Source organism: Pseudomonas libanensis (genome assembly GCF_001439685.1).
Lineage (GTDB): Bacteria > Pseudomonadota > Gammaproteobacteria > Pseudomonadales > Pseudomonadaceae > Aquipseudomonas > Aquipseudomonas libanensis.
This window is the reverse complement of record NZ_JYLH01000018.1, coordinates 1-110178: the sequence shown is the minus strand read 5'-3', so window position 1 is coordinate 110178 and position 110178 is coordinate 1. Positions and strand designations below refer to the sequence as shown.

General features: G+C 60.0%; 110 protein-coding genes, 9 tRNA genes, 5 pseudogenes and 1 riboswitch. Of the genes and pseudogenes, 38 read left to right on the top strand and 86 right to left on the bottom strand.

Annotated features, from left to right (window positions below; all coding sequences use genetic code 11):
- Positions 1-209: pseudogene (locus tag TU73_RS28695) on the top strand (IS3 family transposase); the annotation flags it as partial.
- 427 nt (positions 210-636) lie between these two features.
- Here TU73_RS28695 and gspD read toward each other — a convergent pair.
- The 16 genes from gspD to TU73_RS24105 all read right to left on the bottom strand — a co-directional run bounded on the left by gspD (position 637) and on the right by TU73_RS24105 (position 17446).
- The gene (gene gspD, locus TU73_RS24185; protein WP_057014305.1) at positions 637-2766 is read right to left on the bottom strand and encodes a type II secretion system secretin GspD; all 2130 of its coding nucleotides are present in this window, start codon (positions 2764-2766) and stop codon (positions 637-639) included.
- 5 nt (positions 2767-2771) lie between these two features.
- Positions 2772-3272 (bottom strand): hypothetical protein, encoded by a 501-nt coding sequence (locus TU73_RS24180; protein WP_057014304.1) that lies wholly within the window; start codon positions 3270-3272, stop codon positions 2772-2774.
- Positions 3269-3871 carry a type II secretion system protein GspM gene (gene gspM, locus TU73_RS24175; protein ID WP_057014303.1) on the bottom strand — a complete coding sequence of 201 codons (603 nt, stop codon included), beginning with the start codon at positions 3869-3871 and terminating at the stop codon, positions 3269-3271. The genes TU73_RS24180 and gspM overlap by 4 nt, the downstream gene beginning before the upstream one ends.
- The gene (locus tag TU73_RS24170; RefSeq protein WP_057014302.1) at positions 3846-4838 is read right to left on the bottom strand and encodes a PilN domain-containing protein; all 993 of its coding nucleotides are present in this window, start codon (positions 4836-4838) and stop codon (positions 3846-3848) included. Before TU73_RS24170 ends, gspM begins: the two co-directional genes overlap by 26 nt.
- On the bottom strand, positions 4835-5536 hold the full coding sequence (locus tag TU73_RS24165) for a hypothetical protein (protein ID WP_057014301.1): 702 nt from the start codon (positions 5534-5536) through the stop codon (positions 4835-4837). The genes TU73_RS24170 and TU73_RS24165 overlap by 4 nt, the downstream gene beginning before the upstream one ends.
- The gene (locus tag TU73_RS24160) at positions 5533-6141 is read right to left on the bottom strand and encodes a prepilin-type N-terminal cleavage/methylation domain-containing protein (protein WP_057014300.1); all 609 of its coding nucleotides are present in this window, start codon (positions 6139-6141) and stop codon (positions 5533-5535) included. The genes TU73_RS24165 and TU73_RS24160 overlap by 4 nt, the downstream gene beginning before the upstream one ends.
- Complete coding sequence (locus tag TU73_RS24155; protein WP_057014299.1) at positions 6138-6470, bottom strand: type II secretion system protein; 333 nt, start codon at positions 6468-6470, stop codon at positions 6138-6140. Before TU73_RS24155 ends, TU73_RS24160 begins: the two co-directional genes overlap by 4 nt.
- Positions 6467-6892, bottom strand: a complete 426-nt coding sequence (locus TU73_RS24150; RefSeq protein ID WP_057014298.1) for a GspH/FimT family pseudopilin — start codon at positions 6890-6892, stop codon at positions 6467-6469. Before TU73_RS24150 ends, TU73_RS24155 begins: the two co-directional genes overlap by 4 nt.
- A gap of 7 nt (positions 6893-6899) precedes the next feature.
- Complete coding sequence (gspG, locus tag TU73_RS24145) at positions 6900-7310, bottom strand: type II secretion system major pseudopilin GspG (protein ID WP_057014297.1); 411 nt, start codon at positions 7308-7310, stop codon at positions 6900-6902.
- A gap of 20 nt (positions 7311-7330) precedes the next feature.
- The gene (gspF, locus tag TU73_RS24140; RefSeq protein ID WP_057014296.1) at positions 7331-8527 is read right to left on the bottom strand and encodes a type II secretion system inner membrane protein GspF; all 1197 of its coding nucleotides are present in this window, start codon (positions 8525-8527) and stop codon (positions 7331-7333) included.
- Complete coding sequence (gspE, locus tag TU73_RS24135; RefSeq protein ID WP_057014309.1) at positions 8524-10221, bottom strand: type II secretion system ATPase GspE; 1698 nt, start codon at positions 10219-10221, stop codon at positions 8524-8526. The genes gspF and gspE overlap by 4 nt, the downstream gene beginning before the upstream one ends.
- 534 nt (positions 10222-10755) lie before the next feature.
- Positions 10756-12308 (bottom strand): IS3 family transposase gene (locus TU73_RS28690; protein WP_156421252.1). Its coding sequence is split into 2 segments (ribosomal slippage): positions 10756-11846 and positions 11846-12308, totalling 1554 coding nucleotides; the frame shifts between segments, so codons are not numbered across the junction.
- A 230-nt stretch (positions 12309-12538) separates the two neighbouring features.
- The gene (aqpZ, locus tag TU73_RS24120) at positions 12539-13231 is read right to left on the bottom strand and encodes an aquaporin Z (RefSeq protein WP_057014294.1); all 693 of its coding nucleotides are present in this window, start codon (positions 13229-13231) and stop codon (positions 12539-12541) included.
- Between the two features lie 86 nt (positions 13232-13317).
- Positions 13318-14700, bottom strand: a complete 1383-nt coding sequence (locus TU73_RS24115) for an MFS transporter (protein WP_057014293.1) — start codon at positions 14698-14700, stop codon at positions 13318-13320.
- 89 nt (positions 14701-14789) lie between these two features.
- The gene (locus TU73_RS24110) at positions 14790-16370 is read right to left on the bottom strand and encodes an aldehyde dehydrogenase (NADP(+)) (RefSeq protein ID WP_057014292.1); all 1581 of its coding nucleotides are present in this window, start codon (positions 16368-16370) and stop codon (positions 14790-14792) included.
- Positions 16371-16495: 125 nt separating this feature from the next.
- The gene (locus TU73_RS24105) at positions 16496-17446 is read right to left on the bottom strand and encodes a LysR family transcriptional regulator (protein WP_057014291.1); all 951 of its coding nucleotides are present in this window, start codon (positions 17444-17446) and stop codon (positions 16496-16498) included.
- 114 nt (positions 17447-17560) lie between these two features.
- Here TU73_RS24105 and TU73_RS24100 point away from each other — a divergent pair, with 114 nt between their 5' ends.
- Together TU73_RS24100 and TU73_RS24095 are read left to right on the top strand one after the other, a co-directional pair.
- Positions 17561-18742, top strand: coding sequence for a fumarylacetoacetate hydrolase family protein (locus TU73_RS24100; RefSeq protein ID WP_057014290.1), 1182 nt, complete (start codon positions 17561-17563; stop codon positions 18740-18742).
- Between the two features lie 50 nt (positions 18743-18792).
- Positions 18793-20577 carry an IlvD/Edd family dehydratase gene (locus tag TU73_RS24095; RefSeq protein ID WP_057014289.1) on the top strand — a complete coding sequence of 595 codons (1785 nt, stop codon included), beginning with the start codon at positions 18793-18795 and terminating at the stop codon, positions 20575-20577.
- Positions 20578-20762: 185 nt separating this feature from the next.
- On the opposite strand, the gene TU73_RS24090 is transcribed toward TU73_RS24095, so the two are convergent.
- Complete coding sequence (locus TU73_RS24090; protein WP_057014288.1) at positions 20763-21089, bottom strand: DUF2388 domain-containing protein; 327 nt, start codon at positions 21087-21089, stop codon at positions 20763-20765.
- 300 nt (positions 21090-21389) lie between these two features.
- Between TU73_RS24090 and TU73_RS24085 the strand changes: the two genes are divergently transcribed.
- Positions 21390-22883 carry a trypsin-like serine peptidase gene (locus TU73_RS24085; RefSeq protein WP_057014287.1) on the top strand — a complete coding sequence of 498 codons (1494 nt, stop codon included), beginning with the start codon at positions 21390-21392 and terminating at the stop codon, positions 22881-22883.
- Positions 22884-22941: 58 nt separating this feature from the next.
- Here the strand turns inward: TU73_RS24085 and TU73_RS24080 are convergent, their stop codons facing one another.
- Positions 22942-23205, bottom strand: coding sequence for a hypothetical protein (locus tag TU73_RS24080; protein ID WP_057014286.1), 264 nt, complete (start codon positions 23203-23205; stop codon positions 22942-22944).
- Between the two features lie 212 nt (positions 23206-23417).
- Positions 23418-23615 (bottom strand): hypothetical protein, encoded by a 198-nt coding sequence (locus TU73_RS24075; RefSeq protein ID WP_043049592.1) that lies wholly within the window; start codon positions 23613-23615, stop codon positions 23418-23420.
- Between the two features lie 205 nt (positions 23616-23820).
- Between TU73_RS24075 and TU73_RS29700 the strand changes: the two are divergent.
- Positions 23821-24008, top strand: a pseudogene (locus TU73_RS29700) (hypothetical protein); the annotation flags it as partial.
- 33 nt (positions 24009-24041) lie between these two features.
- On the opposite strand, the gene TU73_RS24070 reads toward TU73_RS29700, so the two are convergent.
- The 9 genes from TU73_RS24070 to thrS all read right to left on the bottom strand — a co-directional run bounded on the left by TU73_RS24070 (position 24042) and on the right by thrS (position 31498).
- Positions 24042-24118: transfer RNA gene (locus TU73_RS24070), tRNA-Pro, on the bottom strand.
- Between the two features lie 90 nt (positions 24119-24208).
- The gene (locus TU73_RS24065) at positions 24209-24565 is read right to left on the bottom strand and encodes a MerR family transcriptional regulator (RefSeq protein ID WP_003174972.1); all 357 of its coding nucleotides are present in this window, start codon (positions 24563-24565) and stop codon (positions 24209-24211) included.
- A complete protein-coding gene (gene ihfA / locus TU73_RS24060; RefSeq protein ID WP_002553164.1) occupies positions 24546-24848 on the bottom strand; it encodes an integration host factor subunit alpha in 303 nt (100 codons plus the stop codon). The genes TU73_RS24065 and ihfA overlap by 20 nt, the downstream gene beginning before the upstream one ends.
- Positions 24849-24851: 3 nt before the next feature.
- On the bottom strand, positions 24852-27230 hold the full coding sequence (gene pheT, locus TU73_RS24055) for a phenylalanine--tRNA ligase subunit beta (protein ID WP_057014285.1): 2379 nt from the start codon (positions 27228-27230) through the stop codon (positions 24852-24854).
- 26 nt (positions 27231-27256) lie between these two features.
- Positions 27257-28273, bottom strand: coding sequence for a phenylalanine--tRNA ligase subunit alpha (gene pheS, locus TU73_RS24050; RefSeq protein WP_003192486.1), 1017 nt, complete (start codon positions 28271-28273; stop codon positions 27257-27259).
- A gap of 109 nt (positions 28274-28382) precedes the next feature.
- Positions 28383-28739: a 50S ribosomal protein L20 gene (gene rplT / locus TU73_RS24045; RefSeq protein ID WP_005789679.1), complete on the bottom strand. Its 357-nt coding sequence runs from the start codon at positions 28737-28739 to the stop codon at positions 28383-28385.
- A gap of 30 nt (positions 28740-28769) precedes the next feature.
- Positions 28770-28964, bottom strand: a complete 195-nt coding sequence (gene rpmI / locus TU73_RS24040) for a 50S ribosomal protein L35 (protein WP_002553160.1) — start codon at positions 28962-28964, stop codon at positions 28770-28772.
- A 60-nt stretch (positions 28965-29024) separates the two neighbouring features.
- Complete coding sequence (gene infC, locus TU73_RS24035; protein WP_170827566.1) at positions 29025-29576, bottom strand: translation initiation factor IF-3; 552 nt, start codon at positions 29574-29576, stop codon at positions 29025-29027.
- Positions 29576-31498, bottom strand: coding sequence for a threonine--tRNA ligase (thrS, locus tag TU73_RS24030; RefSeq protein ID WP_046068907.1), 1923 nt, complete (start codon positions 31496-31498; stop codon positions 29576-29578). The genes infC and thrS overlap by 1 nt, the downstream gene beginning before the upstream one ends.
- A 364-nt stretch (positions 31499-31862) precedes the next feature.
- Here thrS and TU73_RS24025 point away from each other — a divergent pair, with 364 nt between their 5' ends.
- Both TU73_RS24025 and TU73_RS24020 read left to right on the top strand, forming a co-directional pair.
- On the top strand, positions 31863-32177 hold the full coding sequence (locus TU73_RS24025) for a hypothetical protein (RefSeq protein ID WP_080889086.1): 315 nt from the start codon (positions 31863-31865) through the stop codon (positions 32175-32177).
- A gap of 289 nt (positions 32178-32466) precedes the next feature.
- Positions 32467-32679, top strand: coding sequence for a cold-shock protein (locus TU73_RS24020; protein ID WP_003234260.1), 213 nt, complete (start codon positions 32467-32469; stop codon positions 32677-32679).
- A gap of 73 nt (positions 32680-32752) precedes the next feature.
- Here the strand turns inward: TU73_RS24020 and TU73_RS24015 are convergent, their stop codons facing one another.
- Positions 32753-33073, bottom strand: coding sequence for an I78 family peptidase inhibitor (locus TU73_RS24015; protein ID WP_057014284.1), 321 nt, complete (start codon positions 33071-33073; stop codon positions 32753-32755).
- A 144-nt stretch (positions 33074-33217) separates the two neighbouring features.
- The gene (locus TU73_RS24010) at positions 33218-33523 is read right to left on the bottom strand and encodes a hypothetical protein (RefSeq protein ID WP_057014283.1); all 306 of its coding nucleotides are present in this window, start codon (positions 33521-33523) and stop codon (positions 33218-33220) included.
- Between the two features lie 155 nt (positions 33524-33678).
- Here TU73_RS24010 and TU73_RS24005 point away from each other — a divergent pair, with 155 nt between their 5' ends.
- Positions 33679-33879 carry a hypothetical protein gene (locus TU73_RS24005; RefSeq protein ID WP_057014282.1) on the top strand — a complete coding sequence of 67 codons (201 nt, stop codon included), beginning with the start codon at positions 33679-33681 and terminating at the stop codon, positions 33877-33879.
- Between the two features lie 34 nt (positions 33880-33913).
- On the opposite strand, the gene TU73_RS24000 is transcribed toward TU73_RS24005, so the two are convergent.
- From TU73_RS24000 to TU73_RS23970, 7 genes are read right to left on the bottom strand one after another with little or no spacing between them, the layout of a single operon-like run.
- Positions 33914-34942 (bottom strand): nucleoside hydrolase, encoded by a 1029-nt coding sequence (locus tag TU73_RS24000; RefSeq protein ID WP_043049572.1) that lies wholly within the window; start codon positions 34940-34942, stop codon positions 33914-33916.
- A gap of 28 nt (positions 34943-34970) precedes the next feature.
- Positions 34971-35375: a D-ribose pyranase gene (gene rbsD / locus TU73_RS23995; protein WP_057014281.1), complete on the bottom strand. Its 405-nt coding sequence runs from the start codon at positions 35373-35375 to the stop codon at positions 34971-34973.
- Positions 35372-36289: a ribokinase gene (gene rbsK, locus TU73_RS23990; RefSeq protein ID WP_057014280.1), complete on the bottom strand. Its 918-nt coding sequence runs from the start codon at positions 36287-36289 to the stop codon at positions 35372-35374. Before rbsK ends, rbsD begins: the two co-directional genes overlap by 4 nt.
- A gap of 23 nt (positions 36290-36312) precedes the next feature.
- Positions 36313-37335, bottom strand: coding sequence for a LacI family DNA-binding transcriptional regulator (locus tag TU73_RS23985; protein WP_057014279.1), 1023 nt, complete (start codon positions 37333-37335; stop codon positions 36313-36315).
- Between the two features lie 3 nt (positions 37336-37338).
- On the bottom strand, positions 37339-38316 hold the full coding sequence (locus tag TU73_RS23980) for an ABC transporter permease (RefSeq protein ID WP_057014278.1): 978 nt from the start codon (positions 38314-38316) through the stop codon (positions 37339-37341).
- Positions 38313-39866: a sugar ABC transporter ATP-binding protein gene (locus TU73_RS23975; RefSeq protein ID WP_057014277.1), complete on the bottom strand. Its 1554-nt coding sequence runs from the start codon at positions 39864-39866 to the stop codon at positions 38313-38315. Before TU73_RS23975 ends, TU73_RS23980 begins: the two co-directional genes overlap by 4 nt.
- A gap of 57 nt (positions 39867-39923) precedes the next feature.
- Entirely contained in the window at positions 39924-40883 is a 960-nt protein-coding gene (locus TU73_RS23970) for a sugar ABC transporter substrate-binding protein (RefSeq protein WP_046068915.1), read from the bottom strand.
- A gap of 566 nt (positions 40884-41449) precedes the next feature.
- Between TU73_RS23970 and TU73_RS23965 the strand changes: the two genes are divergently transcribed.
- The 3 genes from TU73_RS23965 to TU73_RS23955 all read left to right on the top strand — a co-directional run bounded on the left by TU73_RS23965 (position 41450) and on the right by TU73_RS23955 (position 43727).
- Positions 41450-42538, top strand: coding sequence for an asparaginase (locus TU73_RS23965; protein WP_046068916.1), 1089 nt, complete (start codon positions 41450-41452; stop codon positions 42536-42538).
- A gap of 243 nt (positions 42539-42781) precedes the next feature.
- The gene (locus tag TU73_RS23960; protein ID WP_156421251.1) at positions 42782-43033 is read left to right on the top strand and encodes a DUF1654 domain-containing protein; all 252 of its coding nucleotides are present in this window, start codon (positions 42782-42784) and stop codon (positions 43031-43033) included.
- Positions 43034-43037: 4 nt separating this feature from the next.
- The gene (locus tag TU73_RS23955; RefSeq protein WP_057014275.1) at positions 43038-43727 is read left to right on the top strand and encodes an endonuclease; all 690 of its coding nucleotides are present in this window, start codon (positions 43038-43040) and stop codon (positions 43725-43727) included.
- A gap of 31 nt (positions 43728-43758) precedes the next feature.
- On the opposite strand, the gene TU73_RS23950 is transcribed toward TU73_RS23955, so the two are convergent.
- Complete coding sequence (locus TU73_RS23950; protein WP_046068919.1) at positions 43759-44124, bottom strand: SPOR domain-containing protein; 366 nt, start codon at positions 44122-44124, stop codon at positions 43759-43761.
- A 262-nt stretch (positions 44125-44386) separates the two neighbouring features.
- Between TU73_RS23950 and csrA the strand changes: the two genes are divergently transcribed.
- The 3 genes from csrA to TU73_RS23935 all read left to right on the top strand — a co-directional run bounded on the left by csrA (position 44387) and on the right by TU73_RS23935 (position 45429).
- Entirely contained in the window at positions 44387-44581 is a 195-nt protein-coding gene (gene csrA / locus TU73_RS23945) for a carbon storage regulator CsrA (protein WP_003192511.1), read from the top strand.
- Between the two features lie 209 nt (positions 44582-44790).
- On the top strand, positions 44791-45051 hold the full coding sequence (locus tag TU73_RS23940; RefSeq protein WP_057014274.1) for a hypothetical protein: 261 nt from the start codon (positions 44791-44793) through the stop codon (positions 45049-45051).
- Positions 45052-45144: 93 nt separating this feature from the next.
- On the top strand, positions 45145-45429 hold the full coding sequence (locus TU73_RS23935) for a hypothetical protein (RefSeq protein ID WP_057014307.1): 285 nt from the start codon (positions 45145-45147) through the stop codon (positions 45427-45429).
- A gap of 19 nt (positions 45430-45448) precedes the next feature.
- On the opposite strand, the gene TU73_RS23930 is transcribed toward TU73_RS23935, so the two are convergent.
- Positions 45449-46126: an HAD family hydrolase gene (locus TU73_RS23930; RefSeq protein ID WP_057014273.1), complete on the bottom strand. Its 678-nt coding sequence runs from the start codon at positions 46124-46126 to the stop codon at positions 45449-45451.
- Positions 46127-46333: 207 nt separating this feature from the next.
- On the opposite strand from TU73_RS23930, the gene TU73_RS23925 reads away from it, so the two are divergent.
- From TU73_RS23925 to TU73_RS23915, 3 genes are read left to right on the top strand one after another with little or no spacing between them, the layout of a single operon-like run.
- Positions 46334-46594, top strand: a complete 261-nt coding sequence (locus tag TU73_RS23925) for a DUF2790 domain-containing protein (RefSeq protein ID WP_057014272.1) — start codon at positions 46334-46336, stop codon at positions 46592-46594.
- A 43-nt stretch (positions 46595-46637) separates the two neighbouring features.
- Positions 46638-47309 (top strand): heavy metal response regulator transcription factor, encoded by a 672-nt coding sequence (locus tag TU73_RS23920; RefSeq protein ID WP_046068923.1) that lies wholly within the window; start codon positions 46638-46640, stop codon positions 47307-47309.
- The gene (locus TU73_RS23915) at positions 47306-48706 is read left to right on the top strand and encodes a heavy metal sensor histidine kinase (protein ID WP_057014271.1); all 1401 of its coding nucleotides are present in this window, start codon (positions 47306-47308) and stop codon (positions 48704-48706) included. The genes TU73_RS23920 and TU73_RS23915 overlap by 4 nt, the downstream gene beginning before the upstream one ends.
- 12 nt (positions 48707-48718) lie before the next feature.
- Here the strand turns inward: TU73_RS23915 and TU73_RS23910 are convergent, their stop codons facing one another.
- From TU73_RS23910 to TU73_RS23875, 9 genes are all read right to left on the bottom strand, one after another.
- A complete protein-coding gene (locus TU73_RS23910) occupies positions 48719-49237 on the bottom strand; it encodes an anti-virulence regulator CigR family protein (protein WP_057014270.1) in 519 nt (172 codons plus the stop codon).
- 72 nt (positions 49238-49309) lie between these two features.
- Positions 49310-49924 carry a pyroglutamyl-peptidase I gene (gene pcp / locus TU73_RS23905; RefSeq protein ID WP_057014269.1) on the bottom strand — a complete coding sequence of 205 codons (615 nt, stop codon included), beginning with the start codon at positions 49922-49924 and terminating at the stop codon, positions 49310-49312.
- Positions 49925-49931: 7 nt separating this feature from the next.
- Positions 49932-50882: a DUF979 domain-containing protein gene (locus TU73_RS23900; RefSeq protein ID WP_046068927.1), complete on the bottom strand. Its 951-nt coding sequence runs from the start codon at positions 50880-50882 to the stop codon at positions 49932-49934.
- Positions 50879-51595, bottom strand: a complete 717-nt coding sequence (locus TU73_RS23895) for a DUF969 domain-containing protein (RefSeq protein WP_057014268.1) — start codon at positions 51593-51595, stop codon at positions 50879-50881. The genes TU73_RS23900 and TU73_RS23895 overlap by 4 nt, the downstream gene beginning before the upstream one ends.
- Positions 51596-52258: 663 nt before the next feature.
- The gene (locus TU73_RS29695) at positions 52259-52747 is read right to left on the bottom strand and encodes a group II intron maturase-specific domain-containing protein (protein WP_425311734.1); all 489 of its coding nucleotides are present in this window, start codon (positions 52745-52747) and stop codon (positions 52259-52261) included.
- Entirely contained in the window at positions 52722-53567 is an 846-nt protein-coding gene (gene ltrA, locus TU73_RS29690) for a group II intron reverse transcriptase/maturase (RefSeq protein WP_425311733.1), read from the bottom strand. Before ltrA ends, TU73_RS29695 begins: the two co-directional genes overlap by 26 nt.
- A 652-nt stretch (positions 53568-54219) precedes the next feature.
- Positions 54220-54831, bottom strand: coding sequence for a tail assembly protein (locus TU73_RS23885; RefSeq protein WP_057014267.1), 612 nt, complete (start codon positions 54829-54831; stop codon positions 54220-54222).
- A gap of 62 nt (positions 54832-54893) precedes the next feature.
- The gene (locus TU73_RS23880; RefSeq protein ID WP_057014266.1) at positions 54894-55244 is read right to left on the bottom strand and encodes a hypothetical protein; all 351 of its coding nucleotides are present in this window, start codon (positions 55242-55244) and stop codon (positions 54894-54896) included.
- Between the two features lie 68 nt (positions 55245-55312).
- Entirely contained in the window at positions 55313-55594 is a 282-nt protein-coding gene (locus TU73_RS23875) for a DUF4236 domain-containing protein (RefSeq protein WP_156421250.1), read from the bottom strand.
- A 159-nt stretch (positions 55595-55753) separates the two neighbouring features.
- On the opposite strand from TU73_RS23875, the gene TU73_RS23870 reads away from it, so the two are divergent.
- The 8 genes and pseudogenes from TU73_RS23870 (at position 55754) to TU73_RS23845 (ending at position 58981) form a co-directional block, all read left to right on the top strand.
- Positions 55754-56014: a hypothetical protein gene (locus TU73_RS23870; RefSeq protein ID WP_057014265.1), complete on the top strand. Its 261-nt coding sequence runs from the start codon at positions 55754-55756 to the stop codon at positions 56012-56014.
- 80 nt (positions 56015-56094) lie between these two features.
- Positions 56095-56358 (top strand): hypothetical protein, encoded by a 264-nt coding sequence (locus TU73_RS29050; RefSeq protein WP_156421249.1) that lies wholly within the window; start codon positions 56095-56097, stop codon positions 56356-56358.
- Positions 56359-56376: 18 nt separating this feature from the next.
- Positions 56377-56631 (top strand): annotated as a pseudogene (locus TU73_RS29415) (hypothetical protein); the annotation flags it as partial.
- Positions 56632-56915: 284 nt separating this feature from the next.
- A complete protein-coding gene (locus TU73_RS23865; RefSeq protein WP_057014264.1) occupies positions 56916-57233 on the top strand; it encodes an FxLYD domain-containing protein in 318 nt (105 codons plus the stop codon).
- Positions 57234-57409: 176 nt separating this feature from the next.
- Entirely contained in the window at positions 57410-57604 is a 195-nt protein-coding gene (locus TU73_RS23860; RefSeq protein WP_156421248.1) for a hypothetical protein, read from the top strand.
- Positions 57605-57733: 129 nt separating this feature from the next.
- On the top strand, positions 57734-58075 hold the full coding sequence (locus tag TU73_RS23855) for an MFS transporter (protein ID WP_231984781.1): 342 nt from the start codon (positions 57734-57736) through the stop codon (positions 58073-58075).
- The gene (locus TU73_RS23850) at positions 58072-58407 is read left to right on the top strand and encodes a hypothetical protein (RefSeq protein ID WP_057014261.1); all 336 of its coding nucleotides are present in this window, start codon (positions 58072-58074) and stop codon (positions 58405-58407) included. Before TU73_RS23855 ends, TU73_RS23850 begins: the two co-directional genes overlap by 4 nt.
- A gap of 94 nt (positions 58408-58501) precedes the next feature.
- Positions 58502-58981: a hypothetical protein gene (locus TU73_RS23845; RefSeq protein ID WP_057014260.1), complete on the top strand. Its 480-nt coding sequence runs from the start codon at positions 58502-58504 to the stop codon at positions 58979-58981.
- 56 nt (positions 58982-59037) lie between these two features.
- Here TU73_RS23845 and TU73_RS23840 read toward each other — a convergent pair whose 3' ends face one another.
- On the bottom strand, positions 59038-59247 hold the full coding sequence (locus tag TU73_RS23840; protein WP_057014259.1) for a hypothetical protein: 210 nt from the start codon (positions 59245-59247) through the stop codon (positions 59038-59040).
- A gap of 73 nt (positions 59248-59320) precedes the next feature.
- Here TU73_RS23840 and TU73_RS29685 point away from each other — a divergent pair.
- The 3 genes and pseudogenes from TU73_RS29685 to TU73_RS28670 form a co-directional block, all read left to right on the top strand.
- A pseudogene (locus TU73_RS29685) lies at positions 59321-59560 on the top strand (putative metallopeptidase); the annotation flags it as partial.
- Positions 59559-60221, top strand: a pseudogene (locus tag TU73_RS23835) (major capsid protein); the annotation flags it as partial. The pseudogenes TU73_RS29685 and TU73_RS23835, both read left to right, overlap by 2 nt.
- A gap of 7 nt (positions 60222-60228) precedes the next feature.
- The gene (locus TU73_RS28670) at positions 60229-60840 is read left to right on the top strand and encodes a tyrosine-type recombinase/integrase (RefSeq protein ID WP_331714123.1); all 612 of its coding nucleotides are present in this window, start codon (positions 60229-60231) and stop codon (positions 60838-60840) included.
- A gap of 34 nt (positions 60841-60874) precedes the next feature.
- On the opposite strand, the gene TU73_RS23825 is transcribed toward TU73_RS28670, so the two are convergent.
- A tRNA-Val gene (locus TU73_RS23825) sits at positions 60875-60951 on the bottom strand.
- Between the two features lie 184 nt (positions 60952-61135).
- On the opposite strand from TU73_RS23825, the gene TU73_RS23820 reads away from it, so the two are divergent.
- Entirely contained in the window at positions 61136-62419 is a 1284-nt protein-coding gene (locus tag TU73_RS23820; RefSeq protein WP_057014258.1) for an NAD(P)/FAD-dependent oxidoreductase, read from the top strand.
- A 65-nt stretch (positions 62420-62484) separates the two neighbouring features.
- Here TU73_RS23820 and TU73_RS23815 read toward each other — a convergent pair whose 3' ends face one another.
- From TU73_RS23815 to leuC, 22 genes are all read right to left on the bottom strand, one after another.
- Positions 62485-63720: a c-type cytochrome gene (locus tag TU73_RS23815; RefSeq protein WP_057014257.1), complete on the bottom strand. Its 1236-nt coding sequence runs from the start codon at positions 63718-63720 to the stop codon at positions 62485-62487.
- Positions 63721-63722: 2 nt separating this feature from the next.
- Positions 63723-64262 (bottom strand): (2Fe-2S)-binding protein, encoded by a 540-nt coding sequence (locus TU73_RS23810; protein WP_043049549.1) that lies wholly within the window; start codon positions 64260-64262, stop codon positions 63723-63725.
- Complete coding sequence (locus TU73_RS23805; RefSeq protein ID WP_057014256.1) at positions 64255-67086, bottom strand: xanthine dehydrogenase family protein molybdopterin-binding subunit; 2832 nt, start codon at positions 67084-67086, stop codon at positions 64255-64257. The genes TU73_RS23810 and TU73_RS23805 overlap by 8 nt, the downstream gene beginning before the upstream one ends.
- Before the next feature lie 417 nt (positions 67087-67503).
- Positions 67504-67580 (bottom strand) — tRNA-Asp (locus TU73_RS23800).
- A gap of 105 nt (positions 67581-67685) precedes the next feature.
- Positions 67686-67762, bottom strand: a tRNA-Asp gene (locus TU73_RS23795).
- A 55-nt stretch (positions 67763-67817) separates the two neighbouring features.
- Positions 67818-67893 (bottom strand) — tRNA-Val (locus TU73_RS23790).
- A 108-nt stretch (positions 67894-68001) separates the two neighbouring features.
- Complete coding sequence (locus TU73_RS23785) at positions 68002-68766, bottom strand: SDR family oxidoreductase (RefSeq protein ID WP_046068931.1); 765 nt, start codon at positions 68764-68766, stop codon at positions 68002-68004.
- A gap of 11 nt (positions 68767-68777) precedes the next feature.
- Positions 68778-69989, bottom strand: coding sequence for an O-succinylhomoserine sulfhydrylase (locus TU73_RS23780; protein WP_057014255.1), 1212 nt, complete (start codon positions 69987-69989; stop codon positions 68778-68780).
- Positions 69990-70054: 65 nt separating this feature from the next.
- Positions 70055-71560 carry an amidophosphoribosyltransferase gene (purF, locus tag TU73_RS23775; protein ID WP_015884965.1) on the bottom strand — a complete coding sequence of 502 codons (1506 nt, stop codon included), beginning with the start codon at positions 71558-71560 and terminating at the stop codon, positions 70055-70057.
- Between the two features lie 41 nt (positions 71561-71601).
- On the bottom strand, positions 71602-72159 hold the full coding sequence (locus TU73_RS23770) for a CvpA family protein (protein WP_005789751.1): 558 nt from the start codon (positions 72157-72159) through the stop codon (positions 71602-71604).
- 571 nt (positions 72160-72730) lie between these two features.
- Entirely contained in the window at positions 72731-73390 is a 660-nt protein-coding gene (locus tag TU73_RS23765) for an SPOR domain-containing protein (protein ID WP_057014254.1), read from the bottom strand.
- Positions 73374-74681, bottom strand: a complete 1308-nt coding sequence (folC, locus tag TU73_RS23760; RefSeq protein ID WP_057014253.1) for a bifunctional tetrahydrofolate synthase/dihydrofolate synthase — start codon at positions 74679-74681, stop codon at positions 73374-73376. Before folC ends, TU73_RS23765 begins: the two co-directional genes overlap by 17 nt.
- Positions 74678-75598 (bottom strand): acetyl-CoA carboxylase, carboxyltransferase subunit beta, encoded by a 921-nt coding sequence (gene accD / locus TU73_RS23755; RefSeq protein WP_032888267.1) that lies wholly within the window; start codon positions 75596-75598, stop codon positions 74678-74680. Before accD ends, folC begins: the two co-directional genes overlap by 4 nt.
- Before the next feature lie 244 nt (positions 75599-75842).
- On the bottom strand, positions 75843-76475 hold the full coding sequence (locus tag TU73_RS23750) for a phosphoribosylanthranilate isomerase (RefSeq protein WP_057014252.1): 633 nt from the start codon (positions 76473-76475) through the stop codon (positions 75843-75845).
- 64 nt (positions 76476-76539) lie between these two features.
- Positions 76540-77364 (bottom strand): tRNA pseudouridine(38-40) synthase TruA, encoded by an 825-nt coding sequence (gene truA, locus TU73_RS23745; RefSeq protein ID WP_057014251.1) that lies wholly within the window; start codon positions 77362-77364, stop codon positions 76540-76542.
- 153 nt (positions 77365-77517) lie between these two features.
- Positions 77518-80043: a motility hub landmark protein FimV gene (locus tag TU73_RS23740; RefSeq protein ID WP_057014250.1), complete on the bottom strand. Its 2526-nt coding sequence runs from the start codon at positions 80041-80043 to the stop codon at positions 77518-77520.
- Positions 80044-80204: 161 nt separating this feature from the next.
- A complete protein-coding gene (locus TU73_RS23735; RefSeq protein ID WP_057014249.1) occupies positions 80205-81215 on the bottom strand; it encodes an aspartate-semialdehyde dehydrogenase in 1011 nt (336 codons plus the stop codon).
- 238 nt (positions 81216-81453) lie between these two features.
- Positions 81454-82566, bottom strand: a complete 1113-nt coding sequence (asd, locus tag TU73_RS23730; protein ID WP_003192554.1) for an aspartate-semialdehyde dehydrogenase — start codon at positions 82564-82566, stop codon at positions 81454-81456.
- A 64-nt stretch (positions 82567-82630) separates the two neighbouring features.
- A complete protein-coding gene (gene leuB / locus TU73_RS23725; RefSeq protein WP_057014248.1) occupies positions 82631-83713 on the bottom strand; it encodes a 3-isopropylmalate dehydrogenase in 1083 nt (360 codons plus the stop codon).
- A gap of 53 nt (positions 83714-83766) precedes the next feature.
- Positions 83767-84531, bottom strand: coding sequence for a class I SAM-dependent methyltransferase (locus TU73_RS23720; RefSeq protein WP_057014247.1), 765 nt, complete (start codon positions 84529-84531; stop codon positions 83767-83769).
- A 144-nt stretch (positions 84532-84675) separates the two neighbouring features.
- On the bottom strand, positions 84676-85320 hold the full coding sequence (leuD, locus tag TU73_RS23715; protein ID WP_003192559.1) for a 3-isopropylmalate dehydratase small subunit: 645 nt from the start codon (positions 85318-85320) through the stop codon (positions 84676-84678).
- A 10-nt stretch (positions 85321-85330) separates the two neighbouring features.
- Positions 85331-86749: a 3-isopropylmalate dehydratase large subunit gene (leuC, locus tag TU73_RS23710; RefSeq protein ID WP_057014246.1), complete on the bottom strand. Its 1419-nt coding sequence runs from the start codon at positions 86747-86749 to the stop codon at positions 85331-85333.
- Between the two features lie 140 nt (positions 86750-86889).
- Here leuC and TU73_RS23705 point away from each other — a divergent pair, with 140 nt between their 5' ends.
- Both TU73_RS23705 and TU73_RS23700 read left to right on the top strand, forming a co-directional pair.
- Entirely contained in the window at positions 86890-87780 is an 891-nt protein-coding gene (locus tag TU73_RS23705; RefSeq protein WP_043051274.1) for a LysR family transcriptional regulator, read from the top strand.
- A 66-nt stretch (positions 87781-87846) separates the two neighbouring features.
- Entirely contained in the window at positions 87847-91125 is a 3279-nt protein-coding gene (locus TU73_RS23700; RefSeq protein WP_057014245.1) for a sensor domain-containing protein, read from the top strand.
- 3 nt (positions 91126-91128) lie between these two features.
- Here the strand turns inward: TU73_RS23700 and TU73_RS29405 are convergent, their stop codons facing one another.
- From TU73_RS29405 to uvrB, 11 genes are all read right to left on the bottom strand, one after another.
- Positions 91129-92076, bottom strand: a complete 948-nt coding sequence (locus TU73_RS29405; RefSeq protein ID WP_231984780.1) for a hypothetical protein — start codon at positions 92074-92076, stop codon at positions 91129-91131.
- 455 nt (positions 92077-92531) lie between these two features.
- Positions 92532-93494 carry a tRNA dihydrouridine synthase gene (locus tag TU73_RS23690; protein WP_057014244.1) on the bottom strand — a complete coding sequence of 321 codons (963 nt, stop codon included), beginning with the start codon at positions 93492-93494 and terminating at the stop codon, positions 92532-92534.
- 55 nt (positions 93495-93549) lie between these two features.
- Positions 93550-93984: an acyl-CoA thioesterase gene (locus tag TU73_RS23685; RefSeq protein WP_005789778.1), complete on the bottom strand. Its 435-nt coding sequence runs from the start codon at positions 93982-93984 to the stop codon at positions 93550-93552.
- Between the two features lie 38 nt (positions 93985-94022).
- Positions 94023-94853, bottom strand: a complete 831-nt coding sequence (locus TU73_RS23680; RefSeq protein WP_057014243.1) for an alpha/beta hydrolase — start codon at positions 94851-94853, stop codon at positions 94023-94025.
- A gap of 14 nt (positions 94854-94867) precedes the next feature.
- Complete coding sequence (locus tag TU73_RS23675) at positions 94868-95407, bottom strand: TetR/AcrR family transcriptional regulator (RefSeq protein ID WP_046068946.1); 540 nt, start codon at positions 95405-95407, stop codon at positions 94868-94870.
- Between the two features lie 182 nt (positions 95408-95589).
- Positions 95590-95665, bottom strand: a tRNA-Glu gene (locus TU73_RS23670).
- Positions 95666-95743: 78 nt separating this feature from the next.
- Positions 95744-95819: transfer RNA gene (locus TU73_RS23665), tRNA-Ala, on the bottom strand.
- Between the two features lie 50 nt (positions 95820-95869).
- Positions 95870-95945, bottom strand: a tRNA-Glu gene (locus TU73_RS23660).
- A gap of 78 nt (positions 95946-96023) precedes the next feature.
- Positions 96024-96099, bottom strand: a tRNA-Ala gene (locus tag TU73_RS23655).
- Between the two features lie 147 nt (positions 96100-96246).
- A complete protein-coding gene (gltX, locus tag TU73_RS23650) occupies positions 96247-97728 on the bottom strand; it encodes a glutamate--tRNA ligase (protein WP_046068947.1) in 1482 nt (493 codons plus the stop codon).
- A gap of 134 nt (positions 97729-97862) precedes the next feature.
- Positions 97863-99878 (bottom strand): excinuclease ABC subunit UvrB, encoded by a 2016-nt coding sequence (gene uvrB / locus TU73_RS23645; protein WP_057014242.1) that lies wholly within the window; start codon positions 99876-99878, stop codon positions 97863-97865.
- 343 nt (positions 99879-100221) lie between these two features.
- Here uvrB and TU73_RS23640 point away from each other — a divergent pair, with 343 nt between their 5' ends.
- Both TU73_RS23640 and TU73_RS23635 read left to right on the top strand, forming a co-directional pair.
- On the top strand, positions 100222-101418 hold the full coding sequence (locus tag TU73_RS23640) for an amino acid aminotransferase (protein WP_057014241.1): 1197 nt from the start codon (positions 100222-100224) through the stop codon (positions 101416-101418).
- A 98-nt stretch (positions 101419-101516) separates the two neighbouring features.
- Complete coding sequence (locus TU73_RS23635) at positions 101517-101726, top strand: hypothetical protein (RefSeq protein WP_005789784.1); 210 nt, start codon at positions 101517-101519, stop codon at positions 101724-101726.
- A 104-nt stretch (positions 101727-101830) separates the two neighbouring features.
- On the opposite strand, the gene ptrR is transcribed toward TU73_RS23635, so the two are convergent.
- A complete protein-coding gene (gene ptrR / locus TU73_RS23630) occupies positions 101831-102703 on the bottom strand; it encodes a putrescine utilization regulator PtrR (protein ID WP_057014240.1) in 873 nt (290 codons plus the stop codon).
- A 103-nt stretch (positions 102704-102806) separates the two neighbouring features.
- On the opposite strand from ptrR, the gene TU73_RS23625 reads away from it, so the two are divergent.
- On the top strand, positions 102807-104198 hold the full coding sequence (locus TU73_RS23625; protein WP_057014239.1) for an aldehyde dehydrogenase family protein: 1392 nt from the start codon (positions 102807-102809) through the stop codon (positions 104196-104198).
- Positions 104199-104245: 47 nt separating this feature from the next.
- On the opposite strand, the gene TU73_RS23620 is transcribed toward TU73_RS23625, so the two are convergent.
- Both TU73_RS23620 and TU73_RS23615 read right to left on the bottom strand, forming a co-directional pair.
- On the bottom strand, positions 104246-104551 hold the full coding sequence (locus tag TU73_RS23620; protein ID WP_057014238.1) for a protealysin inhibitor emfourin: 306 nt from the start codon (positions 104549-104551) through the stop codon (positions 104246-104248).
- Between the two features lie 28 nt (positions 104552-104579).
- Positions 104580-105641, bottom strand: a complete 1062-nt coding sequence (locus TU73_RS23615; RefSeq protein WP_057014237.1) for a M4 family metallopeptidase — start codon at positions 105639-105641, stop codon at positions 104580-104582.
- Between the two features lie 136 nt (positions 105642-105777).
- On the opposite strand from TU73_RS23615, the gene TU73_RS23610 reads away from it, so the two are divergent.
- The 4 genes from TU73_RS23610 (at position 105778) to TU73_RS23595 (ending at position 109815) form a co-directional block, all read left to right on the top strand.
- The gene (locus tag TU73_RS23610; RefSeq protein ID WP_057014236.1) at positions 105778-106707 is read left to right on the top strand and encodes a DNA/RNA non-specific endonuclease; all 930 of its coding nucleotides are present in this window, start codon (positions 105778-105780) and stop codon (positions 106705-106707) included.
- 37 nt (positions 106708-106744) lie between these two features.
- Positions 106745-106938, top strand: a riboswitch (cobalamin riboswitch).
- Positions 106939-107042: 104 nt separating this feature from the next.
- Complete coding sequence (locus tag TU73_RS23605) at positions 107043-108053, top strand: ABC transporter substrate-binding protein (protein ID WP_057014235.1); 1011 nt, start codon at positions 107043-107045, stop codon at positions 108051-108053.
- A complete protein-coding gene (locus TU73_RS23600; RefSeq protein ID WP_057014234.1) occupies positions 108050-109054 on the top strand; it encodes a FecCD family ABC transporter permease in 1005 nt (334 codons plus the stop codon). Before TU73_RS23605 ends, TU73_RS23600 begins: the two co-directional genes overlap by 4 nt.
- Entirely contained in the window at positions 109051-109815 is a 765-nt protein-coding gene (locus TU73_RS23595; RefSeq protein ID WP_057014233.1) for an ABC transporter ATP-binding protein, read from the top strand. The genes TU73_RS23600 and TU73_RS23595 overlap by 4 nt, the downstream gene beginning before the upstream one ends.
- Positions 109816-110178 lie beyond the last annotated feature (363 nt).

The following is a 110178-nucleotide window of genomic DNA, read 5'->3' as shown; positions in this document are numbered from 1 at the left end:
ACCCGCACAGCCGGATCCGCTTCGTCACCCCATCAGAGCGCCATGGAGGGAAAGATCATCAGATCCTGGCACTGCGCCATGAGCTGTATGAGCGGGAGCGCCGGAAAAGACCTGAACGGTGGTCAGGGCAAACACGTAACTGGGAACCGGTAGGAACGGTGTTGCTGAATCCGGATCGGGAACAGCAGACCGAACAAAAAGCGGCATAGCAGAACGGTTGACGCGACAACTACCTTGAAAAACGCCGGTGGTGGGGCAAGAGCCCTTTGGTTACTTTGGGGCTCTTTTCCAAAGTGACCCGCTGTCAGAGCGGAACCCTAAGTGGCCGTTACCGCAGGAATGGATATGTACCCGGTATAGCTGTGTCGCCTGTCAGGCCGCCTTCGCGAGCAAGCCCGCTCCCACAGTTTGATTGCGGGGTGTCAGGTAGATTGGCATCGGCTGGCAGGCCGTCATCGCAGGCAAGCCAGCTCCCACATTTGGATCGCGGTGCGTCAGCTCGATCAGCGTCGGCTGTCAGTCCGTCACGGGAGCAAGCTCCCTCGCCACAGGTCCAGCGTCGCCCCAAAGTTGTGTAGATACCTATGCTCATCGGGGGCAAGCCCCCTCCCACATTGGTACTCGGTGCAGCCAGGATTATTGAGCCGGCCGCAACAGCTGCATTTGCTGGCGATAGTCATCCGTCACCTGCCGCGCCTGGCTGCTGCTGGTAATCACCCGGGGCGTGATCAACACGATCAGCTCCGTACGGTCCTTGGACTTGCTGGTATTGCCAAACAACCAGCGCAACCCCGGGATCTTGCCCAGGTAAGGCACGGCACTGACACTCTCAGCGTTGTCTTGCTTGATCAACCCGCCAAGCAACACCGTCTGCCCACTCTGCACCGCCACCTGGGTGGACACCGAGCGTGTGGAGATCCGCGGATTCACCGGTGTGTCGCTATTACCCACCTGATTCTCGGCATCGCTGACCTGCTGCTGGATGTCCATGTACACCAGGCCGCCTGGATTAATGCGCGGCACCACGTCCAGAATCACCCCGGTCTGCACATATTCGACGCTGCTCAGGGTGGTGTCGGCGTCACCGGTGTTGACGGTGGTCTGGCTGATGGGAATGTTGTCGCCCACCTGGATCTGCGCCGGCTGGTTGTTCATCACCACCAGCGACGGCGCCGACAGCACCTGGGTGCGACCGTTGGTTTCCAGGGCGTGCAGGGCCACTTGCAGGTTGGAGCTGACGAAGGAGTAGAACAACGAATCCGCCGCCCCCAGCCCTGCCCCGCCACCGCCCAGTGCGCCCTGGCTGCCGGAGGCATTGGCCACCGTGGTGCTGGTGGAATTGCCGGCCAGGCGGCCGAGGTACCACTGCACGCCCAGGTCCAGTTCACCGGTGAGCTTGACCTCGAGGATGCGGGTCTCGATCTGTACTTGCAGCGGTGGGTTGTCCAGGCGCTTGATCGCCGCTTCGATCTCCTTCCACTGCGCCGGGCGGGTGCGCACCAGCAGTTGGTTGCTGCTCTTTTGCGCGGTGATGCGGGTGCCGGCCTCGAGGTCGCTGGTGGGGGCCGCCGGGGTGTTCTCGCCGCTCTGCGGCTCGGGTTCCTCGGGGGCTGGCACAGGGGTGTTGGCTTGCAAACCGGCGCTGGTGGACGACGACAATGTAGTCGTACGCAAGCCCGGGGCGACCTTGGCGGGTGTGTCGTCCTTGATCGCGCCGTTGCCGTAGATCTGCCGCAGGTATTTGGCCAGGTCGGCGGCCTTCATATTGCGCACGTCGTACACATACATCTGCGGTTCGTTGCCGCCGCCCTCGTCGATGGTGCGAATCCAGTCGCCCACCTCGCTGAGGTACTCGGGCTGGGAAGAGATCGCCACCACCGAATTGGTGCGTTCGACCGGCAGGAAGCGCAGCATGCCCGCCAGGGGCGTGCCGCTGTCGGCGCCGAACATGGCTTGCAGCTCGGGCATCAGTTCGGCCACCGAGGCGCGTTGCAGGCCGAATACTGCCACCGACATGCCCTTGAGCCAGTCCACATCGAAGGTGTCGATGGTGTCCTGGTAGTTGGCCAACTCTTCCGGGGTGCCGGCCAGGCTCAGGACATTGCGTGCCGGGTCGACCAACAGAAATGCATTCTCTCGGGCAAACGGCTTGAGCAGTTTCTGCATCTCGGTGGCGGAGATATAGCGCAGCGGGAACAGCCGCGCCGAGAGGCCGCTGGACGGTTGCGCCACGCGCATCTGCGGCACCAGCTTGCCCGCCACCGCCTGGTTGGCCGGCAGGATCACGTAGCGGTTGCCCTGCTTGATCATGGCGTTGTCGGTCCACGACAGCAGCGTCTCGAGAATCGACAGCGCCTGCTGCTTGTCCACCGGTTTGGAGGTAGAGAAGCTGACATTGCCCTTCACCCCCTCGGCGATGCTGTAGTTCTCATGCAGCAGGTCGCCCATCACGCTGTTGATCACCGCCTCGATGGGCTGGTCGGCGAAGTTGAACACGATGTCGCCGCCCTGCTCCGGCACTTTCACGGGCGCGGTGGGCTGGCGCACGAAGCCTTGATTGCCGCGAATCAACTGGCGTTGCGGCGGTGTCGGGGCGGTCGGCTGCGGGCTTTTTTCAGTCACGGGCAACTCGGGCGGCGGGCGTTGCGAGCCGGTGCCCTGCAGTGCTTCGTGCAGCAGGTCGGCGTCCGGGTCGAGGGTGGCGGGCAACGATCCACAGCCGCCCAGGGAGACGGCAGTGGCCAGGCAAAACAGCGAAGTGCGCATATCGATCAAGGGAGGGGCTCGCGGGGATGGGAAATAAGGGGTAACCGCTTGCCGTAGAGGCTCAGGGTCTGGGTGCGCCCGTCCAGGGCGAAACGGGCGTATTGCGGGGTCAGGTGTTCCAGGCGCCAACCATTGGGCAGGGTCTGGCCCAGGCGTACCGTCAGCGCCGGGCCATCGGCTTGCTTGAGCATGGCCATTTGCAGGTTGCCGGTGATCATGATGCCGCTGAGGGTCAGGTTGGCCAGGCTGGCCACCCGCACCTTGCCTACCACCCGGTCCGGGTGGCGGTCCGGGCTGAACAGCGGTGCTTGCCAGGTGGCAGCCAGATCCTGCAACACCAGCGCAGGAGCGGCTTGCACACTGACGGAGGGCTGCGCAGGCACCGGCGCTGCGGGCAGCCACCGCGGTTCATCGCCGATGCTGCTGAGGATCACCGCCATCAACAGGCCTAATAAGCCGGCCAGGCCCAGCAAGCTCCATTCCAATGGGCGCAGTGAGCCGATCATGGCGCCACCCGCGCAGGTTGCAGGTAACCACGCACCAGCAACTGCACCGCCAGCTTGCCCGCCCCACCAGTGGCCGGCGCCTGTTTGCTGCGGCGGATGCGCAGCTCATCGACAAACAGAAACGGCGGCTGATATTCCAGCGCATGCAGGATCGCGGTCAGCGGTTCGATGGCGCAGTTGAGCGTGAGGCTGACCTTGACCTGGCGGTAAGGCTCGCTGTCGTCCTGTTCTGTGGTGATGGGTTTGCGCTGGGTGAGGGTGCAGCCGCCGCCAAGGTTGGCGTGGCTGTTGATCAAGTCGGCGAGGCGCTGCATCAGGTCGGCAGCGACCACGTCGGGATCATCGCCGGGCAACAGGCTGGCGCTGCTGGCCGGGTCTTGCCGCGCGCGCTCAAGCTGCTCGCGCAATGCATCGCCCTGGCGCAATACGCTGGCGTAACGTTGCTGCTGTTCACGCAACTGCTGGGCTTGTTCGCCCATGGCCCGCAGCGGCCCGGCAAACCAGCTGTCGATCAACAGCCAGTAGGCCGCACCGAGCACCACGGCGAGAATCAACAAGGCCCCGCCGCGACGTTCACGGGGCGTGAGGGGTCGGCGCATCGGCGGCCTCCTGGCGTAAGTGGGCGCGCAAGGCAAACTGGTCCTTGCCGGTGCGCGCATCGGGTTGGATCACGCCTTCGAACTGGGCATTTTCCAGGCGCCGGCAGCCTTTGATGCGGGTGATCAGGCCGCTGGCCTTGGCACTCTGGCCAGAGAACGTCACCTCGCCCTCCTTGACGGCCAACTGATCAAGCCAAGTGTCGGCGGGCAGGCAGGTGGTCAAGTCGTTCAGCAGTGCGGCAAGGGGCGGTTGTGCCCGTTTGCGCTGGGTGAGGTACTGTGCTGCGCCGCGGGTATTGAGCAGTTGCTGGCGTACTGCGTGCACCTGGGCGACCTGGGCTTTTTGCTGCTGTACCGTGGCGTGCATGGTGTCGAGTACGCGCTGGCGGTCGTTAAGCCACAGCAGCATCGCGGCGATCAGCAAGGCGCCGCATAACCACGGCAAGCTGCGCTGCAACTGCTTTCCAGCTGGCCGTTGGCGCGGGCGTAGCGGCGCGGGCAGCAGGTCGATGCCCAGGCCCGCCACGTCCACGCGGTGCGGATGCAAGCCAAGGGCGGCGCAGTCGCTGAGCATCTGGTCCAGGCGCTCGCGCAGGATCGCCACCAGTGTTACCTCAAGGTGACTGGATGTGCGCCGCTCCTGGCGAGCCACGAAGTACAGCTGCTCCGCGTCGAACGGGGTGTAGCGGTCCAGTTCATAGCCGACTACCTCCGTGAGGTTGCGCGCAGCAGCCAGGGGCAATTGCACGCGTTGCTGCAACACTGCGTCGGGAGCGAGCATCAGCACCTGGCGTGTATTGCCCGGCGCAACCGGCATCGTCAGCGGCCAATGATGGACCTGCTCAGGTGGCTCCTGCAGGGCCAGCCACTTCGGCACACAGGCGCGCAACTCCGTGAGCCACAGGCGCCAGCCTTGTTGCAACAGGCTGCCGCGCCACTGCCTGGCGATAGGTTCGAGTCGATTCATTCTTGCCACCGCACGACCCGATAGGGCTGTGCGCTGTCCTCCGCGGGGCTCAATAAGACGGTGAGTTGCAGGCGCGCCTGATAGCCGCCGGGGCGTTCGGCGCGGCTGTCGATTTCCAGCACCTGGCCAGGGTCGACGCCCTCGGCGTTTTGGCGCGGCAGGTTCAGTGCCTTGCGCATCAAAGCGCTGGCGAATGCCGGATCGGGTCGGTCCAGGTCGCTCCACAGGGTGAGCTCCGGCAACAGTTGGCTGTAGAGCGCCTGGGTCATACCGGGCAGTTGACGCACTTCTTCCAACACCCGAAACGGTGCCAGGCCCCGTTCACGACGTGCCTCGAGGGCCTTGACCAGTTGCTGGGCCTGGGCCGGTGTGGCACCGCAGGCCAGGGCCAGGCGCAGCAGGTCATCGGTATGGGCGTTGACCAGGTACAGCTTGCCGCGCTCACTGCGCAGGCGCACCTGTAAGCGGGCATCATCGAAGGTCAGCGCGATAGCACGACCATCCGCCACCCAATGCCCATCAGCCATGACCTGGGCGATCCCGGCTTCGGCGGCCAAGAGTGCCTGGGTGTGCTGGCGATGCCACAGCGCCTGGCGACTTTCCAGCTGTACCCAACCCGCCAGACCGCCAAGCAACACGCTGAGCAAGGCCAGCACCCACAGCACCAGCAACAGCGCCGCACCGCGTTGGCGCCTCATTCCTCAATACTCGCGCTGGACAGATTCAGGCGCAGGGCAATCACCTGGGTCACCCAAGGCACCGGCCCGTTGACGCTGGCGTCGATGCGCACCGCAGCGGGCAAGCGCCTGGGCCAGGGCCAGGTGCTCAACCAGCCGGAGGGCTGCCCCAATGGCGAGACACCACGAAAACTGAATCGCAGCGCCTCGACGTTATGCAGCAGCACCTGCGGCTCATCGCGCTGGGCGTTGGTGTGAGACTCCAACTGCGAGAACGCGACCTGCAGATCCTGCTCGACCCGTTGCAGGGTAAAGCGCTGGATGCCACCGCCGAGCACACCGGGCAAGGTCGACACAAACTGCAAGCGCTCTGGCGTCGCGATAAAAAACCCATCGGCCTGGCTGTCGTCCTCAGTCACATCCAACGGCAGCGCCTCGCTGATGGCGGTGCGCAAGAACTGTTGGGCGGCGCGCATTTCATCCAGGCTGGCGGTGTAGCCCTGGGCCTTGGCCACCGCCCGGTTGGCCCCGAGCAACGCGCCGCCCACCAGCAGTACCAACACCGAAAGCAGACTGAGCACCACTAGGATCTCCAGCAAGGTGAAGCCCTGCTCGCGGCGCTTCACAGGCGCGCCTTCAAGGTGCTGAAACGGGCCTGGTGCGAGCCTTCGCGCAGGCTCAGGTCGAGGCGAAACAGATGGGGCTGTTGTCGAGTGCTGGTCAACTGCCAATGGATGCCATCGAGTTCGCCCTGGCGGGTGCCCTCGGTCAACGGGCCGGCCGCTTCCTGGTCGAGCACGGTGAGCGCGGCATGGGTGAGCCGGTCGCTGTGGGCCACTTGCGACAACGAGCGCGCACTCTGGCCGAAGGCAACCAGCAACACACTGCTGCACACCGCCATCAACGTCAGGGCGGCGAGCATTTCCAGCAAGGTGAAGCCGGCCTGGTGCTTCATGGCAGCGCCTTGGACTGCACGCTGCCCGTGAGCCAGCCAATGTCGATACGCCAACGCCGCGTGCCGTTGGCCAGCAACAGGTTGCCGCCGGTGGAACTGCCATCGGGATAGAACACCACAGCGGCGCCCGCCTGCTCGGCACTGTGCAACGTCACCTGCAACTGGGCAGGCCAGTGTTGCGGCGCACGCCCTGGGGCCTGGAAGCTCAGGCCCTGGAGATCGAACTCGGTGCGTGCCGCCTGGCCGCTGATAATCGCCCCTGCCCGCGTGGTGCGCAGCGCCTCGACCATCTGCCCGACCACCCGGCGCTCCTGGGCCACCTGCAGCCCCTGGCGCACCCCGAACGCCAGCAACCCGGCCGCGATGCCGATCAATACAAGCACCACCAGCATCTCCAGCAGGGTAAAGCCGCGCTGGGCCATGGGCGGGTTATTCCCAGTTGCCCAGGTCGGCACTGTAGCCCTCGCCGCCGGGCTGGCCGTCCTGGCCGTAGAAGATCAGGTCGAAGGCGCCGTGCTCACCGGGGAAGCGATAGCCGAAGCCATGGCCGAACGGGTCTTTCAATTCCGAAGGCTTGGCGTAGGGGCCAGCCCAGCTGGACGCATTGGCCGGTTTGTCCAGCAGCTGTTGCAGGCTGTTGGGCGGCGCGCCCACGTCCAGGGCGTAGCTGTCGATCTTCATGCTCAAGCTGGCCAGTTGCGCCTTGCCCGCGCCGTATTTGCCCTTATCCACATTGCCGCCGACCTGGCGCACCACAATGGTCGCGACGATACCCAGCAGCACGATCACCGCGAGCATTTCCAATAGGGTGAAGCCGCGTTGGCGATACCTGGTTTTCATTGATTCAGCTCCATGAAGGTTCATATATGGCTGGTAAGGCTCATCAGCGGCAGCATGATCGCGAGCATGATCACCGCCACCAGCACGGCCATGACCACGGTCAGGGTCGGCACCAGCGCCGCGAGCAGACGCTCGATTGCGCGTTTGGCCTCGATGTCGAAAATGTCGGCGACCTTGAGCAGCATGCTGGGCAGCTCACCGGCTTGTTCGCCGACCTCGATCATTTGCAGGGCCAACTCCGGTAGCAGCGGCTGGCGACCAAAGGCGTCGGCCAGGGTGCCACCGCCCTTGACCCGTTGCGCCGCCAGCGCCACTTGCGCCTGCAGCGCACGGTTGCTGCAGACCTGACGGGCGATGACCAACGCCGGCAGCAACGCCACGCCATTGCAGAGCAAGGTGCCGAGGGTGCGGGTCAGGCGGGCGGCTTGGACCCGCTGCAGCAGCGGGCCGATCACGCGGATGCCCAGCAGTCGACGATCGCAATGCTCACGACGGCCGGGGTCGCGCAGACGCGTCACCAGGATCCCCGCACTGATCAATACCCCGGCCAACAGCACCAGGCCATAGGCCCCCAGAAACTCGCCAAGCCCCAGGATCACTTGGGTGATCAGCGGAATCGGCACGCCCAGGTCCTGGAAGATCGGCACGAATTGCGGCACCACATAAGCCAGCAACAGCGCCAGCGAACCCAGCACGCCGATCACCAGGAACGCCGGGTAGATCAGTGCGTTGATCACCTCGCCACGCAGTAACTGGCTGCGTTCCAGATAATCGCTGAGCTGGCGCAGGGTCGCTTCCAGCGCTCCGCCGGCTTCACCGGCGCGCACCATGCTCAGGTACAGCGGGGAAAACGTACCGCCCTCCTCCTCCAACGCGACCGACAACGGCTTGCCGGCCTTGACCTGCTCGCGGATACGTTCGATCAATGCCCGCACCTGGGGTTGGCCAGGTTGCTTGAGCAGCAGGCCCAGCGAGCGCTCAAGGGGCTGGCCGGCGCCGAGCAATGTGGCCAGCTGCTGGGTGAAACTCACCAGCGCGGCGCCTTTTAACTGCCCGCGCGTCTTATGCAACAAGGGGCTGCCCGCCGTTTCGAGGTGCAGCAGCAACCAGCCACGTTTGTGCACGGCGGCGACGGCGGCGGCCTGGTCAGCGGCGTGCAGCGTACCGCTCTGGGCGACGCCCTGGCTGTCCAGGGCGCGGAATTTGAACAGGCTCACGCGTCCTCCCCACGGGTCACGCGCAGCACTTCTTCCAGGGACGTGACGCCCGCCAGCGCCTGACGCAAACCGTCTTCATACAAGGTGTGCAAACCGCCGCGGCGGGCCGCCTGCTCAAGGGTGGCGGCGTCGGCGTGACGCATCAGCAGGCTGCGCAATTCGTCGTTCATCACCAGCAATTCGGTGAGCGCACTACGGCCGTGGTAATCGCCGCGGTAGAGCAGGATCGGACGCTGCTCGGTCAATCGATCCAGGCCATGTGCCTGGATCAATGCCGGCGGCGCTTCGAAGGCTACCCGCGTGGCCGGGTCCAGGCGCCGCACCAGGCGCTGGGCGAGAATGCCGCTGACGGTGGAGGCAATCAGGTAGCTCTCCACGCCCATGTCGAGCAAGCGCGTGATACTCGCGGCAGCGCTGTTGGTGTGCAAGGTTGACAGGACCAGGTGCCCGGTGAGGGAGGACTGCACGGCGATGCGGCAGGTTTCCAGGTCGCGGATTTCGCCGATCATGATCACATCCGGGTTTTGGCGCACGATGGCGCGCAGCACTGCGGCAAAGTCCAGGCCGATGGCCGGCTTGACCTGGATCTGGTTGATCCCTTCGAGCTGGTATTCCACCGGGTCTTCCACGGTGATGATCTTGCGTTCGCTGGTATTGAGCCGCGACAAGGCGGTGTAGAGCGTGGTGGTTTTGCCCGAGCCGGTGGGCCCGGTCACCAGCAGGATGCCGTGGGGCCGTTCGAGCAGGTCGAGGAAGGCCGCCAGGCGCTGGCCGTCGAAGCCCAGGCTGGGGAAGTCGAACTGCACGGTTTGCCGGTCCAACAGGCGCATCACTACCGACTCGCCAAAACTAGTGGGCACCGTGGACACGCGCAGGTCCAGTTCCTTGCCCTGGATGCGCAGCATGATGCGCCCGTCCTGCGGCAGGCGCCGTTCGGCAATGTCCAGGCGCGCCATGATTTTCACCCGCGAGATCACCGCCGCCGATGAACTGGCGGGCGGCGCTTCGGCCTCGTGCAGCACGCCGTCGATGCGATAGCGCACCTTGAACTGGTTTTCGAAGGGCTCGATATGGATGTCCGACGCGCGCTGTTCCACCGCACGTTGCAGGATCAGGTTGACCAGGCGAATCACCGGTGCTTCGGACGCCATGTCCTTGAGGTGCTCGATGTCTTCATGGGCGCCGTCCTGCTCGTCGAGGTTCTCGATCAGGGTGCCCATGGCGGAACGGCCCTGGCCGTAATAGCGCTCGATCAGTGTGTCGACTTCATTGCGCGGGCCGATGGCCAGCCACACCGGCACCTGACAGGCATAGGCCAGGGCCTGGAACGGATACAGCTGCGCCGGGTTGGCGGCCAGTACGCGCAGTCCTCCTTCGCTCCAGCCCATGGGCACCACTTGGTAATGCCGCATAAAGCGCTCGGTCAAGACCGGCAGCGGGTCGAGCAGCGGCGGCGCGGCGTCGGCCAGCAGCAAGGGCGCATCCAGCAGATCGGCCCAGGCACGCGCCAGCTCGACCTCGGACACCAAGCCCAGGCGCGTCAGTAACCCCAGCAGGTCGCGGGGGTCAGTGGACAAGCGCTGGGCGCGCTCCAGGTCGAGGGATTTGAGCCCGGCATGCTGCATCAGCCACGCGCACACCTGGTAGGTGCGCGGGATAGGCAGCTTGCAAGCATCAATGGGGGCTGACGACATCATCCAGGAATATCTAAGGTTGCGAAAAGTATGGCTATTTGAACTACCGAACAATGCCATTAGTTCGCCACAGCCCATAAGGGAGTTAGCCGGGGGTATCGACTGGAAGTTATAGCGCTAGTTCCGGCTCACAGGGGAATTAAATACAAAACATTGCCAAATGCACTGATATAGAGCGTTAGCAGCCAATAGCCACTAGTTGCAATTAGCCATACTTCTTATTAATTCAAGCACTTTCCCGTTCAATTAACCGGCAATGCAAGAAGATTGCGTCGGGCCTGCTGGCTTGGCCCATCAGCGCATGGGTATCTACACAACTTCAGGTGCGCCGCAGGCCCCTGTGGGAGGGGCGGTGCGACGATTCGACTTGCTCCCGATGGCGGCCTGGCAGCCCACCAGGATGTTGGAGTTTGATCGAGTACATATCCGTTATTCAGGTAACGGCTACTTAGGGTTCCGGCGGGTCACTTTGCAAAACCGGCAAAGTAACCAAAACCGGCGTTTTTCAAGGTAGTTGTCGCGTCAACCGTTCTGCTATGCCGCTTTTTGTTCGGTCTGCTGTTCCCGATCTGGATTCAGCAGCACCGTTCCTACCGGTTCCCAGTTACGTGTTTGTCCTGACCACCGTTCAGGTCTTTTCCGGCGCTCCCGCTCATACAGCTCATGGCGCAGTGCCAGGATCTGATGATCTTTCCCTCCATGGCGCTCTGATGGGGTGACGAAGCGGATCCGGCTGTGCCGGTGTTCGCTGTTGTACCACCGCATAAAATCCCTCACCCAAGTCCGCGCAGCGTCCAAGCTGGCGAAGCCTTCCAAGGGCCATTGCGGGCAGTACTTCAGTGTCCTAAACAGTGATTCCGAGTACGGGTTGTCATTGCTTACGCGTGGACGACCGCGAGAAGGCGTGATGCCAAGCTCATACATTTTGCTTAACAGCGTCACCGATTTCATTGGCGCTCCGTTATCAGAGTGCAACACCAAGGGCTCACGCAGGCACTTCTCGTTGATCACGCTGCGTTGCAACAGCGCAGCAGCCTTTTCACCACTTTCTTCATCATAAACTTCCCAACCTACCGCCTTGCGGCTGTAAATATCTTCGATCAAATACAGGTAAAAATACTTACCGCGTATGGGCGAGGGAAGATACGTGATGTCCCACGACCACACCTGGTTAGGCTTCTGAGCCGCGTGCGTTGTCGGCATTACAATGCGCCGAGGCCGTCGGCTACGACCTCTGTGGTGTTGTTGGCCGGCTGCTCGCAAGATGCGATAAAACGTAGCTTCCGATGCCAGATACCGCGCTTCGTCTGCCAGGCGCGGAACGATCTGGCTGGGCGGTAAATGGGCGTATATCGGGCTGTTGCACAGGGTTACGATGGCTTGTCGTTCAATTTCACTCAGCGCATTTCGCGGCTTGGGCCGCAAGGTGGTGGTGCGCGCATCGGCCTGTAACTCTGGCGCCTGAGTCCAGCGCTGCAAGGTTCGCAGCGACAGTCCAACCTCTTGGCAAGCGCGTAATTTTCGGGCGCCTGCGACGATGGCTTCAATCAACCAGCCCACCAACAACTGCCGTTCCGGCAAAGAAGTCAGTTGTCCTCGCCGTCGGTCCCCCAGTAATCGTTGAGCTTTTTTCGCAGCACTAACAACGCTGCGGTTTCGGCCAACGCAGCGTCTTTACGGCGCAGATCGCGCTCCAGCTCCAGGATGCGTTTCTTGTCTTTACGCGTCTGCTCATGGTCAGCCATTTTTTGGATCTGCACCGCCTCTTGACCGCTGATACAGGCTTGACGCCAAGCATTGATCTGCTCGGGGTAAAGGCCGTTTCGACGACAGTACTCACCTAATTCAAGTTGCGTCAGGCTGGCTGTTTCAATGACAGCGGTCAACCGGGCCTCAGCAGACCATTTATCAGAAAGCGATATATCTTCTGGCACTTTGCTTCCTTGGACACTGGCCATCTTGCGCCAGGTATACAGCGATACATCGCTGACCCCTTCACGGCGACAAACTTCGGCTACCGTCAGGTTCAGCGGGGGAAGCAACATCTTAAGCAATGTGGCTTTACGTTCGGGTGAATAGTACGTCACAACCTGTCTCTTTCCGCCCTCGGTATGCTTTTTGGGGGTAAATCAGAAGAGGCGACAACTATCCTGACACCGGGGGAAACGCTCTTGCCCCACCACTCGGCACCTCGCTTGGGCTCGGTGTGCCCGCTTCGAAGGGGGCGCGGTCGGCATCCGGGACACTTGACCCTCAAGAACACGAGCCCTGATGCCGAACTCGTCCCGCGCGCGCCGAGCAAAGGTGGCCCGGGCGACTATTGTTTTGTCGCCAAGACAAAACGGTGCACGAGGCCACCAACCACTGCGCCAAGCAAAGGCATCACCCAGAACACCCACAACTGTGCCATTGCCCAATCGCCTTGGAACAGCGCCACACCTGTACTGCGCGCCGGGTTAACAGACGTGTTGCTTACCGGAATACTGATCAGGTGAATCAAGACCAGGGCAAACCCGATGGCCAGCGGCGCAAAATCCGCCGGCGCCTTTTTATCGGTGACGCCCAGGATGATCAGCAGGAAAAACGCCGTGAGCACACACTCGGTGACCGCTACCGACAGCAACGAGAAGCCCCCGGGTGAATGCTCGCCATAACCATTGGTGGCAAACCCCGCCGTTACATCAAACCCGGCCTTGCCGCTGGCGATCAGGTACAACACCCCGGCCGCCGCAATCGCGCCTAGAACCTGAGTGAGGATATAGGGCACCACATCCTTGCCATCGATACGCCCAGCGACGAGCAAACCCAAGGTGACCGCCGGATTGAAATGCCCGCCGCAAATATGGCCGACGGCGTAGGCCATGGTTAATACCGTCAAGCCAAATGCCAATGCCACGCCTACAAAACCAATGCCCAACTCAGGAAATGCGGCAGCCAACACGGCACTGCCGCAACCACCCAGTACCAACCAGAATGTACCGAAGAACTCGGCGGCGAGACGTTTTGTCATCAGGAAACTCCTTGAAGTAGGTCAAAGAGTTGGAGCCTAACAACCGGGTATGGGGGTTGGATGTGGGAAATTTCCTTGGCGCATGTCTATGCGGTTTCCAGCGCCACTGAGGTGCTTGCCGCTTTCGGCGCCCTGCCGAGCATAGACACCGGGATAGCCAGGATCAGCCCGCCACTGACGAACAGACACAGAGCCAACACATAGGTGCCATTGTTGATGTTGCCGGTGAGGTTCTCAGCCACCGCAGTGATCATCGCCCCGGTGAACCCCGACAGGTTGCCGATGGCGTTGATCATGCCGATGCCGGCTGCAGCCGCTACGCCTGACAACAAGGTCCCCGGCAGGGTCCAGAAAATCGGCATCAGGCTGAGAATCCCGGAGGCGGCAACGCTCAGGAAGAGTACGGACAACACCAGATTGTCGGCGAAGAAGGCGCTGAAGATCAAGCCGACCCCACCGATAAAGGCAGGTATGGCCGCGTGCAGGCGCCGCTCGCCGGTGCGGTTGGAGTGTCGAGCGTTGAGCAGCATCACCACCGTGGCGACTGCATAGGGTATGGCGGTCAGGAAGCCAATGTGCAAACTGTTGGTGATACCGCTGCTCTTGATAATCGAGGGCATCCAGAACGCCAGGCCGTAGAAGCCGGTGTTGAAGGTCAGCAAAATCAACACCAGCAACCACACCTTCGGATTGAAGAACACCTCGCTCAAGCGCGTCGCCTTGCCGTGGTTATCGGTTTGCAGGTTGGCCTTGAGCAGGGCTTTTTCCGCCGCTGAAAGCCACTTGGCCTTGTCGATGTTGTCGGCCAGGCAAACGATCACGATGAAGGCCATGATGATCGACGGAAGCCCCTCGATGATCAGCATCCACTGCCAGCCCGACAGGCCGTGCACGCCCTGCATGCTGTTCATCAGCCAACCGGACAACATGCCGCCCAGTGTCAGGCTGATCGGCATGGCCATCAGGAAGCCGGACATCACGCGGCTTTGCCGGTGCGTTGGAAACCAATAGTTGAGGTACAGAATCACGCCGGGGAAGAAACCGGCTTCGCACACCCCAAGCAGGAAGCGCAGCACATAAAACATGCTGCTTGACTGGATACCGAAGAACCCCGCCAGCGGCACGGTGTAGGCCACCGCCATGGAGATCACTGCCCAACTGAGCATGATCCGGGCGATCCAGAATCGCGCCCCGAAGCGATGCAGCAGCAGATTGCTGGGGACTTCGAAGAGGAAATACCCCCAGAAAAACATACTGGCGCCCAGCGCATAGACCGTATTGCTGAACTGCAGCTCATTGAGCATATCCAGTTTGGCAAAGCCGATGTTGACCCGGTCCAGGTAGGCTGCCATGTAACACAAGAGCAGCACGGGAAGGATGCGCCAGATGACTTTGCGATAGGTCTGGTTTTCAAAGTCGAGTTCGCGAGATGACGCCTGCGCGGGCGAATGCTCGGATATGGTTTGCATGAGGTAACCCCTGGGCATATGGATATGCCTGATTATTTTTATCGAATGGGTCAAGCCGAATGAGCACTCATCCGGCAGTGCTGCCGTTGTTACAGTGGCTGGGCCGTGTGTTCTCCGTTGACCAGGCGCATCAGCCCCAAGGGATTGCTGTTCTTCAAGGCATCGGGAAGCAAGCCATCGGGGAAGTTCTGGTAGCACACCGGCCGCTGGAACCGATCGATGGCCAAGGTGCCTACCGAGGTGCCACGGGCATCGGACGTCGCTGGCCAAGGCCCGCCATGGACCATGGCATCGCAGACCTCTACCCCGGTCGGGTAACCGTTGATCAGCACTCGCCCGACTTTTTGCTCAAGCACGGCCACAAGGTCAGCACACTGCTCAAGTTCAGCCGGCTCACCGATCAGGGTGGCTGTCAGTTGGCCGCGCAAACCCTGCAACGCCGCCAGCAGCTCGGCCCGATCAGCCACTTCCACTACCACCGTGGCCGGACCGAAGATTTCTTCCTGCAGCAAGACGCTGCCAGTCAGAAGCAGCTCGACATCAGCCTGGAACAACTGCGCGCGGGCCTGATTACCCTGCGGTACGTGCCCGGCCAAATGGGTGATCTGCGGATGCTCCAGCAAGGCTTCACAGCCCTGGACATAGCTGCGCAGGCCATTGGCATTGAGCATGGTTTGCCCCGGCTGATCGGCCAGCAATGGACTGAGCGTTTGCACGAAGCGGCTGAATGCCGCTGAGCGAATGCCGATAACCAAGCCAGGATTGGTACAGAACTGCCCTGCCCCCATGACCACCGAAGCCGCCAGCTCGGTCGCGACACGCTCGCCCCGTACCTGCAAGGCTTCTGGCAATACCACTACCGGATTGATGCTGCTCATCTCGGCAAACACCGGGATCGGTTGCGGGCGCGCAGCCGCCATGTCACACAGCGCCCTGCCGCCCTTGAGTGAACCGGTGAAGCCGACGGCTTGAATCATGGGGTGCTTGACCAGGGTTTCTCCCACACCGGCACCGAAAACCATGTTGAACACGCCTCTGGGCATGTCGGTCTGCTCGGCGGCGCGGATAATGGCTTCGGCCACCCGTTCGGCGGTCGCCATGTGCCCGCTGTGGGCCTTGAACACGACCGGGCAGCCCGCGGCGAGCGCGGCAGCGGTATCGCCGCCTGCGGTGGAGAATGCCAGCGGAAAATTACTCGCGCCGAACACCGCTACCGGGCCGAGGCCCAAACGGCACTGGCGCAGATCGCTCCTGGGCAAGGGTTGGCGGGCGGGCAGCGGCAAGTCGATACGCGCTCCGTAAAAGCCACCGTGGCGCAGGGCCTTGGCGAACAGGCGCATCTGCCCACTGGTGCGGGATCGTTCACCCTGAATACGCGCCGCCGGCAACGCAGTCTCCTGACACACAAGGGCCACAAAGTCATCGCCCAAGGCGTCCAGTTCACTGGCTATGGCCTCCAGAAATTGCGCTCGGCGCACGGCCGACAGGTTGCGAAAGGCGGGATAAGCCTGGGCAGCCGCCACGGCAGCGGCATCCACTTCCTCGACCGTGGCCTGGACAAAACCTATGGGCAGGGGTTGCCCGGTTGTAGCATCAACGCTGTGCAGCAACACCGACCCGGCAGCGCTGCGGCCCCCGGCGATAAAGTTGTATCCGGACAGTTCGGGCATGAGAGTCTCCTGACCCAGATGGGAATCTGGTCGGTACTCTACTGCCGCCAAACGATTCTTTCCCAATGGCATTTGTTGATTATCCGATAACGATCCGTTATCACAGCAACCTTCATTTTTTCCCCTTAACCTGGCTGCCCCCTGGCCAGGCGTGCGTTTTCCTTGAGTATTTCGGCGAACTCCAGTGCCGCCCCTATCAGTTGTTCACCTTTGCGCGTGAGGATGCCGTAGTCCTGCGGCACCAAGTGCAGCGGGGTATCGAGCGTCTTCAATTGGCCGCTTTCGAGCAACGGGTTGACCATGGCGCTGGGCAGCATCCCGATCATCGGCCCGCGCTGCAAAACCTGAAGGAAGGTCTGCATGGAAATGGTGTCAATGGTGTTGCGTGGCATCCCGACACCGGCTTCGGCAAAGGCATGTTCCATGCGGCCACGAATCGGCGTGCCGACCGGATAGAGAATCCACGGCAAATCCACCAGTTGTTGCAACGAGAGCGGGCCGGCGTCCGCCAGCGGGTGACGACCGTTGACCACGATCGAGAACGGTTCGGGCGCCAAGGGCTCGAAGTCATAGCGTCGCTGCTGGCTTTGATCGGTAAACCGGGCCACCGCCAGATCCAGCTGCTTCTCTTCAAGCATCTCCATCAGGCGATTACTGGTCTGCTCCACTACTTCAATCGAAAGCAGCGGCCAGCGCTGTTTGATCTGCAGGACCGCGTCGGGCAAAGCCGCAGCCGTTGCGGCAAAAATCCCGCCGACCTTGAGGGAGCCATGACCGCCCTCCCGCAGGCTGCTGATTTGCTCGACAAACGAACGCGCGTCGTTCAAGGCAATCTGCGCATAACGCAGCACGTGCTCACCCAGGGCGGTCGGCGGCATGCTGCGCGGCAATCGTTCGAACAAGGCGAAGCCGAGCAGGCTTTCGATTTCCTTGAGCATCTTGCTGATGGCCGGCTGGCTGAGGTTCATCTGTTGCGCCGCCAGGTGCATGTTGCGCGTGCGTCCCAACGTATCGATCAACACAAGATGACGGAATTTCAGCCAGCCGCAGAAGCTGGAGAAGGACAGATCGGACATGGCTATTCCCTGGGCTACTAATAACCTGACGTTATCAAATACTGAATATATCTCATTGGAGTTTATCGACTCGCCGCCATAGCGTGAAGGCTTTACGAACCAGGAAAATTCGCCATGCCGTTATTGCTGACTCCCGAAAATACCCTGCCGGTCGATGGTATGGCCGCCACCCTGATCGGCCGCGCGTGGGTGCCAGGCAGTATCGCAGGCCCCTCGCCGATAGTGCTGCGCAGCGACGGTGTGTTTGATCTGTCGGAGCGTTTTTCGACCCTGAGCGACCTGCTGGAAACGCAATCTCCACTGGCGGCCGTGAGGCAGACGCCCGGCACCTTTATCGCCAGTGTCGAAGCGCTGCTCGCCAACACTGGCCCGGCTCCCGATCCGTCCAGACCCTACTTGCTGCCGCCCCTGGACTTGCAGGTGATCAAGGCCGCCGGGGTCACGTTCGCCGCCAGCATGATCGAGCGCGTGATCGAGGAGCAGGCCGGCGGTGACATGGCAAAAGCCGAGTCTGTGCGCGCCACCGTCCGCAGCGTAATTGGCGACAACCTGCGCTCGATCGTACCGGGCTCGGAGCAAGCCATGCGTCTCAAGGCCTTGCTGATCGAACGGGGGATGTGGTCGCAATACCTGGAAGTCGGCATTGGCCCGGATGCGGAGATCTTCACCAAGGCACCTATCCTCGCGGCGGTGGGAAGCGGTAGCCACATCGGCATTCATCCCGGCTCGCAGTGGAACAACCCGGAACCCGAAGTGGTGCTGGCGGTGAACAGCCGTGGCCAGATCCACGGTGCCACCCTGGGCAACGACGTCAACCTGCGCGATTTCGAAGGCCGCAGCGCGCTGTTGCTGAGCAAGGCCAAGGACAACAATGCCTCCTGCGCCATTGGGCCGTTTATCCGCCTGTTCGACGAACACTTCGGCCTGGATGATGTGCGGGCCTGCGTGGTCGATCTAGAGGTACAAGGCGAAGACGGTTATCGGCTGCAAGGCTCAAGCTCAATGAGTCAGATCAGCCGCGACCCACAGGACCTGGTGGGTCAGACGCTCAACACCAATCACCAATACCCCGATGGTTTTCTGCTGTTTCTCGGTACGCTGTTCGCCCCCACTGAAGACCGCGATCAGGCCGGCAGCGGTTTTACCCACAAGCTGGGCGACCGCGTCCGTATCAGCAGCCCGTTGCTCGGTAGCCTGCATAACCAGGTGACCCACAGCTGTGCCGCCACCCCCTGGACATTCGGGGTCGGCGCCTTGTTGCGCAATCTGGCGTCCCGTGGCCTGCTCGCCCGCTGAATCCCAACCGATTGTCGATTCAGCCAATAATGACAAGAGAGAAAAAAATCATGAGTGAAACGCCAACACGTCGCCTGCGCAGCGAGCAATGGTTCAATGACCCTGCCCACGCGGACATGACTGCCCTGTATGTCGAACGCTACATGAACTACGGGATGACCCGCGAAGAACTGCAATCGGGACGCCCGATCATCGGCATCGCCCAGACCGGCAGCGACCTGACCCCCTGCAACCGTCATCATCTGGAGTTGGCGCAACGCGTCAAGGCCGGTATTCGTGATGCCGGCGGCATACCCATGGAGTTCCCGGTGCATCCGATCGCCGAGCAATCGCGTCGGCCCACGGCCGCACTGGACCGTAACCTGGCGTATTTGGGGTTGGTGGAGATCCTCCACGGTTACCCGTTGGACGGCGTAGTCCTCACCACCGGTTGCGACAAAACCACCCCCGCGTGCCTGATGGCTGCCGCAACCACCGACCTGCCCGCCATTGTCCTGTCCGGCGGCCCGATGCTCGACGGTCACCACAAGGGTGAGTTGATCGGCTCCGGCACCGTGCTGTGGCATGCGCGCAATCTGATGGCCACCGGCGAAATCGACTACGAAGGCTTCATGGAGATGACCACGGCGGCCTCGCCGTCCGTTGGGCACTGCAACACCATGGGCACCGCGCTGTCGATGAATGCGTTGGCCGAAGCCCTGGGGATGTCGTTGCCCGGCTGTGCGAGCATTCCGGCGCCCTACCGTGAGCGCGGGCAAATGGCCTATGCCACCGGCAAGCGCATCTGCGAGCTGGTCCTGCAAGACGTAAGGCCGTCGCAGATCATGACGCGTGAGGCATTCGAGAACGCGATCGCCGTCGCCTCGGCACTCGGCGCATCCAGCAATTGCCCTCCGCACCTGATTGCGATTGCCCGGCACATGGGCGTCGAACTGAGCCTGGATGACTGGCAACGGATTGGCGAGGACGTGCCGCTGCTGGTCAATTGCATGCCGGCAGGCAAGTACCTCGGCGAAGGCTTCCACCGCGCCGGCGGCGTGCCGGCCGTGATGCACGAACTGCAAAAAGCCGGGCGTCTGCATAAAGACTGCGCGACGGTCAGCGGCAAGACCATCGGCGAAATCGTCAGCAGCGCCCTGACCAGCAACGCCGATGTGATCTACCCCTTTGAAACCCCGCTCAAACACCGCGCCGGTTTCATCGTGCTCAGCGGCAACTTCTTCGACAGCGCCATCATGAAAATGTCGGTGGTGGGCGAAGCGTTTCGCAAGACCTACCTGTCCGAACCCGGCGCAGAAAACAGCTTCGAGGCCCGGGCGATCGTGTTCGAAGGGCCAGAGGACTATCACACCCGCATCGACGACCCGGCGCTGGATATCAACGAGCGCTGCATCCTGGTCATCCGCGGCGTGGGCACCGTGGGCTACCCCGGCAGTGCAGAAGTGGTGAACATGGCGCCTCCCGCCGCCCTGATCAAACAAGGCATCGACTCCTTGCCCTGCCTGGGCGATGGGCGCCAAAGCGGCACGTCGGCAAGCCCGTCAATTCTCAACATGTCCCCCGAAGCAGCGGTAGGCGGTGGCTTGGCGTTGCTCAAAACCAACGACCGCCTGAAAGTCGACCTGAACACACGCACGGTCAACCTGCTGATAGACGAGGCCGAGATGAGCCGGCGTCGACTTGAGTGGACGCCGAACATCCCGCCCTCCCAGACACCCTGGCAGGAACTGTACCGGCAGTTGGTGGGGCAGCTTTCTACAGGTGGGTGCCTGGAGCCTGCGACGCTGCATCTGCGCGTGATTGCCCGCAGTGGTGAGCCGCGGCATTCGCATTGACAAGCGAGCGAGGGCATAGCCGCCCCGCTTGAGAAGCCAACGCAGAAAAGCCCAGCAGACATGCCGGGCTTTTACCGTTTAGCAGACAAAGAAAAGCCCGCGATGGGGCACGGGCTAAGAGGTTTTCACCAGGAGCTGGAGTCACCATAAACATATGAATGTGAAGAGGGCGTGAAAGGTTGTACTCAATACGCCACGACGATCGCTCGCGCCAACTGCATGTCAGACATTAGCGGCGCGTTGTAGGTCGAGCGATAGTAGCGAGAAGCCTGCTCAAACTGCGCGCCGCGGATCTCACCATCAGAGCCAATGTATGCGAGCGCATCGTTCTTGGCTTTTTTCATCAAAGAGGGGCCATACATTGTAAATGCCGTTGTTCCGCCGAGGATCATGGTCGGAAACAGCGTCGTGACGGTCAGCGCTCGCTCTACTGGATTTTCGACATACCACGCCATTACGTCAGCACTGATCGACACCGTGATGATGGCTGCCAACGTCTTCCATAAATCCATGCTTCGATGCTTCCACTGCGATACGAGCGGGCAAGATAGCAAAATAGAGGGCTAGCGCAAGCGATGGGAGTGGGAAATGCGGGTGCACTGACCACTCCCCAATAAAGCTATAAAAATCACACTGACGGTTCGCTGCCAAAGCGCTAGGACGAACGCCCGGTCGCTGATGGACCCGACGTGATCGGCTTTCAACGTCAATCCGCACTCGCACCAAGGGTTACGCAATAGTCATGTATGCCTCCTGCCTAGGCCTGATTGGTTAGTTTCAGCCAATCAATGACTTCCTTGTCGAGGCCCCTTATGTCACTTACTCACACCGCGTCCGTCTTTCTGTATTTCCTGTTGCTCGGCACTGTCTGGCCCAGCCACGCCAGAGACCTGGCCGAAGGCCTTACCGAGCAGTCCCCGTCTGTGGCACTTGAAAATAAAAACCAACGGTACCCGCAGTGGACCGGCATCGGTTCACTGAAAAACGCCTTAGGCCAGACCTGCAATGCCGTTCTGCTCGACACGCGCAACCGCCAGGGTAAAGCCGTCGGCCCGGCTTATGTGCTGACCGCCGGGCATTGTGTGTTCTTCAGCTACGGTACGGCGCGCGTGCGCCAGGCATTCACCGCCGAGGTGACCTTCAATTACTTTCATGACACGCCCGAACAGCGTGTCACCTACGCCGTCAAGACCGCACATTGGAGCAGCATGGTGGGCACTGACCTGGCCGTGCTCGAACTGGATACATCGCTGGCCGTGCTGGTGGCCGGCGCGATCATGCCACTCAAGCTGGCCTCCCAGCGGCAGACGTCGGATCGAGAAGTGATCAACGTGGGAGCGCCGACCGGTTTTCTGAAAAAGGGCCTGCGCATGAGCGCCTGCGTGGAGTCGATCCTCAACAGTTTTGCCGAGCATCCTGGCGTGTTCCCCAGCGCCTTGCGCAACCGCTGCAACGGTTTGCGCCCAGGCAGCTCCGGCAGTCCGATGCTGGACCGTAACACCAATGAAATCACCAGCATCATCAGCAAGGTCGCGTCTGCCATTCAGAAGGACATTCTCAATAGCTGCCAGAACAACTCGGCCTGCGAAGCTGCCAAATTCAACTACAGCTATCCCGCCAACGACTTGTACTACTGCTTTGTAGACGGCGTTTTCCGTAACGACACCCCAACCTGCCAGCTCAAGGCCGTTGACATCACGCTGGACGAACCGTGGAACCTGAAACCCTATGTGCATTTACAACGTGATGCCGACAAAATTACCCGTCCGACCTGGAACCTGAGGTTTTCGATTCAGGAACCGTTCTACCGATTCAAGGCCGTGAATGACATCAGCGATTGCGCACGCACACACGGCTATCAAGTGGCTGCCGCCTCTGACGAGGCCTACATCAACCAGCCCATCGGCCCAGTGCTGGGGCCGCATGTGCTGTGCATACTCGGGGTGCAAAAGGCCGAGCAGCCGCTGACCGAAGCACTGCTGCGCAATGTGTTCACCCATTCGGTATTCCTGACCAACCCGGCACCGGCACCGCAGCTAAAGCACCGCTATCACGTCGCCTGGAAAGACCAGCACAACGGTTTCAGCCAGCATTACTACTACAGCGTGAACGCGGCGGTCAGCAGCACCTGTGGCGATATTGACGACGATCGCTACACCCTGGCCATCGAGGGCATTTTCATTGACATAGCAGAGCTGCCGATCACGTTATGCAGCTATGCACGCAACAACGCTGGGCAACCGTCGGCCATTCGCGCAGATGTGATCAGAGGCGCAACGGTTCGCTCACAGCGTCATGCCAGGTGATGCGGCAATCTTTGATCTTGCTAACCAGGGTGACGACCATCTGGATTCGACCATGCCCTCACTGTGGCACGCCCGCCCTGGAGATCAACTCACGCAACCGGGAATCCTTAGGCTCAAACACATCGAGGAGCCCGATCGCCTTAAGAGCGGGTAAAGATTGAATAATCTCTCGCTCAGCTAGCAGTTGATCATCCATGCTCGCGTCCGAATCACTCCAAACCCGAACGTTTGCCAAAAAAGCACCCACCGTCCCCTTACGTACGGTCACGCCTTCAAATGTTGCTTCGTTTGTGTCGTCGGCGAGAATGTCTTCGGCACGCATATCAGTCTCCGCAGTTGGGTTGCTTTAACTTCTCGGCCTTTCGGAAAAGGGCCTCATGCCGACAATAGCGTAATTATTTTGCGCTGGCATTTAAATGCAAACCGAGCCCCCGGTATTGACTCCTACGTCGATCTATCCAGCTTCTAACGCTGAAAAGGCAATGGCCTATCAAGGCAAACCCGGCGCTTGGCCGGGTCCGTTGATCTGAATGCTCAGTTGTCAGGATGCTCACTGGCTACTGAATCGGCAGCATCCACGTCCGACATATCTTCCTCGAGGGGTGCCTCGTCGTCAGGTGGCAGCGGGATATGATCCTCATCGCGCTTTGGATCATGACCAGTCTCATTGTCCGTGCCGCGCGTTACTGCCTGCTGTGAAATATTGCCTGGGGCATTCTCGTTGATTTCCATGCTGTCTCTCCGCTGTAAAAGCGCGACAAATACGCACTTAAACCATTGGAGTCGGCTTGTAGCAGTGAGTGCCGGGCATTGGACGAACGGGGGATCGGAAGGCAATGTTGGGGCGTAAGGTTGGTAGCTTCACCAGCCGATACGCTATCAAGGAGACACCTGACGGCGTTTAGCCAATACCGACCTTTCCAAGCAGCATCATCGAATGTACAAGAAAGCCGGAAAGAATGGGCAGAAATCGCAGGCCATGCGAGCGAGGGTATGACCAAAAACTACCAGCGAGACCACGAGGAAATCATCTGGTCCGAGGCAATTCCGGACCTGAATATCAGCGAAATAACCGGAGAGGTTTGTGCGGGTTTTGCGCAGGCACAAAAAAGCCGATCTATCTGATCGGCTCAACTGTCTGATATTACTCAGGAAATATGGTCGGGACGGAGTGATTCGAACACTCGACCCCTAGCACCCCATGCTAGTGCGCTACCGGACTGCGCTACGCCCCGACTAGGCGTGTTACTGGGTTCGCTTCTTAACGAAGCGAACCGGAATATACCGCAAGCTTTTGAAATGTGGAAGTATTTTTAAAGCTTGAATCATTTCTTCAAAACCACCAGCACATCTTCCAGTTCGGAGATCATCTGGCGGATCAGTTGCTTGTACTGGGTGGTGTCGTCTTTGGCTTCATCACCGGACATACGCTGGCGTGCGCCGCTGATGGTAAACCCCTGGTCGTACAGCAACGCGCGGATCTGTCGGATCATCAGCACATCCTGGCGCTGATAATACCGACGGTTCCCGGTGCGTTTGACGGGGTTGAGTTGAGGAAACTCCTGCTCCCAATAGCGCAGTACGTGCGGTTTTACCGCACACAGCTCGCTGACTTCACCAATGGTGAAGTAGCGTTTGCCTGGGATGACGGGTAGCTCGTCGTTATGACTTGGTTCCAGCATAAGCCTCAACTCGGGCCTTTAACTTCTGCCCTGGACGAAAGGTGACCACACGGCGAGCCGTGATCGGGATTTCTTCTCCCGTTTTTGGATTGCGGCCAGGCCGCTGGCGTTTGTCTCGCAGGTCGAAGTTGCCGAAACCGGACAACTTGACCTGTTCGTTGTCTTCCAGAGCGTGGCGGATCTCTTCAAAAAACAGCTCGACCAATTCCTTGGCCTCGCGCTTGTTCAGACCCAACTCTTCGTACAGACGTTCCGCCATCTCAGCTTTCGTCAAAGCCCCCATACGTCACTTCCTTAACGTGGCGTTCAACCTTTGTTCGAGCGAGGTGAGGATATTTTGCGTCGTGGTATTCACCTCATCGTCATTAAGAGTGCGCGATGGATGCTGCCAGGTCAAGCCAACTGCGAGGCTTTTTCTATGCGGATCAATGCCTTTACCCTGATAGACGTCAAATAGCCTGAGGTCTGTCAGCCATTCCCCTGCATTTTCACGGATTACATCCAGAACGGCAGTGGCGGCGACGTCACGGTCGGCGATCAGGGCCAGGTCACGACGCACTTCAGGGAAGCGCGACAACTCGCTGAATTTAGGCATCTTGCCCGTGGCAACTTCAGCCAGGACCAGCTCAAAAACGAAGACAGGGCGATCCAGCCCCAGGGTTTTCGACAGTTCTGGGTGAATTGCACCGACGAAGCCCACCAGGCGACCTTCGCGCTCGATACGCGCAGTCTGGCCGGGATGCAATGCTGGGTGGCTGCCCGGCACAAAGGTGAAGGCATTCAGCGCACCGGCAAAGCCCAGTACCGCTTCCACGTCAGCCTTGACGTCGAAGAAGTCTACGACGTCGCGATCCTGCGCCCAGCCTTCCGGCAGGCGGCTACCGCAGACGACGCCGGCCAGCATCGGTTCCTGCTTAAGACCATCGAGCTGCCCCACGAAACGCAGGCCGCTTTCGAACAGGCGCACGCGGTCTTGCTGGCGATTCAAGTTGTGGGAAAGCGCCTTCACCAGACCCGGCCACAGCGACGAACGCATGGCAGCCATATCGTTGGAGATCGGGTTAGCCAGCAACAGTGGCTCAACACCCGGGTTGAACAGCTCGAACTGCTTTGGATCGATGAAGCTGTATGTCACAGCTTCCTGATAGCCACGAGCTACCAGCAGGCGACGCAACTCTGGCAGGTGCGCACGCGCCTCGGCCTTGGGTTGTGGCGCCAGGCGCGCTTGCGGGTAACGAACCGGCAGGCGGTTGTAGCCGTACAGACGCGCCAGCTCTTCGATCAGGTCGACTTCCAGGCTGATATCGAAGCGATGACTTGGTACTTCAACCTGCCACTGCCCTTCCCCACTCGAGGAAATACCCAGGCCGAGGGCCGATAGCAGCTGCTCGATTTCAGTCGGCTCGATGACCAGGCCGAGCATTTGCTCAACGCTCTTGGCGCGCAGGGTTATTGGCGCAATCGACGGCAGGTACTGTTCGTTGACGGTTTCGCTGATCGGGCCGGCCTCGCCGCCAGTGATGTCCAGCAGCAGGCCAGTGGCGCGCTCCATGGCTTCACGGGCCAGCTTCCAGTCCACGCCACGCTCGTAGCGGTGCGACGCATCGGTGTGCAGGCCGTAGGAACGTGCCTTGCCAGCGATGGCGATCTGGTCGAAGAACGCACTTTCAAGAAATACGTCACGGGTGGTCGCGGACACACCGCTGTGCTCGCCACCCATTACGCCGGCAACCGCCAAGGCGCGGGAGTGGTCAGCGATGACCAGGGTATCGGCGCGCAGGCTGACTTCCTGACCATCCAGAAGGACCAGCTTCTCGCCTTCTTCGGCCATGCGCACGCGGATGCCGCCGTTGATTTCGGCGAGATCAAAAGCGTGCAGCGGCTGGCCCAGCTCCAGCATCACGTAGTTGGTGATGTCGACGGCAGCGTCGATACTGCGTACGTCAGCGCGACGCAAACGTTCCACCATCCACAGCGGGGTTGGCTTGGACAGGTCGACGTTACGGATCACACGCCCCAGGTAACGGGGGCAGGCGTTTGGTGCCAATACGTCAATCGAGCGTACTTCGTCGTGCACTGCCGGCACGGCAGCGACCACTGGACGGGTGACAGGCGTGTTGTACAGCGCGCCCACTTCGCGGGCCAGGCCCGCCAGGGACAGGCAATCGCCGCGGTTCGGGGTCAGGTCGACCTCGATGCTGGCGTCTTCCAGTTCCAAATAGACACGAATGTCCTGGCCCACTGGCGCCTCGGCCGGCAGTTCCATCAGGCCATCGTTACCCTCGCCCACCTGCAACTCGGCTTGGGAACACAGCATGCCGTTGGACTCAACACCACGCAGCTTGGCCTTCTTGATCTTGAAGTCGCCGGGCAGTTGGGCACCGATCATGGCGAACGGGATCTTCAGGCCCGGACGCACATTTGGCGCTCCGCACACGACCTGGAAAGTTTCCGCGCCATTGCTGACCTGGCACACACGCAACTTGTCGGCATCGGGATGCTGCTCGGTGCTCAACACCTCGCCCACCACCACACCGCTGAAAACACCGGCGGCCGGCGTAACGCTATCGACCTCAAGACCGGCCATCGACAGACGCGCAACCAGCTCGTCGCGACTTACCTGCGGGCTTACCCAGCCACGCAGCCATTGTTCACTGAATTTCATCCTGCTCTCCTAAAGATTCGTTACGACTAGCGAAATTGCGCGAGGAACCGCAAGTCGTTGTCGAAGAACAGACGCAAGTCGTTCACGCCGTAACGCAGCATGGCCAGACGCTCGACGCCCATGCCGAAGGCGAAGCCCGAGAACTCTTCCGGGTCAATGCCGGACATGCGCAGCACATTAGGGTGGACCATGCCGCAGCCCATCACTTCCAGCCAGCCGGTCTGCTTGCACACGCGGCAGCCTTTGCCGCTGCACATCACGCATTCCATGTCGACTTCAGCCGATGGTTCGGTGAAGGGGAAGAACGAGGGACGGAAACGCACCGCCAGCTCCTTCTCGAAGAACACCCGCAGGAATTCTTCGATGGTGCCCTTGAGGTCGGCGAAGTTGATGTCGCGATCCACCAACAGGCCTTCGACCTGGTGGAACATCGGCGAGTGGGTGATATCCGAGTCGCTGCGGTACACACGGCCTGGACAGACAATGCGGATCGGCGGCTTGTTCGCTTCCATGGTGCGGACCTGTACCGGCGAGGTATGGGTGCGCAACAGCATGTTCGCATTGAAATAGAAGGTGTCGTGCATCGACCGGGCCGGGTGATGGCCTGGGATGTTGAGCGCCTCGAAGTTGTGATAGTCGTCTTCGACCTCAGGGCCTTCGGCAATGCCGTAGCCGATGTGAGTGAAGAACTGTTCGATACGTTCCAGAGTCCGGGTGATCGGGTGCAGTCCGCCCGAGGCCTGGCCACGGCCAGGCAAGGTGACATCAATGGACTCGGCGGCGAGCTTGGCCGCAAGATCGGCCTCCTCGAGCGACGCCTTGCGCGCATTGAGAACCTCTGTGACACGCTCCTTGGCGACGTTGATCAGCGCACCGACTTGCGGGCGCTCTTCAGCCGGCAAATTCCCCAGGGTCTTCATCACCTGAGTCAATTCACCCTTCTTGCCAAGGTAGTGAACCCGGATTTGCTCCAGGGCATTTACATCTTCAGCGCTTTGCACAGCCTCGAGGGCTTGGGCGACGAGCGCGTCCAGGTTTTCCATGTACAGACTCCAGATACAAAATAGGGGAAGAGCTTGAAGGCTCTTCCCCTATTTATGACGTTTACCACCTTGGGCCACAGGAGTAGCCCAGGGTGACTGTCGGGGGTACTTAAGCCAAGGAGGCTTTAGCTTTCTCGACAATCGCAGCAAACACCGCTTTTTCGTTCACGGCCAGTTCAGCCAGAACCTTACGGTCGATTTCGATGGACGCTTTTTTCAGGCCAGCGATGAAACGGCTGTAGGACAGACCGTTAACACGTGCACCAGCGTTGATACGAGCGATCCACAGAGCGCGGAACTGACGTTTTTTCTGACGACGGTCACGGTAGGCGTATTGGCCTGCCTTGATTACCGCTTGCTTGGCAACACGGAATACGCGTGAGCGTGCGCCGTAGTAGCCTTTAGCAAGTTTCAGAATTTTTTTGTGACGTTTACGGGCAATGACGCCACGCTTTACACGAGCCATGAGTTACTTCCTCTATTCTTGATCCAAAAATTAACGAAGGCGCAGCATGCGCTCGACTTTTGCCACGTCAGACGGATGCAGCAAGCTGCTACCGCGCAGTTGACGCTTACGCTTGGTCGACATTTTGGTCAGGATGTGGCTCTTGAAAGCGTGCTTGTGCTTGATACCGTTAGCAGTTTTCAGAAACCGCTTAGCAGCACCACTTTTAGTCTTCATCTTTGGCATGTTCGGATACTCCGCATTCAGTTGATAAACATAATCAGAAGGCCTGCCGTGCCCTGTTGATTACTTCTTCTTTTTCGGGGCGATGACCATGATCAGCTGGCGTCCTTCCATCTTAGGATGCTGTTCGACCGAACCGTACTCGAGCAGGTCAGCTTCAACCCGCTTGAGGAGTTCCATCCCCAGCTCCTGGTGGGCCATCTCACGGCCGCGGAATCGCAAGGATACCTTGGCCCTGTCCCCATCACTCAGGAAACGTACCAGGTTGCGCAGTTTTACCTGGTAATCCCCTTCCTCCGTCCCTGGACGAAACTTGATTTCTTTAACCTGGATCTGCTTCTGGTTTTTCTTGGCTGCGGCAACCTGCTTCTTCTTCTCGAAGATCGATTTGCCGTAGTCCATCAGCTTGCAGACAGGCGGTACAGCATCGGCGGAAATTTCCACCAAATCGAGCTTGGCTTCTTCAGCCTTAAGAAGCGCGTCTTCAATTGACACAATCCCAAGCTGCTCACCCTCAGCCCCAATTAACCGAACCTCGCGTGCCGAGATATTCTCGTTGATCGGGGCTTTCGGTGCAGCTCGTTTATCTTGTCTCATTTCACGCTTAATAGTAATTACTCCGAATCTGGGCGACCACGCCGGGAAACCGCTTGCGCGAGGAACTCAGCGAACTGGGCGACGGGCATCGAGCCCAGGTCAGCACCTTCACGAGTACGCACAGCGACAGTCTGCATCTCGACTTCCCGATCTCCGATAACCAAAAGATAGGGAACCTTGAGCAAAGTATGCTCGCGGATTTTAAAGCCGATCTTTTCATTTCTCAAGTCGGACTTGGCACGAAATCCGCTTTCATTGAGAGTTTTTTCAACTTCAGCGGCAAAATCTGCCTGTTTATCAGTGATATTCATGATCACTGCCTGAGTCGGAGCCAACCACGCAGGGAACGCGCCCTCGTAGTGCTCGATCAGGATACCGACGAACCGCTCGAACGAGCCGAGGATCGCCCGGTGCAGCATGACCGGGTGCTTACGGCTGTTGTCTTCGGAGACGTATTCGGCTCCCAGACGGATCGGCAGGTTAAAATCGAGCTGCAGGGTACCACACTGCCAGACGCGGCCAAGGCAATCTTTCAGCGAGAACTCGATCTTCGGACCGTAGAATGCGCCCTCCCCCGGTTGCAGGTCGTACGCAAGCCCCGCACTGTCCAGCGCTGCGGCCAGTGCCGCTTCGGCGCGGTCCCACAGCTCGTCGGAACCGACGCGTTTTTCCGGACGAGTGGACAGTTTCATCTCGACTTCGGTAAAGCCGAAGTCGCGATAAACATCCATGGTCAGCTTGATGAACGCGGCGGATTCGGCCTGCATCTGCTCTTCGGTGCAGAAGATGTGGGCGTCGTCCTGGGTAAAGCCACGCACGCGCATGATGCCGTGCAGCGCACCCGATGGCTCGTTACGGTGGCAGGCACCGAATTCGGCCAGGCGCATCGGCAGCTCACGGTAGCTCTTCAAGCCCTGGTTGAACACCTGCACGTGGCATGGGCAGTTCATTGGCTTGATGGCGTAGTCGCGGTTTTCCGACTGGGTGGTGAACATGTTGTCGGCGTAGTTGGCCCAGTGCCCGGATTTCTCCCACAGGCTGCGATCAACGACCTGCGGGGTCTTGATCTCCAGGTAACCATTTTCGCGCTGAACCTTGCGCATGTACTGCTCGAGCACCTGGTACAGGGTCCAGCCGTTCGGGTGCCAGAACACCATGCCCGGCGCTTCTTCCTGGAGGTGGAACAGGTTCAGGCGCTTGCCGATCTTGCGGTGGTCGCGCTTTTCGGCTTCTTCGATGCGCTGGATATAGGCGGCCAACTGCTTCTTGTCAGCCCAGGCCGTGCCGTAGATCCGTTGCAGTTGTTCGTTCTTTGCATCGCCGCGCCAGTAGGCACCGGACAGCTTGGTCAGCTTGAACGATTTCAGGAAGCGCGTATTCGGCACGTGCGGGCCGCGGCACATGTCGACGTATTCTTCGTGGTAATACAGGCCCATGGCCTGCTCGTCCGGCATGTCTTCGACCAGGCGCAGCTTGTAGTCTTCGCCACGCGCGGTGAACACGTCGATCACTTCGGCACGCGGGGTGACCTTCTTGATGACGTCATAGTCTTTTTCGATCAGCGCGTGCATGCGCTGCTCGATGGCCGCCAGGTCGTCCGGGGTGAAGGGACGCTCGTAGGCGATATCGTAATAGAAGCCTTCTTCGATAACCGGGCCAATCACCATCTTGGCGGTCGGATACAGCTGCTTCACTGCATGACCAATCAGGTGTGCACAAGAGTGGCGAATGATCTCCAGCCCCTCTTGGTCCTTGGGCGTGATGATTTGCAGGCTGGCGTCGCTGGTGATCAGGTCGCTGGCGTCAACCAGCTTGCCGTCGACCTTGCCGGCCACGGTGGCCTTGGCCAGGCCGGCACCAATGGATGCGGCGACCTCGGCGACGGAAACCGCGTGATCGAATGAACGTTGACTGCCATCGGGAAGAGTAATAGTTGGCATGGCGCCTCCTCTCCTAGTGGTGACCCCTACCAAAGGTCACGTGGGTTGGGATGAGCCAGTACAAGATCCAACACCAGGCCGTTCAATGAAGAACGCCTGCCTTACAGCGGCAGGAGCCTTTCGGCCAACCGATAATCGAACCAGAGTGACTGGAGTGAACAAAAAGGACCTGGCAAGGCGGCAAATGGCGCGCCGGGAAATAGCCAGGCGAGGATGCTAGCACAGATGAACGGTCGTCGCGCCGACGAAGCTTTGTGTAAACAGCATTTCAAGGCTTTATAGCTGCAAAAGTGAACTTGAGCTGTACGCCGGGCCTCAAACCCACTGAGAATCGCCGTTCGTCCTCGACCCAAAGGAGCATCCCATGATGCGTTTCACCTCTACCCTCGCTGTCGCCGCTACCCTGAGCCTCCTTTCCCTCGGCGCACAAGCCGCAGCCCCCTCCAACTGGCCAGCCGGTGCCCGTGACAGCTTTGTGAGCGACTGCAGTGCCGCCGCCAGTCAGAACGTAGACGTCAAGACCGCCAAAGCCCACTGCGAGTGTGGCGCCGACAAGATCAACGCCGAATTGAGCTCTGCCGAGATCAAGGAACTCATGACCAACCAGAACGCCAGCCCGGAGCTGAAAAACAAAGCAGTCGCGGCTATTTCGTCCTGCAAAGTCGTGAAGAAAAAGTAAGATTGACCACTGATCAGACGGCCATTTCAGTGAAAAAACGGCCTCAAAACTGCTATTTCGCACAAAATACGCAGGTTTTACGGCTTTTTTTAACAGCTGATATTTCACTGCAAAGCCCCGTAGATCGGGGCTTTCAGCCGATCCAGGGATCAAACGCAACGCGATTGATTAGCAAACAATGCCTTGGGGGGGCTCCCAAGTCGAACATTTCGACTATGATAGCCCAGTGTGCCCAGTTGGCCTGAGCAGCACAGCACTACTGAAAATATATGTTTCTTGGAGATACACCATGTCTAATCGCCAAACCGGCACCGTTAAATGGTTCAACGATGAAAAAGGCTTCGGCTTCATCACTCCTCAAGGTGGCGGTGACGACCTGTTCGTACACTTCAAAGCTATCGAAAGCGACGGTTTCAAAAGCCTGAAAGAAGGCCAGACCGTTTCCTTCGTGGCTGAGAAAGGCCAAAAGGGTATGCAAGCTGCACAGGTTCGCGGCGAGTAATTCCCCGCTGAGCTAAAAAAACCCCGTCCATGTGGCGGGGTTTTTTATGGGCGATGCAAAAACCGCAGGGCAATCAGCCGCAATTGACCCGAGTGATCACCAGGTTGTTATCGGTGTTCAGGTTCAAGCGGTCGGAGCGATACTCCAGCGTGATCATATCGTTGGGCTTGAGAATGCGTGCATTCTGCGCACCCGCACGCGTACGGGCCTGCTCCAGCAACTGGGGCGAGGCTTTCTGGCCGATTGCAAACTCGGCGGCCTTCGACTCACAGCGGCTATGACCGGCATCGGTCGCGGTGGCGTCTTTGCCTGGCTCAGAGGCACCCGGGGTGCTGCAACCCGCCAATGCGAGTGCTGCCAACAAAGTACCGAATGATGCGAGCTTCCAAGGCATGAAGCCTCCTATGATAAAAAATGGACAGAGATCGTGCGACAGCAGTCAAAGCGATTGGTTTCAAGACGTTAACCGCCTGCGCGCAAGTCTGCCTCACTCACAGCAGCCAAGCGCCCTGTCAATCGTGACTAGATATGAACGCACCTAGTAGATATCAATGTAGTCAGAAGAAGGTGTAGGCCAATTCTGCTTCAGCGCGTTAAAAATCTGCATGACCCAGACTTCGTCGCTTGCCGCGACGATGCCGACATACCCGGAGCCCTTTGACCAAGTCTCCAGGCGAAAGAGCAGGCCGTCGATATCAACGCCTCCCACGGTCCCCGAGGAAATATAGGCAATACCCTTCTTGGTAACCCGCAGTTGGGTATGTTCATCGTCACTGGCGCTGGCAAGCAGTTCGCGCACGGTCGCCTGGGTGAGGTCCTCAGGGTTGTTCAAATTGATCTGCACGCGTTGTTTCCTGGCTATTGGACAGGCCGGCAGTGTCGCACACCCCCTCCTTCATGCCTAAGTAGCAGTGCCAAATGCCGCGTAAAATGCTTAACTGCGCCCGCTGGTACCGCATTCCAGCGCATTGCCCAGTACTTTCAGCCCGTGAGACGTCCATGACCACCGTAACGATCCAAGCCGATATCAAAGCCAAGTGGCCCCAGGGGCAAAGCTCCTATAGCCCCGGCAGCCCCGAAGAACTGGCGATCATTGGTATCGACCTGTTGGTCAAGGAACTGGGAACCCAGGCGGCACAAGCGTTCATCGGCCAGATATTCGAGAAATACCCGGCCGACTACATGGGCGCACAACAATAAGAACCGGCCGGCGAGCGCCGACCGGTAAAACGTATTACTTCAAACGCGCCAGACGCTCGGTCAGCAGATCGAAGAAGCCCTGGGCGTCGCCGTTCTCCACCCAGAACACATTCTTCTCCTGCTTGAGTCCGTCATACCAATCGACGATGGTCTGGCCGAAAGTCGGACCTTCGCGGCTGTCTACGACCATATTGGCCTGACGACCGCTGAACAGCGAAGGCTTGAGCAGGTAGGCAACCACGGTGGCATCGTGGACCGGGCCGCCCGGAATGCCGTAGTGCTCCATATCACCCTTGACGTACTCATTCAGAATACTGCTGACGACCTTGCTCGCGTTGTTGTTCAGGTCCGCAATTTTTTTCAGGCGCGCATCGCTGGTGAGGACTTTATGGGTCACATCCAACGGCAGGTAAGTCAACTTCACACCGCTTTTGAGCACGATCTCAGCCGCGACTGGATCGGCGAACAGGTTGAACTCGGCCACCGGTGTGATATTGCCGCCATTGAAGTGCGCACCACCCATCACCACCACTTCCTTGATGCCTTGGGTGATTTCCGGCGCCTGGGTCAGTGCCAGCGCCAGGTTGGTCTGCGGCCCGAGCATGGCGATGGTAATACTGTGCGGCTTGGCGCTGCCCAGGGTCTTGATCAGGTAGTCAACGGCATTGCCTTCGGCCAGGCCTTTTTTCGGTTCGTGCACGGTGACACCGGAAATGCCTTCCTTGCCATGGATGTTCTCGGCATAGATCGGCTTGCGCAACAGCGGCGCGGGCGCACCTGCATACACCGGGATATCCTCGCGCCCTGCCCACTCGCGCGCCAGTCGTGCATTGCGGGAGGTCTTGTCCAGGCGCACGTTACCGGCGACGGTGGTCAGCGCACGAATACTCAACTCCTCTGGCGAAGCCATGGCAAACAACAGCGCCACCACATCATCGGCGCCCGGATCAGTGTCGATGATCAGGTCGATTTTTTCCGCCGCCTGGGCGCTTGCTGCTGTGAGCGCGGACAAAAGCAGGACACTCCGGAACAGGTTTTTCAGGGTAGGTAGACCACGTTGCATAAAGCACTCCTTGTCATAGGGGGGGACGCTAGAACGTTACGCCGGACACCAGCGCGATATTGCAGTAAGGCTGGCATTCGCCGGTGCGCACAACCGCGCGGGCGTTGCGACTCAGTTGTTTGAACTGATCATGGCTGAGCAGGCGCCGTTCACCCAGCGCGGCTTGCTCTGTGAGTGTATTGAGTTCGGCCAGCGCCGGCGGTTGCTTAAGCAGGATTTCTTCGGCCAGTACGTGGCTTTCTACCTGCATTTCGCTCAGCACAATGCGTAATGTGCTGATGAAATCCGGAATGCCCTGGGTCAGCGCCAGGTCGATCAGCTCCACACCGGGAGGTACCGGCAGGCCGGCATCGCCGATGACCAGGATGTCACCATGGCCCAGGGACGCGATCACGCGTGACAAGGCGATATTGAGCAGTGGGGTCTTTTTCATGAGGGCACAAAACCTTGGACGTCGTGCAGCGTAGGAATGGAAGGCTGAGCGCCGTTACGGGTGACCGACAGCGCTGCCGCGACCTGCCCAAAACGAATGGCCTCGGACTCGCTCTTGCCGGCAGCCAGCGCAGCGGCAAAGCCACCGACGAAGGTGTCGCCGGCGGCCGTGGTGTCCACCGCCTTGACCCTCGGCGCGACCAGATGCTCGAAGCTTTTACCATCCGCGAACAGCGCACCCTGGGCGCCCAGAGTGATGATGACTTTACCCGCCCCCGCCTTGATCAGCGCCGTCGCGGCGACCTTGGCGCTGTCGAGCGAGTCCACCGCCACACCGCTCAGGGCGCTGGCCTCACTTTCATTGGGGATCAGGTAGTCGATCGAGGCATACCACTGCGCGGGCAGGGGGCCGCTTGCCGGGGCCGGATTGAGGATGACCGTCTTGCCCAACTCACGACCGCGCTTGAGCGTATAGCCAACGGTGTCCATCGGCACTTCAAGCTGGCAGATGATCACCTCTGCCGCCTGCAGCACAGCGTCGCAGGTTTTCAGAGACTCGGGCGTCAGCTCACCGTTGCTACCCGCCACAATGACAATTGCGTTCTGGCTGCTGTCATCCACCACGATCAACGCCACACCACTGGAACCTTCTACGGTGCTGACCGCTTGGCAATCGATGCCTTCCGCCACCAGCGCCTCGCGCAATTGACTGCCGTAGGCGTCGGTACCGATGCAACCCATCATTGCCACGTCGGCCCCCAGGCGCGCCGACGCGACGGCCTGGTTGGCGCCCTTGCCTCCTGGAACGGTGGAAAAACTTTGGCCGACCAGGGTTTCACCGGCACGCGGCAAGCGACTGGCGCGGGTGACCAGGTCCATGTTCAAGCTGCCTACTACCACTACTTTTGCTGGCATACATCAGTACTCATCAATTCGGTTCAGCGGTATTGGGCGAATACACCGGCCAGTGGCGCCGTTGACTCACGCAAAACAATACTCGGCGTCACGATACGTTGATCGATCGGCAGTTGGGGTGTTGCTATACGGTTGAGCAGTAATTCGGCGGCCATCTCACCCAGTTGCAGGATCGACTGCCCGACCGTGGTCAGCGCCGGGTAGACGTAGCGACCCATCTGAATGTCATCGAAGCCGATCACCGACAACTCGCCTGGCACGCGGATACTACGTTCAGCGGCGGCGCGCAGCACGCCAAAACCGATCATGTCGTTGCTGGCGAAAATCGCACTGGGCGGGTTCTCCGATAGCAACTGCACCGCCGCGGCGTAACCTCCGGTGCTGGTAAAATCGCTTTCCAGGATGCGATTGGCCAGCACCTCGACGCCAGCCTCGCGCAATGCACGCTGGTAGCCCGCAAGCCGCATCTGCGCCACGCGGGTATGCCCCGGGCCGCCGATACAGGCAATGTCCCGATGCCCCAACTCCAGCAAATGCCGTGTCGCGAGGTAAGCACCCTCTTCGTGATCAATGCGTACCAGATCGACATCGATACCATCCAGCGCCCGGTCGACAATCACCATGGGCGTGCGCACCGCACTCAAGCCAGCGGCAAGGCCACTGTCATCACCACCTACCGACGTCACGATCAAACCGTCGACGCGCTTTTCCAGCAGTACGCGCAAGTAACTGCGCTGCTTTTCAGCGTCGTCATCGGAGTTGCAGAGGATCACGCAGTAACCATTACGCTCGCAGTAATCCTCGATGCCACGGGCCAGCTCCGCAAAATAGGGGTTGAGGCTGTTGGGCACCAGCAAGCCGATGGTGGCCGTGGTCTTGGCCTTGAGCGAACGTGCTACGGCGCTGGGCACGTAGTCCAGTTGCTTGATCGCCGCCTCGACCTTGATGCGTACCGGCTCGCTGACCGGGCGTGTCTTGTTCACCACATGGGACACCGTGGTGTAGGAAATACCTGCAAGCGCTGCCACATCCTTGATCGTTGCCATGGTTCAGCCCCGCCGACTGGCGCGCTGGCTGCGGTAAGTATCGAGGACGACGGCGATCACGATCACGGCACCGGTAATGATGCGTTTCGTGGGTTCCGTTGCGCCGATCTGCGCCAGGCCGGCAGCCAGTACCGAAATGATCAACACACCGAAGAACGTACTGATGACCGAACCGCGCCCGCCCATCAGGCTGGTGCCGCCAATCACCACGGCGGCGATCACTTGCAGTTCCAGGCCCGAACCGGCATTCGGGTCCGCCGCCTCCAGACGCGAAATCTGGAACAGGGCAGCCACACCGGCCAACAGGCCCATCAGGCTGAACACCAGGATCTTGTAGGGTTTGGGATTGATGCCAGCCAGGCGCACCGCCTCTTCGTTGGTGCCGATACCGATCAGGTAACGCCCGAATACAGTACGGGTCAGCACCAGCTGCGCCGCAATGATCACCAGCAGCGCAATGATGAACGACGGTGAAATGCCAAAGGCAATCGGGTTGGACAGCCAGGCAAACGAGTCACCGATATAGGCGGTGCGCGAGCCGGTCATCTGGTAGGCCACGCCGCGAGCCATCTCCAGCACACCCAGGGACACGATAAATGACGGAATGCGCCAGGCCACGGTGATGGAGCCGGTGAGGGTACCGGCCAATGCGGCGCAGCCCATGCCCAGCAAGGCGGCCGGCAGCACGCTCCAGCCCCAGCCAAGAATCGCCACGCTGACCGCCGACGCCGCCAATGCCAGCACGGAACCTACCGACAGATCGATGCCGCCAATGATGAGGATGAAGGTCATGCCTACCGCCAGCACCATCAGGTCCGGAATCTGGTTGGCCAGGGTGCTGAAGGTGTCATAGGACAGGAAGTGGTCGCTGAGCACCGAGAACAGCGCAATCATCGCCAGCAAAGCACCCGCCAGGCCCAGGTAGGTACCCAGGCCATAGAAGTTGCCGCCAGTCTTACCGGGGGAAATGCTTGTTTTCATGGGGTATTCCTAGGCGCTGCTTCGTTGAGCAGCGCATTACGTTTCTGATAGCCGGCAAAGGCGGCGGCGAGCAATTCGTCCTGGGTCCAGCTGTCACGCTCGAAGGTCTGGATCAGGCGCCCGGCGGATAACACACCGATGCGGTCACAGATCAGCATCAGTTCGCGCAGGTCACTGGACACCACCACCAGTGCCTTGCCCTGGCGCGTCAGTTCGCCGAGCAAGGCATAAATGTCGAACTTGGCGCCGACGTCGATACCTCGGGTCGGCTCATCGAACAGCATCACCGAACAATCGCGCTCCAGCCAACGGCCGATCACCACCTTCTGCTGGTTGCCCCCCGACAGCTCGGAGACCAATTGCGCCGGACTGGAACTGCGGATCCGCATGGCGTCGATCTGGCGCTTGGCCAAGGCAGTTTCATCGCGGCGATTGACCAGGCCGCCGCCGGAGATTTCCGGCATGTTGCCCAGGGCAATATTGGCGCTGATGGACTGGGTCAGCAGCAGGCCCTCGCCCTTGCGGTCTTCGGTGATCAGGGCGATGCCATGACCGACCGCGTCCACTGGCGAGCGGATACTCACCACCTTGGCCGGCGAGCCCAGGGCCACCGTGCCGCTGTCGGCCAGGTCGGCGCCGAAGATCAGGCGGAGCAATTCAGTGCGACCGGCGCCGATCAAGCCGGAGATGCCATAGATCTCGCCAGCTCGCACTGTAAATGAGACGTCGCGAACCTTGTCCGAGCGGCTCAGGCCGGTCACGGTCAAGGCCGGGGCACCGATCGTACGTGGACCCAGGTCGATGTGTTCGCCCAACTCGCGACCGACCATCAAGGTAACCAGCTGCTCGCTGTTGTAATTGGCCATCGGCTCGACGCAGACCAGCTTGCCGTCGCGCAATACCGCAATGCGCTGGGCGACACGGGCCAGCTCTTCCAGCCGGTGCGAAATATAAATGATCGCCACGCCCCGGGCCTGCAGGCGGGTGATTTGTTCAAACAGCATCTCGACTTCACGGGCGGTGAGCATGGCCGTGGGTTCGTCGAGGATCAGCACATGACAGTCGCCAATCAGGTTACGGGCAATCTCGACCATTTGCTGATGACCAATGCCCAGGCTGCCAACCAGCGTATCCGGGTCGATCGCATCCAGGCCGACCTGGGCCATGGCTTCGATCGCAGCCTTGCGCAGTTGTTTGCGGCTGATCCAGCCACAGCTGCTCGGCAGATTATCCAGGAACAGGTTTTCAGCCACCGTCAGCGTCGGCAGCAGGTTGAGTTCCTGCATGACCATGCGTACGCCCAGCGTTTCGGCCTGGGTCCGGCTGCCAGGACGGTAATCCTGGCCATTGAACTGCATGTGCCCGGTGGTCGGCGTGACCAGGCCGCCGATGATCTTCGACAAGGTGCTTTTGCCTGCGCCGTTCTCACCGGTCAGCGCCAGCACTTCCCCGCGATTGAGCGTCAGGGTGATGTCGGACAGAACCGGCTGGGCATAGGTCTTACCGATACCGCTGACCGAGAGGACAGCGTTCGGGGCGGAAGATGACATAGGAAAATCTCCAGGCGCCCGCCCAGGACGAGCGAGCGCTGTTGGGTACCGCCAGGATTACTTCTTGAGGACGAGTTCGACCGGGGTTTCGATCACGCCATCTTTGGCATCGACCTTTTCACCCTTGACCAGCTTCAGCGCGTTCTGGATACCGAACACCGCTTGCTGGGCTGCGGCTTGGTCGGCAGTCGCGAGCACACGCCCGTCCTGCAGCATCGGCTTGATGGCTTCGATGTTGTCGTAGCCTACGACCAGCACCTTGCCGGCCTTGCCCGCGGCACGTACGGCAGAAACAGCGCCCAGGGCCATGTTGTCGTTACCGGCCAACAGGGCCTTGAGGTCGGGGTGTTCGCTCAGCATCGCCGACGCAACTTTCTGGCCCTGGTCGATTTCCCAGTTACCGGATTGGGTGGAAACGATCTTCATGCCTGCGGCGTCCATCGCATCCTTGTAGCCTGCGGTACGCTGCTGGGCGTTGGTGGTGGTCGGTACGCCTTCGATGATGCCAACCTTGTCACCCGCAGAGAGTTGCTTGGCCAGGTAATCGCCCACCAGCTTGGAGCCTTTGCGGTTGTCCGGGCCTACGAAAGGAATATCGAGGTTTTTGCTTTTGAGTACGTCAGGGTCAAGGCGGTTGTCGATGTTGACGACCTTGATGCCAGCGTCTGAGGCTTTTTTCAGTACGTTGGCCAGCGCTTTGGAATCGGCGGGCGCGATCACAATGGCGTTGACCTTGGAATTGATCATTTCATTGACGATGGCAATCTGTGCGCTAGTGTCGGTTTCGTTCTTGATACCGTTGGTAATCATGTCGAAATCGGCGGCGTGATCTTTCTGATAAGCCTTCGCACCCTCTTGCATCGTGACGAAGAATTCATTGGCAAGGGATTTCATTACCAGGCCGACCTTGGGTTTGGCGGCGGCGTCTTCAGCAAATGCAGAGGAGAGAGGTAAAGCGGCGGATGCGGCAGCAAGCACAGCGACAGCAAGAAGACGTCCAGCAAATGGCAGCTTCATGGGTTCACTCCGATCTTATGATTATTGTGAGCAACGCTTGCACCGAAGACCCTTCGGTAGCCCTACCACGTGGGTGGCCGATACGAGCTGCCACGGTACCCGAGGAGTGTGCCGTGAAACATCTCGCAAACGTTTGCGTTGAGCAAACTATGAGAACCTTGTCGGGATTTGTCAACGGTAGAAAACAAGCTTTCATCCAGCTCTCCAGCATTGGCAACTCCACCGAAGCCGCTGATACGTTTAAGCAAAGCCCTTTACCGAATATCCCTTGAAAAATCGACAGATGATGCCCGCCGAAGCTGTACGAGTCGCCAAGATCATCCATACAGCTTTCGGACAACCGAACACGAGAGCCCTGCATTGTTCGGAAAGCCGGACGAGGCGTCGCGCCAGCAAACTTAAATTCCGACAAAATTTGTTCTAAATCAAAACGTTAAATTAAAAAAGCAGGCACTATCGGCCTGGTACGAATCCTGCTCTTTCCCTGCACCCTGCGGCGCTCAGAACCGCCCGGGTGTTCTAGATGAACCTGCTACAGCACTCATCAAAAACCAGAGAGAAAAATAATGACATCTGCACTGAAGAACTTTGTCCCGGGCGCCCTCGCGCTCCTGCTGCTGTTCCCCCTTGCCGCCCAGGCAAAAGAAGTTGAAACCAAGACTAAATTGTCCAACGTGGTCATCCTGGCCACAGGCGGCACCATCGCCGGTGCCGGTGCCAGTGCCGCCAATAGCGCCACCTACCAGGCCGCCAAGGTCGGCATCGAACAACTGATTGCCGGCGTTCCTGAGCTTGGCCAGATCGCCAATGTACGTGGCGAGCAGGTGATGCAAATTGCCTCGGAAAGCATCAACAACGAAAACCTGCTGCAACTGGGCCGTCGCGTCGCCGAACTGGCCGACAGCAAGGACGTCGACGGCATCGTGATCACCCACGGCACCGACACCCTCGAAGAAACCGCCTACTTCCTGAACCTGGTGGAAAAAACCGACAAGCCTATCGTGGTGGTCGGTTCCATGCGCCCAGGCACCGCCATGTCGGCGGACGGGATGCTCAACCTGTACAACGCAGTTGCCGTCGCCGGCAGCAAGGATGCACGGGGCAAAGGCGTATTGGTCACCATGAACGACGAGATCCAATCGGGTCGCGACGTGAGCAAGATGATCAACATCAAGACCGAGGCATTCAAGAGCCCATGGGGTCCGCTGGGCATGGTCGTTGAAGGCAAATCCTACTGGTTCCGCCTGCCGGCCAAGCGTCACACCATGGATTCCGAATTCGATATCAAGACCATCAAGAGCCTGCCCGATGTCGAAATTGCCTACGGTTATGGCAACGTGAGCGACACCGCCGTCAAGGCACTGGCCCAGGCTGGCGCCAAGGCCATCATCCATGCCGGTACCGGCAATGGCTCGGTATCGGCCAAGGTGGTCCCTGCCCTGCAGGAACTGCGCAAGCAAGGCGTGCAGATCATTCGCTCTTCCCACGTGAATGCGGGCGGTTTCGTCCTGCGTAACGCGGAGCAACCTGATGACAAATATGACTGGGTTGCTGCCCATGACCTGAATCCGCAGAAAGCCCGGATCCTGGCAATGGTCGCCCTGACCAAGACCCAGGACAGCAAGGAACTGCAACGGATGTTCTGGGAATACTGATTCCTGGTGATCTACCTGTAGGATTGAGCTTACTCGCGAAGAACGCTAACGATAACGCGCACAGCCTGACTCACTGCGGCGCTATCACGTTTTCGCGAGTAAGCTCGCTCCTACAGTTCTTTTGTCCCACCTCTCAACAAACTCCCTTAATCGCTGTCAGACGAACTTCTTGAAATTTAAGCAGTTGCGAAATCGCCTACATTTAAATACTGTATGTGCGTACAGCCTATTAAGGAATGCTCCGTGGCAAAGCCCTCGTCCGCAGCACCCGCATCGCCTGACGCCTACCAGCGCCTGGCCATTCGCGTGCAAAAAATCATCAATTCGACCAACGCCCAGAAAGCCAAGGCAGCCTTGATCTTCCGTTTACCCGATGAGCCGGAGGACGAGTGGCAGCGTCTCCTGGAAGAAATTGCTGAAAACGACAATGTCACCCTGGCCTATCGGGATGACGGCGGCGTGCAGATTTTCTGGGTTGTGCCGAAGGAAGATTGATTGAATGAGTGCCCGCTTTATTGCCCTGTGCTGTCTGTTTTTTACCATCACCGCCCACGCCCAAGCCCCTCGAACCTTCAGCGAAGCCAAGAAAATTGCCTGGAAGCTCTACGCTCCGCAATCCACCGAGTTCTACTGCGGGTGTAAATACACGGGTAATCGTGTGGACCTGAAGGCCTGTGGCTACATCCCGCGCAAAAACGCCAACCGCGCTGCGCGCATCGAGTGGGAACACATCGTGCCTGCCTGGCAAATCGGGCATCAGCGCCAATGTTGGCAAAGTGGCGGGCGAAAAAACTGCACGCGTCACGACGAGGTGTTCAAGCGCGCCGAGGCTGACCTGCACAATCTGGTGCCGAGCATCGGCGAAGTGAATGGTGACCGTAACAACTTCAGCTTTGGTTGGCTGCCGGTGCAAAGCGGGCAGTACGGCTCATGCCTGACCCAGGTGGATTTCAAGGCCAAGAAGGTCATGCCGCGCCCTTCCATTCGTGGAATGATCGCACGCACGTATTTTTACATGAGCAAGCAGTACGGTCTGCGCCTGTCGAAACAGGACCGGCAACTGTATGAAGCCTGGAACAAGACCTATCCGGTGCAGACCTGGGAGCGCCAGCGCAACCAGACTGTGGCCTGTGTGATGGGACGAGGCAACGAGTTTGTCGGCCCGGTGAACCTGAAGGCCTGCGGCTGAATGTGGGCGGGGCTGCCGCCCACTCAGACCCTTACTGCGCGACCTTGTGTTCGATGATCTCCGACACCGTATCGGTTTTCTTGGCCCTGGCCATCTTTTCGTTAAGCAACGCCTGCCTGGCTTCGGCCTCCGCCTTGGTGGCGAACGGGCCCAGCCGCACTTCATCCTTGCCATCGACCTTCACGATGTAAAAACTGAAACCATGCTCCAGCAACCAGGCGGTCAGGTCAGTGATCGCCTGCAGCTTATGGTCCGGCGGGCCGACCCATAGATCCCATTCCTGAGCGGCAATCGCACCGGTTTGTGGCAGGCTTTCGGTCACGGCAGGCTTGGCCTTGGGGGCATCGACCGATTTACCTTCACCGCATCCGGCCAACGCCAACACCACAATTGCCATCGCTACTTTACGCACTGCCCTGCTCCTTTGAGGATCAAAGAGGCGACTTTACCATTCACTGTCTATTCTGGCCGTCATAAACGTTGGCTTAAACAATGCGAATGATGTATCGCGACCTGTATGATGCCGCCATGGGAATTAATGTCGCCTCTATGCGTCCTAAAAGAGGCAGTCACAGGGAAGCGCTTCGCAGTAAGCTACACACATCCGACACCTGCCCTGTCTGAAACATGTGTCCTTAAAAGTAATCAAGGAGAAGTCCATGCTTATACTCACCCGCAAAGTCGGTGAAAGCATAAACATCGGTGATGACATTACGATCACCATCCTGGGCGTTAGCGGCCAGCAAGTACGAATCGGCATCAACGCCCCCAAGGATGTTGCCGTGCATCGCGAGGAAATTTACCAGCGCATCCAGGCTGGCCTGACTGCACCCGACAAAAACCAGACGCCTTGAAACGCCTCAGTAGCCAGCCTTTTCGTTCATTGTAACGGCTGGCGAAAACCCAATTAGCCTGATCGCGCTTTCCGGCGTGGCCAGCGCACCTTGAGCATGGCCCTTCGCTGCAAGATGAAACTGTCAGGGCATCTGGAACTTGTCGGACTATTCGCAGCCCAATTTGTGACGCTTTTTCCTGCCATCCGAGTGCATTCAGGAGCACGTCGATGAGGCCAGCCGCGACGCCCCCACTTATTACCCGATCCTGGCTGATCGCCCTGCTGATCGGCTTGGTTTTCCTGGCGCTCGGGTATGGGCTGAGAGTGGAAGCTGAACGGGCCTTTCCCGATGACCACGCCTGGCTGGACTTGACACTTCTGCTGTGTGGTTACTTGCTGGTATTCTGCCTCAAGCCCATCCAAAAGGTAATTTTGCGCAAGTTGTGCCAACGCGCAGCTCATCGCGCGCACCAGCAAACGCTACGCTAAATGCTGCTGCATGCTATCGGATCGCCGGTATTTACAGTTGAGCAACAAGACCTATGCTTGGGCATGCACAGTCAGTCAAAGGTGCAGGATCAGATGGACACGCTCAGCAAATCCCAAATCGAAAAGGCCTTGGCAGACCGCCTGCCCAGCTACACGGTTGAGTGCACCCTGCATGCCGACGGTACCCTGTCAGCCGTTCTTTGCGGCCCGGAAACCGATCATTTTGCGGTTACCGGGATCGTGCGGGCGCATTATCACGGCACTGAAGCCATCAACCGGCTCGCCACAGAGATACTCAGGGAAATGGTGCTGTCGCGTCAGGGAATGAAAAACAGCCGGTTGCAAGCAGTCGCCTGCACAGAAGGCCGAGCCCGGTAAAGGCTCGGCCTTCTGCGCATCAAGGCGTCAACGGATGGACGCACAGCAAGCCATCAGCGTCGCGTAGCGCCCGCAACCCACTGTATCCCTCGATACAAGCATGCTCAGTCACCATCGGCGTCAGGTGCGCAGAGGTCACGACCATGATATCCGCCCCCGCCGCCTCCCCCGCCCGAATGCCCACGGTGGCGTCCTCGAATACCAGGCAGTCTTGCACCGGCACGCCCAGGCGCTGGGCCCCCAGCACATAACAGGCCGGATCCGGCTTGCCGCTCGCCACATCTTCGGCTGTCACTAATACTTCCGGCACCGGAATGCCCGCCGCTTGCAGTCGGCGCATTGCCAACGCCTTTGGAGCAGAGGTGACCAGCGCCCATTGATCGATGGGCAAGCCCTTCAAAAACTCCACCGCACCGGGAATCGCCACGACACCATCGACATCGTTCAACTCAGCCTCAGTGATCCACCGCGCTTCCACCTCGGGATCGACACCCGGCAAGGCCTGGCGAGTGATCGTATCAATCGCGCGGGCGCCATGAATGGTGGTCAGGAAAGCCTCCACATCCAGGCCGTGACGTTCCGCCCAGATACTCCATACCCGTTCGGCTGCGGCGATGGAGTTAAGCAGCGTCCCGTCCATGTCGAACAGGAAGGCGCGATAGCGCCGGGTAAATACAGTTGGATTCGGGATGGACACTACGCGGCTTCCTCATCAGCTGGCCCCGTGCAATCTACGGATCACCTTCACGCTTGTAAACGCTGAGCCCCCTCAAATCGCCCGCGTATCGGTCTCACGTCAAGAATGACGAACTTGTCATGATCCTGTTGGTTGGCTGTTGGGATCGCCTGGTTACCGTGAACTCACTGCCACTGCGGCAGCCAATCCGTAACGAGAGATACCACCATGAAACTGTTTACCCTCGGTGTTGCCGCCCTGCTCACCACCGGCTCGGCGTTTGCTGCCGACACGGTCCCTGCCTCCAACGTCATTCATGACAAGACCGGCTTCTTCGTACACCTGGATGTCGCCAAGGTAGTGTCGAGTACCGACACCTACGGCCAGTGCGGGGTCGTACCGGCGCAATTGCGTTACCTGGATCACCAGGGACGCGAACATGTGCTGGATTACCAGGTCCAGGGCATCGGTTGCGCCAGTGATAATTGATCGGGCTACACTTGCGCCACCTATTGAAGCAGGGGCATCTGCCATGAACATCCTCGTAGTCGAAGACGAACCCAAGGCCGGCAATTACCTGCTCAACGGCCTTCAGGAGCTGGGCCACTCTGTAAGCCTGGCCCGCGATGGCGTGGATGGCTTGCACCAGGCCCTGGAGACGCCCTTCGACGTAATTGTGCTGGACGTGATGATGCCGAAGATGGATGGCTGGGAAGTGCTGCGCCGCCTGCGTAAAGAAGCCGATACGCCGGTGCTGTTCCTCACCGCCCGGGATGATATCGCCGACCGCATCAAAGGCCTGGAACTGGGTGCCGACGACTACCTGATCAAGCCCTTCTCCTTCGCCGAGCTGGTCGCACGCCTGCGTACCCTCAACCGCCGCGGCCCCAGCCGCGAGGAAGAACAGCTGCACATCGCCGACCTGCACATTGACGTGCTCAAGCGCCGCGTCACCCGTGCCGGCACGCGCATTACCCTGACCAACAAGGAATTCGCCCTGCTGCACCTGTTCGCCACGCACCAGGACCAGGTGCTGTCCCGCTCGTTGATCGCCTCGCGGGTGTGGGACATGAACTTCGACAGCGACACCAACGTAGTGGATGTGGCCGTAAGACGCCTGCGCCTGAAAATCGACGACCCGTTCCAGCTCAAGCTGATCCACAGCGTGCGGGGCATTGGCTACCGCTTCGATACCCAGCCATGAACCGTCATCGCCACTATTCCTTGACCCTGCGCCTGGCACTGATCTTCGCCTTGCTCGCCTTCGCTTTGCTGGCAACCCTGGGCGTGACGTTGTACCGCGAGCTGGAGCGTGAACTGATCAAGCGTGACGACGCCGCGCTGATCTCGCGCGCCAACCAGCTGCGCAACCTGCTTAATGACGGCAACACCCTGGAGCTGATCAAGTCCAAACCGGAGCTGTTCCAGAACATGCTGGGCAACAGTGAGTCGGTATTGAGCATCGCCGCACCCGGGCAGCAAGCGTTATTGCTGGTGAACCCTGGCAACATCCAGATTCCCCCGGTGTCGCCCGTGACGAAAGACCATGCGCTTGGGCTTGCCGACGTGCAGCATTTCCTAGATGTGAGCGGCGTACCGTTGGCCACAGTGGCGGCGACCATCGATACCGGTGACCTGGGCAGCCTGCAAATCACCGTCGGGCGCCTGATGGCCGAGCGCACGACCATGCTCGCACGTTATCGCTTGAACGTATTCATCCTGGCCAGCATCGCAGCGGTGATCCTCGCCTTGGTCGGTTATGTGCTGGTACACCGTGGGTTGCTGCCGTTGCGGCGCCTGGCCAGCCATGCACAGGGCATCGGCGTCAGTAACCTGGCCGAACGTCTCGACAGCCACGGCGCTCCCAAAGAACTGCTGCCGATGATTGATTCCTTCAACACCATGCTTGAACGGCTGGCCAAGGGCTTTACCCAACTGGGCCAGGTCTCCACCGATATGGCCCACGAGCTGCGCACCCCCATCAACAATTTGCTCGGTGAAACCCAGGTCGCCCTGCAACAGAGCCGCAGCATGGAGAGTTACCAACAACTGCTGGCCTCTAACGTCGAAGAGCTCGAACGCCTGGCGCGGATGCTCGATAACATGTTGTTCCTGGCCCGTACCGACCCTGCCAGCGCCTTGCGCCAACGCCAGGAGCTGGACGCAGCGGATGAGGTGGAACGCATCGCAGATTATTTCGAGGGGCTGGCCGGTGATGTGGGCATGCACATCGTTGGCTTGGGCGAAGGTGTGATCTGGGCTGAACCGATGCTACTGCGCCGGGCCCTGGCGAACCTGTGTGCCAATGCCATCAAATATGGCGCGCCGAACACCGAACTGAATATCCAGGCAATCCCGACGACCGAAGGGATCCGCCTGAGGGTCAGCAACCACGGCCAAACCATTGCCGCCGAGCATTTGCCCAGGTTGTTCGAACGCTTTTACCGGGTGGATGAGTCCCGCGGGTGTTCGTCCCAGTCCAATGGGCTGGGACTGTCGATTGTGGCGACCATCATGCAGTTGCATAACGGCCGCTATGGCGTTACCAGTGAAGGCGGCGTGACGTGCTTTGAATTGTTTTTTCCAAAGCGCAACGCGTGATACCTCGCCCGCTCAATCCAAGGCCCCGTTCAGCACTTCGTAGATGATACCGGTGGCAATGGCCACCAAGATCAAGTCGGTTCCCGCTTGCTGCCATTCATAACCATCGTAATGGGGCAACCGTCCCAACAGGCGGCCGTCGAGCTTCTTGGCGATACCGGGTGGCAGCGGCTTGCCACGCGCCAGGTTCTTCTGGATACCTGGTGGCAATGCAGGCCCTGGGCTCCAGTAATCCCGATAACCGCCCAACACATTCAGTACGCTCCCTCGATCAACGCTGGGGCCATGACCACCTGAGCCGCCCTTGCCTTTGAGCTTGTCTTGGCCCTGCCCTCCCTGATTACCTCCCTTGTTATTGCCCTGCCCTCCCTGACTATTGCCTTTGTTATTACCCTGCCCTTGCTCTCCCTGGCTATTACCCTTGTTATTACCTTGGCCCTTGCCATTACCGGGATCAGCCAGGGCAAGACCGCTACTCGCAAACAACGCGAGGGACAACGCGACAGACACGAACTTCGGGCATTTGATCATGATGGTTTTCCAAGGTGGATACGCTTGTGAACTATAGCCGAAGTTGCCCCACCTATATGCGCAGCCCAGCCGTCAGCTCACCTGCCCACCTGTTTCCACGACATCGGCCTGGGTGAGCCAAGCCGTAGAGACCGCCAGCCGCAAGCCTTCAACCTGCGAAGGTTGGCCCGGTGGTGGAGAGCTCGGGATATGGATAAACCCACTGCGTATTCCGGCCCCAACCAGCCGATGCTGCAAAAGATAGAACACCTGGTTGCACACGAAGGTCCCCGCCGTTTGCGAAACCGCTGCCGCAACACCCGCCTCGCGCAGCGCCTTGACCATGGCCTTGATCGGCAACGTCGAGAAGTACGCAGCCGGGCCATCGACCACTACCGCCGTATCAATCGGTTGTTGCCCGAGATTATCGGGGATGCGCGCGTCGTTGATATTGATCGCCACCCGCTCGATGGACATCTCGCTGCGCCCAGGTGCCAGGCCGGTTGCAACCACCATTGCCGGGTTCAACTCGCTGATCAGTTGGGCCAGGTACTCGCCTGCGGTGGCAAAGGCGCACGGCAAGCAACGCGCGACAATCTGCACACCCTCGACCACTTGCACGCCATCGAGCTGTCGCGCCGCCTCCCAGGAGGGGTTCACCAAGTCGTTATCAAAGGGCTCGAAGCCCGTCAGCAACACCGTTTGCATATGAGCCTCACATCAACAGATAAAGCAGCACAATATTGACCACCAGCATCATCAGCGCCGTGGGTATCTGGGCCTTGATCACCGCGTTTTTATCAGGCAGCTCCAATAGCGCTGCCGGTACGATGTTGAAGTTGGCCGCCATCGGCGTCATCAGCGTACCGCAGTAGCCGGAAAACATGCCGATCGCCGCCATCACCGCGGGGTTGCCGCCATAAATCCCCACCAGTACCGGCACGCCGACGCCACCTGTCATTACCGGGAACGCCGCGAAGCCATTACCCATGATCACGGTAAACAAGGCCATGCCCAACACATACACCATCACCGCCACCAACTTGTAATCCAGGTTGATATAAGTAGTGGTGACGTGGGCGACAGCGGTGCCCACCCCGGCTTCATTGAACAGCAAGCCGAGCATCGCCAGCATCTGCGGCAGCACCATCGCCCAGCCCAACGCCTCGGTCAGGCGGCGCGATTCGCGCAAGGCTTGTACCGGCGTATCGCGGGTCAGCCAGCAGGCCAGGCCCAGGGCAATCAGGCAGCCGATGCCGAGGGACACAAAGGTGGTGTTCTTCGGGTCCAGCAGCGGTACACCGCCGATTTCAGTGTGCTTGAGCAATACCGAGCCAATCACCGTGGTCAGCGGGATCGCCAACGCCGGGATAAACAACTTATGGCCCAGGCGCCCGGCACTGGCTCGGGACGCCTTGTCGTGCAATTCGGCGTGCTGGCCACGACCTACACCGCCCAGGCCTGCGATCAACGCCATCACCACCACACCGACACCGATGACCACCGAAGGCAGGCGCTCACCCACCAGGAAGGGTATGGCAAACAGCAGCCAGAACAGCGCACTGGACCAGCGCTTGGGATGGGAACGATCGAGCAGGATCATGCCCGCGGTGATCAGCAACAGCACACCGGCCAGCCAGTACAGGTATTGAATGGAAATGATCATTGCGCAGTCTCCGCCGGGGCGGTGGCAGGGCTCATCTCTCGGGTCAGGCGGCGATCAAAACGATGCAGGCGGATAGCGTGAATGATGAAGGCACAGATCGCCGTGGGAATGCCCCATACGGCAATGTGCAACGGTTCCACATCAATGCCCGAACCCAACAGGAAGGTATGCATCAACGCAATCGCACCGAAAGCGACAAAAATATCTTCACCAAAAAACAGCCCGACGTTGTCGGTGGCCGCGCACATGGCCAATACCTTATGCCGCAGCTTGTCCGGCAGCTTGCCGTAGCGTTTTTCCGCCGCGCCTTCGGCCATCGGCGCCAACAGCGGGCGCACCATTTGCGGATGCCCGCCCAGGCTGGTCAGCCCCATGGCGGCCGTGGATTCACGCACAAACAGATACATGATCAGCAAACGCCCAACCGTGGCGCGCTCGAAGCGGGCGATCCAGTTCTGCGCATGCAGGCGCAGCCCATGGCGCTCCAACAGGCCAATCACCGCCAGCGGCAGTAACAGAATCAATTGCAGGGCACGGGTCTGAAGGAAGCCATCGCCCATGGTGGCGAGAATTTTTTCCAGCGGGAACTGGGCGGCGAACCCAGTGGCGATGGCGGCCGCCGTGACCACCAACAGCGGATTGAAGCGCAATACAAAGCCGACCACGATGACAAGTACGCCGATCAACGGCCATAAGTTCACAACTGTTTGCATGGCGGAGAGGTCCTTTAGTGCGCGCTGCGGCGCCATTACAGCAGGATGTGGGCAAAGGGCTCACAGCATGAATTGGCGTGCAGTCGGCTCGGTTTTTTATTGTTGACCCGGAAGGTCGAGCGTCAGTGGCGGCAACTTTGCTGCCTGGGGGCGGGGGGTGTCCAACAAGAAAAATTGTTGCTGCAAACCAATAATTTTTGTGGGGGATGGCACCACGCAATCGGGCGCCATGGGACGGATTCAACCCAGGCTTTTCGGGAAAAGTCGCGCAGGTGAACCGACGAGGCACCCACCATCGGTTCAGCCGTATGAATTCCCAAACAGGATCTATACTCCACGATGCAGCTGTGTGTACTTGCAGTTCGTTCACGGTGTTATGCCGACAATGAGGGCTCGCGCTATGTATGCCGGACAAATGAGTAATATGGCGACCACCTTTGGCGAGATACGCTGCCAGATGGTCGCCCAGATAATTTGCCTGCTGTCGGTGGCTACGCTGTTCTGCTGACCCACCCTTCAATCCTGAAAGTACGCCGCGAGGCGTCTGCGGGTGACCATTGCCCAAATTCCAGCCAATCGGCATAGGGGGCGGCCTTCACAGGCCGCTCCCCTGCCACACCACCCGGCATGCGGGTCCGCACCGGGCGGTTCGAGAGATTGAGGTTATGAGAGACGTACTAATCCCAGCCTGTCGAACCACGCAATAGTAAGCACGCGATTCAGCTCCAGACGACTGTTATGCCACCAGCGGCAGGTGTTTCCTGCCACCTTCTGCGCCGCCTGGTTACTCGCGCCAAGTGCTCGCAACTCGCGATATGTCGTCGTTCCGCGCTTCCATTGTTTGAGCTGGATAGCTCGCAATCGGTGTCGCATCCATTCGTCCAGCTCACGCCAGACGGCTGTGGTTTGCGACAACCCGAAGTAAGTTTTCCAACCCAAAATGTAAGGGCGCAGCTCATCGACGATTTGCTGCAAGCTACGACCACACGAGCGTCGGGTGTACCAGCGTATTCGCTGCTTGAACTGCTTCTGCGCTTTATAAGAGGCAGCACGCTTAACTTCGTCGCGGTATGACCACAACTCAAAGCCCAAAAACTTGCGACCAAACGCGCTCGTCACCGCACTCTTACTCGCGTTGACGCAGCTTTTCATACAGACGCTTCAGCAAATCCATCACCCGTTGCCCCGCCTTCTGACTACGAACATAAACGTTCGCATCGTCGGCATAGCGCACGAAGTAATGACCTCGACGTTCAAGCTCCCGATCCACTTCGTCCAGCAGCACATTCGCCAGCAACGGCGACAGCGGGCCGCCTTGCGGCGCCCCGCAGCGACTTTTCTCGACCACGCCATTGATCAGCGTTCCCGCATCCAGATACGCACGAACCAGCCGGGTAACCGCCCGATCCGCGATCCGTTTGCGTAAACGATCCATCAAAATATCGTGGTCGGCCCGGTCGAAGAATTTCTCCAGATCAACATCCACCACCACTTTACGTCCTGAAGAAACATAGCGCTGAGCCGCTAAAACGGCGCCCTGCGCACAGCGTCCAGGACGGAAGCCGTAGCTGTGTTCACTGAAAGTCGGATCGAGTAATGGCTGCAAGACTTGCAGCAATGCTTGTTGGATCAAACGATCGGTGACCGTTGGGATACCCAACTCGCGTTGACCGCCGTCGGGTTTGGGAATGGTTACACGCCGTACCGGACTGGGCCGGTAGACACCTGATAGAAGCTGTTCACGAATCGCCGCCCATTGGGTCAGCAGGTACTCGGCCGTCTGATCAATATCCAGACCGTCGACCCCCGCCGCACCTTTGTTGGCCTTGACCCGTTTCCACGCCCGCTTCAGGTTTTCTCTCGCAAAGGCCCGCTCCAGCAGCCCTTGCCCTGCGTTGTCGGTTTCATTTTGCGGGCGATTGACCTCGTCGCTGACGGAGCTTCTCACGGCTTCACCGTTCGCAGTCTCCATCAGCCCCGCGTTTGGCAGGCATCTGACTTCCGGTCTTTCGCATCAACATGGCCTATAACGCTTTCTCTCGTTCGGCCCTTCGTCAAAAAAAGACTACTACGGCCTCTGCTGACTTCTCGCTCCGGCTTGCACCGTCGCCCTTTCAGGCATGAGGCGAGATCTCCCCAGGTAAGAACGCAATCCTTCGCCGCCCTTGGCGCCGTGGATGTCGATCTTGCGTGCTGCGCCCATGCTTTCCTCCAGGCAATAAAAAACCGCCTCAAGGGCGGCGTATGACTATCAACTGGCCTCGCTAAAGGATCTTGTCCCAAGGGATATGCCCAGACAGATATCCAAGCGCAAACACAAGCGCCACGCTGCAAAGAAGAACGAATCGCCACGCTGGCATCTTCGTCGCCATGTCTCGTACCTCTCGTATGATTTTGCTATAGTCCAATGATCCTTCTTCTCCATACCTGACTTATGGGGCGGGATATAAAAACCCCCGGCACGCTGCAAACGTCCGGGGGTTTTGCTTTTTTGGCCCGGCGATCTGCTGATCATCTGCGGGCCAGGGTGTCGGTTTCCCGACAATTTGATGTGTCCCGGTTGTAGTGGGTGATTTTGCATCCCCGCCAAATCCAAGACTTTTAATCAAGTTTAAAAAAACAGGTTACATCTGGTCCTCGGCGTAGATAGCGGCACTGATGATCGCGCCGCCCACCCGCCGTTTTCCGTAGCACAGTGGTACCGGGTTACCCGATGCCGTGGTGTTCTTGGCGCTGCCGAATGCGTAGCCCGGTGTGTTCTCTGGCACTGCGCTGGTCTTAAGTCCGCCAGCCTGGGGGCTGAGCATTTGGATTACCCCGCCCAGAATCATAGATCCACCCATCATGATCAAGGCAGAACCGAACGGTGCGCCGGCGCCGAAGGTGCCGCCGGTGATGACAAGGCCAACAACAATCAGCACCGCACCGATGATGGTTTGTAGTGCTCCGCCTCGCTTGCTCCCAGTGATTACTGGCGCAATGCGAATATCGCCCTCGCCAGTGAATCCAAGCTCCTTTTCCGCCAGGTTCGTCTTGCCGCGAAAGACTGCAAACTCAATACCTCTGGATTTTGCATTGGATAGGAAGCGCTCAAACCCTGGTATTTGGACGCAGAGAGCCTTAACCGCCTCAGCCGGTGTCCTTACGGCAATTCGGAAGGACCGACCAAACTGTCGAAGCTGTCCATAGAGCATAATCGTGGTTATGGGCTGATAATTGATGGAAAGCGCCGCCATGTACTTTTCTCCGGGCAGCAAAAAGGCCCGCCGAAGCGAGCCTTGAATAAATTGCTGATCATCTAAAGGCAGCTTTGCAGCGCCGTCAGCCTTTTGTTGGCAATCCAGTTACCAACCACCGCGTAATACTTCGCCAATGAACCAGTTCCCTGGGGCTGGATATCGACGAAATATTGGGAGCCTTCTGTGAAGACCGTGTATCCAGTATCGCGCCCCGGCTGAAGCGTTGCGCCAGGTGTGCCGCCGAATATCGATTGGTTCTGCCATTCGTAATGAACGCATTTAGCCAACTCCGCGTCGGCTTTCTTCGATGTCAGCACTTTGTACGGTCCCTCTTGGCGAGCCTCGTTTATCGTTGGCGCCATACACCCCGCCAGCATCGCTACCGCCACCGCCGCTATCAAAATCCGCATGTCGTTCCCTCGTTGGTTTGGCGGGACTGTAGCACTAGAGGGCAGAGACAAGGAGCTGCACGCCAACGTCAGCTGAATATCCACCAAAGAACAGCGGCGACTATCAGCCACGCAACAACATGAGCCCATAAAGGGGTAAATACCGCAGGTTGGGCCGCCCTATTGCCTGTCACGTAGAGCTTTGACGAGGAAATGCCGGTACCTGGAATGCTTGTAGTGACTCGCGCCCCACGCTTGCCAAGGTTAACAGTGCTGCCTTTTCCGCCTAAGGATGTACTGATTCCACTTTTGCTCAGGTTGATCTTCACGCCCGGGGCAATTTTGATGCTCTTTCTGATGCGCAACGCCATGACTCGTCTCCTTGAGGAAGGCAGTGAGCCATCATCACTTAGTGTTCAAATAGATTCCAGTGTGTTCAAGCATCCAGTGTGGATGGAATGCCAGTAACCGAGCAGATGCTTAGCGTAGTAGCGTTGTGCCTCTCTTGCCCCCCACAGAAAGGAATCACTATGGCGCTCTTCACAGAAGAATCGTTGCAGTACCTCGAGAAAACAACACCCACCTTGCTCGGTAGCGCACCTTGGAATTCGTTGTTCGGCCCGGGTGAGAAGGTGCTTGTTTCCGGCATATATCGGTGTGAGGGCTGTGGTGACGAGATTACTTCAAACAAAGGCGATCCATTTCCCCCTCAGAATACGCACCAACATCCTGGCGTTTTCGACAGCAAAGTCCAATGGCGTTTGATCGTCGAAACTCAAACGAAAGGCTAAAGGATTCCCCAGTCCTTCGCCTGCAAGCCCAGGGACTGGGATAGCGCCAATATCGGCGCGTTTATGACCTGGAGGTCAATGTGAGTCAACAACCTGTAACTCAAATCGATGACGCCGCGATGCAGCTTACCAACGGATTACTCGCACTTACTCACGTTCTTGCTCAAGTAAACCCCGACCTAACTAAGGGCTTTCTGGGTATGGCAATGCATGGATCAGTGCAAGCAGGACACGGTGACAGCATACTCAAGGCAATTTGGGAAAAAGCATTTCCCGGCGCACCGCTACCTGTCGCCTTATCTCCAGAAGATTTCGCTAAGCGATTTGGCGGCTCGAGCTCTTAACATCAACTGAAATGACGGCATACCGAGCGCAAGCATGCGGCTATTGCAGAGCTGACCCGCGTGATGCGCTCATCTGCGCCCGAGCGGTTCCTGCACTGCGCTGTGGTGACTTGGGCACTGCCTCGGCTTCTTGGTGTTGATGGCAAGCGCTCCACCAACGTTCTACCAGCTGGCTGGTACGAGATGGACAACTGGTCGAACGAGCCGCACCCAATCAAGACGCAGGAGCGCTGGAGGCGTGACATACGCAAGGCGTTGGAGCGCGAAGTGGACTAGGCCTTGGTGTTCGCCCAGGCGTTGTTGGATGCGGAAGGTCTCATTTTCACGCAGCGGGACGAAACGGAACTCAATGGGACACAAGCCGCTTAACGGCAACCGAGCCAATGAGCCATTATTCACCCATCCTGTCATTCCTGCGTGTGTAGGAGTGGATCAAAAGAGCCCGGCCATCGTGTCGGGCTTTTTTGTGCCTCGAAAACTGACTTCACCTGTGCCGAAGTTGACAGCGCTCAAGGGTTGGGCAATGGTTGCGCTCTATTCAAAATGGAGCAGTACCGATGCGAAAGATACTCGCCATAGCAGCACTCTTGATGTCCACCTTCACACTTGCAGATGATCGTGTAACGGTTTCCGATATTCATACAGGCAAGGCTCCTGAAGGATTTGTCGCGGTAATGGGCACTGCTCACAACAACACGAATGCCCAGCTGGGTTCTGTATTTGTGAAGTTCAAGCTTTATGACGCAGCCGGGAATGTAATCGGTAATACAGTGGCTCACGCAGCGGACATTGGCCCTGGTGAGAACTGGAAATTTTCAGCACCTACCACCGCACCCTTTGCTCAGGCAAAGCTAAGCAGCATCGATATCTACTGATTCAGTATTCTGAAAGCCCGGCCAAGCGCCGGGTTTTTGCTGTAAGTGATCTCATTATGGTATTACCTCAGGCTCGAAAAAATTGAGCTCAGGAGAGCCATATGAGAAGAAATTTGAATCATGTAAAACACCTGCTGGACCTCGTCCAGGCACATGCAGACGAGGAGGGGATTAGCATGATTGACCTGTTGCCCAAGTGGGAGGAATCTAGCGGAAATCCAGAAGTCTCTCTTCTTGAGCCTGAGTTGATCTATTTAGTCAATCGCTGTGCGGATGCGGGGTATCTGGCCGTAATCGGCGGTCACTCAGTCCAGTTGACCTGGGCAGGCCATGACTATTTGGATTCTGTTACGGTCAAGCCACTCGCCTGATAAGCCTGATTACCCCAAGAGCCTCGCCATCGTGCGGGGCTTTTTCGTTTTCGGCTCCACCACACCCATTACTCCGAGCTGGGAGAGCTGTGTGAGCCGATTCAATTCCCGAACATGCCCCACGGAGTAGTGCATGGAGTATTACAGCGCCTGCTCGACAAGATCGACAGGTTCGAATTGTTGATTGCGGGCCTGATTGGGGCTGTTGTTGCGAGCTGGTGGCACAAGGACGACTTGTCCGACTGGCGCGCCTGGATGGTGTTCTTGGTCACCGAGGTGGCCTGCTCGCTGTACCTGACGAGCATGGTAAGCGCCTACCTGAATGTCACTGAGCCCAAGATCGTCGCCGGGATTGGTTTTCTCTTGGGCACGTTCGGCGGTTCGCTCCTGGCAGCAATCAACCGAGCCATCAAAGCCGCTGACCTCTGGGCGCTTATCCGCCAGCGGTTCGGGGGAGGCAATCCACCATGAATCTTGAACTGATCAACTCCATCGCCTGCGGCCTGATCGCAGCCTGGGCGACCTGGTGCGTACTGAGCGGGAAGGTGAGGGACGGCATCCTCGGGAAGCTGATCTACTCGACGATCGCCATCAGCGGCTTTGTCGTTATGGCGCGCGGCCAGAACATCTTCTTCGGCCCGACCAGTGCTGGCCTGACGCTACATGTCGCCCTGGCCCTGGCCGGAGCCCGCCACATCTTCATGGTTACGTATTGGCAGCGGGTGAGGGTCTGGCTGTGTCGTATGTTGAATTGCGAACAATGCATGGTAGATAAGGGAGAACTTGGCAGTGGAGAGAAGTAAAATTTTCAGCATTTGGGAGGAGGGCTTTCGCGAGAGCAGTCGATAGGGACTGCATGTGCAATACTCGCCTTTTGCATTAAAAAGGCACAATACGATGGACCATTCTGAAAGAACTTGGGCGCTTTACGGTCTTCTCCATGTCACGTTTTCTGGGTTTGAGTCGCTCCTCGATTACCAATTTGTGCACCATACCCAAACACCCCTGGAAGAATTTCCTAAGGAGTTTGGTCGGAAGACAATTGGAGCCAAGATTCTTACATTGAAGGCATTGTTAAGCGCCCACCCTAGCTTGGCAGATACGGTAACGAAGGCTGAAGCTTTGTTCGCGGATTCGAAACGGAATACGTTTGCCCATGGCCGATTTTTCACTAGTAAAAATGCCGGAGGGGTGAAAGCGGTCAATGCGCGGACTTACCCTGTCTTACCAGAAGATATTGTTGACCTGACTCAGGCTCAGTTTATTGATTTTTGTTCTTCTCTCTCAAAAGCTGTTCACGACTTCCAAGTCGAGCTCGGCATTTCAGAGGAGGCTCTGAATACCTTTGTGCACAAGGTGACCTCCACAAAAAAATAATCCCGGAAAAGCACTATTAATGGTGATGTGCCGCAGGTGAGTGCGGCACGGATGGATCACTTGGCTTTCAGGGCTTCTTGAATCTGATCAACGTACAATGAAAGCCGGCCAAGTTCGGTTTCAAGATCGTGTGGTTTTCCGGAAGAAACGGCGCCTAAGATCAACTCAAGCGCAATCGCGCCTGCAACACCGCGCTGACTATCCGGCGCGAGTCGGTTGTAAGAAAGGTTCCCGGTTGTTGCTATTGCTTTCAAAGCTTCAGACATGCTGCTTTCCTTCCGTTGAGTCGATCCTCACCAATACCGGCAACGCGCCACCATTACAAGCTCAAGGTGATCCATGGACAGGCCATACCCTCCATCGTCACTGCTTGAGCAGTCCGAGCTTTCCGACTTCGGCATACGCCTGACTTCCGCCCCAGAGGTGTTTGAATGGCTCCAAGCTGAGATCCTTGCCGACACCGGCAGCATCTACAACGAAGATCATGCCCATCTACTGGATGCAGACATTCGGATCATTTGGGCGTCTTCGAGCTTCGCCAAGCAGGGACGCACAGTCCTTGGCCAGGCCGAACAGGTACCAGGCCACGGAAGAAGCGTTCAAGCGTCGTGGCCGTCCGGTGGATGAGTTCTCCCAAATCATCGGCGTTGACGTGGCCGACGCTACCCTGGAAGGCTTCATCCACTACGCCACCGCTGCACTGCGTGCCGCGATCGGTTCCAACGCTGGCATGGTGGTCTCGGCCAACATCGAGACCGATGGCAAGAAAACCCTGACTCGCGGGATGCGTAAGTTCGGCGACAAGTTCGGTCGCATTGCCCTGTGGGTCATGCACTCGTCGGCCTATTTCGACATCGTGGACGAAGCGATCGCGAACAAGGTCTACGAGGAGGCTGGCGTCGTCATCTACGGCGGTCTGCCTGGCACGCTGGGCAAGCCAGTGCTGGTGACCGATACCGCACCGGCTGACGTGATTTTCGGTCTGTTGCCGAATGCTGTCGTGATCACTGAATCCCAGGCTCCCGGCTTCCGGTCCTATGAGGTGAACGACGAGGAAAACCTCGGTATTGGTTACCGCGCAGAAGGCACCGTGAACATCGATGTGCTGGGCTACAGCTGGAAGGAAACCACTGGCGGTGCCAACCCCACCCTCGCCGCTGTTGGTTCGGCCGCCAACTGGGTCAAGCACTCGGACAGCAACAAGGTGACCGCCGGCGTGATGACCACCGCCCTGACTTAAACGGGCGATCCGCCTGGCTTTGGCCAGCCTTCAGCGCCGGGACGATATCGTCACATGGTTGAAGTTGGCTGCTGACATGGAAAAGAACACACTCACCGTCTCGCCTGGCAAAACCCAGGGCTACGATAACCCCGTACACCTAAAGATCACCATGGGGGCGGCGCTGCGGGAGGTTGTCGGAGAGTGCCTGCGTTCGCCGCTGGCATCGCCATACCTGATCCATTACAAACCGAAGGCGCGGCGCCGGGAACAGATCGACGCCAAAGACCACTGGACATCGGTCACGCCGGATTACTTGACGAAAGAGTTCAGTAAGGCCAGGGACGCAGCACACGCCTACGACCACGTACCCACTGGTGAGCGCCCCACTTTTCACGAGATCCGCGCACTGGGGTCATGGCTGTACGAACAGCAAAACTTCCCACAGGAGTACATCCAAGCGCTCATGGGCCATGCGGACGAGAAGATGACGAAGCATTATCAGGAAGGGCACGACGAAAAGAAGATCGAGTATGTCGAGGTGGGCGCCGGGTTGGCGTTTTGGGGTGGGGGTTTTGCAAAAGTTTTGCAAAAGTTTTGCAAATCGCAGAAAGCAAAAAGGGGTCACCGTTTCCGATGACCCCTCAAGACCGCCCAGCAGAGCGGATTTTGTTTGGTAGGCGCGATTGGACTCGAACCAACGACCCCCACCATGTCAAGGTGGTGCTCTAACCAACTGAGCTACGTGCCTGCTGTGAGGCGGCATTCTACGGAATTCCGGAGGGGTGTCAACATCTTTTTTGCAGCTAAGCCTATGAATATGCGAATTTTTTATTTGCGCCGGGCACGCCTGTGATTTTCCGGTGGCTGGCAGGCAATTTTCAACTCAGGTAGGATCGCCGCACTCGTAAAAAATATAAAACAGAGGTTCCAGGATGGCGAACACCCCCTACCCCCAGTCATATTACGCCGCTTCCGCCAATGCAGTTCCACCTCGCCCGGCACTGCAGGGCGACGTTGAAACCGATGTGTGCGTGATTGGTGCCGGCTATACCGGGCTTTCCAGCGCATTGTTCCTGCTGGAGAACGGCTTTCGCGTGACTGTCCTGGAAGCGGCCAAGGTCGGCTTTGGCGCCTCAGGCCGCAATGGTGGGCAGATCGTCAACAGCTACAGCCGTGATATCGATGTGATCGAGCGCAGTGTCGGCCCCAAGCAAGCACAACTGCTCGGGCAGATGGCCTTTGAAGGCGGCAAGATCATCCGCGAGCGCGTGGCCAAGTATCAGATCCAGTGCGACTTGAAGGACGGCGGTGTGTTCGCCGCGCTCAACAGCAAACACATGGGCCATCTGGAGTCGCAGAAGCGCCTGTGGGAACGATACGGCCATACGCAGCTGGAGTTGCTGGACGAACGCCGTATTCGCGAGGTAGTGGCCTGTGACAACTATGTCGGCGGCTTGCTGGACATGAGCGGCGGGCACATCCACCCGCTTAACCTGGCGCTGGGCGAAGCGGCCGCGGTTGAGTCCCTGGGCGGTACGATCTATGAGCAATCGGCTGCGGTGCGCATCGAGCGCGGCGCCAACCCCGTGGTGCACACCGCCGAAGGCAGGGTCAGAGCCAAATTCATCATCGTCGCAGGCAACGCCTACCTGGGGAACCTGGTGCCGGAGCTGGCGGCCAAGTCGATGCCGTGTGGCACGCAGGTGATCACCACTGCACCACTGGGCGACGAACTGGCCAGGACCTTGTTGCCGCAGGATTACTGTGTCGAGGACTGCAACTACCTGCTCGACTACTACCGCCTCACCAGCGACAAGCGCCTGATCTTCGGCGGCGGCGTGGTGTACGGCGCTAGAGACCCGGCGAATATCGAGGCAATCATCCGGCCGAAAATGCTCAAGGCGTTCCCGCAGTTGAAGGATGTGAAGATCGATTACGCCTGGACCGGCAACTTCCTGCTGACGCTGTCGCGCTTGCCCCAGGTCGGCCGTCTTGGCGACAACATCTATTACTCACAGGGTTGCAGTGGCCATGGCGTGACGTACACGCACCTGGCAGGCAAGGTATTGGCGGAAGCATTGCGGGGGCAGGCAGAGCGTTTTGATGCGTTTGCCGACCTGCCGCATTACCCGTTCCCGGGTGGGCAGCTGTTGCGCACGCCATTTGCGGCGCTGGGGGCTTGGTATTACGGGCTACGGGATAAATTCGGAATGTAGACACACGTCCAGTGTGAGAGCGACTTGCTCGCTCCCACACTGGTTGAGCGCTTTCTACACTGCTATCAATGCGCGTTGTGTTCGACGGACGGCGCCTGGGCTTGCAGCTTCTGCACATTGCTGACGGCCAGCTCAGCCGATTGGCCGCCCCAGCCTTGGCGCAGGTAATTGAGCAGATCGGTGAGCTGTTGCGCACTGAGCTTTCCGGCGAACCCCGGCATCGGCTGCATGTGCTCGAACCCGGAAAACTTCTGCTCGCCGATACCGTCCTCGATCACCCGCAGCAGGTTGCGCGGGTCTTCCAGACGCAGCGTGGTGTTGCCGCGCATGGCCACCGCGATGTGTGGTTTGCCTTCACCACCCGCGGCATGACAACCGGCGCAGACGTTCAGGTATTCCTGACGACCGCGCTGAGCGCTCGGGCTGAGCTTATCCACGGGCACTTCGACCAGCGCTCGGGCCGGCGGCGGTTTATCGCCCAGCAGGAACGTCGCCATCGCGGCCAGATCCGGATCGCTCAGGCCCTGGGTGCTGTTATGGAACACCGGGAACATCTCGTTAAACATCGTGCCTTGGGCACTCATGCCGTGCTTGAGGAATGTGGCCAGGTCCTGCTCATTCCAGCCGCGAGCCGCCAGGTCAGTGGCGAGCAGGCTCGGCGCCAGATACCCGTTGAGAATGCCGCCGGTCAGGCGCTTGTCCAATTGCATCGCACCCGGCAGGCCGCGAGGTGTGTGGCATTCGCCACAATGACCGAGTACCTCGACCATGTACTGGCCGCGTTTCCAGGCGTCGCTCTTGCCTTCGGCCGGCTCCAGTTCCAGGGCTTTGCCGTACAGCAGGTTCCAGCCGATCAGGCCCAGGCGCACATTGAACGGAAAGCTCAGGCGGGTCTCTGGCGCTGCGCGTTCTATGGGCTCGATGGTTTTCAGATACGCATGAATCGCGTCGGAATCTTCACGGGGCATCAGGTGGTACGAGGTGTACGGCATCGCCGGATACAAATGCGCACCGTCGCGACGCTTGCCTTCGGTCAGCGCAGCGAAGAACTCCTCATCGCTGTACAAACCGATGCCCTGCGCTTTGCTCGGCGTGATATTGGTGCCATAGATCGTGCCGAACGGCGAGACGATCGGCAGGCCGCCCGCAAATGGCGCGCCGCCCGGTGCCGTGTGGCACGCCATGCAGTCAGCTGCGCGGGCGAGGTATTCGCCGCGCTTGACCTGATCATCGGCATGGGCAAACAACACCGGCGCAGCCAGGCCGACCGCCAGGGTCAGGCGGGTCAGAAATAGCTTCATGCTTAACCCTCCTTGACCAGGCCGAGATCGTTCAGCACGTTGCGGGTGGCGTTGTAGTAACGCACGTACCCGGTGCACCGGCAGATGTGATGGCCCAGGCTGTCTTCGATAACCTGCTCCAGTTGGCTTTGCACAATCGGCTGGCGTTGCAGCTTTTCCACCAACACCGTCGCCGCATTAACGAAGCCCGGTGCGCAGTAGCTGCACTGGAACGCGAACTCGTCCACGAAGCGCTGCTGGATCGGATTCAGCTCTGTGACCTGCCCCGACTCGTCACGCTTGGCGTGGGATTCGATGGTGCGCACTTTCTTGCCTTCGAAATAATGCGCACCGGTGATGCACGTGCGCACTTCTTCACTGGTGCCATCCGGGTTGTCGACGATCACCACGCAAGCGTGGCAAATGCCTTGGCCACAGCCAAGCCGCGAGCCGGTGAGGTTCTTGTATTCGTGCAGGTAATCGATCATCGGCAGGTCATCAGGGATGTCCACCGGGCCGACGGATTGACCATTGAGGGTCAGTTGAAGCGGACGGTCAGCCATTGAGGGCCTCCTTGATGCGCTCAGCCGTGATTGGCAGGTCGCGAACACGTTTACCGATGGCATGGGCCACGGCGTTACCGATGGCCCCGACGATCGGGATCATCACCACTTCAGCGATCCCCTTGGACGGGTCGCTTGGCGACAACGCCGGCAGAATCTCCGACGTTTGCTTCCACACGGCTACGTGACGCGCCATCGGCAGACGGTAACGGTTGAAGTTCCAGTCGCCCTCCCCCGGCCCGCCTTCGTACAGCGGCATCTCCTCCATCAACGCGTGACCGATACCCATGGCGACGCCGCCTTCGAGCTGGCCTTTAACCAATTCCTCTACCAACACACGGCCGCACTCGATCCACGAATGGTGATTGAGCACTTCGACCTGCGCCGAGCCCTTGTTGACCTTCAACTCGACCAATGTGGCCACCGGGCTGTAGTAAGTCACGGCAGCGTTGTTCAACTGCGTCGCGGGGTAGCTGATGTTCTGGCGGTCCAACAGGTGGAAACCGGCGGTGCTCATCAGCGCTTGCTTGGCTTTCGGTGCACCGTCGCCGTACTTCACCGCCAGACCATCGAGGGGCAGACGCTCGCGCACGCCGTCGATGCTGTATTCAGCCTCTGCCCAGCTCCAGCGGTTGAACCCGTGGACCGTGGCAGCGGTGACCAGGCCACGCTCGTGGGCGTGTTTGGCCAACACCTCAAAGCTCAACGGCTGCATGCCGTTGGCGGTGAGCTTGCCGTCGACCCAATGCGCATCCTCACGGCGTACCACATAGGGGTTGGCCTGGCCGCCGAACGGGCCCTGACGCCAGATCTCCAGCGCCGCCGGCCACAAACCGTGGTTGAACAGTACGCGTGCCGCTTCACGGGTGGCGTGGCTGAAGTAATACGCCGAGTTGGTGGCCGAAGACGCCGAAGCGAGCTTGCCAACCCACCGCGGATTGCGCAGCAGATTGTCCTGCTCGGCCTGGCTCATGATGTAAGGGTTGCCACTGGTGATCAGCTGCATCTCTTTCCAGTCTGTTTCGCCGGTCTTCACCTCGTGCGCCGGGCTGCCGAGGAAATCAGCGACCACCAGCGACTGCGAGGTAGACATGCCGGTGCCGATTTCGATACCGATGTGGCGCAGGCTGATGCGACCGTCTGCGCTGAATTCGATACTGGCCATCGGCGCTTCGGAACCGGTGCCGAAGTCTTTCTGGCAGATGGCGAAACCGACGCCGTACCAGTTATCCGGGTCAGCGGCTTCGCGTTGTTTCTTGATCGCGTCACGGTTCTTCCACACGTCGTGCACAGCAGCCTTGTCGAGAATTTCGTGCAGGCGCAAGGCACCGGCAGGAATGGCGCCCTGGGTGTTCTTCATGCCCGAACGCAGTGCATTCTTGCGACGCAGCTCGATGGCATCCACACCGAGGCGACCGGCGATTTCGTCGACCATCATTTCCGTCGCGGCCATGCTCTGCAGGGTGCCGTACCCGCGCATCGAACCGGCTTCAACGCCCCGCGAGTGATAGGCGGTGACTTGCAGATCGTTCTGCGGCATGTAGTAGATCGATTGCGCGGCCGTGGCGCCTACTGCGGCGACCGATGGGCTGTAGTTGATCCGGCCACCGCCGTCGACGCTCATGTCAGCCAGAAAGATCTTGAAGCTGTGATCGTTCTTGTCGACAGCCAACTGATAGCGGATGTCGAACGAGTGACGCTTGATGCCGCTCTGGAACTGCTCGTAACGGTCATTGGCCAGACGCACCGGCACGCCGCCGCCATACAAGGCTGCGAGGGCGGCATAGTAGACGAAGATATTGTGGTCTTTGGAGCCGTAACCCACGGTATAACCAGGGTGCATGTTCAGGTTGGCCAGGCCGAAGCGCGACGGCGAGATCATTTTTGCGGTCTCGGTCGCAACTTCCAATGGGCACTGGGTGGCCACTACGAAGTGCAGGGTCTTGGTCGCTGGATCGTACCAACCGTTGCCGTTATCCGGCTCCATGGCCGCGGGCTCGATCGAAGGGGTCTTGTAGCGCTCGTCAAACACCAGCCAGTTGTCCGGCGGCGTGTTGATCTGGCTCTTCATGCGCTCGGCGTAGAACAGACCGCGCTCGGTCAGGTTGCCGTGCAGGTTTGGCTGGGAATTCCACACCGGGCGCCGGTTTTTCAGCATCGGGAACAGGATCGAATCCTTGAGGCTGGCGAATTCATCCTCATCTGCCGAGGTCGGGCCGCCAACGCGCACATAGCGAAAGCTACCGTAAGGGTCGCCTTGGTAGTACGGCACTTTGGCGCCGTAACGAATCGCCTTGTCATTGAACTTGAGTTTATTTTTTGCCTGACGGAACCGCTCGAAATCGTTCCAGATCAGGATCGCCACCGGATGACCGATGAACATCGGCACCTTGCCTTCTGGCAACAGTGGATCCGGAGCATGTTCTTCCGGGAACACGATACCGTCGTTGTCCAGGTCGGCAGCGGTAACAATACGGTCCGGCTGCAGGTCGGCGCCGAGCCACGCCAGGTCGTAGCCCGCATAGATATGGTCGGCCTTGGTGGTCTTGAGCAGCATGGCGTGACCTTGCTGCGCAGGCCAGCCGGGCATGTCCCTGGAGCGGATGTCGCGGGCGAAGACTTTGCTGCCGCAGACTTTCGACAAGGCATCGTTACGCTGGCGCGCCTTGCCGTTATTGCCCAGCCATTTTTCGGAGGGCACGGTGACACTGTTTTCCATCAAGGCCGCCAGCGCCTGGGTGCTGAGCGGCGTGAGCGTGACGCTCACACCTGCCACCAGCCCGCCCTGGAGGAACGAGCGCCGGGTTATTTCACGGTTGGACATGGATCATCCTCTGAGCGGTTATAAATCCGCCCTTATGGTTAAGTGCAGCGAATCTGGAGACTTGCAGAAGCCTTTTTGGACGTACTAAAAGGCCATGATGACAGTGCAAAGTTGACCAAAGGGTTAACTTTAAAGGTTTCTGCGCCTGCGGCAAATAACCACATGGAAATTTTTTGACACAACAATGCAAAACGGCCGACAAGATCGATACGATCTGTCGGCCGTTTGCCTGTTAATGCGGGGGATTGGCGTAGCTCAAGAGATTGTGGGCGTTCGCTGAAGCGAACACGATGGTGAGGTTTTACAAACGCCAGACACAAAAAACCCCGGTCTTTCGACCAGGGTCTTTGCTATCGGATCAAGTCAGCCTGTGGCTTTCTTGTGCTTCAAGGCGTTCAGTGGGCCTTGAGGCAGATATGGCGCAGCGGACGGGACTCGAACCCGCGACCCCCGGCGTGACAGGCCGGTATTCTAACCGACTGAACTACCGCTGCGTATCGCTTGGCTGATTGAGCGTAAAGCCTCAACCACCTTTAAACATCTGATCGATCAACCTGGGTTGTTCAATCTCAAGCCCGATACATCGAACCTGGAAAATATGGCGCAGCGGACGGGACTCGAACCCGCGACCCCCGGCGTGACAGGCCGGTATTCTAACCGACTGAACTACCGCTGCGCGTCGGTGCAACCTTTAACGTTGCGTCTTGCCCTGGAGCAAGACTCTCAAGAAGTGGTGGGTGATGACGGGATCGAACCGCCGACCCTCTGCTTGTAAGGCAGATGCTCTCCCAGCTGAGCTAATCACCCTTTGCTTCGTTGAGGCCGCGAAATTTACGCAGGTAGCGGACCTAAGTCAATAGCCCGCTTGAAGTTTTTCTGAAAAAGACAAAATCACTTCAAGACAGCTACCCCGCCCTACTCGCTATAAATCATCTTCTTGCTCATGCCACCGTCCACCACAAACTCTTGCCCGGTGACAAACCCGGCCTGACGCGACAGCAACCAGGCTACCATCGCCGCCACGTCCTCTACCGTGCCCACCCTGCCCGCAGGGTGCTGGGCATGATCGGCGTCGGTGAGCGGCTCGGCACGGCGCGCGGCAGGATCACGCGCATCGATCCAGCCGGGGCTGACCGCATTGACCCGTACTTCCGGGCCCAGGCTCATGGCCAAGGCGTGGGTCAGGGCCAGCAGGCCACCCTTGCTCGCCGCATAGGCTTCGGTGTCCGGCTCCGATTGACGGGCCCGGGTCGACGCCAGGTTGACGATGGCACCGCCGTGGGCGCGCAGGTAAGGCGCACAATGCTTGGCCAGCAGCATCGGCCCGCTGAGGTTCACCGCCAGTACGCGATTCCAGTGGGCCAGATCGAGGCTTTCCAGAGTGATATTGCGCGGATCGGCCACTGCCGCATTGCATACCAGCGCATCCAGGCGCCCGAACTGCCCCAGCACCTCGGCGACACCCTGGGCGACTTGCTTCTCGTCGGCCACGTCCATGGTGATGAACCAGGCATTCTCGCCCAGCACCTTGGACACCTTGGAACCGCGCTCGCGGTCCAGGTCGGTCAATACCACCTGCCAGCCTTCGCTGATCAGCCACGCGGCAATACCGAGGCCAATGCCGCGCGCCGCCCCCGTTACCAGCGCAACACGCCCGTTAGTGGCCGCGGCAGCCTCCATGGACCACTCGATCACAAGGCAGCCAGCCCGCGGGCCAGGTCTGCCTGCAAGTCAGCGACATCTTCCAGGCCCACCGCGATGCGGATCAGGCTGTCACGGATACCGGCGGCTTCACGCTCCTGCGGCGCCAGGCGCCCGTGGGAGGTGGTGCTCGGGTGAGTGATGGTGGTCTTGCTGTCGCCCAGGTTGGCAGTGATGGAAATCAGCCGCGTCGCATCGATAAAGCGCCAGGCGCCGTCTTTGCCACCCTTCACTTCAAAGCTCACTACCGCGCCGAAACCACGCTGCTGGCGCTGGGCCAATGCATGTTGCGGATGGCTCTTGAGCCCGGCGTAATGCACTTTCTCGATACCGTCCTGCTGCTCCAGCCACTCGGCCAAGGCCTGAGCATTGGCGCAATGGGCTTTCATGCGCAGGCTGAGGGTTTCCAGGCCCTTGAGAAAGATCCAGGCGTTGAACGGGCTCAGGGTCGGGCCGGCGGTGCGCAGGAAGCCCACCACTTCTTTCATCTGCTCGCTGCGGCCGGCCACCACGCCGCCCATGCAACGACCCTGGCCGTCGATGAACTTGGTCGCCGAATGCACCACGATGTCCGCACCCAGCTTCAACGGCTGCTGCAAGGCCGGTGTGCAGAAGCAGTTGTCGACGATCAGCATCGCACCCTTGGCGTGGGCGATCTCGGCCAGCGCGGCGATATCGACCAGCTCGGCCAGCGGGTTGGAGGGCGACTCGACGAACAACAACTTGGTATTGGCCTTGATGGCCACATCCCAGCCGGACAGATCTGCCAGGGGCACGTAGTCCACTTCGATGCCGAAGCGCTTGAAATACTTTTCGAACAGGCTGATGGTCGAGCCAAACACGCTGCGCGATACCAGTACATGGTCGCCAGCGCTGCACAGGCTCATCACCACCGCCAGGATGGCCGCCATGCCGGTCGCGGTCGCCACGGCCTGCTCAGCGCCTTCCAAGGCCGCGATGCGCTCTTCGAACGCACGCACAGTCGGGTTGGTGTAGCGCGAATACACGTTACCCGGCACTTCGCCGGCAAACCGCGCAGCAGCGTCAGCGGCCGTACGGAACACGTAGCTGGAGGTGAAGAACATCGGGTCGCCGTGCTCACCTTCCGGGGTACGGTGCTGACCGGCGCGCACAGCCAGGGTATCGAAAGCTACGCCATCGAGGTCGCTGTCCAACCGACCGGCATCCCATTCCTGACTCATGCTGCGACTCCTTACTCAATACTTTATTTAAGATACAAAACCGGCCCCTCAGGGCCGGTTGTTACTCAGTTGTTATACAGGTCGATGATCGCGCTGACCGCCTGGGTCTTGATCTTCGACGAGTCGTTGCGCGCCTGCTCGATCTTGTTCAGGTAAGCCTCGTCGACATCACCGGTCACGTACTTGCCGTCGAACACGGCACAGTCGAACTGGTCGATCTTGATCTTGCCACCGCCAACCGCTTCGATCAGGTCCGGCAGGTCCTGGTAGATCAGCCAATCGGCGCCGATCAGGTCGGCCACGTCCTGGGTCGAACGATTGTGTGCGATCAGCTCATGGGCGCTCGGCATGTCGATACCGTACACGTTCGGGTAACGCACCGCAGGCGCTGCGGAGCAGAAGTACACGTTCTTCGCCCCGGCTTCGCGGGCCATCTGGATGATCTGCTTGCAGGTGGTGCCACGCACGATGGAGTCGTCCACCAGCATCACGTTCTTGCCACGGAACTCAAGCTCAATGGCGTTGAGCTTCTGGCGCACCGATTTCTTGCGCGCAGCCTGGCCGGGCATGATGAAGGTACGGCCGATGTAGCGGTTCTTGACGAAGCCTTCGCGGAACTTGACGCCCAGGTGGTTGGCCAGTTCCAGCGCAGCGGTACGGCTGGTGTCCGGAATCGGGATAACCACATCGATGTCGTGCTCTGGACGCTCGCGCAGGATCTTCTCGGCAAGTTTCTCGCCCATGCGCAGACGCGCCTTGTAGACCGAAACGCCGTCGATGATCGAGTCCGGACGCGCCAGGTAGACGTGTTCGAAGATGCACGGGGTGAGCTTCGGCGCCACGGCGCACTGGCGGGTGTGCAGCTTGCCGTCTTCGGTGATGTAGACAGCCTCGCCCGGCGCCAGGTCGCGGATCAGGGTGAAGCCCAGCACATCCAGGGAAACGCTCTCGGAAGCGATCATATATTCGACACCTTCGTCGGTGTGACGCTGGCCGAACACGATCGGGCGGATGCCGTGAGGGTCGCGGAAACCGACGATGCCATAACCGGTGACCATCGCCACTACCGCGTAGCCACCGACGCAACGGTTGTGCACGTCGGTAACGGCGGCAAACACGTCTTCTTCGGTCGGCTGCAGCTTGCCGCGCTGGGCCAGCTCGTGAGCGAACACGTTGAGCAGCACTTCCGAGTCGGAACTGGTGTTGACGTGGCGCAGGTCAGATTCGTAAATCTCCTTGGCCAGTTGTTCAACGTTGGTCAGGTTACCGTTGTGCGCCAGGGTAATGCCGTAAGGCGAGTTGACGTAGAACGGTTGAGCCTCGGCCGAGGTCGAGCTACCGGCAGTCGGGTAGCGCACATGGCCAATGCCCATGTGCCCGACGAGGCGCTGCATGTGACGCTGATGGAACACGTCACGCACCAGACCATTGTCCTTGCGCAGGAATAACCGGCCGTCGTGGCTGGTCACAATACCGGCAGCGTCCTGGCCGCGGTGCTGGAGGACGGTTAGCGCGTCATACAGCGCCTGATTGACGTTCGACTTACCGACGATACCGACGATGCCACACATGCGACGCAACCCCTACTTAATGAATCTTGACTGAACACAGCTTACTGAGGCGTTTGCGCCGGCAAGAGGTGTTCCTTGAACGGAAGATCAGCGGGTACGCTGATTCCGCTGGCCAGCCACTGACTGCTCCACCCCAATATGAGGTTCTTGGACCAATCTGCAACCAATAGAAATTTTGGCACGAGTACCGACTCCTGCCACCACGAATCCTGCTGTACCGGCCCCAGGCTCAACAGCCCGACCGCCACGACCACCAGCAACGCGCCACGTGCGGCGCCGAAGGCCATGCCGAGAAATCGATCGGTCCCGGAGAGGCCGGTGACACGTATCAACTCGCCAATAAGATAATTGACCATTGCCCCCACCAGCAGCGTGGCGATGAACATGATGGCGCAGCCCGCGATGACGCGAGCCGAAGGTGTCTCGATATACCCGGCCAGGTAGACCGACAGTGAACCACCGAACATCCAGGCTACGACTCCTGCGATGATCCAGGTCAGCAACGACAGTGCTTCTTTTACGAAGCCGCGGCTCAGACTGATCAAAGCGGAGATGGCGACGATGGCAACAATCGCCCAATCAACCCAGGTAAATGGCACAGTGCAGCCTACGTACGGATAAGGCGGCGCATTTTAGCAGAGCGCCGGGCGATGGGTAAGCTGTGATTGCGGGTGCTTTGCAAATCAATAGATTGGGCAGCATGAACGCCATTTCAAGCCCACCATAAACCAATGTGGGAGGGGGCTTGCTCCCCTGACGGCCTCATAATCGACAGGTATCTACGTGACGCACCTCGGTCAAATGTGGGAGGGGGCTTGCCCCCGATGGCGGCCTGGCAGCCGACCAGCATGTTGGACTTTGATTGAGTACATATCCGTTATTTAGGTTACGGCCACTATTGGTTCCGCTTTTACAGCGGGTCACTTTTGAAAAGAGCCCAAAAGTAACCAAAAGGCTCTTGCCCCACCACTCGGCACCTCGCTTAGGCTCGGTGTGCCCGTAATCCGACAGGGATTTGGGGGGGGCGCCTAAGATCAAAATCAAAAGCAGATCAAGAGCGGCTCGCTACGCATCGTGGTTACCGCCGGCAGCTACATAGTTGTGTAGATACCTACGGCCATCGGGGGCAAGCCCCCTTCCACATTGAGATTGCATGACTGCCTGTTTGAATCAGCCGCGCTCAGGCTGGAAGCGCACCACAAACCCATTGAGGTTCTGCTGGCGCCCCAACAAGTCCCGCAGGCGATCAGCCTCGGCACGTTCGATCAGCGGCCCGACAAACACGCGATTCTTGCCATCGGCACTACGGATATAAGCGTTATAGCCTTGGGCCCGCAGCTTTTTTTGCAGGGCATCGGCACTTTCGCGATTGGCCAGGCTTGCCAATTGGATCGACCAACTGATCGGCAGGCCATTGGGGTCGATGCGGCTCTGGCCCACGTCCGGCTTACCCGGCGCGGCAGGCTGCGGCGCTACCGGCTTGGGCGCCGGTGCAGGCGCAGCCGGTTTGGCGGCGACTGTCGGTGCCGGTGTCGGCTTGACCACCGGCACACTCGGCTGCACCGGCATCGAAGGCGCCTCTTGCGCGGCGACCTCCTCGTCAGTCGGCACGGGTTCTTCCGCTGGCAATGCCTGGGGCTCAGGCACCACCACCGGCTCGACCTGAACCTGAGGCACCACGGGCGCCTGGGGTGCAGCAGGCGCCTCAACCACGACCTGACGCTGCTCATCCTGGCGGGAAAACAGCATCGGCAGGAAAATCACCGCCAATGCCACCAACACCAGGGCTCCGACCATTCGCTGCTTGTATGCGCTATCCAGTAATGCCATGTGCAGCTTCCTCCGTGGAGCGCCGGGCCAACCATTCGAGCGCCTCGGCAACACAATAAAATGATCCGAACAACAGGATTTCGTCGTCGGCGGTCGCTACCGCACACTGAGCCTCGAGGGCAGCGGTGACGCTTGCATACGACGCCACCGGCGCACCAAGGTTCTGCAACGCAACTTCCAGCTCAATCGCCGGGCGGCTACGCGGCGTATCCAGCGGCGCAACGGCCCAAGACTGAACGCTGCCCAGCAACGGCGCAACCACGCCGTCAAGGTCCTTGTCGGCCAACAACCCGAACACCGCCAGGCGACGACCGGCCAGTGGCGTGCGCGACAGGCGTTGCGCCAGGTAGTGGGCTGCATGGGGGTTATGCCCCACATCCAATAACAGGTTCAGGCGCTTGCCTGCCCAATCGAAGGCCCGGCGATCCAGGCGCCCCACTACTTTGGTCGCCAGCAACGTCGCGGCAATCTGCCCGGCGTCCCAAGGCAGGTCCAACAGGAGGTAGGCTTGCAGCGCCAGCGCAGCGTTTTCCATCGGCAGGTTCAACAGCGGCAGATCCAGCAGTTCTACCGCCTTGCCACGCGCATCACGCCCGCGCCATTGCCAATGGGAAGCACCGATTTCAAGATTGAATTCGCGACCGCGCAGGTAGAATGGGCACTCAAGTTCGCGCACCTTGTCCAGCAAGGGTTGCGGCGGATCCAGGTCGCCACACAGCGCCGGCCTGCCCCGGCGGAAGATCCCGGCCTTTTCATACGACACCGACTCACGGGTATCGCCCAGGTAGTCGGCGTGGTCGACACCAATGCTGGTGACCAGCGCCAGGTCGGCATCCACCACATTGACCGTGTCCAGGCGCCCGCCAAGGCCGACCTCCAACACCACCACATCCAGTTGCGCACGCTCGAACAGCCAGAACGCCGCCAAGGTGCCCATCTCGAAATAAGTCAAGGAAATATCGCCACGCCCGGCATCCAGGGCGGCGAAGGCTTCGCATAACTGTTCGTCGGTGGCTTCGACACCATTGAGCTGCACGCGCTCGTTGTAGCGCAGCAGGTGCGGCGAGCTGTACACGCCGACTTTCAGGCCCTGGGCCTGCAACAGCGCGGCGACAAAGGCACAGGTGGAGCCTTTGCCGTTGGTGCCGGTCACCGTGATCACACGCGGTGCCGGCTGGCCCAACCCAAGGCGGGCCGCTACCTGTTGCGAGCGCTCCAGGCCCATGTCGATGGCGGACGGATGCAACTGCTCAAGGTAGGCGAGCCATTCGCCCAGGGTACGCTGGGTCATAGGTTTGCAGGCACCGGCGGCACGACAATTGGCTCGACTTTAGGCGCGACGTACACAGGGGTCGGCAGGCCCATCATTTGCGCCAGCAGATTGCCCAGGCGTGGGCGCAATTCGCCACGTGGAATGATCAAGTCGATTGCGCCATGCTCCAGCAAGAATTCGCTGCGCTGGAAGCCTTCCGGCAGTTTTTCCCGCACGGTTTGCTCGATCACTCGCGGGCCGGCAAAACCGATCAGCGCCTTGGGCTCGCCGACGATCACATCGCCGAGCATCGCCAGGCTGGCGGAAACGCCGCCGTAGACCGGGTCGGTCAGTACGGAGATGAACGGGATGCCCTCTTCACGCAGACGCGCCAATACCGCCGAGGTCTTGGCCATTTGCATCAGGGAGATCAAGGCTTCCTGCATACGCGCACCACCGGAGGCGGCGAAGCAGATCATCGGGCAGCGGTTTTCCAGGGCGTAGTTGGCTGCGCGCACGAAGCGCTCACCGACGATGGCGCCCATGGAACCACCCATGAAGGAGAACTCGAAGGCCGAGACCACCACGGGCATGCCCAGCAGCTTGCCGCTGACCGAGATCAGCGCGTCTTTTTCACCGGTCTGCTTCTGCGCAGCGGTCAGGCGGTCCTTGTATTTCTTGCCATCGCGGAACTTGAGGCGGTCGACCGGCTCCAGGTCAGCGCCCAGTTCGTTGCGGCCGTCGGCATCCAAAAAGATGTCGATGCGCGCACGCGCGCCAATACGCATGTGGTGGTTGCACTTGGGGCAAACGTCCAGGGTCTTTTCCAGTTCCGGGCGGTACAGCACCGCGTCGCAGGACGGGCACTTGTGCCACAGACCTTCAGGAACCGAGCTTTTCTTCACCTCGGAACGCATGATCGAAGGGATCAGTTTGTCTACTAACCAGTTGCTCATGCTTTCTTTCTCCAGTACCGGTGGCTTGAACACAGCCCCGCGTATGCCCTTGAGCTAAATTCATATGTGGCGATGATACCTGCGGGACGGGGTCAGACGTTCGACCTGCCATTTCCTGCCCGTATCCTCAGCCTTCCAGACAACCTGCCAGCGCAGGGTTGCCACTTCAATTTCCGGCCCACCACAGGCGGCGCCGGGCTGTTTTACACAGTGGTAGTTATGGACGGCGGCAGACTGCCAGCCGTCACATCCCAGCGCTGCTGTTGCGCACGGCCTGCACAAATGCGCGAATCTTGCCATGGTCCTTGACACCCTTGGCCTGCTCTACCCCGCCGCTGACATCCACCGCATAGGGTCGGACCTGGGCGATAGCCGCCGCGACATTGGCTGGATTGAGCCCGCCGGCAAGAATGATCGGCTTGCTCAGGCCCGCAGGAATCAGCGACCAATCGAACGCCTCGCCAGTGCCGCCCGGCACGCCTTCGACGTAGGTGTCCAGCAGGATCCCGCGAGCACCGGCATAGGCTGCGCATGCAGCGGCGATGTCGTCCCCCGCCTTGACCCGCAACGCCTTGATATACGGACGCTGGTAGCTCTCGCATGCCTCAGGGCTTTCGTCGCCATGGAATTGCAGCATGTCCAGCGGCACGGCATCCAGGGTTTCGTTGAGCTCGCAACGGCTGGCATTGACGAACAAGCCCACCGTGGTCACAAACGGTGGCAGCGCAGCGATGATTGCCCGCGCCTGCAACACATTCACCGCCCGCGGGCTCCTGGCATAAAACACTAAACCGATGGCATCCGCCCCCGCCTCGACTGCCGCGAGCGCGTCTTCTATGCGGGTAATCCCGCAAATCTTGCTGCGAACGGCTGGCATATCGTAGGAACCTCAGGGTTTGGACCGTGAAAGTCCCGGATGGTAACAAAAGCTTTTCCAGGCGTCAGCCGCCAAGTTCGCTGAAACCTGTGAGGAAGTGCGGCCCGATAAAGCGTTCCGGCAATTGGAACTCGTCGCGGTACTCCACATCCACCAGATACAGGCCAAACGGGTGCGCCGTGACGCCGCCCGTGCGGCGAATGCGGCTTTCCAGCACTTCCTTGGCCCACTCCACCGGGCGCTCGCCAGTACCGATGGTCATCAGTACGCCGGCAATGTTGCGCACCATATGATGCAGGAAGGCCCCGGCGCGGATATCCAGCACGATCATCTTGCCGTGCCGGGTGACCCGCAGGTGGTGGACCTCCTTGATCGGCGACTTGGCCTGGCACTGGCCGGCACGGAAGGCGCTGAAGTCATGCACACCCACCAGGTGCTGCGCGGCCTCGGCCATGCGCTCGGCATCCAGCGGGCGATGGTTCCAGGTAATTTCTTCATTGAGGTGTGCGGGGCGGATCTGATCGTTGTAGATCACGTAGCGGTAACGCCGGGCGATGGCCTTGAAGCGCGCATGAAAATGCGCCGGCATGACCTTGGCCCAGCTCACACTGACGTCATGGGGCAAGTTGATATTAGCCCCCATCACCCACGCCTTCATTGAACGCTCGGCCTGGGTGTCGAAATGCACCACCTGGCCACAGGCGTGGACACCCGCATCGGTACGCCCGGCACACATCAGCGACACCGGCGAATCAGCGACTTTGGACAGGGCCTTTTCCAGGGTTTCCTGCACCGTCGGCACGCCAGACGCCTGGCGCTGCCAGCCGCGATAGCGCGAGCCTTTGTATTCCACGCCCAGGGCGATGCGGTAAAAGCCTGCGGCCGCCATTTCGGCGGCCGCGTTATCTATATTTGCCAAGAACTGAGAGCCTGATGAGTTGCGCAAAGGCGGGCATTATAAAGGCGCCGGATGTGTGGCGGGCGTTTTGTTATGGATCGATGCCAAACAAGCCCCCTCCCACACTGTTTACAGCGCCAGGCTTTAGATGCGGCCGAGCATTTCCTTGGCTTCGCTACGCTGATCTTCATCACCCTCGGTCAACACTTCAGACAGGATGTCCTTTGCACCGTCCGCATCACCCATGTCGATGTACGCCTGGGCCAGGTCCAGCTTGGTGGCGACCTCATTGGTGCCCGAGAGGAAATCGAATTCCGGCTCCTCACCGCTCTGCGCCGCATCTTCTGCGGTGAAGGAAGGCTCGATGGGTGGATGTTCCAGGCTCTGGGACAAGCGGTCCAGTTCGGCGTTGACATCGTCCAGCTCCGACGAAAAGGCGTCAGGCTTGGCTGCGGAGGTGTTCGATTCATCTGCCAGAGACAGGTCGAAGTCTTCCGGCAGTTCGAATTCGTCCAGTGCAGCGGGTGTCAGAGTGGGAGGATCTACCGGCGGCACAGCCGCCTCCTGCCCTTCGAGGCCCGAAAGGAAATCGTCATCGGACTGCGACGCCGGCGGCTCCAGTTGCAGGTCCAGATCGAAGTCCGACAGGTCCTGCGCATCAGGCTTGCCTGCGGTCTGTTGCTGCAACAGCGCTTCAAAGGTTTGCTGGTCTTGCGCGATCTCGGCCGGCGAAGCGGCTTCCAGATCATCCAGGCTCAGGTCGAAATCGGTGTCGAACGCAGCTGTGTCCGCCTGGGGCGTCGGAGCCGGCTTATCGTCGAGCAAGTCCTTGACGTATTGCGCATCCAGGGCCGCGGCGGCCACTGCGGCACTGACACCCGCGGCCAACACGGCCATGGCCGGGAAGCGCGCCTTGAGTTGTTCGACCTGGGCGTGGTTCTCACCGTTGGCCACCAATTGGCGCTCCTGGGTGACAAAACCGTCCTTGTCGTTCTGCAGGCCGTAGACTTCCATCAGCTTCAGGCGCAGGTCGCTACGCTTGGGCTCGTGCTTGATGGCTTGTTCGAGCACATCAGCCGCCTGGTTCAGGTGGCCACGGTCGATATGGGACTGGGCTTGCGCCAGGGCATCGCTGGAGTTCTCCTGGGCCACGGCAACAGCCAGCGGCGCGAGCACAGAGGCGACAGTCGGCACGACAACGGGCTCAACCACCGGGGCAGGCGCTGGCGCGGACGCCAGCTTGACGCTCGGTGGTGGCACTTCAAGGCCTTCGAAACTGTCGGGCGGCAGATCTTGGTCAATATTGGGGGCAAACTCAGGCTCTTCGGCCAACGCCCGGGCCATGCGCAGGTGTTTTTCTTCTTCGCGGCGGGCATTGCGATGACGCGCCCACAGCAGCAAGAGCAGCAGTACGACCAGGATGGCTGCGCCGCCGATGATGCCAAGCACAATCGGGTTGGTCAGCAGGTCGTTGAACTTGCCTTCGGTGCTGGCCGGCGCCGCAGCCGGCTTGACCGGCTCCGGGGCAGGTTCAGGGGCCGGAGCCGCAACGGGCGCCGCAGGTGCTGCCGGCGCTGCCTCGGGCTCGCCGGCCAGCTGCGCAGGCATGGCCGCCGTTGCCGGCTCACCTTTTTCAGCCTGCAAGCGGGCGAGCTGGTCATTCTTCAGTTGAATCAGCTTTTGCAGCTTGTCCAACTGGCTCTGCAAGTCGGCGGCGCGGCTTTTCAGCTCTTCGTTATCGCGGCGCGTGGTGTCCAGCTCTTCCTGGGTCATCGCCAGTTTGTCGCTCAGGGCACGGCTATCAGCGGCCTTGCCCTTCACGCCTTTCTTGGCGGACTCGGCCGAGACCAGGCTCAAGTTGTCCTGGGCTGAGGTGCTCGACGGCGCATTGCCGGCCTGGGTGCGTTTGGTCGCATCCAACTGCGCCTTGCCGGCCACTTGGCTTTGAGGGGTACGGCGGCCTTGGCGCCAGGCGGCGTTCTGCACGCTGACTTCGGCAATCGCTTGCGGTTGCGCCAGCGCAGTGCTTTGTGTGGCATCCGGCAGGCGCAGGACCCGGCCGGTTTTCAGGCGGTTGATATTGCCGTCGACAAAGGCATCGGGATTGAGCGCCTGAATGGCCAGCATCGTCTGCTGGATCGAGGCACCATTGCGATTCTTCGCTGCGATTTCCCACAAGGTGTCGCGGGAAGTGGTGGTGTGCTGGGCCGGCTGGCTGACCGCGGGCGCAGTGCTGGCCGGCGCGCTGGCAGTCGGGGCCGGCTGGTCGAACTTGGCCGGGTCGAGCAGCACGCTGTAGTCACGCATCAGGCGGCCGTTGGGCCATTGCACCTGCATCAGGAAACGCACATAGGAATCGGGCAGCGGCTTGCTGGAGGTCACCCGCACCACGCTGCGACCTTCGGGGTTGATCACCGGTGTGAACGTCAGGTCATCGAGAAACGCCTGGCGGTCGACACCCGCATCCACGAAGGCCTGGGCCGAAGCCAGGCTCGGCGTGATTTCGGACGCCGTGAGGCCGCCCACGTCGCGCAATTCGATTTCCACCGACAGCGGCTGGTTCAACTTCGACTTGAGGGTCATCTCCCCAAGTTGCAGCGCCTGCGCCATACCGGAGGTCAGCGCCGAGGCGGCCGCTATTGCTAACACCAGTTTGCGAACTTGAACCATAGCCTCATCCTTTGTTTGAACACTCCCCGCCCTGCGAGAAGGTTGGTAACCGCTGCCATAAGGCATGGCGAGCCGATAGGTTACCGACGCGCTTGTGTTCCACTTGGGGCCAAGCATAGCGCCTGGCTAGAATCAATCTACAAATTGCCGCCAAGTATCTTTTACACAAGGCCTTTTATCAACAACTGCGCCAATTCCACGGCGTTCAGGGCCGAGCCCTTGCGTACGTTATCTGACGTCAGCCACAGATTTAGTTCCGCGGGGTCGTCGACACCTGCGCGAACTCGTCCTACGTATACAACGTCCTGGCCGACGGCGTCGCCTACAGCCGTTGGGTAATCGCCCTCCTCGACCAGCTCGATAGCCGGCGCTGCCTCGAGGGCGCGGTTCACCGCGACCAGATCGACCGGCGCGGCCAATTGCAACGACACAGTCAGGCTATCGCCAAAAAACACCGGGGCTTGAACGCAGGTTGCGGAAATCTTTAGCAAAGGTGTTTCCAGCACGGCACGCAACTCATGTACGAGACGTTTCTCCAGTTCTGTATGACCCTGGGCATCTGGGGTACCGACTTGTGCCAACAGATTGAAAGCCATTTGCCGGTCGAAGAACTTCGGCTCCAGCGGACGCACGTTCAACAGCTCGGCAGTCTGGCGGGCCAACTCGCTGACGGCCTCGCGGCCCTGGGCGGAAACCGCCAGGTTGGCGGTGACACTGACCCGCTGAATGTCCACCAAGCCACGCAGCGGCGCCAGCGCTACCGCAAGGTAGGTGGCGCAAGGGCTTGGGCTGCCGAGCTGGAACGGCTTTTTCAAACCCTCCAGCACATGGGCGTTAGCCTGCGGTACGACTTGCGGCGCCTGCTCGGCCGGCAGTGCGCCGGACAAGTCGATCACCGAACAGCCTGCGGCCGTGGCACGCGGGGCGAAGCTCAGGGTCACCGCCGGGCCTGCCGCAAAGAACGCAAGCTGCGCCTTGCTGAAGTCGAACTCGTCGACCTCCTTGACCCGCACGTTCTTGCCACGAAACGGCACCGAAGCCCCCGCCGAGTTACTGCCCGCCAGCAAATACAAAGTGCCCACCGGGAAATTCAGCTCTTCAAGGATCTGCACCAGGGTTTCGCCCACGGTGCCGGTGGCGCCGATTACGGCGATTTCAAAGGTCTGGGTCATGGGGGCTGCCTCGGGCGTTACGGGGGAGCGGCACTTTACCGGGTGGTTGGAGGCGAGGCAATTAGCCTGGGCCTTGTGGTGGGGCTGATGGCCCAATCGGGGGCAAGCCCCCTCCCACATCTTGATGTGTGAACGCATTCAAATGTGGGAGGGGGCTTGCCCCCGATTGGGCCCGAAAGACCAACAAAAAACCCGCGCCTGTCACCAGAACGCGGGTTTCTTTTACTACCTCAAGCGATCAACGCTCCAGCAAGATCCGCAACATGCGCCGCAACGGCTCAGCCGCGCCCCACAGCAGTTGGTCGCCGACGGTAAACGCGCCGAGGAACTGGCTGCCCATGTTCAGCTTGCGCAGACGGCCCACCGGCACATTCAGGGTGCCGGTGACCTTGGTCGGGCTCAGCTCCTGCATGCTGATATCGCGGTTGTTCGGCACCAGCTTGACCCAAGGGTTGTGCTGGCTGATCAGCCCTTCGATATCGGCGATCGGCACGTCTTTGTTCAGCTTGATGGTCAGCGCCTGGCTGTGGCAACGCATGGCGCCGATGCGCACGCAGATGCCGTCCACCGGGATTGGGTTTTTGAAGCGACCGAGGATCTTGTTGGTTTCGGCCTGGGCCTTCCACTCTTCACGGCTCTGGCCGTTGGGCAGTTCCTTGTCGATCCACGGGATCAGGCTGCCGGCCAATGGCACGCCGAAGTTCTCGGTCGGGTAAGCATCGCTGCGCATGGCCTCGGCCACACGGCGGTCGATGTCGAGGATCGCACTGGCCGGGTCAGCCAGTTGATCGGCGACAGCGGCGTGGGTCGCGCCCATCTGCTTGATCAGTTCACGCATGTTCTGCGCGCCGGCACCGGAGGCCGCCTGATAGGTCATCGCGCTCATCCACTCCACCAGGCCGGCTTCGAACAGGCCGCCCAGGCCCATCAGCATCAGGCTGACGGTGCAGTTGCCGCCCACGTAGTTCTTGGTGCCGGCATCCAGTTGCTGGTCGATGACCTTGCGGTTGACCGGGTCGAGGATGATCACCGCATCGTCCTGCATGCGCAGGCTCGAGGCGGCATCGATCCAGTAGCCCTGCCAGCCGGCTTCGCGCAGCTTGGGGAAGACTTCGCTGGTGTAGTCGCCACCCTGGCAGGTCAGGATCACGTCGAGGCTCTTCAACTCTTCAATGCTGTAGGCGTCCTTGAGCGGGGCGATATCCTTGCCCACGGACGGCCCTTGGCCACCTACGTTCGAAGTGGTGAAAAACACCGGCTCAATAAGATCGAAATCCTGCTCTTCCAGCATCCGCTGCATGAGCACGGAACCGACCATACCGCGCCAACCGATCAGACCTACACGTTTCATCGCAACTACACCTTGTTAAAAAGTGGACCGTCTTGCAGCAACAACTGCAAGCGGGCCCGAGAGATTACAGATTCCGCAGCGCGGCGACTACTGCGTCGCCCATTTCTTGCGTACCCACCTTGGTGCAACCCTGCGACCAGATATCGCCCGTGCGCAAGCCCTGATCCAGCACCAGGCTGACGGCCTTCTCGATCGCGTCCGCGGCATCGCCCAGGTTGAAGCTGTAGCGCAGCATCATCGACACCGACAAAATCGTCGCCAGCGGGTTGGCAATGCCCTGCCCCGCGATGTCTGGCGCCGAACCGTGGCACGGCTCGTACATACCTTTATTGTTGGTGTCCAGGGACGCCGACGGCAGCATGCCGATGGAACCGGTGAGCATCGAGGCCTGGTCGGACAGGATATCGCCGAACAGGTTGTCGGTGACGATCACGTCGAATTGCTTGGGCGCGCGCACCAGTTGCATGGCGGCGTTGTCGACATACATGTGGCTCAGTTCGACGTCCGGGTAGTCCTTGGCGACTTCTTCGACGATTTCGCGCCACAGTTGGCTGGAGGCCAGTACGTTGGCCTTATCCACCGAGCAGACCTTCTTGCCACGCACGCGGGCCATGTCGAAACCGACCCGGGCGATACGGCGGATTTCGCTCTCGCTGTACGGCAGGGTGTCGTAGGCCTGGCGTTCGCCATTTTCCAACTCACGCACACCTCGTGGCGAGCCGAAATAGATACCGCCGGTCAGCTCGCGCACGATGAGGATATCCAGGCCTGCCACCACTTCCGGCTTGAGGCTCGACGCGTCAGCCAATTGCGGGTAGAGGATGGCCGGGCGCAAGTTGCCGAACAGGCCCAGTTGCGCACGGATTTTCAACAGGCCGCGCTCGGGGCGGATGTCACGGTCGATCTTGTCCCATTTCGGCCCGCCCACGGCGCCGAGCAGCACGGCGTCAGCCGCACGGGCGCGATCCAGGGTTTCGTCAGCCAGAGGCACGCCATGCTTGTCGATGGCAGCGCCGCCGATCACGTCGTGGCTCAGCTCGAAGCCCAGGCTGTACTTGCTGTTGGCAAGCTCAAGGACCTTGACCGCTTCGGCCATGATTTCCGGGCCAATGCCGTCGCCAGGGAGAATCAGAATCTGCTTGCTCATGCGTTCCTCATTTCATCAAGCGACCCGCCCGCGGGCAGGTCGGGGAAAATCAATCAGCGTTCGGCGAAGACCACCAGCACATCGGTGCTGAAGGTGCCGTCGGCTTGAATTTCGTAATAATCGCGTACTTCCTGGCCCATCGCCTTTTGCAGCTCAAGGATTGCTGCACGCAGTACCTCTGGCGTGCGCATGCGCTCGACCCACGAGGTGTATTCCAGGCGCAAGCGCTGGCGGCTGCTGTTGCGTACGTGCAGGCCGGCCTCACTCAACTGGCGCATCCACTCGGCGCCGGAGTAATCACGCACATGGCTGGTGTCGCGCAGCACTTCGACGGTTTGCAGGTAAGTGTCCAACAGCGGGCTGCCCGGTGACAAGACATCCACAAATGCTGCCACGCCACCCGGCTTGAGTACACGGCGCACTTCACGCAGGGCCAGGCCGAGGTCGCTCCAATGGTGGGCCGAGTAGCGGCTGAACACGAAGTCGAACTCGCCATCGGCAAAGGGAAGGCGTTCGGCGGCGCCGTGTACCGTACGGATGTTGCCCAGGCCACGATCCATCGCAGCGGCGGCGACCACGTCAAGCATCTGCTGGGACAGGTCGTAGGCCACCACTTCTTTGACCAGAGACGCCACCTGGAAGCTGACATGACCAGCACCGCAGCCCAGGTCCAACAGTCGTGCAGCGCCCTGCCCGGCCAGTTCGGCTTGTAGCCGTGCGAATTCGGAGCCCTGGGCGTGTACGGTGCTGCTCAGGTAGGCTGCTGCCTGTTCGCCGAATTGCTTTTGCACGACTTGAGTGTGGGCGGTGGTGGTCATGGTGGCTTTCCTTGGGGTTTGTGGTGGTTGCACTGGCGCTATCGCAGGCAAGCCAGCTCCCACAGTTGACCGAGGTGTTCAGGCGAACATCGATCCATGTGGGAGCGGGCTTGCCCGCGATGGGGCCGGCACGGTTACCGCAAATCAGGCATCACGAAACAACCAGGGCTGGCTCGCCCGATGCTTGGCTTCAAACGCGGCAATCGCATCGCCGTCCTGCAAGGTCAGGCCGATGTCGTCCAGGCCGTTGATCAGGCAATGCTTACGGAACGCATCCACTTCAAAGTGGTACACCTTGCCATCCGGACGGGTCACGGTCTGCGCGGCCAGGTCCACCGTCAACTGGTAACCGACATTGGCCTCCACTTGCTGGAACAACTCGTCCACTTCGGCGTCGCTCAAGATGATCGGCAACAGGCCGTTCTTGAAGCTATTGTTGAAGAAGATGTCGGCATAGCTCGGCGCGATAATGCTGCGAAAGCCGTATTCCTCCAGGGCCCACGGCGCGTGCTCACGGCTGGAGCCGCAGCCGAAGTTTTCCCGGGCCAGCAACACGCTGGCGCCCTGGTAACGCTCGGCGTTGAGCACAAAGTCTTTGTTCAGCGGGCGCTTGGAGTTGTCCTGGTAGGCATAGCCCACGTCCAGGTAGCGCCACTCATCGAACAGATTGGGGCCAAACCCGGTGCGCTTGATCGATTTCAAGAACTGCTTGGGGATGATCTGGTCGGTATCGACGTTGGCGCGATCCAAAGGGGCGACAAGGCCAGTGTGTTGAGTGAAAGCACGCATCGGGTATTCCTCAGATCAATTCGCGAACGTCGATGAAACGACCGTTGACGGCCGCCGCGGCAGCCATGGCCGGGCTGACCAGGTGGGTACGCCCGCCGGCGCCCTGACGCCCTTCGAAGTTACGGTTGGAAGTGGACGCGCAATGCTCGCCCGACTCCAGGCGGTCCGGGTTCATCGCCAGGCACATCGAGCAGCCCGGCTCGCGCCACTCAAAACCGGCCTCGAGGAAGATCTTGTCCAGGCCTTCGGCTTCAGCCTGGGCTTTGACCAGGCCGGAACCTGGAACCACGATGGCTTGCTTGATGGTCGAGGCGACCTTGCGCCCCTTGGCGATCACTGCCGCGGCGCGCAGGTCTTCGATCCGCGAGTTGGTGCAGGAGCCGATGAATACGCGATCCAACTGGATGTCGGTGATCGCCTGGTTGGCTTTCAGGCCCATGTACTTCAAGGCGCGCTCGATGGAACCGCGTTTGACCAGGTCGGTTTCCTGGGCCGGGTCCGGCACGTTCTGGTCGACGGCCAGAACCATTTCCGGCGAAGTACCCCAGCTGACTTGCGGCTTGATCTGGGCAGCGTCGAGTTCAACCACGGTGTCGAACACTGCATCGGCATCAGACACCAGGTCTTTCCAGGCCTCTACCGCGGCGTCCCAATCCGCACCGCTTGGCGCGAATGGACGACCCTTCACGTACTCAACGGTTTTTTCGTCCGCCGCCACCATGCCCACGCGGGCACCGGCTTCGATGGACATGTTGCAGATGGTCATGCGGCCTTCGATGGACAGGTCGCGAATCGCGCTGCCGGCAAACTCGATGGCATGGCCGTTGCCGCCAGCGGTGCCGATCTTGCCGATCACGGCCAGTACGATGTCCTTGGCGGTCACGCCAAACGGCAAGGTGCCTTCGACGCGCACCAGCATGTTCTTCATCTTCTTGGCCACCAGGCACTGGGTGGCGAACACATGTTCCACCTCGGAGGTGCCGATGCCATGGGCCAGGGCGCCGAACGCACCGTGGGTGGAGGTATGGGAGTCGCCGCAGACCACGGTCATGCCCGGCAAGGTCGCACCCTGCTCCGGGCCGATGACGTGGACGATGCCTTGACGCACATCATTCATTTTGAATTCGGTGATGCCATATTCGTCACAGTAGTCGTCGAGGGTCTGTACCTGCAAACGCGAGACCTGGTCGGCAATGGCTTCGATACCGCCCTTGCGCTCAGGCGTGGTCGGCACGTTGTGGTCCGGCGTGGCGATGATCGAGTCGACGCGCCAGGGCTTGCGCCCGGCCAGTCGCAGGCCTTCGAACGCTTGGGGCGAGGTCACTTCATGGATGATGTGACGGTCGATATAGATCAGCGACGATCCATCATCGCGACGTTTCACTTCATGGGAATCCCAAAGCTTGTCGTAAAGCGTTTTGCCGGCCATCAGTCGGTCCTCATCAGCGGTGTTTCTATACGCCGGGCTTTTCAATAACCCTTTGGCTTGTGAGGCTGATGGTAGGGCGCTACATTAAATAACTCAAATTCATATTTTTTATGCTTTGGATTACCAACTGGAATAGCACCATGGACCTGGCCAACCTCAACGCCTTTATTGCCATCGCTGAAACCGGCAGTTTCTCGGGTGCCGGCGAACGCCTGCACCTGACCCAACCGGCCATCAGCAAACGCATCGCTGGCCTGGAACAACAACTGAAGGTGCGTCTGTTCGATCGCCTGGGCCGTGAAGTGGGTTTGACCGAAGCCGGGCGAGCCCTGCTGCCTCGCGCCTATCAGATCCTCAATGTGCTGGACGACACCCGTCGTGCCCTGACCAACCTCACCGGCGAAGTCAGCGGGCGACTCACTCTGGCCACCAGCCACCATATAGGCCTGCACCGCCTGCCACCGATCCTGCGCACGTTCACTCGGCAATACCCGAACGTGGCATTGGATATTCAGTTTCTCGATTCGGAAGTGGCCTACGAAGAAATCCTCCACGGTCGTGCCGAAGTGGCAGTGATTACCCTGGCGCCCGAGCCCCACAACCTGGTGCGCGCCACGCCGGTCTGGGATGACCCGCTGGATTTCGTGGTGGCGCCCGAACACAGCCTGATCAGCAACGGCTCCATCAGCCTGGCCGATATCGCCGCGCACCCGGCAGTGTTCCCCGGGGGCAATACCTTCACCCACCACATTGTCAGCCGATTGTTCGAGGCCCAAGGCCTTGCGCCGAATATCGCCATGAGCACCAATTACCTGGAAACCATCAAGATGATGGTCTCCATCGGCCTGGCCTGGAGCGTGTTGCCGCGCACCATGCTCGATGACCAGGTGGCAAGTATCGCTTTGCCGGGCATACAGCTCAGTCGCCAGCTAGGCTATATCGTGCACACCGAAAGGACGCTGTCGAACGCTGCGCGGGCCTTCATGAGCCTATTGGATGCACAGGTCGATCTGCCAGGGTTACCGGCATGACACCGTGCGGCCCCGGGTTCCAAGTACTACCGCGCTGTTTTCCCAACGAGCCAAGGCCCTTTGATAATGCGCAATCCCGTCGACCCGATACCTCCCCTGCCCCGCATCTACGCCCTGGACCCTCAAGCGGCGGAACAAAGCTGGGATAGCGCTCCGCAATTGCTGGCGGCCCTCAATGCCGCCCGGCTGGGTGCCTGGTGCTGGGAAATCGATACCGGAAAAATCAGTTGGTCCCGGGGTACCCAGGCGTTATTTGGCTTTGATCCTCGCCAGCCACTGCCCAAGGACCTCGACTATCTCGATCTGCTCGCACCGGAGGACCGAACCCGCGTGATACGCGGTTTTCACGCGGTACTCGCCGGGGAGCCATTCGAGCGCGCCATGCATCACCGCATCCAGTGGCCCGATGGCAGCCTGCACTGGCTGGAGATCAGCGGCAGCCTGGCGCCAGACAAAGCGGGGCGCCGCCGCATGATCGGAGTGATTCGTGAGATCACGCATCAGCGCGAACGCGAACATGCCCTCAGTCATTCAGAAAAGCGCTTCGCCACGCTGTTCCATTTGTGCCCGAACATGGTGCTGCTGACGCGCCAGGCCGACGGTTTGATCAGCGAGGCCAACCAGTACTTCGAAATGCTGTTCGGCTGGCCGGTGGCCGACGCCATCGGCCGCACCACCCTGGAGCTGGGCTTGTGGCGCGACCCTGAACAGCGCGCACTGCTGGTCAAGGCCACCCAGCGCAAGGGCGAGCCCATGACCATGGAGGTGCAGTTCTGCGCCAGCAACGGCCAGATCCACGACGGCACGCTCAGCGCCCAGAAGGTCGAGCTGGACGGCGAGGCCTACCTGATCAGCACGTTCCTCGACACCACCGAGCGCAAAAATGCCGAACAAGCGCTCAAGGACAGCCAGGAACGCCTGGACCTGGCCCTGGATTCGGCACAGCTGGGCACCTGGGATTGGCACATACCCAGCGGCATGCTCTACGGCTCGGCTCGCGCGGCGCAATTACACGGCCTGGACCCGGCACCGTTCCACGAGTCCTTCGATGCGTTTTTCGAAGGCATGTCCGATGAAGATCGCGAGGGCATGCGCAACGCCTATCGCAGCTTGCGCGAAGGTCCGGGTGGCAACTATCAGCTGACCTATCGCGTGCTGATGGAGGATGGCAGCCCACGCTACCTGGAAAGCCGCGCCCGCCTGTATCGCGACGAGTTCGGCCACCCCTTGCGCATGGCCGGCACGTTGCTGGATATCACCGACCAGGTCGAGCGCGAGCAACGGCTCACAGCCTCCGAAGAAAAATTCGCCAGCTTGTTCCAGGCCAGTCCCGACCCGATCTGCGTGACCAACCTGGACAGCGGCGCCTTTATCGAGATCAACCCCGCGTTCACCCAGACCTTCGGCTTTACCGCCGCCGAAGTGATCGACAAAAGCGCCGAACAGATCGGCTTGTGGGACGACTCCAGCAAGCGCCTGCAACGCATCGAGCAGGTGATTCGCGAACAGGCCCTGAGCAACGTAGCCGTCGTAGTGCATCACAAGGACGGCCAAAGCCTGACCTGCGTGATTTCCAGCCGCTTGATCAAGGTCAGCGACCAGTCGTGCATCGTCACCACGCTGCGCGATATTACCCAGCAGCAACGCTCGGAAGCCGCGCTCAAGGCCAGTGAAGAGAAATTCGCCAAGGCATTCCACTCCAGCCCCGACGCGATTTCCATCACCGAACGCGACAGCGGCCGTTATGTGGAGGTCAATGATGGTTTTTGCCGCCTGACCGGTTACCGCACCGAGGAAGTAATCGGCCTGACTCTCTACCAGATCGGCATCTGGGCCGATGAAAACCAGCGCGCCGCCCTACTGGCCGAGCTGCAGATCAAGGGGCGCATTCATCATCTGGAAATGCTCTGGCGCAACAAACGTGGCGAGGTGCTGGCGGTGGAGGTTTCGGTTGAGCCGATCACCTTGAATGAAACCCCATGCCTGCTGCTGACCGCACGGGACGTCAGCCTGTTGAAAAACGCCCAGGCGCAGATCCGTCACCTGGCGTACCACGACCCGCTCACCAACCTGCCCAACCGTGCGCTGCTGATGGATCGCCTGAGCCAGCAGATCGCCTTGCTCAAGCGCCACAACTTGCGCGGCGCCCTGCTGTTTCTTGACCTAGACCATTTCAAGCACATCAACGACTCCCTCGGCCATCCGGTGGGTGACACCGTATTGAAAATCGTCACCGCACGCCTGGAAGCCAGCGTACGCATGGAGGACACCGTGGCACGCCTGGGTGGTGATGAGTTTGTGGTACTGCTCAGCGGCCTGGAGGGTTCGCGCCAGGCCGTGAGCAGCCAGGTGCAAGCATTGGCCGACACCCTGCGCGAGTTGCTTTCGGAACCGATGTTCCTCGACGGCCATCGGCTGCAGGTCACGCCGAGCATCGGCGTGGCGCTGATTCCCGACCATGGCAGCACACCGGCCGACCTGCTCAAGCGTGCTGACATCGCCCTGTACCGCGCCAAGGATTCAGGACGCAATACCACGCAGATGTTCCACAACAGCATGCAAAAAACCGCCAGCGAGCGTCTGCGCATGGAAACCGACCTGCGCCTGGCCTTGTCACGCGGTGAGTTCAGCGTGCATTACCAGCCTCAAGTAGACGCGCGCGGCAACAGGATTGTCGGTGCCGAGGCCCTGGTGCGCTGGCAGCATCCGCAACTGGGGGCGCAGTCGCCAACGGAATTTATCAAGGTTTTGGAAGACAGCGGCCTGATCCTGGAAGTCGGCACCTGGATTCTCGATGAAGCCTGCGGCGCCTTCGCACAATTGATTGCCGACGGCCTGGTGGACCCGCTCAACTTCAGCCTGTGCGTGAACATCAGCCCGCGGCAGTTTCGCCAGAATGATTTCGTGGAACGGGTGGAACGCAGCCTCGAACAACACCAACTGCCCTTCAGCCTGCTGAAACTGGAGATCACCGAAGGCATTGTCATCCAGAACCTTGACGACACCGTGGCGAAGATGCGCCGCTTGAAAAAGCTTGGCGTGAGCTTCGCGATGGATGATTTCGGCACTGGCTATTCATCCCTGACCTACCTCAAGCGCCTGCCGGTGGACGCATTGAAAATCGACCAGTCGTTCGTACGCGATGCCACCCACGATCCGAACGATGCCGAAATCATCCGCGCCATTGTGGCCATGGCCCGCAGCTTGAACCTGGAGGTGATTGCCGAGGGCGTGGAAACCCCGGAACAACTGGCGTTCCTGCAACAGCTGGGCTGCCATTTATTCCAGGGTTATTTGCACAGCCGGCCGTTACCGATAGAGGGTTTCAGGCGGCTACTGGAGTAGCGATTACATCAGCGCTACGGCCTGGCCACTGGTGGGCGCCTTACCCTGGCGTCCATACAACTCTTCGCGACCGTTAATGACCGCCACCGAATGCATGGCCCGGTTACACATACCCAGTTGCCCATTGGCAAGGTCGCGTACAGAAACCTTTTTCATATGCTTCTTCAGCCCCAGCCGCATGAACCCTTCACCCGGCCCGGTCTCATCCTCGCCATTATTCAAACTGCGGATCGCGGCCTGGAAGCTTCGGCCCGCCGTACGATCATTGTTTTCCAGCTGCGCACGCTTGGCACTGACCGCAAACAAAAACTGCGCATCCTTGAGCATCCCCTTGTCCGCGCCGACAAACCGCGCACCTCGAGCTCCTTCGGCGAGCTCACGGTCGGTCAGGGTGAGCTTGAAGTCATCACGCATGACCACTTGGTAGCCGTTACTGGTTTTGGTCACTTCCTTGAAAATATCCGTGGGGCTCTGGCCAAATCGATACATCGCCGCCTTGATGGCCGAGACCGTCACACAGTTGCCATCGGGGCCCTGGCGAAACCCGCTCCAGATGTTGTCAGGCTTGGCGCCATTTCGCTTGCTGGAAAGCCCCTGGATTTCCAATGCAGAACCTGGCTTGGGGGCGACAGGTTCTGGCGTCACCTGCGGGGTAACTTTTACGGAAGGGGCAGGTGCATCAGGACGTACCCGGCCCCGTCTATCTCTTCCATCAGATATCAACTCTTGTAACTGAAAAGAAATTGAACGCAACGTAGTAAGAACTTCCGGCAACTTGTCAGTTTCGGTTTTGCTTTCCGACACCGCGCTGACAGGAACGCTTACATCGCGCTTAACACCCTCACTGCCAGACCATAGCGCTGGGCTTGATTTATTACTCGCCTCAGCCAGATCACCGAACTTATTGAAATCTACAATACGCGCAATATTGTTAATTGAATGGATAGACATATATTTCTCCACACACAAGCATCCCACGAATACACACTTCCCGAAGGTGCCTGCTTTTCTTAAAATTTTAACCAATTGCGCTCACACACAGTCTCGGGGCGCTCGTCCACCCCTGCTCCAGTGCGGGCATTGATTGATTTTTATGAACTGGAACAACCGCGTCACCCAGTCCATCTATTCGTGGAGAATCCGCCTGTCGAGTTCCCGAAATCGTTTCTCATATAAAGACACCAACATGCGCTGAAGGGTGCCCTCCTCGACTATACCCTTGGAGTCCTTGCGCCAGGCCGCTGCTGAATAACTTCGAGCCTTACATACGTTAATAAACTGCTGAAATGTAAACAGCCGATAATATTCAAGCCACTTCAAGCTGGGTTTTTATGGTATTTAGCGCACGCGAAAGAAAGGGCTCCAATGGAGCCCTTTCAGGCAAATATAAAACTTACTTAATGGATTCAATCCAACGGGACTGGGTGCTGCATGCCCAATAGGCGACTGACCTGCTCCAAGTGCGTCTCACGGCGCAGGGCCGTGAACAGTTCCACTGCCTGTGGGTAATTGCGCGTCAGCATCGCCAGCCATTGCTTCAAGCGGCCGGGCGCCTGCTTTTCAGTCAGTTGTGCCACCGATTGGCGCCAGAATTCCTGCAGCATCGGCTGCATCTGCGCCCAGGTCATTTCGACCACGTCCTCGCCCGCCTTCGCGGCTACGATCTGCCGTGCCAGGTCAGGGCGCGCCACCAAGCCACGGCCCAGCATGATGTCTTCGGCACCACTGATTTCGCGACAACGCTTCCAGTCTTCGACGCTCCAGATATCGCCGTTGGCAAACACCGGCACCTTGACCACCTCCTGCACCCGCGGGATCCACTCCCAATGGGCCGGCGGCTTGTAACCATCGGCTTTGGTACGCGCATGCACCACGATATGCGCAGCACCGCCCTCGGCCAGGGCCGTGGCGCACACCAACGCCCCGTCCGGGCTATCGAAGCCCAGGCGCATCTTGGCGGTGACCGGAATGTGGGCAGGCACGGCGCGGCGCACGTGTTCGACAATCTGGTTGAGCAGTTCCGGCTCCTTGAGCAGCACCGCACCACCACGGGATTTGTTCACCGTCTTGGCCGGGCAACCGAAGTTCAAGTCGATGACTTCAGAGCCCAACTCGCAGGCCAGGGCGGCATTTTCCGCCAGGCATACCGGGTCGGAGCCGAGCAGTTGCACACGCAGCGGCACACCTGCCGCCGTATGGGCACCGTGCAGCAGTTCCGGAGCGAGCTTATGGAAATAGGCAGGGGTGAGCAGGCGGTCGTTGACGCGGATGAACTCGGTCACGCACCAGTCAATACCGCCCACGCGGGTCAACACGTCCCGCAGGATGTTGTCGACCAACCCCTCCATGGGCGCCAAGGCAATTTGCATGGAAAACACTCAACAAAAATCGTGGCGCAGTTTACTGGGTTTCCTGCGGCAACCGTTAACCCCCGGTCAGGGCGGGGCCATAACCTTCAATAAACTCGGCGGGCATACGCTTGGGCTTGCCGCTGGACAGCTCGATGCACACAAAGGTGGTTTGTGCACGCAGCAGGGTCGCGCCATCACGGGGGCGTACCAGCTGGAAACGACGGGTCATTTTCAGGCGCTGGTCCCAATCGACGATCCAGGTGGCCAGTTGCAACTCATCCCCTTCATAGCCGGCCGCCAGGTAATCGATCTCGTGGCGCACCACGGCCATGGCACGATCCAGGCGTCGGTATTCGGTGAGGTCCAGCCCCAGGCGCTGAGAATGGCGCCAGGCACAACGCTCCAGCCAGGACACGTACACGGCGTTATTGGCGTGCCCGAGGCCGTCGATGTCCTCAGGCGCAACCTGCAGATCGATGATAAATGGCGTTGCCAGATCCCAGCCCATGCCTTGCTCCAGTCGATTAATGTCGGCGGGGCAGTGTATCAGGCGATTTGCCGTTCCTGTAGGCGGCCGGCCAACAGCACGAGTACCGCATCGACCACCCTTGGGTCGGCCAGCACTTTCTGATGCCCGCCTGCCTCCAGGCGCAGCAGACGGCTGTCGAACCACGCCTCATGGATGGCTTGCGACGCCTTGACCGGCACAAAGGTGTCGTCTTCGGCATGCACGATCAGGCCGGGAATGTTCATCTGGTAGTGAGCCACATCCAGGTGCTTGAGCGGCATGCCGAACGACAGTTCCACTTCCTGGATGAACGCCGCCCGCGCACGCGCCGGCAGGCCGATCATTTGGGTGAAACCGCGCAGCACATCCAGAAAACGCGAGGGTGCGGCAATACTCACCAACGCCTCGGTACGCAGCCCCAGTTGCACCGCCAGCATCGCACTGGCGCCGCCCATGGAATGGCCGATTACCGCATGCAGCGGCGGTAACTCGGCAGCGGCCTCGAGCATGGCGCGGGCAAACAGCAGCACATGGGCTTCACGCCCCGGTGAACGGCCATGGGCTGGACCATCGAGGGCAATCACTGAATAACCGTTATCCACCAACGCAGTGATCAGGCTGGCGAACTGGGTGGGCCGACCTTCCCAGCCGTGCATCAACAGCACCGCGGGGCCCTGGCCCCAGCGCAGGGCGGACAAGCCAAAGCGCAAAGTAATGCGCTCCGATTGCGCCAACAGCGGCAGCTCCCAAGCTCGTGGCGGCAGGTCACGCGGCGTCATGAACACACGCCGCATCCTGTTGGCCACGGTTTGCGGCGCCAGATGCCCCAGGGTGCCGTTGAAGCGACGAGTCCAGGTTAACGTGCCCATCTTCCAGCCCTCTTCTAGCGTACGGCCGACTTGGCAGCGCGCAGCACACGGTCAGACAACTCACCCGGGCCAAGGGCACGAGCCAAGGCCAGGCCACCGATCATCAGCGCCATGTCCGCCAGGGCTTTGTCAGTGTCCTCAGGGCTGGCCGCCAGCTGTGCAGCCATCAACTCGCAGTGCTCATTCAGCGCCTGGCGGAATTCATCGGGCAGGCGGCTCATCTCGCCCACCGTCGCCGGGATCGGACAGGCCTGGGTGGTGGAGTCGCGGTGCTTGCGCGACAGATAAAACGCCGCCACCAGCGCCCTGCGTTCTTCACCGGTCAATTGCGAGTCCATGTCGTCAATGGACGCGCGACGCTTGGCCAACAGCTGGGTGAACGCCTCGAGCATCAAGGCGTCCTTGCTTTCAAAGTGCGCGTAGAAACCACCGACCGTCAGCCCCGCCGCACCCATGACTTCGCCCACGCTCGGCTCAGCCGGGCCACGCTGGATCAACGCCGCGCTGGCAGCCTGCAAAATACGTTCGCGGGTTTGCGCTTTTTTATCGCTCATCGAAGCCTCCGTCTCTCATGGGTTGAATATTATTACCATAATAATATTTGGCAAGCGACAAGCACGACCGCCGGTCAGAACAGAAAAATGGGTAATAAGGAGGGATTGGCCAAATGCCAGACAAACAAAAGGGCCATTCAATAATTGAATGACCCTTAAAAATCCCGCAAAGCGGGTAATCGTGGCGTCCCCTAGGGGACTCGAACCCCTGTTACCGCCGTGAAAGGGCGGTGTCCTAGGCCACTAGACGAAGGGGACACAAACCTTCTGTACATTGATCAGGGCTGAGACCTGATCGATTCAAGGCCGGTGTGGCCAAACCTTGAACCTGTAAATTGGTGGAGCTAAACGGGATCGAACCGTTGACCTCTTGCATGCCATGCAAGCGCTCTCCCAGCTGAGCTATAGCCCCGGATTTTTCGTCTCGCGACGCAGCAGACCTTTCGAGCTGCTTGTTGAAACTGGCGTCCCCTAGGGGACTCGAACCCCTGTTACCGCCGTGAAAGGGCGGTGTCCTAGGCCACTAGACGAAGGGGACAAAACCTTCTGTACAACTGATCAGGGCTGAGACCTGATCGATTCAAGGCCGGTGTGGCCAGACCTTGAACCTGTAGATTGGTGGAGCTAAACGGGATCGAACCGTTGACCTCTTGCATGCCATGCAAGCGCTCTCCCAGCTGAGCTATAGCCCCTCATCGGTGAGGACGGGGCGAATCTTAATGGCGGTTTGGAAAGGTGTCAAATTTATTTTCAACATTTTCCAAAATTTTTTGCCGGGATAACAATCACTTACCGACAAAACCCCGGAAAACCGGGGTTTTGTCACTGCAGCGGCCTGCTTACGCGATGGCGCCCAGCAGCTTTTCCCATTCCTTGTTTTCTTTCTTCGACACACCACCAAGCAAATCAAGGGCTTGGCGAAGACGGAAACGGGTCAGGTCCGGCCCAAGGATTTCCATCGCATCGAGCACCGACACCGAACTGGCCTGCCCGGTGATCGCGGCAAACATCAGGGGCATGGCGTCGCGCAGTTTCAGCTCAAGGGATTCCACTACCGCCTGGATGGTCGCGGTGATTGCGTCCTTCTCCCACTGGCGCAGGCTTTCAAGCTTCCACAGGATCAACTGCATCAGCTGGCGAACCTGATCAGCCGAGAGTTTCTTGGACTCAAACAGCTTGGCATCCGGGTTCACGCCCCCGGCGAAGAAGAAACTGGCCAAGGGTGCAACCTGGCTGAAGGTCTCTACCCTGCCCTGCACCAATGGCGCGATCTTCATCATGTACTCAGGGTTCAACGCCCACTGCTGCACACGGCTGGCGAACTCTTCTACCGGCAGGTCACGCAGCCACTGGCCATTGAGCCACGACAGCTTCTCGATATCGAAGATCGGCCCGCCCAGGGAGACGCGGGACAGGTCGAAGTTGTCGACCATTTCCTGCAGCGAGAACTTCTCACGCTCGTCCGGCATCGACCAACCCATGCGGCCCAGATAGTTGAGCATCGCCTCAGGCATAAAGCCCATGCGCTCATAGAAGGTTACCGACGTCGGGTTCTTGCGCTTGGACAGCTTGCTCTTGTCCGGGTTACGCAGCAGCGGCATGTAGCACAGCTGCGGTTGTTCCCAGCCAAAGTATTCGTAGAGCAGGATCAGCTTCGGCGCCGAGGGCAGCCACTCTTCGCCACGCAGTACATGGGTGATGCCCATCAAGTGATCGTCGACCACGTTGGCCAGGAAGTACGTCGGCAGGCCGTCGGTCTTCATCAGCACCTGCATGTCCATGCGATCCCACGGGATCTCGACGTCGCCGCGCAGCATGTCCGGCACCACGCACACGCCTTCGCTCGGCACTTTCATGCGGATCACGTGGGGTTCGCCAGCCGCCAGGCGCGCAGCCACTTCTTCCTTGGACAACAGCAACGCACGGCCATCGTAGCGCGGGGTCTCGCCACGGGCCTGCTGCTCGGCACGCATCTGGTCCAGCTCCTCAGCCGTGCAGAAGCACGGGAAGGCGTGGCCCATGTCGACCAGTTGCTGGGTGTACTGCTTGTAGATGTCGCTGCGCTCGCTCTGGCGGTACGGGCCGTGGGGCCCGCCGACGTCCGGACCTTCGGCCCAGGTAATGCCCAACCAGCGCAAGGCATCGAAAATCTGCTGCTCCGACTCACGGGTGGAACGCAGTTGGTCGGTGTCTTCGATCCGCAGGATGAATTCACCGCCGTGCTGCTTGGCAAAGCAGTAGTTGAACAAGGCGATGTAGGCAGTACCGACGTGGGGATCCCCAGTAGGCGATGGCGCAATGCGCGTGCGGACGGTGGTCATGGCAGGTCTCGAATGGGCGATAAAACTGAAAATTGAAGCAAGGGGCGAATGGTAACAGCCTGGGGGATTTCTGGAAAACCGCGGCGCGGCTATCGGGGGCAAGCCCCCGATGAGGCCAGTAAAGCCACCGCAAATCAGACCGTCAGCAACCGCTCACGCAACTTGCCAATCTCATCGCGCGTCTGCGCCGCCGCTTCAAACTCCAGATCCCGCGCCAACTGGTACATCTTCTCTTCCAGCTGTCGAATCCGCTTGGTGATCTCACTCGGTGAGCGCAGTTCGTTCTCGTACTTGGCGCTCTCCTCGGCGGCCTTGGCCATGCCCTTGCGCTTCTTGCTGCGCGAGCCGGGCACGGTGGCGCCTTCCATGATGTCGGCAACGTCCTTGAACACGCCTTTGGGGATGATGCCGTTTTCCAGGTTGAACGCGATCTGCTTGTCGCGACGCCGCTGGGTTTCGCCAATCGCCCGCTCCATGGAGCCAGTGATGCGGTCCGCGTATAGAATCGCCCGGCCATTGAGGTTACGCGCCGCTCGGCCGATGGTTTGGATCAACGAACGCTCGGAGCGCAGGAAGCCCTCCTTGTCCGCATCCAGAATCGCCACCAGCGACACTTCCGGCATGTCCAGGCCTTCGCGCAGCAGGTTGATCCCCACCAATACATCGAAGGTGCCCAGGCGCAGGTCGCGGATGATTTCCACGCGCTCCACGGTGTCGATGTCCGAGTGCAGGTAGCGCACGCGCACGCCGTGGTCGGCCAGGTAGTCGGTCAAGTCTTCAGACATGCGCTTGGTCAGTGTCGTGACCAATACCCGCTCTCCCAGGGCCACACGCTTGCCGATCTCCGAGAGCAGGTCGTCGACCTGGGTCAGCGCCGGGCGGATTTCGATTTGCGGATCGACCAGACCCGTCGGTCGCACCAACTGCTCAACGACACGCCCCGCGTGCTCGGCTTCGTAGTTTCCCGGCGTGGCCGAGACGAAAATCGTCTGCGGGCTGATACTTTCAAACTCGTCAAAACGCATCGGCCGGTTATCCAACGCCGAGGGCAGGCGAAAACCGTATTCCACCAATGTCTCTTTACGCGAACGGTCGCCTTTATACATCGCGCCGACCTGCGGCACGCTGACGTGGGACTCGTCGATCACCAGCAGGGCGTCGTCCGGCAGGTAATCGAACAGTGTAGGTGGCGCCTGCCCGGAGTCACGACCCGACAGGTAGCGCGAGTAGTTCTCGATGCCGTTGCAGTAGCCCAGCTCCAGGATCATCTCCAGGTCGAAGCGGGTGCGCTGCTCCAGGCGCTGGGCTTCCACCAGCTTATTGTTGGAACGCAGATATTCCAGGCGCTCGGCCAGCTCGGCCTTGATGCCCTCGATGGCGCCCATCAGGGTTTCCCGAGGGGTCACGTAGTGGCTTTTCGGATAGAAAGTGAAGCGTGGCAACTTACGGATCACTTCGCCGGTCAACGGGTCGAAGGCCGACAGGCTTTCGACCTCATCATCGAACAGTTCGATGCGGATCGCTTCCAGGTCGGATTCCGCCGGGTAGATGTCGATCACATCGCCGCGCACCCTGAAGGTGGCGCGGGCGAAGTCCATGTCGTTACGGGTGTACTGCAGGCTCGCCAGGCGCCGCAGCAGTTCGCGCTGGTCGAGTTTGTCGCCGCGGTCAACATGCAGCACCATCTTCAGATAGGCTTCCGGGCTGCCCAGGCCGTAGATGCACGACACTGTGGTGACGATGATCGCGTCCTTGCGCTCCAGCAAGGCCTTGGTCGCCGACAGCCGCATCTGTTCGATATGGTCGTTGATCGATGCATCTTTCTCGATAAAGGTATCGGAGGACGGCACGTAGGCTTCGGGCTGGTAGTAGTCGTAGTAGGAAACGAAGTACTCCACCGCGTTGTTCGGGAAGAATGCCTTGAACTCGCCATACAGCTGCGCGGCCAGGGTCTTGTTCGGCGCCAGTACCAGGGTCGGGCGGTTGATCTGGGCGATCACGTTGGCGATGCTGAAGGTCTTGCCTGAACCGGTCACCCCGAGCAGCGTCTGATGGGACAGGCCGGCCTCGATGCCTTCGACCATCTGGCGAATGGCTTCCGGCTGATCGCCGGCAGGTTCAAAACGGGTGACGAGCTGGAAATCCGACATAACGTACCTCGTGTAGTCACCCCAGACTCAACACCGCCAGGGACGAAATAGCTCAGCAACCCGCGATTAATCATCGCAGGTTGCAGGAAAAAACCATGATAGCTGTAGAAGTGGTGACGAATGCGATGGGTTTCAAGGCTATCCTCCTACAAGACCTTTCCCTTCAATGTTGCAATAAGACTAACGGTCAACAAATAAACCGAAAAACATCGCCGAAAAGCCGTTTCCGTTGTCGCCCTCAGCCGTGATGGCCTCTATACTAGCTCCCCGTTTGTGCACCGCTCTAGTGCATTCGGCTGGAGCGCGACACGTCCCTCCCTTCCCCCATAGAGCTGCCGCAAAAATGAGCCTGTTCTCCGCTGTCGAAATGGCACCACGCGATCCAATCCTGGGCCTCAACGAAGCATTCAACGCCGATACACGAACCACCAAGGTCAACCTTGGCGTGGGCGTTTACTGCAACGAGGAGGGGAAGATTCCACTCTTGCGTGCCGTTGCCGAAGCGGAAGCCATTCGTGTGGCGCAACACGCCGCTCGTGGCTACTTGCCGATCGACGGCATCGCGGCCTACGACCAGGCCGTGCAAAAGCTGCTGTTTGGTGCTGAGTCGCCGCTATTGAGCGCCGGCCGTGTGATTACCGCCCAGGCCGTCGGTGGCACGGGTGCACTGAAAATCGGCGCAGACTTCCTCAAGCAATTGCTGCCCAATGCCGTGGTCGCCATCAGCGACCCGAGCTGGGAAAACCACCAGGCATTGTTTGAAAAAGCCGGTTTCCCGGTGCAGACCTACCGCTACTACGACGCCGCCACCCACGACGTCAACCGTGCCGGCCTGCTCGAAGACCTCAACGCTTTGCCCCCGCAATCCATCGTGGTGCTGCACGCCTGCTGCCATAACCCGACCGGCGTCGACCTCAGCCCGGCCGACTGGCAAAACGTGCTGGAGGTGGTCAAGGCCAAGAACCTGGTGCCGTTCCTCGACATGGCCTATCAGGGCTTTGGCGATGGCATCCACGAAGACGCCGCTGCCGTGCGTCTGTTCGCTGAATCGGGCCTGACTTTCTTTGTGTCCAGCTCGTTTTCCAAGTCGTTCTCCCTGTACGGCGAGCGCGTAGGCGCGCTGTCGATTGTCAGCGAGTCCAAGGAAGAAAGCGCGCGCATCCTGTCCCAGGTCAAGCGTGTGATCCGCACCAACTACTCCAACCCGCCCACCCACGGCGCAGCCATCGTTGCCGCAGTATTGAACAACCCTGAATTGCGCGCCCAGTGGGAAGCCGAGCTGGCCGAAATGCGCCTGCGCATCCGCGGCATGCGCGAACAGATGGTGGCTGAGCTGGCCAAGGCAGCTCCAGATCATGATTTCAGCTTCGTCGGTCGCCAGCGTGGGATGTTCTCCTACTCCGGCCTGACCGTTGCGCAAGTCACCCGCCTGCGCACCGAGTTTGGCATCTACGCACTGGATACCGGTCGCATCTGTGTGGCGGCGCTGAACCAGTCGAACATTGGCGCGGTCACACAAGCAATCGTTCAGGTGCTGTAAACCTGCTGGCGTTGCACAGAAGGGGAAGCCATGGCTTCCCCTTTTTTGTGTCCAGCCCCTAGACTGAACCTTGACCGCCCCTTCGCTGTGAGAGCCCTATGAGAAACGACGACCTGGACCTGCGCGCCGACCGCGACGAATTGCACGACTATGCCCCACGCGCACCGCAAGCCAAGCGCCAGAAGAGCCTGGTGCTGCAAGTGGCGCTGGGGGTATTTCTGGGTGGGCTGGCCTTGTGGCTGGTGCAGTTGGGTGCAACGGCGATCATGGCCAAACTGGCGATGGGCACCCTGCAATTTGGCGGCTGATGTAAGACACCTGTGGGAGCTGGCTTGCCTGCGATACCGGCACCTCGGTGTATCAGGCAGACACCATTGATGCTATCGCAGGCAAGCCAGCTCCCACATTTGATCTACGGTGCTGGCAGGTTGCGTTCTTCCAGCAGTTTTACAAAGCTGTTCAAGCTTTGTGACACAGTGCCCCGCCGCCAGATCAGCCAGGTATTGAGGATGCGGAATCTGTCGCTCAACGGCCACACACTCACCGCCGCACACCCCGGCATACTCTCAAGCATGCTGCGCGGCATCAGCGCCAGCCCGGCCCCGGCGCTGACGCAGGCAAGCATGCCGTGGTAGGACTCGATCTCGAAGATCTTGCCCGGCATCGCGCCATCCTGTGAGAACCAGCGCTCGAAGTGGTGCCGGTACGAACAGTTGGAGCGAAACGTATAGATATTCTCGCCATTCACATCCTGCCCACGGGTGATCGGCGCGTGATGCAGCGGCGCAATCACTACCATCTCCTCTTCGAACACCGCCAGGCCTTCCAGGGTGGAATGCAGCACCGGTCCGTCAACGAAAGCCGCAGTCAGCCGCCCGGACAACACGCCTTCAATCATGGTGCCCGACGGTCCCGTGCTCAGGTCCAACTCGACCTTGGTGTACTGCTGGTTATACGCCGCCAGCAAGGCGGGAATGCGCACCGCCGCCGTGCTTTCCAGGGAGCCCAGGGCAAATGCACCTTGGGGCTCCTCCCCCGCCACCGTAGCGCGGGCCTGTTGCACCAGGTCGAGAATACGCCGCGTATAACCGAGGAAATTCCAACCGGCCGGAGACAGGCGCAAACGGCTCTTCTCGCGGATAAACAACTCCACGCCCAGATCCTGTTCCAATTGCTTGATGCGCGTGGTGAGGTTTGACGGCACCCGATGAATCAGCTGCGCGGCAGCGCTGATGCTGCCTTGCTCGGCAACGGCCTTGAAGATTTCCAGCTGCACCAGATCCAACTCATTCTCCAATCGTGAACGTATCGCTTAATATTATTCAGTTTCCAGAAAAGATACAGCCCCGTACGCTGGCCCCCTTCCACTTATTCAGCCGGACGGTGCCATGAACGCAATGACCCACCAGACCCACGCCTTGTCGATCAACCCCGCCAACGGCGAAACAGTCGCCAGCTATGCCTATGAAACCGCGGCACAGTTGGACGCCGCCCTCACCCGTTCGGCCAGCGCGTTCCGTACCTGGCGCCGCCAGCCGGTCAGCCAACGCGCAGAATTGCTGCTGGCCCTGGCCACCGCCCTGCGCGAGCAAGCCGAAGCCATGGCGCAAATGATCACCCTGGAAATGGGCAAGCCCATCGCCCAGGCCCGCGCCGAGATCGAAAAATGCGCCCAACTCAGCGAATGGTACGCCGCCCACGGCCCGGCCATGCTCGCTCCGGAGCCGACCCTGGTGGACAACGGCAGCGCCCGGATCGAATACCGCCCCCTGGGCCCGATTCTCGCGGTGATGCCGTGGAACTTCCCGGTCTGGCAGGTGCTGCGCGGCGCTGTGCCGACCTTGCTTGCCGGCAACACCTACGTGCTCAAACACGCACCGAACGTCATGGGCAGTGCCTACCTGATCCAGCAAGCGTTGCGTACCGCCGGTTTCGCTGAAGGCGTGTTCGAAGTGATCAACGTGACACAGGACGGCGTGTCCAGTGCCATCGCCGACCCACGCATCGCCGCCGTGACCCTCACCGGTAGTGTGCGCGCCGGTATCGCCATCGGTTCCCAGGCCGGGGCCGCGCTGAAGAAATGCGTGCTGGAGCTGGGCGGCTCCGATCCGTTTATCGTGCTCAACGACGCCGACCTCGACGCCGCCGTGCAAGCCGCCGTGATCGGCCGCTTCCAGAACAGCGGCCAAGTCTGCGCCGCTGCAAAGCGCCTGATCATCGAAGCCGGTGTGGTTGAAGCCTTCACCACCAAATTTGTCGAAGCCAGCCGCGCCCTGGTGATGGGCGAGCCAACGTCGTCTGCCACTTATATCGGCCCCATGGCTCGCTTCGACCTGCGCGACGAACTGCACGGCCAGGTCCAGGCGACCCTGGAAGAAGGCGCGACCCTTTTGCTGGGTGGCAACAAAGTCCCGGGCGCAGGCAATTACTACGAACCGACCGTGCTGGCCGACGTCACCGACCAGATGACCTCGTTCAAGCAGGAACTGTTCGGCCCCGTGGCCTCGATTATCACCGCCCGCGATGCCGAGCATGCTGTGGCCCTGGCCAATGACAGCGAGTTTGGCCTTACCGCCAGCATCTTCACCACCGACTCAGCCAAGGCCCGCGATATTGCCGAGCAACTGGAAACCGGCGGGATATTCGTCAACGCGTTCAGCGTGTCAGACCCTCGGGTGGCGTTTGGCGGCGTGAAGAAAAGCGGGTTCGGCCGTGAGCTGTCGCACTTCGGCGTACGCGAGTTCAGCAATGCGCAGACAGTGTGGCTGGATCGCAAATAGCCAGACAGGGGCGACTGCGCTGGCTGCGCAGCAACCCCAGTCCTGCATCAACTGCGGATGTGCCGCCGCACGCACTGCACCAACCCTTCCAACGCCTGCGACTTTACCGGCGCGAGCACACAGACCGTATGCTCGCGCTCGCCCTCCGCCACTGTCAGGGTGTAGTGCACTCGGCCTGGGTTACCGGCTTCGGGCATGGTGCTTTGTGGCAACTGAAAAAAATCCGAAGCTTCGATCAGTTGCCGCAACTCCTGCTGGTCCGGTTCGGGTAGCTTCTCCAGCTCTACCGTACGCGGCTTGGCCAGCCCCGGAAAAAACGCCGGCCCACCGCTTTCCTTGATTGATATTCGCATGGCTGTTCCTCGCCGCCCAAGCGGCTGGTCAAACATTGATGCCCACGGCTTTCCACCCCTCCTTGACCGCTTTCTGTTCATCCTTGTTCGCGCCATAAAGCCGTCCGGCCACGTCATAGGTGATGCGCGCAAAACGCAGGAACCCCGAGTTCGGTCGCAGCCGCGCATCCCGCAGTGCGTCATACCAGATGCGCCCCGCACGCTCCCAGGCGAACCCGCCAATCTTGGTCGCCACCTGATAAAACGCGTGGTTGGGAATGCCGGAATTGATATGCACCCCGCCATTGTCCTCGTATGTCTGCACAAAATCATCCATGTGGCCCGGCTGCGGGTCCTTGCCCAGCAGTTTGTCATCAAACGCAGTGCCTGGCGCCTTCATCGAGCGCAGGGCCGTGCCCTTGATCTTTTTGGTGAACAGCCCTTTGCCAATCAGCCAATCAGCCTCCTCGGCGGATTGCTTCAACGCATACTGCTTGATCAATGAGCCGAACACGTCGGACAGCGACTCGTTCAGCGCACCGGATTGATTGAAATACATCAGCTTGGCCTCATCCTCGGTAACGCCATGGGCCAACTCATGGCCAATCACGTCGAGCGCCACGGTGAAGCGATTGAATAACTGCTGGTCACCGTCGCCGAAGACCATCTGGGTCGAATTCCAGAACGCGTTGTTATAGTCCTGGCCGAAGTGCACCGTGGCGTCCAGGGCCATACCGGCATCGTCGATGGAATTGCGGTCGAACACCTGGTCAAAAAAGTCGAAGGTCGCGCCCAAGCCATCATAGGCTTCGTCCACCGCGGCATCGCCGCTGGCGGGTTGCCCTTCGCCGCGGATCAGTTTGCCAGGCAGGCTGTCGGTGTTTTCGGCGCTGTAGATCGAGCGCTGCTTCTCGGCGCCCATGGCCAACGCCATGCGGGCTGGGCCCTTGGCGGGTACCGCGACCATGCGCAACGAGCGGAACGTGCTGTCCTTGGCGCGAGTGCGTAATGCGACTTCCCGTTGGGCTTTGTCCCCGTGGCGGGCGATCTGGTCGAGCATGTAGGGTGGGATCAGACAGAAAATCGGGTTGCGTGACTGGCGAACACACATAAGCTGGCTCCTTTTTGGCGTGTGATGAACGTCCGGGTAGCGGTTTTCAGGATAGCCCTGTGTTCGCCACTTGGACCAAATTGTCATGAGTTTGTGTTTCAGTGGTGTTTATCCGAGGCCCATAAGGAACATGCCCATGCCCGCCCGCACAGCCAACATCGACCTTTCCCACCGCCCCAGGCTTGCCGACCTGCGTCCATTGGTCGCGCTCAGCCCCACCCTGCTGGAAGCCAGAACCGCGACACCGCGCGTCACCGCGGCCAAGGACCTCAAAAATCGCGCGGGCTATGCCCATGATTTCCTCAGCGACTTCGTGGTGCCATGGCCCACGGTCGGCGAGCCACTGTCGGGCGACGTGCAACCCAAGCGCCTGGACTACACGCATTTCTCCATCACCATGTCGCGTTCCCGACGACTGGCGCTCTACGTGGGGGTGAATATCGACGGCTCAAAGCATGTGGACATCACGCGCAGCAACGACACTTGGGCCTACGATGGTCGCCTGCCCCTGGATGCGCAGGTAGGTGAAGACCTCTACGCCGGCAACGGCCTGGACCGCGGCCACCTGGTGCGGCGCCAGGACCCCAACTGGGGCGACGAGGCCAACACCGCCAACTTCGACACCTTCCATTTCACCAACTGCTCGCCGCAAATGAGCGGCTTCAACCAGAAGACCTGGCTGGAACTCGAAGACTACATTCTTGATAACACCCAGCGCTGGAAGGCCCGGGCCACGGTGTTTACCGGCCCGGTATTCGCCGATGACGACCGACTTTATCGCGGGGTGAAAATCCCCAAGGCGTTCTGGAAGGTAGTGGCTTACCTCAGCGACGACGGCAAACCCTCCGCCAGCGCCTACATGATCGACCAAAGCCGTGAGCTGGGGCAGCTCGACCTGGTGTTCGGCCAGCTTCGCACCTACCAGCGCAGCGTGATCCAGATCGAGCAACTGACCGGCATCCGCTTCGCCAACCTGGCTGACTATGACGGGTTCAGCAATGAAGAGCGTGCCACGGGGACGCGAATCGAGGCGCTGATCCGCGGGCCTGGAGACATTCGCCTGTAGCCGCACGGGCGTTGGGCTATTTCGCCTGCGCCTGATCGACTACCATACCGCCGCCGGTTCCCGTATGGGACTAATAGGGAATTCGAAACGCCGCCTGCGGCGTCAATCGAAACTGCCCCCGCAACTGTAGGTGCCGAGCCTGCTCCCCACTGCCACTGGACCCTGTCCGGGAAGGCGGGAGCGAGGCGACGACGCATCAGTCAGGAGACCTGCCGGCCCAGCAAAACCACTAACCGGCGGGGTGTCCGGGAAGGACATCCTTGCCTGCCTGATCGGCAGCGTTCGAGGCTGTATTTCCGAGCCGTACCGCCCCTGCTGCACTCGGAGATCACCCCATGCTGCCACGCGTTACCGCCCTGATTGCAGGCTTGGGTGCCTGTGCAATGGCCCAGGCCACGCCCACCCATTACCCGCTGACCCTGGAAAACTGCGGCAGCACCCTGACCTTCCAGCACGCACCTGCACGCAGCGTAACCATCGGCCAGGCCGCCACCGAGATGCTCTATGCCTTGGGCGTGGGCGATAAAGTGGTTGGCACTTCGCTGTGGTTCAATAACGTGTTGGCGCAGTACAAGGCACAGGACGCCACCGTCGAGCGCCTGGCCAACAACGAGCCGAGCTTTGAAGCGGTGATCGCCAAACGCCCGCAACTGGTGGCCGCCGAGCTGGAATGGGTGGTGGGGCCCCAAGGCGTGGTCGGCACCCGCGAGCAATTCCATGAGCTGCAGATCCCCACCTACCTGCTGCCCTCGGACTGCGAAGGCAAGGACAACCTGGTGGGTGCCGACGGCACGCGGTTGGAGCCGTTTCGCATCGACACGATTTATAAAAGCATCCGCCAATTGGCGCAGATTTTCGACATCCAGGATCGCGGCCAGCAGCTCAACGATGCGCTCAAGGCGCGCCTGGCCAAGTCCATCGCCACCGCGCAAGGCAAAGGCTTGAAGCAAGCCAGCGCGCTGGTGTGGTTCTCCAGCGCCGAAATGGCCAGCGATCCCTACGTGGCCGGGCATAAGGGTATCCCGCAGTTCATGCTGCAAACCCTCGGCCTGCGCAATGTGGTGCAGTCCGATGAAGAATGGCCCGCCGTCGGCTGGGAAACCATCGCCAAGGCCAACCCGACGTTCCTGGTGATCGCACGCATGGATCGGCGCCGCTACCCCGCCGACGACCACGAGAAGAAACTCGCCTTCCTGCGCAGCGACCCGGTGACCCGCAACATGGACGCGGTGAAAAACCACCGCATCATCATCCTCGATGCCCTGGCGCTGCAGGCCAGCCTGCGCACCTTCGATGGCCTGGAACAACTGGCCGCCGCCATCGACGGCTACGACCTGCCGCAATGATACGGACCCTGCTCGCCCTCACATTGCTGTTGCTCGCCCTGCTCGCCGGCGTGGCCATCGGCGAAACCGCCATCTCGCCACAGGTGGTGCTCCAGGTGCTCGCCAACAAACTGTGGGCCGCAGGCTTCGTGCTGGACCCCATCGATGAAGGCGTGGTGTGGAACTATCGCCTGACCCGCGCCCTGGTGGCCGCTGCCTGCGGTGCGGGGTTGGCGACCTGTGGCGTGATCCTGCAATCGTTGCTGCGTAACCCGCTGGCTGATCCTTACTTGCTCGGCATCAGTGCCGGCGCGTCGACCGGCGCGGTTCTCGTCGCTTTGATTGGGGTGGGCGGCGGGCTGGTGTCGCTGTCGGCGGGGGCGTTTGTGGGGGCGATGGCAGCGTTTGCGCTGGTGATCCTGCTGGCGCGGGCCAGTGGCTCGTCCAACGGCACCGGGCAGATCATCCTCGCGGGCATCGCCGGCTCGCAATTGTTCAATGCCTTGACCGCGTTCCTGATCACCAAGTCGGCCAGTTCCGAACAGGCTCGCGGCATTATGTTCTGGCTGCTGGGCAACCTCAGCGGCGTGCGCTGGCCGTCGGTGTGGCTGGCGGTGCCGGTGGCGATCGTTGGGCTGGCGGTGTGCCTGTGGCATCGTCGCGCATTGGATGCCTTTACCTTCGGCAGCGACTCGGCGGCCTCCCTTGGCATCCCGGTGCGCCGCGTGCAATTTGTGCTGGTGGCCTGCGCCGCCTTGGTGACGGCGGTGATGGTGTCCATCGTCGGCTCCATCGGCTTTGTTGGCCTGGTGATTCCCCATGCGGTGCGCCTGTTGCTGGGCACCGGGCATTCGCGGTTGCTGCCGGCGAGCGCTCTTGGCGGCGCGTTGTTCTTGATTGCGGCCGATGTGCTCTCGCGCACCTTGATCAAGGGCCAGGTGATTCCCGTAGGTGTGGTCACGGCGTTGGTGGGTGCACCGGTGTTTGCTCTGATCCTGATTGGCCGCAGGAACGCGCGATGAGCGTGCTCAGTTGCACCGGCCTGGGTTTCAAGGTGCGTGACGCTGAGTTGCTGCGCGATATTCACCTGGACGTGCAGCAAGGGGAAACCCTCGGTATCGTCGGGCCGAACGGCTCGGGCAAATCCACCCTGCTCAAGTTGCTCGCCGGTTTACGCATTCCCGCCAGTGGTGAAGTACGCCTGGGCGCCAAGTGCCTGGGTGATTTGTCGCGCCGCGCCATCGCGCAACAGCTGGCGGTGGTGGAACAGCAGGCCGACACCGACGATGCCATCCGCGTGTTCGACGCCGTGGCCCTGGGCCGCACGCCATGGCTGTCGGCGCTGAGCCCGTGGTCTAGCGAAGACGACGCCATCGTCCGCCAGGCCCTGCATGACGTGGATGCCACCCACCTGGGCCACCGCGCCTGGCACAGCCTCTCCGGCGGCGAACGCCAACGCGTGCACATCGCCCGCGCCCTGGCGCAACGACCGCGGATTCTGTTGCTGGATGAGCCGACCAATCACCTGGATATCCAGCATCAACTGGCGATCTTGAAAGGTGTGCAGGGCTTGCCAGTGACCACCTTGATTGCCCTGCATGACCTGAACCAGGCGCTGACCTGTGATCGCCTGGCCGTGCTGGATCGCGGGCGATTGGTGGCGCTGGGCACGCCATTGGAAGTGCTGACGCCAGAGCGCCTGCAAGAGACCTTCGGGGTGCAGGGGCATTACCTCACGGACCCGTTCGACGGCGCGCAAATCCTGCGCCTGCGCCCTACCTGACACACCTGGGACAAAAATGTGGGAGGGGGCTTACCCCCGATGAGCATAGGTATCTACACAACTTCGGCACGAGGCTAAATCTGTGGCGAGGGAGCTTGCTCCCGTGACGGACTGACAGCCGACGCTGATCTAGCTGACGCACCGCGATCCAAATGTGGGAGCTGGCTTGCCTGCGATGACGGCCTGCCAGCCGATGCCAATCTACCTGACACCCCGCAATCAAACTGTGGGAGCGGGCTTGCTCGCGAAGGCGGCCTGACAGGCGACACAGCTATACCGGGTACATATCCATTCCTGCGGTAACGGCCACTTAGGGTTCCGCTCTGACAGCGGGTCACTTTGGAAAAGAGCCCCAAAGTAACC

Coding starts and splice junctions, on each gene's coding strand:
- TU73_RS23975 (WP_057014277.1), bottom strand. CDS start 39,866: ATGTCATCTTCCGCCCCGAACGCTGTCCTCTCGGTCAGCGGTATCGGT.
- TU73_RS24165 (WP_057014301.1), bottom strand. CDS start 5,536: ATGAGGCGCCAACGCGGTGCGGCGCTGTTGCTGGTGCTGTGGGTGCTG.
- TU73_RS24100 (WP_057014290.1), top strand. CDS start 17,561: ATGCCGTTATTGCTGACTCCCGAAAATACCCTGCCGGTCGATGGTATG.
- leuB (WP_057014248.1), bottom strand. CDS start 83,713: ATGAGCAAGCAGATTCTGATTCTCCCTGGCGACGGCATTGGCCCGGAA.
- TU73_RS23765 (WP_057014254.1), bottom strand. CDS start 73,390: ATGGCATTACTGGATAGCGCATACAAGCAGCGAATGGTCGGAGCCCTG.
- TU73_RS24025 (WP_080889086.1), top strand. CDS start 31,863: ATGATGCGTTTCACCTCTACCCTCGCTGTCGCCGCTACCCTGAGCCTC.
- TU73_RS23985 (WP_057014279.1), bottom strand. CDS start 37,335: ATGGCAACGATCAAGGATGTGGCAGCGCTTGCAGGTATTTCCTACACC.
- TU73_RS23895 (WP_057014268.1), bottom strand. CDS start 51,595: ATGCAAACAGTTGTGAACTTATGGCCGTTGATCGGCGTACTTGTCATC.
- accD (WP_032888267.1), bottom strand. CDS start 75,598: ATGAGCAACTGGTTAGTAGACAAACTGATCCCTTCGATCATGCGTTCC.
- TU73_RS23615 (WP_057014237.1), bottom strand. CDS start 105,641: ATGTGTGTTCGCCAGTCACGCAACCCGATTTTCTGTCTGATCCCACCC.
- TU73_RS23605 (WP_057014235.1), top strand. CDS start 107,043: ATGCTGCCACGCGTTACCGCCCTGATTGCAGGCTTGGGTGCCTGTGCA.
- pheS (WP_003192486.1), bottom strand. CDS start 28,273: ATGGAAAACCTGGACGCGCTCGTCGCCCAAGCCCTCGAGGCTGTGCAA.
- TU73_RS23900 (WP_046068927.1), bottom strand. CDS start 50,882: ATGATCATTTCCATTCAATACCTGTACTGGCTGGCCGGTGTGCTGTTG.
- TU73_RS23705 (WP_043051274.1), top strand. CDS start 86,890: ATGGACCTGGCCAACCTCAACGCCTTTATTGCCATCGCTGAAACCGGC.
- TU73_RS23685 (WP_005789778.1), bottom strand. CDS start 93,984: ATGGGCTGGGATCTGGCAACGCCATTTATCATCGATCTGCAGGTTGCG.
- TU73_RS23860 (WP_156421248.1), top strand. CDS start 57,410: ATGATTGACCTGTTGCCCAAGTGGGAGGAATCTAGCGGAAATCCAGAA.
- TU73_RS23680 (WP_057014243.1), bottom strand. CDS start 94,853: ATGGGCACGTTAACCTGGACTCGTCGCTTCAACGGCACCCTGGGGCAT.
- TU73_RS23625 (WP_057014239.1), top strand. CDS start 102,807: ATGAACGCAATGACCCACCAGACCCACGCCTTGTCGATCAACCCCGCC.
- TU73_RS23840 (WP_057014259.1), bottom strand. CDS start 59,247: ATGTCTGAAGCTTTGAAAGCAATAGCAACAACCGGGAACCTTTCTTAC.
- TU73_RS24110 (WP_057014292.1), bottom strand. CDS start 16,370: ATGCCCGAACTGTCCGGATACAACTTTATCGCCGGGGGCCGCAGCGCT.
- rpmI (WP_002553160.1), bottom strand. CDS start 28,964: ATGCCAAAGATGAAGACTAAAAGTGGTGCTGCTAAGCGGTTTCTGAAA.
- TU73_RS23780 (WP_057014255.1), bottom strand. CDS start 69,989: ATGAGTCAGGAATGGGATGCCGGTCGGTTGGACAGCGACCTCGATGGC.
- TU73_RS29695 (WP_425311734.1), bottom strand. CDS start 52,747: ATGAAAAGCTGCGTCAACGCGAGTAAGAGTGCGGTGACGAGCGCGTTT.
- aqpZ (WP_057014294.1), bottom strand. CDS start 13,231: ATGACAAAACGTCTCGCCGCCGAGTTCTTCGGTACATTCTGGTTGGTA.
- csrA (WP_003192511.1), top strand. CDS start 44,387: ATGCTTATACTCACCCGCAAAGTCGGTGAAAGCATAAACATCGGTGAT.
- TU73_RS23810 (WP_043049549.1), bottom strand. CDS start 64,262: ATGGCTGACCGTCCGCTTCAACTGACCCTCAATGGTCAATCCGTCGGC.
- thrS (WP_046068907.1), bottom strand. CDS start 31,498: ATGCCAACTATTACTCTTCCCGATGGCAGTCAACGTTCATTCGATCAC.
- TU73_RS23620 (WP_057014238.1), bottom strand. CDS start 104,551: ATGCGAATATCAATCAAGGAAAGCGGTGGGCCGGCGTTTTTTCCGGGG.
- TU73_RS23870 (WP_057014265.1), top strand. CDS start 55,754: ATGGCGCTCTTCACAGAAGAATCGTTGCAGTACCTCGAGAAAACAACA.
- TU73_RS23820 (WP_057014258.1), top strand. CDS start 61,136: ATGGCGAACACCCCCTACCCCCAGTCATATTACGCCGCTTCCGCCAAT.
- TU73_RS23880 (WP_057014266.1), bottom strand. CDS start 55,244: ATGCGGATTTTGATAGCGGCGGTGGCGGTAGCGATGCTGGCGGGGTGT.
- truA (WP_057014251.1), bottom strand. CDS start 77,364: ATGGCGGCCGCAGGCTTTTACCGCATCGCCCTGGGCGTGGAATACAAA.
- ihfA (WP_002553164.1), bottom strand. CDS start 24,848: ATGGGGGCTTTGACGAAAGCTGAGATGGCGGAACGTCTGTACGAAGAG.
- TU73_RS23610 (WP_057014236.1), top strand. CDS start 105,778: ATGCCCGCCCGCACAGCCAACATCGACCTTTCCCACCGCCCCAGGCTT.
- gspE (WP_057014309.1), bottom strand. CDS start 10,221: ATGTCGTCAGCCCCCATTGATGCTTGCAAGCTGCCTATCCCGCGCACC.
- TU73_RS24065 (WP_003174972.1), bottom strand. CDS start 24,565: ATGCTGGAACCAAGTCATAACGACGAGCTACCCGTCATCCCAGGCAAA.
- pcp (WP_057014269.1), bottom strand. CDS start 49,924: ATGCAAACGGTGTTGCTGACGGGCTTCGAGCCCTTTGATAACGACTTG.
- TU73_RS23600 (WP_057014234.1), top strand. CDS start 108,050: ATGATACGGACCCTGCTCGCCCTCACATTGCTGTTGCTCGCCCTGCTC.
- TU73_RS23595 (WP_057014233.1), top strand. CDS start 109,051: ATGAGCGTGCTCAGTTGCACCGGCCTGGGTTTCAAGGTGCGTGACGCT.
- TU73_RS24155 (WP_057014299.1), bottom strand. CDS start 6,470: ATGAAGCACCAGGCCGGCTTCACCTTGCTGGAAATGCTCGCCGCCCTG.
- leuC (WP_057014246.1), bottom strand. CDS start 86,749: ATGGCCGGCAAAACGCTTTACGACAAGCTTTGGGATTCCCATGAAGTG.
- TU73_RS23875 (WP_156421250.1), bottom strand. CDS start 55,594: ATGGCGTTGCGCATCAGAAAGAGCATCAAAATTGCCCCGGGCGTGAAG.
- TU73_RS23635 (WP_005789784.1), top strand. CDS start 101,517: ATGAGAAACGACGACCTGGACCTGCGCGCCGACCGCGACGAATTGCAC.
- TU73_RS24005 (WP_057014282.1), top strand. CDS start 33,679: ATGACCACCGTAACGATCCAAGCCGATATCAAAGCCAAGTGGCCCCAG.
- TU73_RS24080 (WP_057014286.1), bottom strand. CDS start 23,205: ATGCGTGCCGAAGACATTCTCGCCGACGACACAAACGAAGCAACATTT.
- gspG (WP_057014297.1), bottom strand. CDS start 7,310: ATGAAAACCAGGTATCGCCAACGCGGCTTCACCCTATTGGAAATGCTC.
- TU73_RS24170 (WP_057014302.1), bottom strand. CDS start 4,838: ATGAATCGACTCGAACCTATCGCCAGGCAGTGGCGCGGCAGCCTGTTG.
- TU73_RS23700 (WP_057014245.1), top strand. CDS start 87,847: ATGCGCAATCCCGTCGACCCGATACCTCCCCTGCCCCGCATCTACGCC.
- TU73_RS23955 (WP_057014275.1), top strand. CDS start 43,038: ATGAGTGCCCGCTTTATTGCCCTGTGCTGTCTGTTTTTTACCATCACC.
- TU73_RS24180 (WP_057014304.1), bottom strand. CDS start 3,272: ATGATCGGCTCACTGCGCCCATTGGAATGGAGCTTGCTGGGCCTGGCC.
- TU73_RS24020 (WP_003234260.1), top strand. CDS start 32,467: ATGTCTAATCGCCAAACCGGCACCGTTAAATGGTTCAACGATGAAAAA.
- TU73_RS23845 (WP_057014260.1), top strand. CDS start 58,502: ATGGACCATTCTGAAAGAACTTGGGCGCTTTACGGTCTTCTCCATGTC.
- ltrA (WP_425311733.1), bottom strand. CDS start 53,567: ATGGAGACTGCGAACGGTGAAGCCGTGAGAAGCTCCGTCAGCGACGAG.
- TU73_RS24095 (WP_057014289.1), top strand. CDS start 18,793: ATGAGTGAAACGCCAACACGTCGCCTGCGCAGCGAGCAATGGTTCAAT.
- asd (WP_003192554.1), bottom strand. CDS start 82,566: ATGAAACGTGTAGGTCTGATCGGTTGGCGCGGTATGGTCGGTTCCGTG.
- TU73_RS23735 (WP_057014249.1), bottom strand. CDS start 81,215: ATGACCCAGACCTTTGAAATCGCCGTAATCGGCGCCACCGGCACCGTG.
- TU73_RS23865 (WP_057014264.1), top strand. CDS start 56,916: ATGCGAAAGATACTCGCCATAGCAGCACTCTTGATGTCCACCTTCACA.
- TU73_RS23935 (WP_057014307.1), top strand. CDS start 45,145: ATGGACACGCTCAGCAAATCCCAAATCGAAAAGGCCTTGGCAGACCGC.
- TU73_RS23965 (WP_046068916.1), top strand. CDS start 41,450: ATGACATCTGCACTGAAGAACTTTGTCCCGGGCGCCCTCGCGCTCCTG.
- TU73_RS23850 (WP_057014261.1), top strand. CDS start 58,072: ATGAATCTTGAACTGATCAACTCCATCGCCTGCGGCCTGATCGCAGCC.
- TU73_RS23690 (WP_057014244.1), bottom strand. CDS start 93,494: ATGCAAATTGCCTTGGCGCCCATGGAGGGGTTGGTCGACAACATCCTG.
- purF (WP_015884965.1), bottom strand. CDS start 71,560: ATGTGTGGCATCGTCGGTATCGTCGGTAAGTCGAACGTCAATCAGGCG.
- TU73_RS23785 (WP_046068931.1), bottom strand. CDS start 68,766: ATGGAGGCTGCCGCGGCCACTAACGGGCGTGTTGCGCTGGTAACGGGG.
- TU73_RS24150 (WP_057014298.1), bottom strand. CDS start 6,892: ATGGCCCAGCGCGGCTTTACCCTGCTGGAGATGCTGGTGGTGCTTGTA.
- gspD (WP_057014305.1), bottom strand. CDS start 2,766: ATGCGCACTTCGCTGTTTTGCCTGGCCACTGCCGTCTCCCTGGGCGGC.
- TU73_RS23750 (WP_057014252.1), bottom strand. CDS start 76,475: ATGCCAGCCGTTCGCAGCAAGATTTGCGGGATTACCCGCATAGAAGAC.
- rbsK (WP_057014280.1), bottom strand. CDS start 36,289: ATGCCAGCAAAAGTAGTGGTAGTAGGCAGCTTGAACATGGACCTGGTC.
- TU73_RS23815 (WP_057014257.1), bottom strand. CDS start 63,720: ATGAAGCTATTTCTGACCCGCCTGACCCTGGCGGTCGGCCTGGCTGCG.
- TU73_RS24015 (WP_057014284.1), bottom strand. CDS start 33,073: ATGCCTTGGAAGCTCGCATCATTCGGTACTTTGTTGGCAGCACTCGCA.
- TU73_RS24085 (WP_057014287.1), top strand. CDS start 21,390: ATGTCACTTACTCACACCGCGTCCGTCTTTCTGTATTTCCTGTTGCTC.
- TU73_RS23950 (WP_046068919.1), bottom strand. CDS start 44,124: ATGGCAATTGTGGTGTTGGCGTTGGCCGGATGCGGTGAAGGTAAATCG.
- TU73_RS23980 (WP_057014278.1), bottom strand. CDS start 38,316: ATGAAAACAAGCATTTCCCCCGGTAAGACTGGCGGCAACTTCTATGGC.
- TU73_RS23920 (WP_046068923.1), top strand. CDS start 46,638: ATGAACATCCTCGTAGTCGAAGACGAACCCAAGGCCGGCAATTACCTG.
- TU73_RS23925 (WP_057014272.1), top strand. CDS start 46,334: ATGAAACTGTTTACCCTCGGTGTTGCCGCCCTGCTCACCACCGGCTCG.
- folC (WP_057014253.1), bottom strand. CDS start 74,681: ATGACCCAGCGTACCCTGGGCGAATGGCTCGCCTACCTTGAGCAGTTG.
- leuD (WP_003192559.1), bottom strand. CDS start 85,320: ATGCGTGCTTTCACTCAACACACTGGCCTTGTCGCCCCTTTGGATCGC.
- TU73_RS23940 (WP_057014274.1), top strand. CDS start 44,791: ATGAGGCCAGCCGCGACGCCCCCACTTATTACCCGATCCTGGCTGATC.
- gltX (WP_046068947.1), bottom strand. CDS start 97,728: ATGACCACCGTCCGCACGCGCATTGCGCCATCGCCTACTGGGGATCCC.
- TU73_RS23805 (WP_057014256.1), bottom strand. CDS start 67,086: ATGTCCAACCGTGAAATAACCCGGCGCTCGTTCCTCCAGGGCGGGCTG.
- uvrB (WP_057014242.1), bottom strand. CDS start 99,878: ATGTCGGATTTCCAGCTCGTCACCCGTTTTGAACCTGCCGGCGATCAG.
- TU73_RS24090 (WP_057014288.1), bottom strand. CDS start 21,089: ATGGATTTATGGAAGACGTTGGCAGCCATCATCACGGTGTCGATCAGT.
- TU73_RS24115 (WP_057014293.1), bottom strand. CDS start 14,700: ATGCAAACCATATCCGAGCATTCGCCCGCGCAGGCGTCATCTCGCGAA.
- TU73_RS23640 (WP_057014241.1), top strand. CDS start 100,222: ATGAGCCTGTTCTCCGCTGTCGAAATGGCACCACGCGATCCAATCCTG.
- TU73_RS23910 (WP_057014270.1), bottom strand. CDS start 49,237: ATGATCAAATGCCCGAAGTTCGTGTCTGTCGCGTTGTCCCTCGCGTTG.
- TU73_RS24000 (WP_043049572.1), bottom strand. CDS start 34,942: ATGCAACGTGGTCTACCTACCCTGAAAAACCTGTTCCGGAGTGTCCTG.
- TU73_RS23675 (WP_046068946.1), bottom strand. CDS start 95,407: ATGAGCGATAAAAAAGCGCAAACCCGCGAACGTATTTTGCAGGCTGCC.
- pheT (WP_057014285.1), bottom strand. CDS start 27,230: ATGAAATTCAGTGAACAATGGCTGCGTGGCTGGGTAAGCCCGCAGGTA.
- TU73_RS24105 (WP_057014291.1), bottom strand. CDS start 17,446: ATGTCCGATCTGTCCTTCTCCAGCTTCTGCGGCTGGCTGAAATTCCGT.
- TU73_RS23915 (WP_057014271.1), top strand. CDS start 47,306: ATGAACCGTCATCGCCACTATTCCTTGACCCTGCGCCTGGCACTGATC.
- gspM (WP_057014303.1), bottom strand. CDS start 3,871: ATGCGCCGACCCCTCACGCCCCGTGAACGTCGCGGCGGGGCCTTGTTG.
- TU73_RS23885 (WP_057014267.1), bottom strand. CDS start 54,831: ATGGCGGCGCTTTCCATCAATTATCAGCCCATAACCACGATTATGCTC.
- TU73_RS29405 (WP_231984780.1), bottom strand. CDS start 92,076: ATGTCTATCCATTCAATTAACAATATTGCGCGTATTGTAGATTTCAAT.
- rplT (WP_005789679.1), bottom strand. CDS start 28,739: ATGGCTCGTGTAAAGCGTGGCGTCATTGCCCGTAAACGTCACAAAAAA.
- TU73_RS23970 (WP_046068915.1), bottom strand. CDS start 40,883: ATGAAGCTGCCATTTGCTGGACGTCTTCTTGCTGTCGCTGTGCTTGCT.
- rbsD (WP_057014281.1), bottom strand. CDS start 35,375: ATGAAAAAGACCCCACTGCTCAATATCGCCTTGTCACGCGTGATCGCG.
- TU73_RS23720 (WP_057014247.1), bottom strand. CDS start 84,531: ATGACCACCACCGCCCACACTCAAGTCGTGCAAAAGCAATTCGGCGAA.
- TU73_RS23740 (WP_057014250.1), bottom strand. CDS start 80,043: ATGGTTCAAGTTCGCAAACTGGTGTTAGCAATAGCGGCCGCCTCGGCG.
- TU73_RS24075 (WP_043049592.1), bottom strand. CDS start 23,615: ATGGAAATCAACGAGAATGCCCCAGGCAATATTTCACAGCAGGCAGTA.